Raw genomic sequence first — 113,593 nt, 5'->3', positions numbered from 1 at the left:
AGTAACTCCAGTTGTTCGTCTGTTACAGAGTGATCCCCAACCAAGACTTTATCGGTGAATAAAGAACCCATAAGCTCTGCAGCAGCTATGTGCGGCAGTTGACCACGATGTTTTTCAAGGGTAGGGAGCCCGGAATAAACAGGTCCGCGTAAATCCTTGTCCCCAGGAACGAAAGCCATCGTCGTAATGCCGAAAGAACGGAACATTAGATTCCTTTCCAACAGGAAGTCCTTGTCCAATCCCGTTTCAGGCCTTGGGTAAAAATTATGCCATGCCTCGACGTTCCCGGTATTCAAACCGGCATCCTGCCATGCAACCAGTTCCTCTCTCGATACCGTGCTGGCGTTGATTCCTATCTTCATTTTATGCGAAAGCTCCACAATTTGCTGTGTTGTAAATCCATAATCAGCCCTGATTCCCGATAGCCCCCAATGAAGCAGTTCATCATAATGCTCCCAGTCAAGCCCAAGGTAATCCAATGAGCGTGGGGACACATCGGCCATCAGCTCCATTTGGTACTTTTTCGCCAATGAGCCAAGCTCTTGTAAAAGCTCTTTATACTCAGCTGGATTATCTTCAGGTATATGTAAGGAAGTGAAAATGGAGTTCAGTCCGTATCGAGCTGCTTTTTCGATCCAGGCAGCATTTTGCTCCATCATATCCTTTTTCAGATATACGGAAATGCCAAGCATGGCAATCACTCCAATCAAGATAAATTAATAGAATATTTCTTGCTATCTAATATGAACTTTAGGCGATAGTTCTTTTCGATTTAACAACTAAACTGAACAAAGAAAAGGCCACTAGAAAAGAAGAAAGGAGGAAAAATGCTCTCCTCCTTTACAGTATTGTTAGACGGTTATCTTAATCCAGCTTCAGCGCCTAGCCAGTTTCATCTCTGCTAGTGCTTCTTCGAGTATCTTGCGAGAAGCGTTAGCTTTGAGCAGCTCGAGACGCATGTCTAGCTGCGGCTCCTAACTCCTCGAGACGTTTCGGTCCTGCCAATGAAGCCAAAGACCGACTTCACTGTCAGGCCCTCCAACGCTTGTCGGAGTTGGGCAGTCGCCTCCGCTTTTCGATTTCGGTCCTGCCAATGAAGTCAAAGAACGAGGCCCTCCAGCGCTTGTCGGGGCTGAACGAGGCGCTTGCGCTTTTTGTTTTTAGATGCCTTTAGCCATTTCTTCCTTGAAGCCAAACGTCCAGGTGAAGATGAATCCGAATACGTAGGCAAGCAGAAGTCCAACCAAGTAGAGCAGAATTTGATTAGTATGGACAAGGAATGCAAGCGGGATACCGGAAACGCCGATAGCAATCGTTGCGATCTTAAAGAATGCCTGGAATGCTCCGCCGACTGCTGCGCCAAGACAGGCAGTGATGAATGGACGGCCAAGCGGCAGGGTGACACCGAAAATCAGCGGTTCGCCAATGCCTAGCATACCGACAGGCAGTCCGCCCTTGATGACCTTTTTAAGTCTCTCATTCTTCGTTTTAAAGTAAATCGCGAATGCTGCACCAACCTGGCCTGCACCACCCATTGCGAGGATTGGCAGCAACGGGTCGTCACCGATCGTGTTGATTAATTCCATATGCACAGGAGTCAAGCCCTGGTGCAAACCTGTAACAACAAGAGGAAGGAAGGTTCCTGCAAGGACAAGTCCTGCAAGGATGCCGCCGACATCAAGAAGGCCAAGCAAGCCCTTTGTGATCAAATCGGAAATCCATCCGCCAACAGGCTGGAGCACGAATAATGTAGCAACACCAGTAATCAATAATGATAGAGTAGGAGTAATGATGATATCCAAAGAAGACGGAACGAATTTGCGGATCCGTTTTTCAAGCAAGGCAATGAAAGCTGCAGCAAGCATAACGCCGATCAGTCCGCCACGGCCTGGAACTAGTGCTTCACCAAACAAAGTGATGTTCGCAAGACCCGGGTTGATGATCAAGATACCAGCAGCACCGCCAAGTGCTGGCGAGCCCCCAAATTCACGAGCCGTGTTGATACCGACAAATACACCGAGGTAACTGAAGATACCCCAGCCAATCAGGTTAAGAAACTGAATAAGCGTCGATTCAGGATCAGCACCGGAGCGGATGATGACATTTGTCAGTCCTGCAATCAAACCGGATGCGACAATTGCCGGAATCAGCGGAATGAAGATGCTGGCGATCCTTCTTAGGAATAGCTTGAATGGAGTCGCGTTTTTCTTGTTAAGTTCATCCTTCGTACGTCCGGCAAGTCCCTCAAAAGGATCCGGGTCGGACTCGTCTACTGAACTGGCAGTCTTGCCGGTGATTTCTGAAACCTCATTCGCTACCTTAGTGACAATTCCAGGTCCAAGGATAATTTGCAATGTCTCTGCTTCCACGACACCGAGCACGCCATCTACTTTCTTGATGCCGTCAAGATTGACTTTGCTGTAGTCCGCCGGCTTGACACGCAGGCGGGTCATGCACGAGGCAACATCAGCAATATTATCCGCGCCGCCAAGCTGTGCAAGTATTTCCCTTGCCAGGCGTTCTTCATTACGCATGGTATTTCCCCCTCTTAATGTAAATTAATAAAAAATAATGAATTCGCTTACAAAATGATGATAACAAGTCTACTGTATAGTTGTCTATACCTTTTTTTAAAAAAATGAGTAGTTGGTATTAACATGAAGGGGTGGATAATACCAATTTGGAAGTTTCCCTGCGTCGATGGTGTTTTTTGTCTGCTTATATTTGGTTCTTCATGAAAAAGTGCTAAAATAAAAGGTATTGTGATCATGTGGGAATTTACACTCATATAAAGGAGGAACTTCTTTGCCGAAAGTCCGTACGAAAGACCTCATCAAGAAATTCGACATGGAATTGATAAGTGGAGAGGAAGGAATCAACCGTCCGATTACCACTACTGACATTTCAAGACCAGGGCTAGAAATAGCTGGCTATTTTGAATATTATCCTGCAGAGCGCCTGCAGCTTCTTGGAAAAACAGAACTGACTTTCTTTGAAAAATTGGCTCCCCGTGAAAGGGAGGAGCGGATGCAAAAGCTTTGTACCGATATTACTCCGTGTATTATTGTCACAAGAGACATGGAGGTTCCTGCCGAACTGGTCGAGGCGGCTGAACGAGAATCGGTTCCGCTTTTGCGTTCAAAGCAAAAAACTACAAGGCTCTCCAGTCACCTGACAAACTATCTGGAAAGCAAGCTGGCACCGACGACTGCTGTCCACGGTGTACTGGTCGATTTGTATGGAATCGGCGTCCTGATCACTGGGAAAAGCGGTGTAGGTAAAAGTGAGACAGCGCTTGAATTGGTCAAAAGGGGACACCGTCTCGTAGCTGATGATTGCGTTGAAATCCGCCAGGAGGATATCGGGACACTTGTCGGGAACTCACCCGATTTGATTGAGCATCTTCTCGAAATCCGCGGCGTAGGGATCATCAATGTGATGACGCTGTTCGGTGCTGGTGCCGTGCGTTCGCATAAACGGATTTCACTGATTATTGACCTCGAGATCTGGGATCAGAAAAAATCCTATGACAGATTGGGCCTTGATGAAGAGAAGCTGAAAATTCTCGACACTGATATAACGAAGTTGACGATCCCAGTTCGCCCAGGACGAAACCTTGCTGTCATCATCGAGGTAGCAGCGATGAACTTCAGGCTGAAGCGTATGGGTGTCAATGCGGCAGAACAATTCACCAACAGGCTGTCTGACGTCATTGAAGACGGCGACCATGATGAGCAGTAATCAGGGACTTTTCCTTGGTGTGAAAGCGGAAAAAAGCTTTAATCAAACGTTTGATTAAGAACGGCCAAAGTGCTGGTAGAAGTGATTTTAAAAATTATTAGTATATATAATTCCATTCGAGAATTGTCTAGCTTCAGCGCCTAGCCCTTCGAGTCGCTTCGGTCCGCCCAATGAAGTCAAAGAACGACTTCACCGTGCGGCCCTCCAGCGCTTGTCAGGGCTGGACAAGGCGCTTGCGCTTTTCTTGTGAAAAAGAGGGGAAAAAACATGGAGAAAAATATTCAGCCGATCGACCCGATCGCCTTTTCGCTCGGACCGATCCAGGTGCACTGGTATGGCGTCATCATCGGACTAGGAATTGCGCTTGCGTTATGGATTGCCATGCGCGAAGGTGAACGCCGCGGCTTGCACAAAGATACTTTTGCAGATTTGATGCTCTGGGCGATTCCGATCGCGATCCTATCGGCAAGGCTTTACTATGTAATCTTCCAGTGGGATTATTACGCACAGTATCCAGGCGAAATTTTCAAGGTTTGGAATGGCGGAATCGCGATTCACGGTGCATTGATCGGATCTGTTGCCACAGCGTATTTCTTTACGAAGTCACGTAATGTTTCGTTTTGGAAGCTGGCGGACATCGCAGCACCAAGCATCATCCTTGGACAGGCAATCGGCCGCTGGGGAAACTTCATGAACCAGGAAGCGCATGGCGGGGAAGTGACGAGGGCATTTTTAGAAAACCTCCACCTGCCTGAATTCATCATCAACCAGATGTATATCAATGGAACATATTATCATCCAACGTTCCTGTATGAATCGATCTGGAATTTGCTCGGTTTCATCCTGCTGATGTCTTTACGCAGAGTGAACCTGGGACGCGGGGAAATTTTCCTCAGTTATGTTATCTGGTACTCGATCGGCCGCTTCTTTGTTGAAGGAATGCGAACGGACAGCTTGATGCTGACGGAATCATTAAGGATTGCCCAGACCATTTCGATCGCATTGATTTTATTGGCAATCGGCTTATGGATTTTCAGAAGAGTAAAGGGTTATTCAAAAGTGCGTTATTCAGAGAACTAGAATTTTCGGATTACTAAAAATGAGAAACAATAAATAAAATGAATCAAGGCATAAAAATGGGAGAGATGATTCAATGGGTTCTACATTAAAAAGAGGGTTGATGGTTGGTTTGAACACAACATGGGCGCTCGGGAAGGTCATCTTTCCCGTCACCTTGATTGTGTCGATCCTACAATACACCCCGATCCTGCCTTGGGTAATCAAACTGATCACGCCAGTGATGTCGTTGCTCGGATTGTCAGGGGATGCGGCAATTCCGCTCGTCATTGGGAATTTCCTTAATTTATACGCCGCGATTGGAGCCATCCTGACGCTTGATTTGACGGTAAAAGAAGTTTTTATCATTGCAGTGATGCTGAGCTTTTCACATAATATGCTGGTTGAATCGAGTGTCGCCCTCAAGGTTGGCGTCAAGCTGTGGGTCATTGTTCTGGTCCGTCTCGGACTCGCATTCATATCAGCTGTGGTCATCAATCTTGTTTGGAATGGCGGATCTGAAATCGCGAAATATGGAATGGTCCCTGCAAAAAGTGAAGAAGTTTCAGGATGGGGAGCGATCCTGCTTGAAGGCATTACGAAGGCGGGAGTCGGCATATTCCAGCTGGCCATCATCGTCATCCCTCTGATGGTCGTCGTGCAAATTATGAAGGAAAAGCAATGGCTTGCTGTTTTTTCAAGATGGATGGCACCTGCAACAAGAGCGCTCGGCATGAAGGAGAATACCTCGACGACAATGGCAGCCGGCCTGCTGATCGGGCTCGCGTATGGCGCGGGTGTGATGATCCAGGCAGTCCAGGAGGATGGAGTCAGCAAAAAGGATGTCACGCTGGCGTTCATTTTCCTCGTTGCCTGCCATGCCGTCGTTGAAGATACATTAATTTTTGTTCCGCTCGGAATTCCGGTTCTGCCGCTGCTGCTGATCCGCCTTGGTGTGGCGATTTTATTGACAATCACAGTCGCGATCATTTGGAACCGCGCAGACCTCGCAAAAAGAAAGGAAGCAGTATATGAGCAATAAAATAGACACAGTCCTGTTCGATCTTGACGGGACCTTAATTGATACGAACGAACTGATTATCTCATCTTTCCTACACACAATGGAAACCTATTATCCAGGGCAATACAAACGGGAGGATGTCCTTCCGTTTTTAGGGCCTTCTTTAAAAGAATCATTCGAGAAGCTGGATCCTGAAGGCTATGAGGAAATGATCACTACTTACCGGACTTACAACCTGGCAAATCACGATCTCTTGGTAAAAGAATTCGATGGAGTATATGAAACAGTCAGGACATTGAAGGAAAACGGCTTCCATTTAGGAATCGTCACAACGAAGCGTTCGGATGTAGTTAAGATGGGCTTAAAGCTGACAGGATTGGATGAATTTTTCGAAGTCGTCGTCGCGCTTGACCATGTTGAAAAAGCGAAGCCAGATCCGGAGCCACTTTTAAAAGCATTGGACATGCTCGGCTCATCACCTGACCGTGCAATCATGGTCGGAGATAACCATCATGATATCCTTGGCGGCAAGAACGCCGGCACAAAAACAGTCGGTGTCGCATGGTCCATCAAGGGAAGAGCACATCTAGAGGAATACAAGCCAGATTATATCTTGGAAAATATGGCTGAAATCCTGCCAATCCTCGGGGTGTAAAATGAGACGGACGACTCGTTACCGAGTAGAAGGAGCAAACTCACTCTGGCATGTGTATAAAACCGTCCCGTTCTGGAAGGTCGTCAAAAATTTCGTCGTCATCCAGGTAGCGCGCTACACGCCATTTCTCGGTATGAAAAACTGGCTGTACCGCACCTTTCTGCGAATGAAAGTCGGCGATCAGACCTCCTTTGCGCTGATGGTCATGCTTGATGTCATGTTCCCGGAAAAAATCTCTGTTGGCCGCAATACGGTCATTGGTTATAACACAACGATCCTGGCCCACGAATACCTGATCAAGGAATTTCGCCTCGGCGACGTCGAAATTGGCAGTGAAGTCATGATCGGCGCCAATTCCACGCTCATGCCTGGCATCACGATTGGTGACGGCGCCATCGTCTCCGCCGGAACACTCGTCCACAAAGACGTCCCGGCCGGAGCCTTCGTCGGCGGCAACCCAATGCGCGTAATCTACACAAAGGAAGAACTCGCAGAGCGCTGGGCGGATGATGAAATCTATGGGACAAGCACCAAATAACAAAAAGCGAAACGGACATTGCTCCGCTTCGCTTTTTTTATTTTTGGGAAAATTAGGATGTGGTCGATATTTTGCAAATAGTGGTCGATAAAATTAAAAATCCGCTGATATATTTTTAAAAGTGGTCGATAAAATCAAAAATCCGCTGATATATCTTGAAAAGTGGTCGATATAATCTGTTCTTCCTCAATAAATTTTTCTTTTAGCTAAAAAAGGCGGTCGACAACACTCCATCAATCTACTTATAAGGAAATTCCGAATAACAATAGATGGTTTTGTCTGCAAACTCGTTTGTTTCTCGGAAGGAGCAGGTCTGCACGCCGAGTTTTCTGCCGGGAATCAGGTCTGTGCTCTGGTCGCCGACTACAAGATCCAAGCCATATCTGTCATGCAGGTACTTATACGCATGAATATCCGGCTTTAACGAATAACCGTCCTCCGCAGGGCAAATGACTTCCTTGAAAAATTGCCCTAGATGCCAGTGTTCCAGCAGCTCTTCTGTTGAGCGCCGATTGCGATGGGTCACGAGGACATTTGCATCTGCGTTTGCAAGCACATCTTTCACATATGGAAAAAGCGGCTTCCTGTCATTTGGCAAAGTGCGCTCAATCTCACGGAATTCAGTTACCTTGTTTTTATCGACACCGTAAAAGTCATAAGCTGTCCCATATTTCAGGTGCGGAAGGACTTCTTCATACTTCAGGTCTTTTTTTGCCACCACCGTAAATGCCTCGACAAGTGTCGGCCACGTATCAAGGATTGTCCCGTCCAAGTCCCAGAGGATTTTCACTGCTAAGCCCTCCCTTTTTGTTTGCCCCCATTTTAACAGTCCAATTTTTAAAAAGCCAACATGAATAGCTTATGGTTGACGGATAATAAAATGAACGATAAAATACATATAACTTCATCTTGTTACCATATTAGCGAACTAAAGGATTTAGAAAATTTATATATCAAGCACCAGCAACGAAGAGGGTGAAAATCAATGAGCAGATTATTCATGTTTGAAAAGCCGCTTGGCATGCGGGATACACTTCCGGAATTGCATGAAGCGAAAGAAAAAGTCCGAAGCTCGATTCAAAAAGAAATGAAGCAATGGGGTTTCCAATTCATCGAGACACCAGCGCTTGAATATTACGAAACAGTTGGCAGTGCTTCTGCGATCCTTGATCAGCAGCTGTTCAAACTGTTGGACCAGCAGGGGCATACGCTTGTGCTGCGGCCAGATATGACCGCACCGATCGCGAGGGTTGCGGCTTCAAAATTATTCAAGGATCAGGTTCCGTTAAGGCTGGCCTATTCTGAGAATGTCTACCGCGCCCAGCAGCGAGAAGGCGGCCGGCCGGCTGAATTTGAGCAGATTGGCGTCGAGTGTATCGGCGACGGTTCGGTTAGCGCGGATGGTGAAATGATCTCACTTGCGATTTCCTCTCTGAAAAAAGCAGGGCTGGAACAGTTTCAGCTGTCCGTCGGGCATGTTGGCTTCGTCAATGAATTGTTCGTCCAGATCCTTGGCACGGAAGAAAGAGCCAGGGAACTGACGAAATTCTTATATGAGAAAAATTATGTTGGGTATCGAGAGCATGTCAAAGCATTGCCGCTGTCATCAATTGATTCACAAAGGCTTCTCGCATTCCTAGAGCTGCGAGGCGGTCCTGAAGTGATTGACAGGGCATCTGAATTGGTTGAGAACGGAAAAGGAAAGGCAGCACTGGATGAACTAAAGTTGCTTTTTAACGTCATCAAAGACTTTGGCGGAAGCGACCGAATTAAATTTGACTTAACGATTGTCAGCCATATGAGCTATTATACTGGCATTTTATTTGAGGTTTACGCTGGAATGGTAGGCTTCCCAATCGGCAATGGCGGCCGCTATGACAAGCTGCTCGAGAAATTTGGCAAATCGACTGGGGCCACTGGATTCGCAATCAGGCTCGACCGCCTGCTTGAAAGCCTCGGCAATCTTAGTGAACCTGAGCCTGTTACTTGCATTCTTTTCAGCCACGAACGGAGAAAGGAAGCATACCAGCTTGCCGCCCAGCGCAGGGAGGACGGGGAACGTGTCATCCTCCAGGACATCAGTGCCGTAGGAAATCTTGATGCTTGTTCCGCTGCTTTTGCTGATGTCGTTTATCTAGTAGGGAAGGAGGGAGCGCAATGAATGAACAGCTGACCATCGCGATGCCGAAGGGCAGAATTTTTACCGAAGCGGTTGAACTGCTGCGGAACGCCGGTTTTGATTTGCCTCCTGAATTTGATGATTCCCGCAAGTTGATTATTGATGTGGAAGAAGAAAATTTCCGCTTCATACTCGCGAAGCCGATGGATGTCGCTACATACGTCGAACATGGTGTCGCCGATCTCGGAATTGCCGGAAAGGATGTCCTGCTCGAAGAAGAACGGGACGTGTACGAACTGCTCGATTTAAAAATAAGCGGCTGCTATCTTGCCGTTGCGGGATTACCAGATACAAAAATGAATGATGTTGCCCCGAAAATAGCGACGAAATACCCTAACATCGCAGCAGCCTATTTCCGTGAGCAGGGCGAGCAAGTTGAAATCATCAAATTGAACGGATCAATCGAGCTTGCGCCATTAATCGGGCTCGCCGACAGGATCGTCGACATCGTCTCAACCGGAAGGACATTAAAGGAAAATGGCCTGGTCGAGTATGAAACAATCACAAGCGTAACCTCAAGGCTTATTGTTAATCCAGTCAGCTACCGGATAAAGGATGAGCGGATCAGCGAGCTGATCAAACGCTTGGATAAAGTCATCTGACTTGTAGGTTGAATGAAGTCAACTAGATTGAAAGCGAATGATGTCATCTCGATTATAAGCCATACGGATTATCTTAGTTAAAGGCCCGAAAATGCTGAAGAAACTCAATCGAGATGTAATAGATCGTGAATCTGAAAGGATTTGAATTCCATGGAGATTTTACAAATAGATGGAAGTTTGTCACTCAAACGGACGGTAGATGGCGGAACCGAAGAGCAGAGAAAAGCGGTACAGAGCATTATCGCAGAGGTACGTGCTTCAGGTGACCAGGCGCTCAGGACTTTTACAAAAAAGTTTGATCAAGTGGCGCTCGATGATTTTATGGTGACAGACGATGAAATTTCAGAAGCCTATAAATCGGTCAGCAGCCAGCTCGTGGACATTATAAAAGAGGCAGCTGATAATATCCGTAACTATCATGAAAAGCAGCTGCGTCCGTCATGGATGACAACGGAGGAAAATGGAACGATGCTCGGCCAGAAAGTAACGCCGCTCGATTCTGTCGGTGTATATGTGCCGGGCGGGACGGCGGCTTATCCTTCATCGGTGTTAATGAATGTCATCCCGGCAAAAACCGCGGGTGTTCAGCGAATCGTGATGGTGTCACCACCAGGGCAGGATGGAAAGCTTCCGGCAGGCGTACTCGTTGCCGCGGATATTGCCGGGGTAAAAGAAATCTATAAAATCGGCGGAGCACAGGCGATTGCAGCACTCGCATACGGCACTGAAACGATCAAGCCGGTCGATAAAATCACAGGTCCAGGAAACATCTATGTCGCCCTGGCAAAACGTGAGGTGTTCGGCGACGTCGCAATAGATATGATTGCTGGACCAAGCGAGATTGGTATCCTCGCCGACGACACCGCCCGAGCCAACGAAATTGCAGCAGACCTGCTTTCCCAGGCAGAGCATGACCCGCGGGCATGTGCCGTTTTAGTGACAACATCCCGTACTCTTGCAGAAGATGTTCAAAATGAAGTGTACAAACAGCTTTCACAATTGCCTAGAAAGGAAATCGCTGCACAGGCAATCGAAAACTTTGGAGCGATTTATGTTGCAGCAGATATGGATGAAGCAGTCAGTGCCATCAACCAGCTGGCACCGGAGCACCTCGAAATCGTCACGGAGAATCCGATGGAGCTTCTCGGTAAAATCAAGCATGCCGGCGCGATTTTCCTGGGAAGATATAGCTCGGAGCCTGTAGGTGATTATTTTGCCGGACCGAACCATGTCCTGCCAACAAACGGCACAGCTCGCTTTTCAAGTCCTTTGAGTGTCGAAGATTTTCAAAAGAAATCGAGCATTATCCTTTACAGCGAGAAAGCGATGGTTGACAACGGATCAAAGATTGCAGAGTTCGCCAGGCTAGAAGGTTTGGAAGCCCATGCAAGGGCCGTCGAAGCAAGACTTAAATCGTAATGAAAGTAGATGGAGGGAACGCTGATGGAACGCATAGCAACGGTGAATCGATATACAAATGAAACAAAAATAGATTTGGATTTCAGCATCGATGGTGAAGGGAAAACGAAACTTGATACAGGAGTGCCCTTTCTTTCCCATATGCTTGATTTATTCGCAAAGCATGGCCAATTCGATTTGAAAGTGGATGCCAAGGGTGATGTGGAGGTAGATGGCCACCATACAACCGAGGATATTGGCATCTGTATCGGACAAGCGCTCCGCGAAGCACTAGGCGATAAAAAAGGCATCAAACGATATGGCAACGCCTTTGTTCCAATGGATGAAGCCCTGGCGCAGGTGGTCATCGACCTCAGCAACCGCCCGCACCTCGAGATGCGCGCAGAATTCCCAGCTCAGCAGGTCGGCACTTTTGATGTCGAGCTGGTACATGAATTCCTGTGGAAGCTGGCGCTTGAAGCAAGAATGAACCTGCATGTTATCGTCCATTACGGTAAAAACACTCACCACATGATTGAAGCGGTGTTCAAAGCCCTTGGCCGCGCGCTTGATGAAGCAACGACCATCGACCCGCGGGTAAAAGGAGTGCCTTCATCGAAGGGGATGCTGTAACAACGCAGTTCCCCCAGGAGAAAAAACGAACTCGCTAATAGGAAGGAAGTTATCTCATGATTGGCATCGTCGATTACGGCATGGGCAATCTGTTCAGCGTCAGCAAAGCGCTTGAACGGCTGGATGCGCCATATTTCATATCACAACATAAAGGCAATTTAATGGAAGCAGATGCACTGCTCGTCCCTGGCGTCGGATCATTCCGTGATGCAATGGATATATTGGACCGAACTGGACTGACCCAAATGATTCGTGATTTTGCCGCAACTGGCAAGCCCGTGCTCGGAATCTGCCTCGGCATGCAGCTGTTGTTTGAAGAAAGCACGGAAAATGGGCTGACAAAGGGTTTGAGCCTGCTTCCTGGTAAAGTGGAACGTTTTTCAGGTGAGACAGCAGTCGGGGAAAACTATAAGGTTCCGCATATGGGCTGGAACAAGCTCCGTTTTATCGGGGATTCTCCATTGTTAGCCTCTCTTGAAGAAGGTTATGTTTACTTTGTCCATTCTTATTATATAAAAACGAAAAATCCTGACGTCCTGGTGGCGGTCGGCGATTATTATGATGTTGAAGTGCCGGCCATCGTTGGCAGGGAAAATATCTTCGGGATGCAATTCCATCCGGAAAAAAGCAGTGATATGGGAATGGCGCTGCTCCGCAATTTTGCGAACCTTGCAACAGAAAGGAAGACAGACTCATGAAATTCACAATCTACCCGGCGATCGACATGCGCGGCGGAAAATGTGTAAGACTGCTGCAAGGCGATTATGACAAAGAAACGGTTTATGGAGATTCTCCTTTTGAAATGGCGAAGAAATTCGCAGATGAAGGGGCAAAATGGATTCATATGGTCGACCTTGATGGCGCAAGGGATGGCAAGCGTGTGAACGATCAATTCGTCATCCAGGCAGCAAAAGAGCTGGGCGTGAACGTCCAAATAGGCGGCGGCATTCGGAGTGAAGATGATATTAACCACTATCTTGAAAATGGCGTCAGTCGTGTCATCATCGGCAGCATTGCCGTGTCAAATCCTGAATTCGCTGAGGAGATGGTCAGGAAGTATGGAGCAAAAATTGCCATCGGCCTAGATGCGAAAAATGGCTTCGTCGCGACACATGGCTGGCTGAATACTTCAGAGGTAAGTGCTGTGGACCTTGGCAAAAGATTTGCAGACGCCGGAGCAGAGACCTTCATTTTTACCGATATCGCCACGGACGGTACGTTAGCCGGACCGAATCTGGAGGCAACCCGCCAGCTTGCTATGGAGACAGGCAAAAGTGTCATCGCTTCCGGAGGGGTCAGCTCGCTTGACGATTTAGGTGCGCTTCGGCAGCTAAGGGCAGATGGCGTCAGCGGCGCGATCGTCGGCAAAGCGATTTATGAAGGGCGCTTTTCGGTAAAATCTGCGCTTGAATTGGGGGAGTCCTGATGCTGAGCAAACGGATCATACCCTGCCTTGATGTGAAAGAAGGCCGCGTCGTAAAAGGAGTGCAATTTGTGCAGCTCCGCGATGCCGGCGACCCTGTGGAACTGGCTCGATTTTACGATGAGCAAGGAGCCGATGAACTTGTTTTCCTTGATATATCTGCTTCCGTTGAAGGGAGGAAGACGATGGTCGAGGTGGTCCGGGAAGTCGCTTCAGAGCTGGCCATCCCGTTCACCGTCGGCGGCGGCATCAACACACTTGATGATATGAAAAAGATGCTTCGTTCTGGGGCTGACAAAGTGTCCTTGAACACCGCAGCTGTCAAAAATCCGAAACTAATCTCAGAAGGCTCTGATTTCTTCGGAGCCCAGTGCATTGTCGTCGCCATCGATGCGAAATACGACCCAGAGCTCGGCTCATGGCGAGTGTATACTCATGGCGGCCGGACACCGACAGAGTGGGAAGTGATTGACTGGGCAAAAGAAGCTGTCCGCCTTGGAGCAGGGGAAATCCTGCTGACAAGCATGGACAGTGATGGCGAAAAGAAAGGCTTTGACCTCGCATTGACTAGAGCCGTGAGTGAAGCGGTGACTGTTCCGGTGATTGCCTCTGGCGGTGCAGGAAACGCCGACCATTTCGTTGACGCTTTTACCGAAGGAAAAGCCGATGCCGCACTGGCTGCATCAATCTTTCACTATCGCGAAACCTCTGTAAAAGAAGTAAAATCCCATCTCCGCGAAAAAGGAGTGACCGTACGATGAATCTAGATGAATTGAAGTTTGATGCCAATGGCCTGATACCCGCAGTCGTCCAGGATGAAACGACACGTGAAGTCCTGACTGTTGCCTATATGAATGAAGAATCTCTCAGGAAGTCGCTCGAAACACGAGAAACCTGGTTTTACAGCCGTTCCCGCCAGGAGCTTTGGCATAAAGGCGCAACGAGCGGTAACACCCAGAAAATCGTCGAGATGAGATATGACTGTGACGGAGATTCCCTTGTAGTGCTAGTCGACCCCGCCGGACCGGCATGCCACACAGGAGCAGTCAGCTGTTTTTCGGAAAATCTGTTGGAGCGTTCTGTTGAGCGTGATTCAGCGGAACTCTCAGATAGCAGGATGGATCCCTCCGCCGACCAACTTGCTTCACTAAGCAATTCAGAAAGCTCGCTGAATCGAACTGCGGACCAATTTGCTTCCCTGAGCGATTTCGCCGTCATGCTCCAGCTGGAAAAAACGATCTCCAAGCGCGAACAGGAAATGCCAGAAGGCGCCTACACTACCTATCTATTTGAAAAAGGTGTCGACAAGATTTTGAAAAAAGTCGGCGAAGAAGCATCGGAAGTCATCATTGCCGCCAAAAACCGTGACCCAGAAGAACTGAAATGGGAAGCCGCCGACCTGCTTTACCATCTGATGGTCCTGCTGCAGGAACAAAAGCTGCCGCTGAAAGAGGTACTGGCAGTATTGAATAAAAGAAAAAAGCCCAGCGCAGAAGAATAGATTGCGCTGGGTTTTACTTAATCAAAGAAGTTTTTTCCCGGAGAGTAGGTCCGTCCTTTATTCGTGCCGAGAGAGGTCAAATCCACAAGCTAAGAGTCGTTTTGCGGTTGAGGTAGATTCTAGTTTCATATAATCACGAAATTGCTTGTTAGTAATAGAAGGGCCGTAAAGAAGGAAATAATCCCTCAATGCCTGTAAGTGGGCGGCCGCAGCTTTATGTCCACAGCCTTGGCAAGTCCATTTCCCCTGATGGTAATCCATACCGAATGCCTCGCATGCAGGACACTGAACACCCTTAGCCATATTATCAAATGGAAGGTTCATCGACTTTGGGTCTGGAACCAATGGCACATGTGCCTTTACTAATTGTTTGGAGATTTTTTTCATTTCAGTTTTGGATAAGAGTGACTGGGGATGCTTTCTGTAAAATGGCGGGATTTTGAAAGTGACATTTGCAGACCTGAAGACTCTATAACTGACTTCCTTGTCATTGGTTGGATTTTTAATGAGGGCCTGCGTATTGCTTATGGCAACAAGGTATTCAATCGGCGGAGGCGTCAAATGGTGCTTTTCTAGAAATGCTCGTAATTGAGATGCCTGTATTTTAGTCTGGAGGATCGGGTCGGGAAAAACTTCTTCTATTTCATTTTGTATCCGTATCAATTGATTGAATTCTGGAAGGAAAATAAGTGTACCTGCTAAATTTTTGGAATCGATGATGAGGAGAAAGTGTGGGGTAATGATGAGGGTGTCGATTTGGAAGTGAGTACTGTTAATCGGAATCCTGAAATCGTGCAAAATCACCATATTAGAGTGATCAATTTGCTCTAAAAAGTAATCCAGCGTCTTTTCTCCTTTATAACCTGCACGTTTCCGATAAAGTTTCTTTTCGAAATCTGCTTTTTTGAAGTCATCAGGAGGAAAACGCCTTACTATCGCTTCTAAAATCATGATTTCTTTAGGATATTCTCTTTTTTTTTCAATCAAATTCTATCACTCCTTAATATTGGTACTGTAATATTCGATGGCATCACTGAAAATACCTTCTTATAACATATAGATTAACGACTAGTGAATTATATCGACCACATTTTGGAATATATCAGCGGATTTTTGATTTTATCGACCACATTTGGCAATATATCAGCGGATTTTTAATTATATCGACCACTTTTCGCAATATATCGACCAACTCCCCGAAATCGCCCTCTCCAATTACAAATTCAAATCCACACCTTCTCGAACACTCTGTCCGTATGTTATACTACATTAGTTAAAGTTGCTTCGATAAAACACTGTATGTGTGTTCTTATACAATTCAAAGGTTCAAAGGATATGGATTTACTAAAATACAAATGGAGGATCATATGGGAAAAGACTCTAAAGCAATGAAGCAAAAAGGCCAATTGCTGTCATTCGTTCCGACTGGTGAGTATTATTTCACCAAAGGGGTCAAGGCTTTTCACAGGCGGGACCTTAAAAAGGCTGAGAAGTATTTCCGGCGTGCGATGCATCTTGAGCCTGGCGAGCCGATGATCGTTTGCCAGCTGGCGATTGTGCTGTCGGAGATGGGTGAATACCAGCAGTCTAACCGCCTATTGCACTTGGTCCTCGAAGAACTCGATGAAAACATGGCAGAGTGCCATTATTTCTTAGCGAATAACTATGCTCACCTGGGATTGTTCCGCGATGCGTTCAGGCATGCCAATCTTTATTTGGAATTGAATGAAGACGGTGAGTTTGCCGAGGATGCGAACGACCTGCTTGATCTTCTGACGATGGAAGCGGAAGAAATGGATGAGGATTATTATGAAGAGGATGACCTGATCGTCAAGCAGGAGGAAGCGCGCAATCATTTGGAATCGGGAGAGTTTCCGAAGGCGATTGAGATCTTCCAGGAGGTCATCGAGGAGTATCCGGAATACTGGTCAGCTTACAATAATCTGGCGCTGGCGTATTTTTACCTCGGCGAGACGACGAAGGCGCGTGACATCCTGAATGATGTGCTTGAGCGGAACCCAGGCAACCTGCATGCATTGTGCAATGCCCTTGTGTTTGCGCATTATCAGGGACAGGAGAAGGAAGGCCAGGACCTTAAGAATTCCCTGGAAAAAATCCACCCGATCCACGTTGAACATCAGTTCAAGCTTGGCGCTACATTTGCGCTTGTCGGCGAGTACGAGCTGGCATACCGCTGGCTGAAGAAGTTGCAAAAAACCGGTTTTGAAGGTGACGGTGCATTCTATTACTGGTTGGCGCATGCTTCCTATTTTACCGGCAGGGAAAATACAGCAGTATCAGCCTGGAAAAAGGTGCTCGAGTTCAGTCCTGAAAAAGAGGGAATGGAGCCTTGGGCTGACAAACCGGATGTAAAGTTCGAAACGCAGGTTTCAGCAATCCTTAACCAGCTGAACAGCGATTATCCGGAGGAACGGCTTTTTGCGCTATTCCTTACATCGCTATCCGCTAAAAAGAAGGAGATTCTCTCGGCGGAGACATCAACGGATAAAATGACCGAAATGGAAAAATCATACCTTGCGTATGTGAGTTCCGGTAAACTGAACAGTAAGGAAGAAGAAGTGAAGGGCGCGCATGAAACGGCGAAGCTCCTTTATGACCACCACCAGCCGATCGGTAAAAATGAAGCGGGTGTCTACATCATGTGGTTCTCGGTTTTTGAGCAGGCAGCTGAAGCTGGCTATGACTTCAAGAACCAAAAGGCTTGGGCCGCAGCGGTTGATTATCTGTGGGATAAACTAAGAGACATCAAGACCTCAAAAGCAGCAGTCGCAAAGAAATACGGATTGTCCGTATCAACTCTGACCAAATATATAAATTTGGCAAACGAGTTTCTTCACGAGGAAGACAGCATTTAATTTTAAAGCTAACCCATCTATCTAATAGAAGGGTTAGCTTTTTTTATGTAAAAAGTGTCATTGCCCGATATGGCAATGACACTGCATTCTGAGTTATGTTTATTAGCCTAGGAAACGATGGTAAAGTGTTTTTGCTTCGGAAATGTCTTTGATTCCATGGACGAACACCCTTCCATCCTTGAAAACAACCAATCTCGCTGAATCGACTGGAAAAGACAGCAGAAACGGATTGCGCTGCGTCTTGATTCCTTGTGCGGCCAGCGTCCTCTCCAAATGGTCGAGATTCCTTACCTGATTGGCCCCTGGCCTGATTTGGACCGTGTCCCTTCCGCAGAGGACGGCAGCCTTTGTCTGGTTGTCATAAGAGAGGAACGGGTATGTTTGGTCTTCCCCGCACGAAGGGCAGGATGCCTTTTTCAGGGAAGAGACGTTGATTGTTCGATACTGATTGTTCCATACATCGAATGAGACAAGTTTATTTCGCAGAGAATCGAAGTCACCTGTCAGGATTTTGAGCGCTTCCGCTGATTGGTGCGCGACAACCATCTGAATGGCAGGCTGGATCACACCGGCTGTATCACAGGTGGCTCCTCCCAATGGAATTGTCTCCAATAAACAGTTGAGGCATGGGGTCGTCCCGGGCAGAATCGTGAAGCTCAAGCCATAGCTCCCGACACAGCCTCCATAAATCCAGGGAATCTTATACTTTTGCGATATATCATTGATCAACAGGCGGATATCAAAGTTATCCGTCGCATCGATGATTAAATCCACACCATCGGTCAATTGTTCCAGCTCCTGGACGCCGACATCCACTACATGGGGGATGATTTCAACATCCGAATTAATGGCCCTTAGCCTTCTGGCTGATGCCACTGCTTTTGGCATTCTATCCAGTGCATCTTCTTCACAATAAAGCTGCTGCCGTTGAAGGTTGCTCCATTCCACATAATCCCTGTCGGCAATTGTCAGTTTGCCAATTCCTGCCCTGGTGAGGAGTTCGGCGTTTGCCGCGCCTAGAGCGCCTGCGCCGATCATTAAGACATGCTTGCTCCGAAGTCTTTCCTGGCCTTCTTTGCCGATTGGCGCAAATAATTCCTGGCGGGAGTACCTGCTGGTCAACTAAAGATCATCCCTTCAGCAGGGCTGCTGGCGGAAGCGTAATGCTTTTTCGGCATTCTTCCGGCCTCGAAACCAAATCTGCCCGCTTCTACTGCTAGCTTCATAGCTTTAGCCATTTTTACCGGATCATTCGCTGAAGAGACGGCAGTATTCAGCAAGACACCATCCGCTCCGAGTTCCATGGAAGCAGCAGCATCTGCCGGACTGCCAATCCCGGCGTCGACAATCACCGGTACGGTTGCCTGCTCAATGATGAATTTCAGATAAAGAGGGTTGATGATTCCCTGTCCAGAGCCGATTGGCGAGGCGCAAGGCATGACGGCATGGCAGCCGAGCTCCTGCAGCTTCCTTGCCAGAACAACATCGTCTGACGTGTAAGGCAGAACGATGAATCCTTCATTTAATAGAATTTCTGAAGCTCTTAGTGTCTCGACCGGGTCAGGGAGGAGGGTTTTGTCACAGCCGATGACTTCAACCTTCACCATATCACAGAGACCCGAGGCCTTGGAAAGTCTCGCAATCCGGACAGCTTCCTCTGCGGTCTTAGCTCCTGCTGTGTTTGGAAGGAGCTTGTATTTCTTTAAATCTAGCTGTTCGAGAAAATTGGGCTGGTTTGCCTCGAAGATATTCATGCGCCGAACAGCAAAAGTAAGCACCTCTGTGCCGGATTCCTCTACAGCTTTCCTTTGGATATCAAAGTCTGGGTATTTCCCGGTCCCGAGCAATAAACGGGAGTTGAATTCGTATGGTCCAATTTTTAGCATGATCATCCGCCTCCTACAAAATGTACAATTTCAATTCGGTCACCATCGGACAGCCTGGTATCCTGATGGGCACTTTTTTCTAAAATAGCTTCATTTAATTCGACGATTAAAACTTTTTCTTCAAGCTGAAAATAGTTTAATAGTTCTGAAGCAGTTTTAATTTGGCTGGGAATGTTCATCCTTTCCCCGTTTATAATCAGCTCCATGACTAATTCTCCTTTCATGCTCTTACGCTCTCAGTAATCCGTGACAGCCGGAAGGGTCCAGAATCCTTCGTTTTCCCATCCAGCAAATCCGCCATCAGTTCCCCGGTTGCAGGGGACAACAAAATCCCATTCCGAAAATGCCCGGCTGCAATAAATAAATTACGGCATGATGGATGCTCCCCCAAAAAAGGCAAGCCGTCTTCGGAAAGGGGCCGAATCCCGGTCCACGCCCGCTCCATTTCGGAATCGGCAATGCCGGGCACAAGGAGCTTTGCTTTTTCCATAAGGGTGGAGATTCCATCTACTGTGACTCTTTCATCAAAGGTATTCGGCTTTACTGTTGCACCGACAATAAGCCTCCCGGATTTCTTTGGGACGATATAGCATCCATGAGAAAAAATAGTTCCCTTGATGAGCGGCTTATCTGTAAGCACGGAAAAGCACTCTCCTTTTACAGGAGAAATTGGCAGGGAAAGACCGGTTTTCTCTGTTAAAAAGGGGCTCCATGCGCCTGTTGCGACCACGACTGAATCTGCATAAACAGGACCATGGTCGGTTTTTACGCCCAATATTTTTTCATTCTCAATGATCAAATCATTAACACTCGTAAACTCGTAAAACTCTACGCCGTTCACCATCGCTGCTTTTGCGAAGGCAATGGTCAACTCACGCGCATCCACCTGGCCGTCTTCCGGGATGAACATGGCTCCAAGCAGGCTGCTTGAAACATTTGGCTCCCATTCCATTAATTCTTCAATGGCCAGCCATTCTGCTTTCTCACCAGATCTTGTCTGAAACTCTATTAATGCTTTTAAGTCAAAGGCTTCCTTTTCGGTTGCAGCCACCCTGTACATGCCTTTATTCTGTAAGCCGACATGGACACCCGAAAGCTCTTCAAGCTCTCTTGCCAATACAGGGAACATGGCTCGGCTTTTTCTGGCGAATTGGAATAAGGGCCCATCATCGGTAAGCTCTGTTTGAGCTCCCAAAATCCCGGCTGCTGCGCCGGATGCTTTGCCAGCCAGCCGTCCTTTTTCTATGACGGCGACACTTCGTCCTCGTTTTGATAATTGATAGGCAATCGAACTGCCATTGATGCCGCCGCCAATTATGATGGCATCATAAGTCTTTTTCATGCAGAGTACCTCCTTGCTTGATTTTTTGTGAATAGCACCAAGCGGCATGAACGGGATCATTGGATTGAAGGATTCCTGACATCACAGCTGCTCCGTCTGCCCCGGCCGATATTGCCGACTCGACGTTTCTAGGCTTAATGCCGCCAATGACAATAACGGGAATATCCACAATTTCTTTTATCGCTGTCAGTTCGTGAAGGCCTTTCCCCGGCAGGCCCTCTTTTGACTGAGTCTCAAAAATATGGCCATAAAGAAGAAAGTCTGCACCTTCTCTTACTGCCTCAAGGGCATCACTGTATGAATGAACGGAACAGCCAGCCCTGATTCCCGGGAATTGTTGTTTGACAAGGGCGATTGGAAGGCTATGATAGGCGAGCTGGACGCAGGTGTTATATGACCAGGCGACATCGGCTCGATCATTGACAACGATTTTTTCGGAAGGTATTCCTTTATTAAGAAGCATTTCGACTCCCGCGGCGATTTCCTTTGCAGTGAGCTTTTTTTCACGCAAATGAAATCTGTCAATGAATGGGTTGATTTTCCCGGCAATGTCGGCAAATGCTTTTAATGTGAGCTTTCCGTCTGATATGACATGCAGTTGTTTTTTCATTATTCACCTTTCTCAAGGCCAGCATTGGTGTTCATGGAACCTGCAGCATTCGGAGGCTGGCTTGTTTTTTTAGTAATTAAAGCAGCATGACGGGAAACTTATCATGGTGTCATAATGACCGGACATCGACTGCAGGGAAAAGCGGATAATGTCCGGAAATGTAAAAGACAAGCGACAGAATTATGGCGAAGTAAGCTATGAAAAGCAGGTCGTACCTGGAAAAGCCTATTTCATAGTAATAGGTGCGCTTTCTGCTTTGTGTGAACCGTTTTGATTCCATTGCCACCGCGATTCTGTATGCGCGGCGTATGCTTTGGGAAAGCAGGGGAATGGAATAGCCTTTGATGGATGATAAAATTCCTCCAACCGTATAGGTATTCTGGATTCCTCTGACCGTCCTTGCATATCTGATGGTGGCTACCTCTTCAATCATGATTGGGATCAACCGGATGCCTGCCATGAAGCTGTATGCATATTTTGGGTTCAGCTTCAGCTGCTGCATCAAGGAGTAGAACAGCAGGACCGGACTGGTCGTCAGCGCGAAGGTGAGTCCAAGCATCGCATAGACGAGTGCCCTGAAACCCAGGTGTATTCCCCTAAAAAGACTTTCCTGTGTGATATGGATCAAGCCCCATTTAAATAGGGTCAATTCTCCCTTCCCGAACAAGATCATCGACGAAGAAGTCGATAGGAAAATCAGCAGAAATGGAATAGAGAAAAGCAGAATCCGCTTAAAAGGATGACCTGTAAAAAAGAGAAACAATAGTGCAGGTCCCAAAGTGAAGAGGATCATCACGTTCAGGTTATGGATGAACAGGACAGCAAAAAACAGGCATGCGACTCCCAATAGTTTCACGCTGGGGTTGATTTTATGAAGCCAGGTCACTTTATTGTCAAATTGAATATGCATGGCTGGCCTCCGCTGAAATTGCCATTTCTTCTTCTATCTTTTTGTTATTAACCATCACTTCACCGTCAATGACATCCCATACCTTTGTGGCAAAGTGCTCGATTATGTGCTTATCATGGGTGGCCATGATAATGATGTGCCCGCTTTTTCGGTAACTTTCTAAAAGTTCAAGCAGGGCAAATGTATTTTTTGAATCCTGGCCAAAAGTCGGTTCATCAAGAAGAAGGATGGCAGGATTCTGGGCAAGAGCTGTCGCAACGCTAAGGCGGCGCTTTTGACCCATCGATAACTGGTACGGATGAAGAATTTTTTGGTCTGAGAGATTGAACAGCATCAACAGCTCGGTAACCTTTTTCTCAATGGTTTCTTGTTCATCATGTTTTTGCCGGAAAGTTAACGCGAGCTCCTCAAAAACTGTATTCGCAACGAATTGAAGTTCAGGATTTTGAAAAACAAAACCAGCCTCGCTCGAAATGTCCTTATTCCGCCGAATATTCCGTCCGTTTACTTGATAGGTCCCGTCCGTTTTCAGCAGTTGGATGAGCGACAAAAGCAATGTACTTTTGCCGGCTCCGTTTTTGCCAGCTACCGCAATCCAGTCGCCAGACTTCGCTTCAGCATGCTTGATCTTGATTTTGGTTTCTTTATGCCGGAAACTTATAAAGTTTTTTAAAAATACTTCCTTCTTAAGTTGGAAATCTGGCTTGCTTGAAATGGATGAAGGTGCTCTGTACTGATCCCATACTCCCGGGAACCAGATTCCATTTTTAAGGAATTCATTTCTGCAGGAAATAAAAACGGACTCGGGGTTGCCATCGGCAATAATGGTTCCTGCTGCATCAAACACAATGATCCGGTCAATAAAGTCGATAACGTGTTCAATCTTATGCTCTACGATGATCACTGTCTTATCAGTGGATATGGTTTTTACCGTTTCCCAGATCATCTTTGTCCCTTCTGGATCGAGCATCGCGGTAGGCTCGTCAAAGAACAGGACCTCTGGATCAAGGGCAAGAACAGATGCAATGGCCAACCGCTGTTTCATACCCCCGGAAAAGGTATTGATCCTGGAATGGTGGTCCTTAAGATCAAGACCTACAAGCGACAAAAGTTCGTCAATCCTTTTGGGCATTTGTTTTCTGGGAACATTCATGTTTTCCAATACAAAAGCAATTTCCTCATCCGCATATGGCATACAAAACTGGGTGTCTGGATCCTGGAAGACAAACCCCCAGGATTCAGGATGAATACTGCTTTCGAATTTAATCGGCACATCAACGGAATTTGGGATCAGCCCCGAAAGTGCCTGTAACAGAGTCGACTTGCCACATCCTGAAGGACCAAGCAGGAGCACTTTTTCTCCTTTTTCAAATGATATGGATAGGTCCTTGAAGAGAAGGTCTTTCGTGCCAGGAAACTTCAATCTCAGCTTCTTAAATGAAGATATTATTGGCATCCAATCACCCCTGTTTATTGGTTCAATGAATCGAAGTCATCTTGAGAAGCTGGTCTAAGGATATTTGCAACTCCTGTCCGCTCCAGCGCTTTTGCAATCCCCAGTGCCAGCAGGCCGGAGAACAGAATGGACCCTGCAGTCCTCATGGCAATTAATAATGCGAGGTTCCACGCGGCCAGGTCTTCGATATACCCTTTGTAAAAGTCCATCATCAATGAGCCTGCGCATGCTGCAATACTGGCAAGGCTGACAACAATCACTCCAGAACGTTTATAGCCAAAAGCCATCAAAACCAACTCCGCAAACAATCCCTGGACAAAGCCGTAGATCAATACCTCAAGTCCAAATTCAGAACCCATCAGGAATTCCCCGGATGAAGCGGCTACCTCGGCAAGAAGAGCAACGCCAGGTTTTCGGATAACCAGAAAAGCGACTATTGCAGCGATGAACCACATTCCATAGATGAATTGATCTAGATGGAGCCCTAGCGGCTTGAGCGCGTAGTACAGTGGCCCCCAAATTTTATAGATAATCCCGAACGCAATTGAAATCACGACAGTAACTAAAATATCTGTCAGTTTTAATCCTTTTGACATTTTTCATCTCCCCTTCTGATCTCCAGCTTACTGGACGATTGTTTTTTCGTTGTTTACCGACCAGCCTTCAAGTGTCCAGGCCATTTCCCAGAACCTAAGCTCGTAATGGCTGCTGTAGATAAAATGCTGCTTCATTCTTTCTCTTTCTTTATCGGAAGCACTTTCGGCAATGGCATCAAGGAGGGTGAGCTGCTCGTTTACAAGCTCGCTGAACCAATCGCTTCCATACGCAGCGATCCATTCCTGGTAAATAGGAGTTGCAGGCGATGCATGCTTCAGCTGTTCTCCAATTTCGTAATAAATCCAGTAGCAGGGAAGGATGGCGGCAATGATTTCCCCAAGGCTGCCGGAAGCAGCTACACGGTAAAGATGGGAGGTATACGCATAGGCTGTAGGCGCTGGTCTGAAGTTTTCAAGTTCTTCCTTAGTGACACCGAGCTGACCTATGAATTGTTCATGCAAGCCAAGCTCAGCCTGGTATGTACCCTGCGCATGGGCCGCCATTTTTGCTGTAGTTGATAATTCCTCGGCTCTTGAGGCGGCAATGGCCTGGATGCGCGCAAAATGTGAAAGGTAATAAGAATCCTGCAAGACATAATAACGGAAGTTTTCAAGCGGTAAAGTTCCCTTTGCGATTCCTTGCACGAATGGATGGTCCAAGTTTGCTTCCCAAATTTCCCTTGCTTCTTGACGGATCAACTGTGTAAAAGTAGACATAACAACCTCCTGATAAGTAATTTTTCAACATCCTTATGGTGAAGAATGCTGTTTTTTCCAATAAAAAAGCCACTTTCTGCAGGCAGAAAGTGGCTGTATTGGCAGCAAGATAAAAGCATGATGCTCCAGATACTCCACTTCCCTACGCTGGTATGATCCAGATCAGGTTCAAAGGGTCTTAAAGTTTCACTTTAATCTCAGCCTTAACGAAAGGCTCCCCTAGCGGTAAAACAATTCTATTATTAATCTTATTTTCTGTAAATTATCATATCATCCTTCACAAAATTGTCAATATTGAAGCTGGCATCAAAATTCACAAATAAGCTCTTGCATAACAAGAAGGGATGATTCGTTGGATTTTTGGGTTGAAGTTTGTACTATTTAGCAATAAGACGGGATTTATGAATTTTGTATACATTAAAGGGTATAAGAATAAGTGTATGTCAATTCCGTGAACTTAAGCATATTTTTGGACTATGATACAGTTGTTTTATAGGATATGTTTAGGCAGGAAATACTAATTATGGTATGAAACCGAAATTTAACGGATTATGATATTCAAAGGAGTTGTACACCATGTCAGAAGAGAAAATTTATGACGTCATTATCATCGGAGCTGGACCAGCTGGGATGACGGCAGCTGTTTATACATCACGTGCGAACTTGTCTACATTGATGCTAGAGCGCGGGGTGCCAGGCGGACAAATGGCCAATACAGAAGAAGTGGAAAACTACCCGGGATTTGACCACATTCTTGGACCTGAGCTATCGACTAAAATGTTCGACCACGCGAAAAAGTTCGGTGCGGAATATGCTTACGGCGATGTAAAAGAAGTCATCGACGGCAAAGAATATAAAACAATCAAGGCTGGCAACAAGGAATACAAAGCGCGCTCCATCATCATCTCTGCAGGAGCGGAGTACAAAAAGCTTGGCGTTCCTGGCGAGCAGGAGTTAGGCGGCCGCGGTGTATCTTACTGTGCGGTTTGTGATGGCGCATTTTTCAAAAATAAAGAACTTGTTGTGGTCGGCGGCGGAGACTCAGCGGTAGAAGAAGGCGTGTACTTGACTCGCTTCGCTTCAAAAGTGACAATCGTTCACCGCCGTGACGAGCTTCGTGCCCAAAAAATCCTTCAGGACCGTGCATTTGCCAATGACAAAATTGATTTTATTTGGAATCATACAGTCAAGCAGATCAACGATAAAGATGGCAAGGTCGGCAGCGTGACCCTTGTTTCAACACAGGACGGCGCTGAGCAGGAATTCGTGGCAGATGGCGTATTCATCTACATCGGAATGGTTCCTTTGACAAAGCCGTTCGAAAGCCTCGGCATCACGAACAGCAATGGCTATATCGAAACGAACGAGCGTATGGAAACGAAAGTGCCTGGCATCTTCGCAGCTGGCGACATCCGTGAAAAAACGCTACGCCAGATCGTTACAGCTACAGGCGATGGCAGTATCGCGGCGCAAAACGCACAGCACTATGTAGAAGAATTGGTTGAAGAATTGAAAGCAAACGCATAATATAGACGCCAAGCCCGCTGGATCACATCAGCGGGTTTTTTTCAAGCTTATGGTAAAAACAGCATGTCTCGGCATAAATTAACAAAACGTAATTATTTATTAATTCTACTGTAACAGTAGTGAAACAATCATGGGGTATTATAGGAATAGAAATTGACCCCCTTTTAAAAATATAATCCTTTGACGGCACAGGTTATCCTGTGCTCTTTTTTTTGCAAAAAAGTGAAACAGGCTTTTTCAAAGGATTATAACACCATATCCATGCTAAAATTCTTATTCAATGTTCCTCATCATTCTTTAACAAAAATATCATCTTTGTATTCATTGTGGCGAAAAACTAAAAATAGTATAATGGAAAGAATAAAAGTTCGGCTATCTTACATGATTGTTTTTTCGTAAAAGCTGATTTTGGATGTTGTTTGGACTCTGAAACAGCTTGGATCATGAAAACGTTAACGTGCCTATTGCACGCACATATAAAGAGGTGGATTGGATGCAGCGAGTGACGAATTGTGTTTTAGTAAAAGATGAAAAAATTTTACTGCTGCAAAAGCCGCGCCGAAATTGGTGGGTGGCTCCAGGCGGAAAAATGGAACCAGGAGAAACCGTGAAGGATTCGTGTGTCAGGGAATTCCGTGAAGAAACAGGGATCTATCTTCGCAATCCTCAAATCAAAGGGATTTTTACATTTGTCATCAAGGAAGATGATCAAGTCGTATCGGAATGGATGATGTTCACGTTTTACGCTACTGAGGCAGATGGAATCAACCTGGATGAATGTGAGGAAGGAACCCTTGAATGGCATGGGTTTGATGACATCAAAGACCTGCCAATGGCAGCGGGAGACCATCACATATTGGAATACATGGTCCATGGACAAGGAATTATCTATGGCACCTTTACTTATACACCGGATTTTGAGCTGATCAACTACAGGCTCGATCCAAACTGATCATATAATAATTTGCAGGGGGAAAGAGAAATGAGTACCGGTTCAAGCACTGATACCCAGCTCGTCATTATAACAGGTATGTCTGGCGCAGGTAAGACCGTCGCGATCCAGAGTTTTGAAGACCTAGGATTCTTCTGCGTCGACAATCTGCCGCCGACATTGCTCCCGAAATTCCTGGAGTTAATGAAGGAATCTGGCACAAAAATGAACAAAGTGGCGCTTGTCATGGATTTGCGAGGACGTGAATTTTTTGACTCTTTATTCAAAGCGCTTGATGATTTGGCGGAAACTTCATGGGTGACACCGCAAGTATTGTTCCTTGATGCGGAGGATTCCACACTAGTACGCCGCTATAAAGAAACAAGGCGTTCACATCCGTTAGCTCCATCAGGACTGCCGCTTGAAGGCATCCAGCTTGAGCGCGAGCTTTTGGAAGAGCTGAAGGGAAGGGCGCAGCTTATTTATAAAACAACGGGCATGAAGCCGAAGGATCTCCGCGAAAAAATTCTTGAAGAGTTTTCCGTGAATAAAAAGACAATTTTCACCGTGAATGTCATGTCTTTTGGTTTCAAGCACGGAATACCGATTGATGCCGACCTGGTTTTTGACGTCCGCTTTTTGCCGAATCCGCATTATATAGAGCATATGCGTCCGAAAACTGGTCTTGATGAAGACGTGTCGACATATGTTTTAAAATGGAATGAGACGTCCAAGTTCCTGGAAAAAGTGACGGATCTGCTTAGTTTCATGCTTCCACACTATAAGCGGGAAGGAAAGGCGCAACTAATCATCGCCATTGGCTGCACAGGCGGACAGCATCGTTCCGTTGCATTGGCTGAACATATCGCCAAGTTTTTCGAAAAAGACTATCATACCCGTGTGACTCACCGTGATATCGATAAAAGGCAGGGACTTCTAAAATGATGAATGATGGTTTGCCGAGAATCGTCATCATCGGGGGTGGAACCGGACTCCCTGTCCTGCTGCGCGGATTGAAAAAGCACCCTGTCGATATTACGGCGATTGTCACAGTCGCAGATGATGGCGGCAGCTCCGGCCGATTGCGGGAGGATATGCATATTCCTCCGCCCGGTGATATCCGGAATGTCCTGGCAGCACTATCAGATGTGGAGCCGCTGATTGAAGAGATGTTCCAGCATCGGTTCAATACAGCCAATGAATTGTCTGGCCACTCGCTCGGAAACCTGATCCTTGCTGCGATGACATCAATCACCGGAAACTTTGTGCATGCGATTCAGGAAATGAGCAAGGTTTTGAATGTCCGCGGAAAAGTACTGCCGGCAGCAAACAGGAGTGTCATGCTGAATGCAGTGATGGAGGATGACAGCATTGTCAGGGGCGAGTCCAAGATTCCTTACTCTGGAAAAAGGATCAAAAGGGTCTTCCTGAATCCGGAAGGCGTAAAGCCTTTGCCTGAAACGCTCCAGGCCATCAGGGAAGCTGACTTGATTGTGATCGGTCCTGGCAGTTTGTATACGAGTATTCTGCCGAACTTGCTCGTAAAGAGGCTTGGCAAGGAAGTGTGCAAAGCGACAGCGCGCAAGGTGTATATCTGCAATCTGATGACACAGGCAGGTGAGACGCATGATTTTGCCGCCAGTGATCATATCAAGGCGATCTATGACCATATGGACTGTGCTTTTATTGATACGATTCTTGTGAACAGCGAGACCATCCCGCCGGATGTCGAGCTGCGCTATAAAGAGGAGTTAGCACAGCCTGTCCATTTTGACCTTGACCGGCTGACGGCACTTGGAATTGAAGTCGTCCAGGATGAAATCGCAGAACTCGACGGCAATGTCATCAGGCATGATACAAAAAAAGTTTCAGAAATTTTATATTCTATGATAATAGATGAAACCAAAAAGAGATATAACGCGTAAATATAGGATGCAAGCGTTTGTCTCTCTTTTGGGGTAGGTGCACTGGTATTCTTCAGGCGCCTAAGAGAAAAAGACAAAATCAGCTGCTGTGCTTAAGCCGGCGCTATATAACCAGGGGGGTGAGAAGGTGTCGTTCGCTTCGGAAACAAAAAAGGAACTCACGAATATCGACGTGAAGGGCTGCTGCGCTGACGCGGAACTGTCCGCTTTAATCCGGATGAATGGTTCCCTTTCCTTCTCAAATCGCAAACTCATCGTAGACATACAGACGGAAAATGCCGCGATTGCCAGACGCATCTATACCTTGATCAAAAAAAGTTATCAGGTTCAGGTCGAGCTGCTGGTGCGTAAAAAAATGCGGCTGAAAAAGAATAATGTTTATATTGTCCGCCTTAAGGAATCAGCCAGGGAAATTCTGGAGGATTTAAAGATTTTAGGAGAAGGCTTTGAAATAATCCACGAAATTTCGCCGGAACTCGTGAAAAAGAAATGTTGTAAGCGTTCTTATTTAAGAGGCGCATTTCTCGCAGGAGGCTCTGTGAACAATCCGGAGACATCTTCCTATCATTTGGAGATTGCCTCCATGTACCAGGAGCATAATGACTCATTATGTGAACTGATGAATACATTCGGCCTGAACAGCAAAACGCTTGAGCGCAAAAAAGGGTTCATCACCTATTTGAAGGAAGCAGAAAAAATCACAGAGTTTCTGAACATCGTTGGCGCCCATAATGCACTGCTGCGATTTGAGGATATCCGGATTGTCCGCGATATGAGAAACTCAGTTAATCGTCTCGTGAATTGTGAAACAGCTAACTTGAATAAAACGATTGGTGCTGCATTAAGACAGGTGGAAAATATCCGCTACATACGGGATACCGTCGGCCTGCAAATTTTGCCGGATAAACTGAGGGAAATCGCTCAGCTCCGTGTTGACTACCAGGATGTAACCCTTAAAGAGTTGGGTGAAATGGTCAGCGGTGGATCAATCAGCAAATCAGGAATCAATCACCGGCTGCGAAAGATCGATGAAATAGCCGATAAACTGCGTGCCGGGCAAATTACAAATAAATAGAGGGCTAGAGGAGGAAAAAGCAATGGTTGAAAAACAGGTGGAAGTGAAGTTGAAAACGGGTTTACAGGCGCGTCCTGCGGCATTGTTCGTGCAGGAAGCAAACAGGTTCTCATCCGATATTTTTCTCGAGAAAGACGGTAAAAAAGTGAACGCGAAAAGCATCATGGGATTGATGAGCTTAGCTGTAAGCGCTGGCGCATCCGTGAATCTGATCGCTGAAGGCAATGATGAAGAAGAGGCAGTGGAGAAGCTTGCTGAATACATCCAAAAGGAAAACTAAAAATAAACCCTAAAAAACTCGCTTCCTATTTAAAGGAAGCGAGTTTTTGATTGAGCTTACTTGTCTTTCTTTTCCTCTAGTACGTTGCGAGTGATAATCTGGTCAACCAGACCATATTCCTTCGCGCGCTCAGCAGTCATGAAGTTGTCGCGGTCCGTATCTTTCGCGATGACTTCAAGCGGCTGGCCAGTGCGCTCGGAAAGAATCGTATTCAGCTTTTCGCGAAGGAAAAGGATGCGCTTCGCAGCGATTTCAATTTCTGTCGCCTGTCCCTGAGCACCGCCAAGTGGCTGGTGGATCATGACTTCTGCATTTGGCAGGGCGTAACGCTTGCCTTTCGTACCAGCAGCAAGAAGGAATGCACCCATTGAAGCAGCCATACCGATACAGATTGTCTGTACATCCGGCTTGATGAACTGCATTGTATCGTAGATTGCCATGCCGGCAGTAATGCTGCCGCCCGGGCTATTGATGTAGATAGAAATGTCCTTTTCCGGATTCTCAGCTTCCAGGAAAAGCAGCTGGGCTACGATGGAATTGGCAACATTGTCATCAATTCCGCTTCCAAGCATAATGATGCGATCCTTCAAAAGGCGGGAATAAATATCATATGCCCTTTCGCCCCGATTCGTTTGTTCAATAACTGTAGGAATCAAGTTCATGTTTGTTTTCCTCCTTTAACGTAAGATCATTTCACTGCATTTACTAAAGGCATAACAGTCTTTATAATAAAAGCAGGGTACTGCCCTAAAAAGGCAGATTGCAGGCTGGCATAAACTGGTTCGCTTGCCAGAACACCTATGTAGTTTAATGATACACGCATGGTCAATAAAGGTCAAACGAATCGCTTGTAAAGCCTGCATAAACTGTTCGACAATAATGTATATTCCAATTTGCTGTACCGTATCCATCTTACCCAAGATTGTTATTTTTAAACAAATAGCAGTCCTGAGCTTCCAAAAAAACCTGCTTGCAAAGGGACTGAACATATCCTATAATAGGTAAGCGTAACGCCAACTATTAACATGCCCTCGTGGTGCAACGGATAGCACGTAAGATTCCGGTTCTTGAGATGTGGGTTCGATTCCTGCCGAGGGCGTAGAATAAGTATTTAAGTGGCTTTTGAGAGTGATCAGATAAAACTGTCCAAGTTTTGTCTGGTCTCCTCGAAAGCCTTTTTTATTTTCTTTTCCCCTAAAATTAGGGATACGGTGCAATTATTGAGGATGAAGGTGCAATTCTGGACTGCTTTGGTGCAATTATCGTGTTAGATAGCGCAATTCTAGCCGCTGAAGGTGCAATTATTGCGGCTCTATTAGAGAAAAATATTCGCAGTTACTTTTTCACAGGTAATACCTTGCTCATTTCAGGGCATTTCCTGTGAGTTTGATAAGTTAATAGACAAGTATTCAATTGGATGAGCGAAATAGTAATTGAAAACAGAGCGCTTATATTGCCAATGCCAAATTCTTTCCATACACCAAACCCTGTTTATCATGTAAAATGAGTGCAGGGGTGATTGAGATGGATTTAAAGGCTGGTTTATGGCAAAAGCAGACATTAAAATTGGCGATGACTCAGGAACTGACCCAGGCGATTGCGCTTTTGCAATACTCTGCGCAGGAGCTGGCAGCGTTTCTTGAAGCTAAATCAATGGAAAATCCCCTGATGCAAGTGGACTTTAAAAACATCTCCAATTTTGATGCCAGTATGGACCGTACGCGAAAAACAAGAAAGAAAACGTTTGAACGGGACCAGAAGAACTTGATCGAACAGATTGGCGCGGGTACGAGTGATACCCTCGAAGACTATCTCCTATCTCAATTAAATATGTTAAAAGTAACACCTGAAGAAAAATTGATTTTACATGAATTGATTGAAAACATAGATGAAAACGGTTACTTGAATTTGCGAAGAGAAGACCTCGTCAGAAGGTTTTCTGTTGATGAAGAAATTGTCGATTGCGCTTTCTTTAAGCTTCAGGCCCTTGAACCGGCAGGCATCGGTGCGAATGATCTCAAGGAATGCCTGCTGCTTCAATTGACAAGGCAAAAGCGCACACCTGAAAATGAACTGGCAAGAACTATCATGCGTGACCATTTCCTGCTTTTTGCCGAGAAAAAGTGGAAAGCATTGGCGAAGATGCTGAATATCGATGTGAGGGAAATCCAAAAGGTCCATGATGATATCCAGCAGCTGAACCCTAAACCTGGGGCAGCGTTCCAGCGCGAGAAGCCTGCCTACATTGTCCCGGATGTGGTCGTCAAACGGGAAGGGAATGAACTCTCGGTTAGTGTGTTCGATGCACTGATTCCTAAAATTTCTTTTAATGAAGGATATTTTCAGCAGCTGTCTGGACACAAGGATCCGGAAGTCAATAAATTCCTGCAGGAAAAGCAGGGGGACTACCAGTGGATTCATCGCAGCCTTGAGCAAAGGAAGGAAACTCTGCTGAAGGTATCGATGAAAATCATTGAAAAACAAAAGGAATTCTTTTTGATCGGGCCAGAACATCTGAAACCGATGACGATGAGAGAAGTGGCCGACGAACTCGAAATCCACGAGTCGACAGTCAGCCGAACTGTCCGCGAAAAATACATGCAGACTCCGACCGGCACTCATGAATTGAAATCCTTTTTTACAAGCGCGATCGCGACCACAGAGAACGACCAGGCTTCTTCCCAAAAAGTAAAAGCGGCCATCGAAAGGTTCATAAAAGAAGAAGATAAAAAGAAACCTATATCCGACCAAAAACTAGTACAAATGCTCGAAGACGAAGAAGGCATGGTCGTCTCAAGAAGAACCGTCGCCAAATACCGCGACCAGCTCGGCATACCATCGTCCTCCAAGCGGAAGAGATTTGATTAGTACACTGATGTTCAAGTGTTTAAATTAAATATTTACTTTAAGTTGATGGTTTTAACACAAAACATTATTAATAAGTTGAATGGAACGGAAGGTGCGAGACTCCTTCGGGATCAGCGGGCTAGGTGAGACCCCGCAGGCGCTTCAGCACTGAGGAGGCTCACCGCACGCCCCGAGGAAAGCGAAGCATCCTGGAGTGGAAATCAACTTATTAGCAAAATATTGATATTCAAATCACTTTAAGGAGCCCAAAATGCAAAAAACAGTCAAACTATATTCCCGACCACGCTGCCATTTGTGTGAAACAGCGCGTGAGATCCTCGAAGACTTACAAACAAAATGGAATATTACAATAGAAGAAATCAATATCGACCTCGATGATGAGCTCGTCGAAAAGTACGGAATCATGATTCCAGTCATCGAATTGGACGGCGAAGAGCTGCAATACGGAATTATTAACAAAAAGTTCATAAATGAAGCGTTTTCACGAAAAAACATTGAGTTTATAAGTTGATTAAGGGTTTCACTCCTGTTAGAATGAGTTTTGTAGCAGGGGTGATTTTTTTTACCGCGAGTGGGACATAATATGTCTTAGCGGGACACTTTAAGTCCAACGCTGGAAAAGGAGAATATCAACATGGACTTTTCGCTCATTGATATTCAAAAAAGAATATTGCCCGATTTATTGCAAGTTATGCAAAAACGATACCTCATCCTCCAATACATAAATGTGATGCAGCCAGTTGGCAGGAGAAACCTTTCGATCAGCCTAAACTTGACTGAACGGATTTTGCGTTCTGAGGTGGAGTTTTTGAAAGACCAGAATCTGATTTCGATGTCAGTTCAGGGAATGACACTGACCAAAGCGGGAAAAGATATACTGGAAAGTCTTGAAAGAGTAATGCGGGACATAATGGGTATAGACTCATTAGAGCGCAAGCTTCAGGAGCACATGGGCATCCGGAGGGTAATTGTAGTCCCGGGTGACAGCGACCAGTCTCCCTGGGTGAAAAGTGAGCTGGGACGCGCGACAGCCAACAGTATGAAAGAGCTTCTCCACAGCAAGAATATTATTGCTGTAACAGGAGGATCGACGATGGCGGCCGTAGCGGATAGCTTGACTCCTGACTTTGGCAAAAAGGATTTGCTGTTCGTGCCGGCAAGGGGCGGAATCGGCGAGGACGTCAAGAATCAGGCAAACACAGTTTGTGCGATCATGGCGGACAATACGAATTCACGCAACCGAGTCTTTTATGTACCCGACCAGGTCAGCACAGAGGTTTACAAATCCTTCATCAAAGAACCGTTGATTTACGAGGTCTGGAATTTAGTCAAATCAGCTAGCATGGTTTTACATGGTATTGGAGACGCTATTACAATGGCGGAACGCCGCAATACCAGTCCGGAGGATTTACATAAGATCCTCGATGGAAAAGCAGTAGGCGAGGCTTTTGGTTACTATTTTAATGAAGATGGAGAAATCGTCCACAAAGTGCTGACGATTGGCCTTCAGCTTAATGATCTCGCGAATATAGGCGATATCATCGCGGTTGCCGGTGGAGAGTCCAAGGCAAAAGCGATCAGAGCTTATATGAAACAGGCACCTTCCTCTACCATCCTGATTACGGATGAAGGAGCCGCTAAAACATTGTTACAAGGGTAACACCTTAATATAAACAACACCTTTTATAGGAATCAAAGGAGGAAATACTCATGGCAGTAAAAGTAGGTATTAATGGATTTGGACGTATTGGACGCGTAGTTTTCCGCGCGGCTTTGAAAAACCCTAATGTAGAAGTAGTAGCAGTTAACGATTTAACAGATGCAAACATGCTTGCTCACCTTTTAAAATATGATACAGTTCACGGAACATTGAACGAAGAAATTACAGTTGACGGTGACTACCTAGTAGTTGACGGCCACAAAGTGAAAGTACTTGCTGAAAGAGATCCAGCTCAACTTGGCTGGGGCGACCTTGGCGTAGAAGTAGTAGTTGAATCTACTGGACGTTTCACTAAGCGTGCAGACGCTGCGAAGCACCTTGAAGCAGGAGCTAAGAAGGTTATCATCTCAGCACCGGCATCTGACGAAGATATCACAATCGTTATGGGTGTAAACGATGATAAGTACGATGCAGCTAACCACCACGTAATCTCTAACGCATCTTGTACAACAAACTGCCTGGCTCCATTCGCAAAAGTTCTGAACGACAACTTCGGAATCAAGCGCGGTATGATGACAACTGTTCACTCATACACAAATGACCAGCAAATCCTTGACCTTCCGCACAAAGACTACCGTCGTGCACGTGCTGCTGCGGAAAACATCATCCCAACAACAACTGGTGCTGCAAAAGCAGTTTCTCTAGTGTTGCCTGAACTTAAAGGCAAATTAAACGGTGGAGCAATGCGTGTACCAACTCCAAACGTTTCATTGGTTGACCTTGTTGCTGAGCTTGACAAAGATGTAACAGTTGAAGAAATCAATGCTGCATTTAAGAAAGCTTCTGAAAACGAACTTAAAGGTATCCTTGGATACAGCGAAGAGCCACTAGTATCTAGCGACTATAATGGCTGTGCAAACTCTTCTACCATCGATGCACTATCAACAATGGTTATGGAAGGCAGCATGGTAAAAGTTATCTCTTGGTATGACAACGAGTCTGGTTACTCTAACCGTGTAGTTGACCTTGTAGACTTCATCGCGAAAAAAGGTCTGTAAGCTAAGATTGGATAACTAATCCAATATTGACTATAATGTAGTAGGATGAAAAGGGGAGCGGGGTAATTCCCTCTCCTCTTTTTCTGCTTAATCGCGCATTGGCGCTATTTTAAAGGAGGTCTCTAGCCTTGAACAAAAAGACAGTAAAAGATGTGGATGTTAAAGGAAAAAGAGTTTTTTGCCGCGTTGATTTCAACGTGCCGATGAAGGATGGACAGGTTACGGATGAAACACGGATCCGTGCAGCACTGCCAACGATCCAGTACCTTGTTGAACAGGGCGCGAAAGTCCTTCTTGCAAGCCACCTTGGCCGTCCGAAGGGGCAGGCTGTTGAAGAATTGCGTTTGACTCCAGTTGCGAAGCGTTTGTCTGAGCTTCTTGGCAAGGATGTGAAGAAGACAGATGAAGCTTACGGGGACTCTGTAAAATCCGAAATCGACAGCATGAACGAGGGCGATGTCCTGCTTCTTGAAAATGTCCGTTTCTATCCAGGCGAAGAGAAGAATGATCCTGAACTTGCAAAGGCATTTGCAGAGCTTGCAGATGTATATGTGAACGATGCATTCGGAGCTGCACACCGTGCGCACGCTTCAACAGAAGGCATCGCCAAGTACATTCCGGCTGTATCAGGCTTCCTGATGGAAAAAGAGCTTGAAGTTCTTGGAAAAGCATTATCAAATCCAGAGCGTCCGTTCACTGCCATCATTGGCGGCGCGAAGGTTAAAGATAAGATTGGCGTCATTGACAACCTATTGGAAAAAGTAGATAACCTGATTATCGGCGGCGGATTGGCTTATACATTTGTAAAAGCACAGGGCCACGAAATCGGAAAATCTCTTTTAGAAGAAGATAAAATTGACTTGGCTAAGAGCTTCATGGAGAAAGCAAAGGCAAAAGGCGTTAACTTCTACATGCCTGTAGACGCCATCGTTGCCGATGATTTTTCTGCAGATGCAAATTCGAAGGTCGTAGCAATCGAAGAAATCCCTTCAGACTGGGAAGCACTCGATATCGGACCCAAAACAGCTGAAACTTACCGCGATGTGATTCAAAAGTCTAAATTGGTCATCTGGAACGGACCAATGGGCGTGTTTGAAATCGACAAATTCGCAGAAGGAACGAAAGCTGTCGCACAAGCTTTAGCCGATGCAAATGATACATACTCAGTCATCGGCGGAGGCGACTCTGCAGCAGCAGTAGAAAAATTCGGCCTAGCAGAAAAAATGAGCCACATCTCAACAGGAGGCGGCGCTTCCCTAGAATTCATGGAAGGCAAGCAACTCCCAGGCGTAGTGGCATTGAACGATAAGTAAGATTTTAGATATATCAGGGGCTATGACAGCGGCAATGTAAGGGTGCGGATCCTGACCATTGGTGTGTGTCGCTCCAAAAAAGTTAGCCCAACATCCAGCGGGTTTAAAAAGCATTACAACGCTGCATACGCAGCAAACATTGAAAGGAAGTGTCAGCATGCGTAAACCGATCATTGCAGGAAACTGGAAAATGCATAAAACGCTGCCTGAAGCCAAAGATTTCATCGAAAAAGTAAGTGGACTTGTTCCGTCAAATGACAAGGTTGAATCAGTAGTCTGTGCTCCGGCATTGTTCCTTGGACAGCTTGTCGAGCTTACACAGAATTCAGACGTTGAAATCGGTGCACAAAACATGCACTTTGAAGAAAGCGGTGCTTTTACAGGCGAAGTCAGCCCTAAAGCATTGCAGGACATTGGCGCGAAATATGTGATCATCGGTCACTCTGAACGCCGTGAAATGTTCAACGAAACAGATGATACTGTCAACAAGAAGACATTATCAGCATTTAAATACAATCTGACTCCGATCGTTTGCTGTGGCGAAACGCTTGAACAGCGCGAAAATGGCGAAACAAACGAATTTGTTGGCGGACAGATCAAGGCAGCTCTTAATGGATTGACAGATGAGCAAGTGAAACAAACGGTCATCGCTTATGAGCCAATCTGGGCGATTGGAACAGGTAAATCTTCTACAGCAGAAGATGCGAATGAAACTTGCGCGCACATCCGTAAAGTGGTTGCAGATCAATTTTCACCAGAAGTGGCTGAAGCAGTCCGTATCCAATACGGCGGCAGCGTAAAGCCAGCTAACATCAAGGAATACATGTCACAATCTGACATCGACGGCGCATTAGTCGGCGGAGCAAGCCTTGAGACAGATTCCTTCTTGCAGCTATTGGAGGCAGGTAAGAATGAGTAAACAGTCACCAACAGCTTTAATCATTCTGGACGGTTTTGCATGCCGTCCAGAAGCAAAAGGTAACGCCGTTGCACAGGCGAAAAAGCCGAATTTTGACCGCTATTGGAAAAGTTTCCCGCATGCGCAATTGATTGCAAGCGGTGAAGCGGTTGGCCTTCCAGAGGGTCAGATGGGCAACTCAGAGGTTGGACACCTGAACATCGGTGCAGGCCGTGTAGTTTACCAGAGTCTTACACGCGTGAATATTTCGATTCGTGAAGGCGAATTTGAAAAAAATGAAACCTTCCTTGCAGCAATCAAGCATGCAAAGGAAAAAGGCACTGCCCTTCATCTGATGGGCTTGCTGTCTGATGGTGGCGTTCACAGCCATATTGAGCATATGTTTGCTCTGTTGAAGCTGGCTGCCAGCGAGGGTCTGAAAAAGGTATACGTACACGGATTCCTAGACGGACGCGATGTTGGGCCAAAAACAGCACCAGGTTACATTGAACAGACATTAGAAAAAATGAATGAGATCGGTGTCGGTGAATTTGCGACGATTTCTGGGCGATACTATTCAATGGACCGCGATAAGCGCTGGGAGCGTGTGGAGAAATCCTACCGTTCAATGGTGTATGGCGACGGACCTACGTATTCAAACCCTATGGAATTGATTGAAGATAACTATAACAATGGAATCTTTGACGAATTCGTTGTCCCGTCGGTTCTTGTACGCAAGGATGGTTCACCGGTTGCGACGATCCAGAACGATGATGCTGTGATTTTCTACAACTTCCGTCCTGACCGAGCAATCCAGATTTCAAACACTTTTACAAATAAAGACTTCCGTTCATTCGACCGAGGCGAAGGTCATCCTGAAAAACTTCACTTCGTGTGCTTGACACACTTCAGTGAAACAGTTGACGGTTACGTGGCATTCGAACCATCAAACCTCGATAATACTGTAGGTGAAGTGATTTCACAGGCTGGCATGACTCAGCTTCGTATTGCTGAAACGGAAAAATATCCGCACGTGACATTTTTCATGAGCGGAGGCCGCGAGCAGGAATTCCCTGGTGAAAAGCGGATCCTGATTAACTCGCCAAAGGTTGCGACGTATGACCTGAAGCCAGAGATGAGCGCTTATGAAGTGACGGATGCATTGATCAAGGAAATCGAAGCCGATAACTTCGACGCGATTCTCTTGAACTTTGCGAATCCTGATATGGTTGGACACTCAGGTATGCTTGAGCCAACAATCCAGGCAATTGAAACAGTTGACGAATGTCTTGGACGGATCGTTGACCTGATTGTTTCAAAAGGTGGAACGGCCATCATCACGGCTGACCATGGAAATGCCGATGAAGTTGTTACCCTTGAAGGCAACCCGATGACCGCTCACACGACAAACCCGGTGCCTGTCATTGTAACGAAAGAGGGCGTGGAGCTTCGTGAAGACGGAATCCTCGGCGACCTTGCACCAACAATGCTTGAATTGCTGGGACTGGACCAGCCGGCAGAAATGACAGGGAAAACATTAATCAAAAAATAAACTTTTAACTATAAGGAGAGATACCTATGCCATTCATTACAGACGTATACGCACGCGAAGTATTAGATTCCCGCGGTAACCCAACAGTTGAGGTAGAAGTATTCACAGAGTCTGGCGCATTCGGACGCGCGCTAGTTCCAAGTGGTGCTTCAACTGGTGAATACGAAGCAGTTGAACTTCGTGACGGCGACAAAAGCCGCTACCTTGGAAAAGGTGTTTTAAAAGCTGTTGATAACGTGAACGAAATCATCGCACCATTCTTGGTAGGCGAAGAGTTCAACGTCCTTGACCAAAACGGTATCGATATGGCGCTAATCGAGTTAGATGGAACTGAAAACAAAGGCAAGCTGGGCGCTAACGCAATTCTAGGCGTATCCATGGCTGTTGCACATGCTGCCGCAGACTACCTTGACCTTCCTTTATACCAATACCTTGGCGGATTCAACTCCAAGCAGCTTCCAGTTCCAATGATGAACATCGTTAACGGCGGCGAGCATGCTGACAACAACGTGGACATCCAGGAATTCATGGTTATGCCTGTTGGCGCTGAGAACTTCCGTGAAGCACTTCGCATGGGTGCGGAAATCTTCCACAGCCTGAAGTCAGTTTTAAAAGAAAAAGGCTTGAACACAGCTGTAGGTGACGAAGGCGGATTCGCTCCGAACCTTGGATCAAACGAAGAAGCGCTTCAAACAATCGTAACGGCTATTGAAAAAGCAGGCTACAAGCCAGGCGAGCAAATCATGCTAGCTATGGATGCTGCATCTTCTGAGTTCTTCAACAAAGAAGACGGCAAGTACCACCTTTCTGGTGAAGGCGTAGTTAAAACGTCTGCAGAAATGGTAGACTGGTACGAAGAAATGGCTTCTAAATACCCAATCATCTCAATCGAAGACGGCTTGGATGAAAACGACTGGGAAGGCCACAAGCTATTGACTGAGCGCCTTGGCGGAAAAGTTCAGCTTGTTGGTGACGACCTGTTCGTAACTAACACGAAGAAGCTTTCACAAGGTATCGAGCAAGGCGTTGGCAACTCAATCCTGATCAAAGTCAACCAAATCGGTACTTTGACAGAAACTTTCGACGCAATCGAAATGGCACAGCGCGCAGGTTACACTGCAGTCATCTCTCACCGTTCTGGTGAAACAGAAGATTCAACAATCGCTGACATTGCTGTTGCAACGAACGCTGGCCAAATCAAGACTGGTGCTCCATCACGTACAGACCGTGTAGCGAAGTACAACCAGCTTCTTCGCATCGAAGACCAGCTTGGCGAAACAGCTCGCTTCAACGGAATCAAATCTTTCTACAACCTTAAGAAGTAATTTTGCGAGGTGGGTCGCTTAATGTGGCGATTGAACCCGTTATATAAAGACACCGGTGGCATGACGATGCTGCCGGTGTTTTTTTTAACATTTACTTTTTCCGGACAAGAAGAAGCTAGAATTAGAAGGAAATGTCCGATACAAGGTCCCTATCGGACAAACAGAAGCGTGAAATTGAAAAAAGTGTCCGATAAAAGGCCCCTATCGGACAAACAGAAGCGTGAAATTGAAAAAAGTGTCCAATAGAAGGACCCTATCGGACAAACAGAAGAGGGAAACGAAGAAAGTGTCCGATAGAATCCCGTTGTTAAAGGAAGGACAGCTTAAACAATGAATCTTCCTATGGTGAAATAAAATCGCTATTAAATCCGCACAATAGTTATAAACTCAAAATTGAAGATTGGAGCGGATCGATATGAAAAGGGTTACCATAGCTGCTATCTTAATGATGTTTTTCACGATGAATACAGTCGGGATTGCATCAGCCACACCTTCCTCAGTAAAACGAGCAAAATTCGAAAAGACTGGCCATGTGTTCTGGGATCTCCCTGTGGAAGAGAAGCTTGTGGCGTTTACGTTCGATGACGGGCCTGATCCGACCTTCACTCCGCAAATCCTTGACGCTCTGAAGAAGTACGATGCGAAGGCTACTTTTTTTATCATTGGCGAAGAGGCAGAAAGATACCCGGAAATCGTTAAACGGCAGGCAGCTGAAGGGCACGAAATCGGAAATCACACCTACAGGCACCGTTTCCGGGATGGCTATTCCCCAGTGTTGCTCAAAAGGGAACTGGATAAAAACGCGGAGGTTATCAAAGAACTCACTGGTATCAAACCCTCTCTGTTCCGCCCAATCGCCGGCTATTATGATAAGGAAATCGTTGATACCGCGATTGAAGGGGGCTACAATGTCATCCTCTGGTCATGGCATCAGGAAACTCGGGACTGGAGCCGGCCGGGAGCCGCTAAGATCACGCAAAATGTCATATCCGATACACGTCCAGGCGACGTGATTATTTTTCATGATGCCGGGGGAGACCGTTCGCAAACAGTGAAGGCGGTGGAAGATATATTGGCCAACTTATATAAAAACGGCTATCAATGCACAACCGTTTCGGACCTGCTTTACAGATCCAATTCACTGCTTCCTGCACCATTGCGTTAAACAGTCGTTAAAAAACAAAGTACCTGCCCAATAAAATTCATAACAATTCGGACAAGTATTGTTTCATTCCTGAAAATGTGATAAATTTAAAATACTGTTAGCAGTTTTATCGGGAGGTACGTCATGCATACATTGTTAGTTGTTCTTTTAGTGATCGTCAGCATTGGTCTTATTGGAGTCGTTCTTCTTCAATCAGGCAAGAGTGCTGGTCTATCCGGCGCGATTTCCGGCGGCGCTGAGCAATTGTTCGGCAAGCAAAAGGCAAGAGGTCTTGACCTTGTGCTGCACCGTGTCACAATCGTGTTGTCTGTTCTGTTTTTTGTTTTGACTATTGCCGTTTCTTATTTCGAACTATAATACACACAATGACCCGGCTTCAATCGAGGCCGGGTTTTATTGTGTTTATTGAAGCAAGATTTTCACATATTTCTGGTGAATATGGGTATTTACATATATAAAGGCTTTTAATTGAATGTTACAAGCATGTTTGTTAAAACTAAGGAAGATATCTGATAGAGGGAGTAGGAAAATGAGAAAGTTAGTGCCAAGACCTTTTACATTTAAAGCTGGAAAAAGAGCGGTATTGCTGTTGCATGGATTCACCGGTAATTCTGCGGATGTCAGGATGCTGGGCCGTTTTTTAGAAGGAAAAGGATATACATGCCATGCACCTGTATTTAAAGGACATGGAGTGCCGCCTGAAGAATTGATACATACAGGCCCTGAAGATTGGTGGCAGGATGCGCTTGAGGGCTACGAATTTCTGAAAAGCGAAGGATATGAGGAGATAGCTGTGGCAGGTTTGTCGCTGGGTGGAGTCCTTTCGCTGAAGCTTGGATATACCAAGCCACTCAAGGGAATCGTGCCAATGTGCGCGCCGATGCATCTTAAGACGGAAGAATTGATGTACCGCGGTGTACTCGAGTATGCACGTGAATATAAGAGAATGGAAGGCAAGCCTGAGGAGCAAATCGAGGCGGAAGTAAAGGAACTCGAACAGAAATCAATGGCTACGCTAAAAGACCTTCAAGAGCTGATCAAGGAGGTCCGTGGCAGCATTGACCTGATTTATACGCCAACCTTTGTGGTTCAGGCAAGGAACGACGTCATCATCGACCCTGATAGTGCGAATATCATTCATGACAATATCGAGTCTGAACATAAGAAACTCAAATGGTATGAAGAGTCAGGCCATGTCATCACACTTGATAAAGAACGTGATCAGCTGCACGAAGATGTTTACGAGTTTCTTGAGTCATTAAATTGGAAAGAATAAAAACATAGAAAATATATTGTGTTGTTTTTTACACCATGAACTTAACAGGATCTCGAAAATAGCATAATAAAGGAGGGATTTATAATGGATGAGAATATTAAAGGCCATATAGACAGGCTATTGCATTATATGAAGGATGAAGCTTACAAGCCGCTTACTGTCCAGGAGCTGGAAAGTGCCTTTGGAATCGAGGACTCCTCGACATTCAAGGATTTCGTCAAGGCGCTGGTGGTGATGGAAGAGAAGGGGCTTGTTGTCAGGACACGCAGTGACCGCTACGGCCTTCCGGAAAAAATGAATCTTGTGCGCGGCCGTTACAGTGCGCATGCGAAGGGATTTGCTTTTGTCATTACTGAGGAACAGGGCATGGATGATATCTTCATTCCGCCGAATGAAACGAGCAATGCGATGAACGGGGATACGGTCCTTGTTCGCGTATCGTCGGACAGCTCAGGCCAGCGCCGCGAAGGGACAGTCGTGCGCATCCTGGAAAGAGGAGTGTCGCAGATTGTCGGCACTTATACCGAGAGTAAGCACTTCGGTTTCGTGATTCCTGATGATAAAAAATTTACGAGTGACATCTTCATTCCAAAAGAAGCTGGAATGGGTGCAGTCGAAGGGCATAAGGTTGTTGTCAAGCTGACGAGCTATCCTGAGGGCCGTAAGAGTGCAGAGGGAGAGGTCGTTGCCATCCTTGGCCATAAAAATGATCCAGGCGTCGATATCCTATCTGTCATTCATAAGCATGGATTGCCGCTGGAATTCCCGCAAGAGGTCATGGAACAGGCGAATAATGCCCCAGACCAGATCAAGGAGAGCGAAATCGCAAACCGCCGAGACCTGCGTGATGAAGTCATTGTCACGATTGATGGCGCAGATGCGAAGGACTTGGATGATGCTGTCCAGGTCACAAGGCTTGAAAACGGCAATTACAAGCTCGGCGTTCATATTGCCGATGTTACTTACTATGTAACTGAAGATTCACCGATTGACCGGGAAGCAGAAGAACGCGGGACGAGTGTCTATCTAGTAGATCGCGTCATCCCAATGATTCCGCACCGCTTATCAAACGGAATCTGTTCCTTGAATCCGAAGGTCGATCGACTCACGCTGTCTTGTAATATGGAGATCTCTCCTGACGGCCAGGTGGTAGACCATGAAATTTACCAGAGTGTCATAAAGACAACGGAGCGAATGACGTATTTTGATGTGAACAGGATTCTCGTTGATCAAGACGAAGAAACCCGCTCACGTTACGAATCTCTTGTTCCGATGTTTGAGATGATGGAAGAGCTTGCTGCTATTCTTCGTAAAAAAAGGATGGAAAGAGGCGCCATCGATTTTGATTTTAAAGAATCAAAGGTACTGGTTGATGAGGAAGGCCACCCAACAGATGTCGTCCTGCGAGAGCGGTCTGTCGCTGAAAAGCTAATCGAGGAATTCATGCTGGCTGCGAACGAAACAGTCGCTGAGCATTTCCACTGGCTGGATGTTCCGTTCATCTACCGTATCCACGAAGATCCAAAAGAAGATAAGCTGCGAAAGTTTTTCGAGTTCATCACGAACTTTGGCTATATCGTGAAAGGGTCGGCCAATTCTGTCCACCCAAGGGCGTTACAGGAAATCATCGAAGAAGTCCAGGGCAAGCCTGAAGAAATGGTTGTCGGGACTGTCATGCTTCGTTCGATGCAGCAGGCAAAATATTATCCAGAAAGCCTCGGACACTTTGGTCTTTCAACAGAGTTCTACACGCACTTCACATCGCCAATCCGACGTTATCCTGACTTGATTGTCCATCGCTTGATCAGGACTTACTTGATCGAAGGCAAGCTGGACCAGGCGACGAAGGAAAAATGGAATGCCATGCTGCCTGATATTGCCGAGCATTCATCGAACATGGAACGCCGCGCGGTTGAAGCAGAACGTGAGACCGACGAGCTGAAAAAAGCGGAATACATGGAAGACAAGGTTGGGACAGAATACGATGGCATCATTAGCTCTGTCACGAACTTTGGGATGTTCGTCGAGCTTCCGAACACAATCGAAGGTCTTGTCCATGTCAGCTACATGACAGATGATTACTACCGCTTCGACGAACGCCAGATGGCAATGATCGGCGAGCGTACGGGGAATGTCTTCAGAATTGGGGACGAAATCACTGTCCGTGTCATCAATGTCAACAAAGATGAGCGCTCCATCGACTTCGAAATCGTCGGCATGAAGGGCACGCCAAGACGAGAACGCCCTGCGGCACCAAAGGTCTTCAAAACTGGCAGCAGCGAGAAGAAGCCGCGCCGCGGAAAAGAAGAAGAAGGCAAACGCGGAGGCAGAGGTTCTGGCGGAAGAGAATCAGGAGGCGGCAGAAACGGCTCCGGTTCAGGTTCAGGTCCAAAACCAAAGAACAAAAAGAAAAAGTTCTTTGAGAATGCCCCCGCTGCAAAGCGTAAATCAAAAAAGAGAAAATAGGCAACTCTTATGAGAGCTCCTGATTAGGGGCTCTCTATTGTCCTCTAGTGCCTGCGCTAATCAGTGCAAGGCACTTACGCTTTTCATATTGTCTGGCTCCAGCGCTTGTCGGGACTGACCAAAGCGCTTACGCTTTTCGTTGTGGGAGCAGGGGATATTTGCTAAAATGATAAACAATAGAAGGGGGAAGTTTTTATGCCAAAAGGAGAGGGAAAAGTCGTCGCGCAAAATAAAAAAGCGAACCATGACTATTTCATCGAAGAAACGTATGAAGCCGGAGTCGTCCTCCAGGGAACAGAGATCAAATCGATCCGTAACGGGCGCGTCCAGCTGAAGGATTCATACGCTAAAGTCCATAATGGTGAACTGTTCTTATATAATCTGCACATCAGTCCATATGAGCAGGGAAACCGTTATAACCATGACCCGCTGCGCACAAGGAAGCTTTTGCTTCACAAGCGTCAAATCGCCCAGCTGATTGGTGAAACGAAGGAAGCTGGTTATGCGCTTGTGCCATTGAAGATTTACCTGAAGAACGGATACGCAAAGGTTTTAATCGGTCTCGGTAAGGGTAAAAAGAACTACGACAAGCGTGAGACGCTGAAGAAGAAGGAAGCAAGCAGAGATATCGAGCGTGCATTCCGTGAGCGCCAGAAAATGTAAGTTTGTCAGCTGAGGAAGAGTGTACCAGTTGAAAAAAGTACTCCGTGTGTTATAATAATAACTGTCACCAGCGAGTGACAACATAACTTTAGCTCGGCTTAACCGAGTTCTCCTAACGTCTGTATCACAGATACAGCAACCTTTTATACGGGGACGTTACGGATTCGACAGGGGTAGTTTGAGCTTAAGTGGCGAGTCGAGGGGATCGGCCTCGTAAAAACGTCAACGCCTATAACTGGCAAAGAAAACAACAACTTCGCTTTCGCAGCTTAATACTGCATAGCGGTTCGCCCCTCCATCGCCCATGTGGTAGGGTAGCGGACTCACTCTAAGTGGGCTACGCCGGATTCCACCGCCTGAGGATGAAGGAAGAGAACAACCAGGCTAGCTGGCCGGCCGCCTGTCGGTAGGCAAAAGGACCAGCGAATTGCCAATATGCCGACTACACTCGTAGAAGCTTAAGTGCCAATATCTTTGGACGTGGGTTCGATTAGTCATTAGTCGCCTTGCGTGGCAACACGCAAGTGAAAATCCGGCTTTATCGGTGAAACCTAAGTCGCATTAGCGATAGGGCAATGCCGAGTGGTATGTGGAGCAATCCAACAGCCATGTATCGACTTATAGGCTGCCAGCGTGGCAGTACTAGGATGCGTGATCTATCCGGGAGTCTGGATAAAACTAAATCTCGCATAATACGCCGGAGGACCTGCTGAAGCAGGTTCAAGATATAGTCAGTGCCATGACGAAAGCATGGAATAGCACGTCCCACCGTCTCCACCAATACATATGTTGGTGGATTTTTATTTTGTTTATAAAACATCAGCTGTTTTTTGGCTGATGTTTTTTATGTAGGATTTATTAATCAATCATAAAGAGTAAACTTAGCGAATAACTAACAATCATAGATTTTTGCTTAAATAGTAAAGAAAAAATTCTCAAATTCCTTTTTAGCTACTAACATTTCTGGTCTATACTTTCCGTTTCGAGGTGTAACCGACTCATAATGCTCCAATATCCATTGGGCACGTAGCCTTTTCCGTTCAATTCTTAAAAAAGGGTGTATGTATCTTAATGTAGATAATACGTCAATTTTATTTTTTACGCTTAATGTGTAAGAATTCTTATGGGTATCTGGTTTATAATTTTTCTTATTATTAATAACTCCTCCAATAATAGAATGGATATACACCAAAAGTTCTTTATCTGTCGATGGAATTGTAATCATCGGTCGGCGATGTTCGTGTTTATGCATTCTTGTTAATGTAATGCTGCCTTCCCCATCTATAATGCCAGCAATATAGCTAGCTTCCCAAATTTTCATTATTCCTCCTCCTTCTAATAGGGAACATATGTTCTTTCTTTATTGTAAGTTATAATTTCAATATTGAAAATTCCTGATTTATCTTTTATTTGGGCTCTCTTCGTAAACTTTGTTGATTTCTCAACCAAAAGTACCTTGATTTGCTTATGTATTTTTCTAAAACGAAATGGGAATGACTGCTGAGGAATGAAGGAGGCAGCCATGAAAGAAGGAATAATATCATCTGAGCATATCGTTATGATCATTACGGCTATTTGTGTTGGGACATTGGCTCGGGTCCTCACGATAAAAGAAGATTTCAGGCAATATCCGAGCTATCCGAATGGATATATGATCCATCTAGTCACTGGGTTCGTTGCTTCTGCCCTTGGTGCAGTTGCCATTCCAGCGCTAATGACCAAAAACTTTGTCGCAGTGACATTTCTGACGCTTGCCATCCAACAGTTCCGGGATGTGAGAAAGTCTGAAAGAGAAAGTTTGAAAGATGTAGAAAACACCGAGTATGCTTATCGTGGAGACGCGTATATCGACGGAATAGCAAAGACATTCGAAGCAAGAAATTATTTTTCTTTGATTGTTTCTTTTTTGACGGCTCTCACGATTCAAATTGTGGATAGTGAATCGAAATTAATCAATATCCTTTCAGGGATAATTGTGGGTGCAATCGGATTTTACATATTAAAAAGATTTTCTAAAGGCAAAACAATAGGAGATATTGCTGAAGTAGAAGAAGGAAAGATTGAAGTGAAAGGGTCGGAATTGTTTGTAGATGGAATTTATGTGACAAACCTGTTAGGTTCTGAGAATGCTGCTAAGATGTTTGAAAAAGAAGGAATGGCTGTGGTGATTTATCCTCATGAGGAACATTTTCGGATCGCTTTGGATAACTTCGGACAAAGGCAGGCTGCGCTTTTTGAAGCTACAAGGGCATTGGGGGTTAAGCGATATCATTTTACAAGGAAGGAATACGAAAAAGGAAGAATTGTTGTTACGCTTGTACCTATCATTAAAGACAAGGATAAGCTGATTGAAGCTGTTAAAAAGACTCCTTTACTTGAAAGTACGAAAAAAAGCCATGCAGTCATGAAAACAAATCTTGTCGGAAAGGAATAAATAAACAATGGGAAGAGAATCTTCAGCCAAACCTAGTTATGAGATACTCGCAGTTGTCACTTTACACAAGGAAAGGATACTGGGAGGCAGCCAGCTTACCCTGTTGGCTGAGAATGAAGAGCAGCAGAAGTTGATGGTTCAGGATGTGGCCAAAGCAATGAAAGCTGATGTCGTTCAGATGAAAAGTGGAGATTATTTAGTGTTGAGAGTTTAATCTTAATGAACTCTTCCTAGCATAAGGTAGCCTTTCTGGATTCAGAAGGGCTTCTTTTTCTGTAATGATACTAGAAAAACTCGCGAGAAAGCCATTCCAAAAGCAAATTTGACAGAGGTTAATTGAGATTATAAGATTTAAAATATGAATACATGAACATATAACGGGTATAAGGTTTTGCTAGGAAATCATCCTTTATATAGTACAAACAGTACCAGGTGTAATACCTGAAAGAGGGTAAAGCTTTGCAAGCTCCAATAAAGGCAAAAGAAGTATTCAATATTGCTTTGAGGAGTGGGTCTCCATAGCTGCAGATAAAGCCCTTCGTGCAGGATTGTTTATTTGGTACCGAAAAAATAGACAGGTTATAAAAGACTTAGTGTGAATAGATGCTATGAAAACAAATCGGGAGTGATATACATGCAATTACTATTAGGTTTTAACTTGATGGAGTTTATTCCAACAATAATGGTGTATTTTATTTTGTCAATTTTGGCTATTGGCGTTATTTATCTTTTAAAGAAAAAGTCAGATAAGGAATTGAAAGAATTGGAAGAAAAAATGGATAAGAATGATAAATATTAAAAAACCTCATGGATTGGTCTAATGGTCAACTCGATTTCTTATTAAATCAATTATTAGATATCTCGTATGTGCTTTTATTTGTACCGACAATACAGTCGAACTTCCTAAGTTTTTCTTCTTCAGTTGATTCCTCTTTTAGGAGCCTGTCTATCTTTCCTTAATCGATGACAGGCACCCGCTTCACCAACCTCCAATATATTAGTACATAACATCTTTGAATCGAGGTTTGGTGTATGGCAATCAGAAGAGCGACTCAGGCAGAGACAAACCAAATTCTCCAGCTGTCCGGGAAAGTGATGAAAGAGAGCTCGATGGGATACGCGGTAAACAGTGTACAAAATGCTTATCAACTTTTTATGCCTGTCCTCCAAAAAGGGGGCTATTTTCTCATCGATTTAGAAAACGGCCTGCTGAGAGGATGGATTTTGCTGGCTGCTGACTATAATACTGTGAAGGGCGAGGTCATGGGTAATCTGCTTAGTGCCTATGTATTTCCAAAGTTCAGAAGGTCGGGTGTCGCCATGGACTTGGCAATTGCGGCGATTAATGAGTTCAAGGGGCTGGGAATCAGGACAATCCAGCTAAATGTGTTCAAGGGTAATCCTTCTAGAATTCTTTGTGAAAAATTAGGGTTTAAACCTGTTTCAACGGTAATGGAATTAGATATCCAATAAAACGAGCATCTGATCAAAGGATATCTTGAATGCCTCTCCTTGTTCCGTCATTGAGTTTTATTAAGCCTGAAGCTGGTTCTGCTTGAAGTAGGGCCCAGACAAAATTGGCGGAACATGCATAAACATGGAGAGAGGAGGTTCTTAAAATATGTATCGACACTTGAATGCTTATCAACGAAATGATTATAGATTTGGCGCTGGTCTTGGCTGGTTGCCGTTTTTGGGTGGTTTAGCGGGCGGTTTTCTTGGCGGTGCTCTGGCAGCTCCTCGCCCATTGCCTTTTGGATATCCGGGAGCAGGCTTCCCAGGAACACCTTATCTTCCTCCTGGCGGCGGTTATCCTGGTGCAGGCTTTGGGGGTTACCCGGGTGGAAATTTAGGCGGTTATCCAGGATATGGGGGAGCAGGATATCCAGGTTCGTTTGGAAGCGGCTACCCAATAGGGCCAGGCGGGGCTGGTTATCAGGAAGACGGCTATCCGTTTTATGGAAATTCAGGATTAGATTCGTTCGGCTCTGCATATCCGACAGCTGCTAATAAAGCCTATCCTAAATTTTAATAAGTGTGAAAAGGCCTCAAAGGAGGTCTTTTTTTCTGCTTGGAGCTAGCAGGACATATAAAAAAAGGAAACCCGCAGTCTGCTGCGGGTTTCCTTTCTAGAGGCTATGCTTTCAACAAGTCATGGTCCACATAACGTTCGCCATTCAGCTCGCTGATGATGTTGATGGCAACAGCTGCTCCATTTCCTGCGGTAACAATAGTGTGGACACTTACACCTGCCACTGTACCAGCTGCCCAAATCCCGTTGATGCTTGTTTTGCCATTTTCGTCAACCTCTACATTATTCTTGATACGAGGTTCCGTTCCTGGCACGAGCTTCAAGCCGATTTTATCGGCAAGGTCAGTTAATGCACCGGTGGCCAATAAAACATGCTTTGCCTGGAATGTTTGGGTTTCAGTTTCAACAGTCAATACGTCATTTTCAGATGAAATGTTAACAACGCTATCTTCTACAATCTCTGCCCCGAATTTACTTGCTTGTTTCTTGCCAGTCTCGACAAGCTCAGGGCCAGCAATTTCATTGATTCCATAGTGGTTTTCTACCCATGCACGCTGGGTCATTCCTTTGCCGCTATCAATCACCAATGTCTTTTTTCCTGCTTTCGCAGCGAAAATTGCTGCGCTCGATCCCGCCGGACCTGCTCCAATAATAGCTATATCGTACATTCTGACTCCTCCAAATTAACAATTTAAAATTTTATAGTTAAAGGAATAACTCATTTTATTATCCTCTAAATATATCAATTGATCGTCTGATTTCTGGATGATATATGCAAATCAGGTAAGGCAAAACGATTGTATTTTATGTAAAGCTATGTTGTAATCTTATTTGTCTACTTTTTATACATTTTAGTATAAAAAATAAAAAATGAAAAGTCTAAACTAAAAGCTATACTAAAAATATTCATTATTGATAACAACTGATAAGGAGAAATAGGAGATGGCACAATCATTCAAGCGTGACGTCAAGGACCAATGGTATGTGAAGTATGATGAGGTAGGTTTTCCTTCAATCCAGAAGGGCTGGATTTTGCCAGTAAACAGATGGAAAGATTTTGACCCTTTCATTTTGATGGCAGAAGACTGGTTTAAACGCGGTACTTTTTCCGACCATCCGCATAGAGGTTTCCAAACCGTTACTTATGTAGTGGATGGAAGGCTTGAGCATATTGATAATGCTGGCGGGAGAGACATCCTGGAACCCGGGGATGTTCAGTATATGAATGCAGGCTGGGCGGCACGGCATGCCGAAGAAGGGGTGGATGATGATATCGCCCACACTCTGCAGCTTTGGCTGAACCTGCCTAAGGATCTTCGGAAGACAGAGGCCTCGTATCAGAATGTGTATTCAGAAGATGCGCCAGTAGTCGAATTTGATGGCGGATCTGTCAAGGTGTTTTCTGGGGAAATTGCGGGGGTGAAGGGGCCGTTGAATTCAATTGTGCCTATTACCCTGTCCGAGATTACTTTGTCAGAGGGAACTGAATACGTTCATGAACTGCCAGAAAACCATAACGCATTCTTATATGTTCTATCAGGTGATCTGGATTTTGGTGAAAGCCAGGTCAATTTAAAGAAGCATGGGGTTGCTACATTAACCTTTAATGAAGATGGAAACGATGATAATACAAGTGAATTGAAAATTAAATCCAACAGCCGACGCTCCAAGCTGCTTGTATATTCCGGAAAGCCGATAAAAGAAGAAATTGTGCCATATGGACCTTTTGTCATGAGCACGATGGATGAAATCAGACAGGCATTCCGGGACTTCCAGCAAGGAAAGTTCGGACCTCCAGCCATATAGTATAGGGATTTAAAGGGAGTTGGATGAGGTGGAAGAAATCGAAGGGATCATCACACTTCAAGAGGAAATAGTGACAGTCAATGAAATGCCGTTATCGAAGATCTTTTTAAATTATAACGGGAAAAAGATCAAACTTTCGATTTGTTGCGGATCTGATGCAGAATATCAGTATGATGGGATTGCCGACATATTTTATTATGAGGGCAACCAGCCATACTATCGGGGAACGAAGTATGTGAATGACTTTTTCATTGACCAGGCTGATATCCTCGAAGTACTGGAGAAGCATACGAATGAATTGGTGAAAATAAAAATGATGTCTTACTGGGAAAATCTAGTTTAGAGTGTTCATTTGCTTGGCGCATTCAATAAAATAGAGAGGATGGGATCTGCATGGGAATTGTAGTAGTGGAAATCTGTGATGCTAGCTTGATTACACTTTTAGATATTGAAGGCATTTTGGAAAACGAATTCCCGGAAGTAGCCGTGTTGGAAAGCAGCTGCCTGTCCTTCTGTGGAATGTGCGCCAAAAAGCCATACGCCATTGTGAACGGCAAACGGATTTTTGCGAAAACACCGGAGGAATGCCTTGAATTAATAAGAGAGCATATCGAAATGGAACTGGCTTTATTCGCTTGAGTTAAACCCTTGATATAGGGGGATTTTAAAGAAAGTTTAAGGTGATAAAAATGAGTCTTAAATATAGAGTATTGCTTTACTACAAGTATGTAACGATCAATGATCCAGAGCAATTTGCGGCGGATCATCTGAAGTTCTGCAAAGAAACCGGCATGAAAGGGAGAATCCTTGTAGCCAATGAAGGCATCAACGGAACAGTATCCGGGACGATCGAACAGACAGAAAAGTATATGGAAACAATGCAAGCAGATCCACGTTTTGCTGATATGGTCTTTAAAATTGATGAATCGGATATGCATGCTTTCAAAAAGATGCATGTAAGGCCCCGGAAGGAGCTTGTCACGCTTCGCCTTGAGGATGATGTTGACCCGAATGCTACGACTGGGAAGTATTTGAGTCCGGAAGAGTTTTACGAGGCCATGAATGATTCAGAAACGATTGTCATCGATGCAAGAAACGATTATGAGTACGACCTGGGCCATTTTCGCGAAGCGGTCAAGCCTGACATAAAGAACTTCCGCGAGCTTCCATCGTGGATCAGGGAAAATCGCGACATGTTCGAAGGCAAAAAAGTCCTGACCTATTGTACAGGAGGAATCAGATGTGAAAAGTTTTCCGGTTGGATGCTGAAAGAAGGCTTCGAGGATGTGTCCCAGCTGCATGGCGGGATTGTGACATATGGGAAAGATGCCAGTGTACAGGGAAAACTGTGGGACGGCCAATGCTATGTGTTTGATGAGCGGATAAGTGTCCCGGTCAACCAGCATGAACATGTCGTGGTAGGAAGAGATATTTTTACTGGTGAGCCGTGCGAGCGGTACGTGAACTGTGCTAATCCAGAGTGCAACAAACAGATTCTTTGCTCAGAGGAGAATGAGCATAAGCATTTGCGCGGATGCACCCATGAATGCCGAGTCCACCCAAGAAACAGATATGTTGCTGAACATGGATTGAGCGAGGAGCAAGTGAAGGAAAGGCTTGCCCAAATCACAGATTCAGAAATAGCCAGGTAAAAAGGAGGAGGACTGACATGTCAAATGTCAGTCCTCCTTTTTATCTTGGAAGATAAACTTACAATGGTCGTCACCATCGGTTTTACAGCAGACACGACGCACCTGATCTGTTTCGAGGATGTTCTTGAACATTTCAGTTTCACATCGGCAGGCAACCTTGAATTCATTCGCTACTGCAAAAATCGGGCAATTGTATTCAACAAGCTCATAGGCATCGTCGTCAATCTTAGTGACGCTCGCCATATAGCCTTTTTCATTTTGAATCCTGGCGATTTCATGTATTTTCTCAGCCATCGATTTTTGCTGCGTCTTCTGTTTATATTCCTCAGTAAGCCGCTGTTCTCTCTTGCTGAATAAAAGCTGTATCGATTCCTCGCCATGCATGTCCTTTATATCCTTCAGGAACTCAACGCTCAGCCCTTCATAATTTTTCGGGAAAAGCAGCTCTCCCTGTTGGGTTAAGGAATATTTTTGAAGCGGCCGTCCCATTGGCTGCTTGACTGAGACGGACTTAATGACCCCTTCTTCTTCCAGGCTGATTAGATGCTTCCTTACTGCCATATGGGTAATATTCAAACGATCGGTAAGATCATTGACTGTCAATGTTACTTCTTTCTTTAACAGGTTCAGGATCAGGTTTCGGGTGTTCTTTTTCGTTTTCACCACTATCAAGCACACCTCAATTCTATCGAAATTGATGAATACCATGCCATGTGATCTGTAAGGCATAATGAATAATTAATTATACCTTAAAGTATAAAATAAGAAAATAAAGACCATCCATAACCCGGAATTCGTTCATTTTTGCCAATGAGTAAAGGGGCGCAAGAAAAATACCAACATAAAATAAGCAAACATATTGATTAATTACTTTAGCTTGTAGTATTCTTAATTTACACTTTATATACTAAAAGGTATAAAAAATATTTAAGTTAATTACTTAGGAGGATTATTATGACTACATATTCTTTACCAACATTGAATTATGATTTTAATGCACTTGAGCCTTATATTGACCAGGCGACTATGGAAATCCATTATGGAAAGCATCATCAGACATATGTAAATAACTTGAATGCTGCTCTCGAAGGAAGTGCGGAACTTCAGGAGAAATCACTGGAAAGCTTATTAAGCAACCTTCAGGACGTGCCGGAGGAGATTCGTACGGCAGTGAGGAACAATGGTGGCGGCCATCTTAATCACTCATTATTCTGGGAAGTGATCGCTCCTGCTACTTCTGGTTCAAACCCAGGCGAAAAACTAGCAGCTGCACTGAATGAACAGTTTGGCAGCTTCGAAGGATTCAAAGAAGAATTTACAAAAGCAGCCACAACTCGCTTCGGTTCTGGCTGGGCATGGCTAGTAGTAAATGAGAATGGAAGTTTGGAAGTAACCAGCACTCCAAACCAGGACAATCCTGTCATGGAAGGAAAAACAGCGATTCTCGGCCTGGATGTTTGGGAGCATGCCTACTACTTGAACTACCAAAACAGACGCCCTGAGTATATTTCAAGCTTCTTCAACATCATTAATTGGGAAGTTGTTTCATCCAAGTTTGAAAATGCGGTGAAATAGAAGGCACCAGTTTTAGTGCGTAGGAGGAAGAACATTGAAGTTAGTCGGCGTTTCGGGGTCACTTATAGGTTCGAAAACATCCAAATCCGTGTTTGAAGTCCTGAATGCAGTGGAAAAAATCAATCCGGCAATTGAAACGGAATTAGTAGATTTAAAGGACTATGATGTGGAGTTTGTTCGTGGAATCCCATTACCAAGCTATAACGGCGATACTGTCACAGTGGTGAATAAAATCTTAACGGCAGATTTGCTTGTATTTGGGACTCCGATTTACCAGGCGTCCATATCGGGTGCCTTAAAGAATCTGTTGGACCACATCCCAACGGACTCATTTAAATCCAAAGTGACAGCCATTGTTTCAACTGGAGGATCTGACAAGCACTTTCTTGTTGCGGAATATCATTTAAAACCGATCCTTAGCTTCCTTAAAGGAGTTGTTCCGAACGGAAGTGTATTTGTCCAGAATGCGGCCTTTAATGAGGACAACGAGATAAGTGATCCTGATGTTTTATCAAGAATACAGTCGTTATCGGAAGAAATGCTGGTTATGCAGGAAAGCATATCAAGCAGATAAAAAAGAGGAGTTCAGAGAGTCATCTCTGAACTCCTTTTGTGTTAATTTTGCAGTTCTTCACTATTCAACCTTCTGGTAAGCCAGAATGGCAAATATAAAATCAAGAAGGTAACTAGAGTAATGGCTTCCAAGGAAAGGATGTACCATGGCCATGGTCCGAGATAATCAATCAAAGATGGATTGACTGGTTTTTCGGAGATGTACATATAGTTTCCTTCAATCAGGAAGTTGACGATGAAGACGATCAGTGTATAGACATTCAGCCAGAGGAATGCTTTCCAAATGGATTTCCCGGTTGGCCTGTATCCGGCCACAAAGACCATGAACAGATTGGCAATCACCGTTCCGCCATGGGAAATGAAGAAATGGACATAACGGTAGTGGGGAAAGGTATACAGGCTGATGTCTGGAGTGATCATCGCCTGCAGCGCGCTGCCGACACCGACAAAGTATGTGAACTCAAACAGTGCATATCTTTTTGTTAAAAGTAAAAGGGCGGAAAGGATGAGTGAGATGCTGCTCAGATGAAGGGGAAGCGAATATTGATAGCTCCAATGCCCGCTCCACCAAAGCCATATCTGCAGGCTGATTTCGGAAAGAATCAGTACTAGAAATAATCCAACCCGTGCCATTCGATTGATACTGGGGTTTCTTAACGTTTTTCGGAAAAAGAAAAGCAAAATGATCAAAAGCAGGAAAGCCGCAAGTGTATACAGATGTACACTGGAAAATAGCTGAAAGACATTTTCTGTACCCGGCTCAAAGAGTTCCCTCATAAGCCCCCTCCAATCGCAACGTCGTTTGATTTTTCCAAATTCACACTCTTACTTTAACATATTCCCAGTTGGTATATATATGGATAGAAAATCATACATTTCAAACGATTATAGTTTTGGGGAGGGTAAGAGTATGCAGTTCTATTATGGACAACAGATGCCCTTGAGGATTTTGGATGAAGCAGAGTTCTGGAAGCACCAGGAGGAAGAGCATACTGTCGTGATCAGAGAGTTGATTCCTGATTTGGAACAGGAATATGTAGATGCCCTGAAGCAATGGGAAAAGGTATTGGGAGAGACCCGCCATCAAGTCTTAAGGTACATTGAGACGGTGACGAGATCGGGCAATTACATACCTGCCCAGCTTCACCAGCATGTCTTGAAGCTGACTTCCTATTATCTGCAGCAAAGCCTCGAGTTCATTCAATTGTGTGAGCAAATCAAGAATGAAAGCGAAGCGGTGAAAAATAATCCAACTGCCAAAGTTGTCCTGGACCATATCATCCGGGAATCTGAATACTTTGTCGGCATTGCCCAGGCACTTTTATATCAGCAGACACCTCAATAATCGACTGGAAATCAGCCTGAGTTGCAGGCTGATTTTTTTGTCTGAAATATCCATCCATTTTGTGAAACTTTCTAAATAAAAAAGCCGTTAAATATATAAATATTTCCAGGAGGCCATGGAATGAAGTTGTTCATGCATTACCTGTTCAGAGGATTGTGTATTTTAGGGGGAGCGGTCCTATTCCTATCCATTCCCCGGCTTTTTTATGTTGAAGAAAAGAGGCTGATGTATGGGCCGGAGTTTTTTCTAGGGTCACTGCAGGAGGTCACAGCGCAAATCCTGCTCTTTAATCCTTCTTCTCTCATTCATCAATGGATGACGACCAGTATTGGCGAACGTTATTTTTATACCCTGCAGCTTCTCGGGCTTTCATTGCTGGCGATGGTCACGGGGGGCATTATCCTGACAGGGGCGTTTATCATCATCCCAAGGAAATTTCAGTCAAAGATGAAGGACATGATCAATTTCAGTGAAGCAGTGCCTGATTTATTGATTATTTTCATTCTGCAGTTTGTGGTGATTTATATGTATAAGGAAACTGGAATCAAGCTGTTCAGGCTTTATGGATTGAGCGAAAAGTCCTATTTGATGCCTGTTTTGGCTGTATCGCTTTTGCCATCCTTTTTTATGGCTCAGTTTCTGATCAAAGAAATCGAGCTGGAATGGGAAAAGGACTATGTCATTTTTGCAAAATCGAAGGGACTCCATAATCTGACCATTTACTTCAAGCATATCCTTCGCAATATCTTGCCGATGGCAATCATCCAGTTAAGGACGTTAATTTGGATTCTTCTTTCCCAGCTGGTGTTAGTCGAATACATATTTGCTCTGCAGGGATTCACAAAAGACATGAATCACATTTTCACAAAAGATGCTCCGTCAGTGATTGTATTTTGCCTCTTACTCGCAATCCCCATTCTTTTCGTAGATGTGCTGGCAAGAATCACTGACCATGTCTATCGCGGAAAGGAAGAGGTACATCTATGAGGAAATACAAAAAAACAATAGCCGGCTCCTTGTTGATACTTGCACTGTTCGTAGTCAGCTTGATGTACCCTATTTATGGTGACCAAGATTATAATGAGGAATTTTATGTATATGATAAAAACGGAAACCTACTCGATAGGGCACCCACCCCGCCGACACTTGATCACCCCCTGGGAACGGACAGGAACGGGCAGGACATGGTCTATATCCATCTGTACGGTGCTAAGTTCACGATTGCGGCTGCGTTCGTTATAACAGCAATGCGGGTTGTATTCGGGCTGGCCACTGGACTGCTGATTGCCCTCTGGCTTCCAAAAATGAAAATCTATTTTAAGGATTTTTTCCTTGTCTTTCGCTATGTGCCGGGGTTAATAATTGTTCTATTCCTAATGAGACCAGTTACAGGCCATTATACTGGAGTGCCAGTATGGACAGCCGCAGCTTATCAAATCGGAGTGCTGACACTGGTCGCCTATCCGGCAATCGTATTGCTCACCATTGAATTCATTGAAGTCATGCAAAAAAAGTCCTTTGTGCTATCTTCCTTACTAATCGGTGGCAGCCGATATCACATACTGACCAAACATATTGGGCCATTTTTAAAGTCAACGGGCCTGCTGATGTTTGTTCAGCAGATGTTAAGTACTTTGATCATGATCATGCATTTGGGTCTTTTTGAATATTTCCTGGGAGGAAGGACGAAGGGGGGCATCTTTACACCTCCAGGGGATCTGCCAGTGGCAGAAACTCTATCAAATGAATGGGGCGGACTGATTGGCCAAAACTTCAGGGTCATGATGCAGTATCCATGGATTGTATTGAGCACTATGATCTTCTTCTTTTTCCTGATTGGAATCATGAATATGATGAAAAAAGAAATTGAAAGAAATTTGGCATATGAAAATATCGACTACATCAGTAAAATAAATAATAGGAAGATAAAACCGCAAACTAATAAAAATAAGAAAATGCCTGACGGGTCATTCCGATTAATCAAAGAACAGAGACAGGCAGATGTGTGAACTGACATGAAATTTATAGCGTTTTCAGTGAAAAGAATTCTGGCTGCTATACCAAGCCTGCTTCTGACTTCAATGGTCGTATTCACTCTATTCATGATGATGCCAGGGGTGATGGGGGCAGACTATGATTTCGGAATAATATGGTCAGAATATAAAAAATGGGTCGTGAATTTCTTAACGGGTGAGCTTGGGGTATCCTCCTACTACCGTGTCCCCGTAACCGTGATTCTTAAAGAGAAAATGAAAAACACTATTATTTTAGGACTTGCATCTTTACTAATCACTTATGTTCTTTCTTTTTTCATGGGAAGATATGCGGGCCGTCATCCTAACACATTAGGTGACAGGTTGATCAGTGGGATCAATTATAGCGGCCTTTCATTTCCGATGATTGTCGTTGCCGTCTATTCGATTTATTTTTTCTCTTTCGAATTGAACTGGTTTCCATCGAATGGATCTGTTGATATCACCGTACCGGAAGGGACTCTGGAATACTGGCTTGATTGGCTTCATCATCTAATTTTGCCGGCAACAGTCCTGGGAATCGTCGCCACAGCGACATATACTCAATTTTTGAGGGATGATATCATCGATAACAGCCGTAAAGAGTATGTGAGGACAGCAAGAGCTATCGGGGTTTCTGAAAAAAGGATCTACAATGTGCATATTCTGAGAAACTCTTTGATTCCGATCGTCACGTTTCTTGGATTTGATATGGTCAATCTAGTTAATGGAGCAATCATTGTTGAAACGGTTTTTACTTATCCGGGTATAGGCCAATTATTCATCAAAGCTATTAATATGAGGGACCATGCGATGGTGATGAACCTGACGATGATTTTCTCGACAATCATGATTGTTGGCAATATGATTGCAGATATCCTGTACGGAGTGGTGGATCCACGGATAAAAGTAGAGTAGTAGAGAACTCATCCTAATGGATGGGTTATTTTTTATGATAAAACTCCTAGGTTTAAAACTTTCGCTTATAGAAAGAAGTTTGTTATGATTATATTGAAATAGAGAAAAGGAGGATTTTTCCTATGTATGATGTAGCAATTATCGGAGCGGGCCCTGCAGGCGGAAGCGCAGCAATTTTCGCGGCAAAGGCTGGCAAAAAAACAATCGTGCTGGACAACAATAAAAGTGTAACGAAGCGTGCCTGGATGGAGAACCACTACGGAGCTCCTGAAATCGCAGGCCCTGACTTAGTTGAAACGGGCATCAAGCAGGCGAAAAAGTTTGGTGCAGAGTTCGTTGAAACGACAGTGACTTCAGTCAGCAAAACAGACGACGGCGTTAAAGTCGTAACTGAAAACGGCGAGTATGAAGCAAAGCATGTCATCATCGCATCAGGCATGATGACGGATGTAGCAGATGCATCAGGTATTGCAACAAAAGATGGCACAGAGCCAAGAATCAAGACGATTTTTGACGTAGATGCTGCCGGAAAAACAAATGTTGAAGGCATTTGGGCTGCAGGCACTTGTGCAGGCGTCAGCATGCACACAATCGTCACAGCTGGAGACGGCGCGAAGGTTGCCATCAACGTCATCAGTGACCTGAATGGCGAGCGTTATGTGGACCACGATGTATTAAAAGCATAATTTATTAAAGCCTTGCAGGGGTCTGCAAGGCTTTAATCTTAGTAACATTCTATTAAAATCATCTGCTGCTGTAATTGACCTGGTCCTCAATCTGCCCGTCTTCATCATGGATGTATGCTATCGTACCGGCTTCTTCAGCCATTCGTTGGGCTTCATTTACAGCCTCGGATTTTGAATCAGTCGTGAGTTCCGGCTCATCCTGTCCTTCTCTTTTGACTGCCCAGCCTTCTTCATCATGGGGCACGGCGTGGAATCTTGCATCATCTGTTCCAGCGCGGTCCTTGAAATAACCTTCGCGTTCCCTTCCGTTATCACTATTCTTTGCCATGTTTATTACCTCCTCGATTGCTGGATTACCTGTATAAAGGTATTATGAATTTACCCTGGGCTGATTTGAAGGAAACAAGAATATTTCTGCTTATGAACCATATTTATCCACAAAATCATTAGTAACCCCGACTGCCTGGATAATGGAACCTATGGCCTGAATCCAGCTTCCAGAGGTGATGATTTTCCCGCCTTCACCGCCGCGCAGGTCAATAATTCCCCCGATTGCCTGCATCGAGTTGCCGATTACTTGCAAGAGTATTCCATATAAAATGTAGAGAGCGTCAATTGAAGATTCCTCAACTAAAATTACTGAGAGGGAAGCACTGCCACCGAGGGCTTGGAGCAGATTACCTTTAATATCTAATTTCAATGTAGTCCCTTCACCGACAGGCAGAATAAAGCCAGCGAGCGTGGTGACATTTCCGGTAGCTTGGATTTGATTTCCGATCTTGTCAATTGTAAAGTTGGTTTCACTGTCTGCAATTAGTGAATTGCCTAAAGCCTGCAGTTCGTTCCCCCACACAATAAAATTTATAAGCTGGCTTTCGGTAAATCTCTTCAGAGGTGTACTGCCAATTGCAGCTAGTGTTGTTCCGGCCGCCTGTACCCACTCACCAAAAAGTTCCTTGGTCTCATTTTTCATCCTAATCTCCGCCTTCATCCTTCTAACATCTTATACAGTACAAAGGGATTTCGTTATCAAATAACAAGAAATCCGTATAGCCCGAGCTCTTGAACAATATGTTTAATAATGCAAGAATGCAGCCTAAGAGAACAGAAGAATTTTTCACCTATGTACTAAGAATCTGTTGGTGGAGGTTTTGCCATGGCAGTTGTAAAGCATACAGAGGCGGATATAGATTTGTTGGCCAGACTTCTGAGGGCAGAAGGTGAGGGGGAAGGCCAGCAGGGGATGCTGATGATAGGGAATGTGGGGATCAATCGGATACGGGGGAATTGTTCTGATTTTAAAGGGTTAAGGACGATTCCGCAGATGATTTATCAGGAGCACGCCTTTGAGGCTACCCAGAAGGGTTATTTTTACCAGAGGGCCAGGGAAGTGGAAAAGAGGCTGGCAAGGCGGGCGGTTAAAGGCGAACGGCTATGGCCATCCAAATTTTCGCTCTGGTATTTCCGGCCGCCGGGTGATTGTCCGCCGACCTGGTACAATCAGCCGCTCGCTGGCCGTTTCAAGCTCCATTGCTTTTACGAACCGACTGGAGAAGAATGTGAAAATATTTATAATACTTTCTAATGGGCTGCCGATTTCATCTGTCAGCCTCTTTTTTATTGACATGATTATTGATTAGGAATAAAGTTAAAATGATTAATAGTTAAACAGTTTAACAGTTAAACAATGGAATAAGTTTTGAGCGGGGTGAATAGACATACATGTGTGAGAAATCAATAAAGGATTTAGTGGACCATTATATTCATGTTTCTTTTTCAGTCAACAAGATTGCCGAGGGGATGATCAAGGAAGAAATCGGATCAGATCTTACGAATGATCAGCACTATACATTGCGCTATATCAATAAGGTCGGTTCATGCACATCGTCCGAGCTGGCAGAAGTTTTTGATGTGAAAAAGAGTGCAATTACCGCAATTATTACGCGCTTATGGGAAAAAGGCTTCATCCAGAGAACGAGGGATGAAAATGACAGGCGTTTGGTATATCTGGCTTTGACGGATAAAGGAAACGAAATGTTCCAAAAAACGGAGGAGCGGATTCACTCCCTTGTTGAATCGTTTATTACACAGTTCGACCAGGAGGAAATCGTCCAGTTCCTTAAGACATACGACAAGCTGAATGATATTTTAGCAGAAAGAAAGAGTAGGGTGGAATAGCGTGAAATTCATAATAAAGCAGAAATGGATTGTTATTATTGCGTGGATTCTTGTAGCTGCAGGTCTGTTCATGGCCGCACCGAATATGGCGGATCTTGTCCGGGAAAAAGGACAAATCACCGTACCTGATGAATATTCATCGACCCTGGCTGGCAAGATCATGGATGAAGTCAGGGAACAGGAAGGCGGAGGCGATGAAACCCAGGTCGCTCTCGTCTTCCACAGTGAGAAAAAATTGACTCAGGCAGAAATCAAGGAGGCGGAAAAAGCAATCCGCGAACTTGAAGCTAACAGGGATGAAATCGGGATTACCGACATCCTGACTCATTTCAATGAGGAGAGCCTGAAGGAACAGCTTGTATCAGAAGATGGAAAATCAATTTTGACATCGGTGACGGTCAGCTGGAATGACCGGGAGCCCTCCGAGGTAAGCAAGCTGCTTTATGGAACGATCGAAGATGTCGAAGTCGACCATTATTACACAAGTCAGTGGCTGATCAATGAAGACTTGATGAACAGCTCTGAAGAAGGTTTGAAAAAGACGGAAGGAATCACGGTCGTCTTTATCCTTGTCGTGCTTTTGCTTGTGTTCAGGTCGGTCATCGCTCCTATCATTCCATTGCTGACAGTTGGAATGGCCTATCTCGTATCACAATCGATTGTAGCGATGCTCGTTGATCGAGTGGATTTCCCGCTCTCGAACTATACGCAGATATTCCTCGTGGCTGTATTGTTCGGAATCGGAACCGATTACTGCATTCTATTGCTCAGCCGATTTAAGGAAGAACTTGCCCACCATGAAAGTGTGGCAGATGCGATTGTCGCTACCTATAAAAATGCAGGGCGTACTGTATTTTTCAGTGGCATAGCGGTTATGATCGGTTTCGCGGCCATCGGATTCTCGCAGTTCATTTTATATCAGTCCGCTGCTGCAGTTGCGATCGGCGTAGCCATGCTTTTGATTGGATTATTCACTATTGTCCCATTTTTTATGGCGGTATTAGGAACAAAGATTTTCTGGCCTTCAAAGCAAAGTGCCGAGCATGGGGAAAGCAAATTATGGGGCACGGTTGGAACCTTCTCGCTGGCACGCCCATTCCTGAGCCTGCTGATTGTGGCAGCTGTGTGTGTGCCGTTCCTTGTAGCTTATGACGGAGAATTAAGCTACAACTCACTGGATGAAATCAGCGGCGATGTAAATTCTATCAAAGCCTTCAATGCGATTGCCGACAGTTTCGGACCTGGTGAATCGATGCCAACCCAGGTCATCTTGAAAAATGATGAAAGAATGGATTCGGCTGAATACATCGAGCTGGCAGAGAAGATCAGTTCCGAGTTGGAAAAGGTCGACCTGGTTGACACAGTGCGCTCGGTGACAAGGCCAACTGGTGAACCAATCGAGGACTTCTTTGTGTCCAAGCAGGCTGAAACACTAGGTTCCGGACTTGGAGAAGGAAAAGACGGCCTGGATAAAATCAGCGAAGGTCTTCAAGAGGCTGAATCTGAACTGTCAAAGTCAGCTCCAGAATTGGAGGGTGCCACTGATGGCATTAATCAGCTGATTAATGGCACAACTGAAATTAAATCAGGTCTTGGAGAAATCCAAGGAAATCTGGCCAAAATCGAAAACGGCATCCGCCAGGGATCTGCCGGTTCTGACCAGATACAGGCCGGTTTGGCAGAAGCCAAGGCCGGAGCCGAAGCTTTGCTGGCTGGGTATAAGGAGCTTCAGGGGAAGTATGTGGAAATGCAAACTGGGCTGGATCAGCTTGAAAAGGGCTATAAACAGGCTGGAGAGGGAATTGCCGGACTATCGGGTGGAATCTCCCAGGCAAATGGCAAGCTTTTTGGCTATTTAGAAAATAGAGATGAAACGTTAAAAGCAGACCAAAACTACCAGGAAATAAAAGGCCAGCTCACTTACATGCAGACTGAACTTGCAACAGCTTCAGCAGGGTTGAATCAACTGAATCAGAAACTACCTTTGATTACAGGAGGCATGTCAAAAGCAAACGAAGCATTTGCAGGTGCACTTACCAAGCAGGCTGAGTTCGGCCCTGGACTTCAACAACTCATCGACGGAATCGAGCAGCAGCAGGCAGGATTGAATCAGCTTGCTGACGGACAGGGGAAGATCGTTGATAATTTTCCTAAGCTCACAAATGGTTTGACTGGAATTAATGCAGGACAGGAGCAGCTGCTTGCTGGTTTTGGCGGTCTTGGAGGCCAGTTGGCACAGCTTACGGATGGACTCAACCAGAGTACGGACGGGTTGAATCAGGTATCGGAAGGTCTTGGCTCTGCGCAAGAATACCTGGATGGGCTGGCTGAATCGGGTTCCAACGGTTTTTATTTGCCTGCTGATGTCCTTGAGAGCGAGGATTTCACCCAGGTATTTGATGTATATATGTCAAACGACCGTAAAGTCATGACAATGGATGTTATTTTCAAGGCTAATCCTTATTCAAATGAGGCAATGGCGAAGGTGGCTGAAATCGAAGAAGCGGTTGAGCGCGCGACAAAAGGAACGAAGCTTGAAAATGCCGATGTAGCCATTGGCGGCATCACCAGCACCAACGCAGACCTCGATACGATGTCCGGCCAGGATTATTCCCGTACGGTCATTTTGATGCTGCTTGGGATCGGCATCATCCTGGTATTCTTGTTCCGTTCCATCATCATGCCGATTTATATCATCGGGTCGCTGATTTTAACGTATTATACGGCAATGGCAGTCAACGAGGTCATTTATGTTGATATACTTGGCTACTCAGGCATCAGCTGGGCGGTTCCGTTCTTCGCCTTTGTCATCCTCGTTGCCCTTGGCGTTGACTACAGTATTTTCCTGATGGACCGTTTCAATGAGTATAAGAATCTATCCATCTCTGAAGCGATGCTGCTTTCGATGAAGAAGATGGGAACAGTCATCATCTCGGCAGCCGTCATCCTGGGCGGAACGTTCGCAGCGATGATGCCATCCGGAATGATGTCATTGCTGCAAATCGCGTCGATCCTCCTCGTAGGATTGTTCCTGTACGCATTCATCATGCTGCCGCTGTTCATCCCGGTATTGGTGAAGAACTTCGGCCAAGCAAACTGGTGGCCTTTTAAAAGAGTATAGATAGAGAAGCGTAAGCACACTATTCAGACCGAAGCGGCTGAGGGGCTGGGTAATTTTCGAAGTTTGATATTTTCTGTGATAACTGAATGGTGTCATCAAATTGTTTAAAAAAAACACGGAAAAATTTCGGTTAAATTAGAAACGACCCTTATTTCTTTAAAAATAAGGGTCGTTTTTCCGTTTATTTCTTTCAAATCATTAAATTTCGCCTTATTTTTTGCAGGTAAACGGAATATCTCCGCTTATTAGCACCTCATATGCGCCCTCTATATACAATAGCCGGAAATTCTCCGCTTACAAATTCTCCTACCTACTAAAACCAATAACATGGTAGCTGCCTCTTCTTGCTGAATTTTTATTGCATAACATGCCCAAAAACCATAAGATGGAAATATCAAACTTAAAGGGGATAGAATATTGCGTAAATATAACTTGTTTTTTTCAGATGAAGAGGTGAAATTAATAATAGAATAGGAGAATAAATAATGACAGTGAATCTTTTTCGCGGACAAACGCTAAAGCTTACAGCAAAAAGGGAAGGGGATACCGACATCATCGCTTCCTGGGATGGAGATCCGGAGTACCTGAGGAATGTGGATACAGACATTGCGGTACCACGCCCTGTTGAGCATTTTGAAGGTGAGGGTAATCCTGGCTCGAACAGCTTTTACTTCCGCTTAAGGACAATTGAGGATGACAGGCTGATCGGATTTATCGTCATTCACAGCATTGAATGGAATAACAGAGCAGGAATGCTTGCGATGGGCATCGGCAATGCCAATGACCGTGGTAAAGGGTATGGTTCTGAAGCGCTGCAGCTCATTCTTCGGTATGCCTTCCATGAACTGAACCTGAACCGTGTCGGTCTGGATGTCATTGAGTATAATGAGCGGGGAATCCGTGCCTATCAAAAAGCCGGCTTTCAGCTTGAAGGAAGGGTGAGGCAAGCAGTCCATCGTGATGGCAAAATTTATGACCGAATCAATATGGGGATTTTACGGTCGGAGTGGGAAGCACTCTTCTTATAAAAACAATAACGGACCGGGCATTCTTCATGCCCGGTCCGCTTTTTTTATTTTACTCTGAAGCAGCCTTTAACCCCTTAGATGGAACCATCCTGTCAAAAGCCCAACCGGCTAGCGCGCCGACAAGTGCAGGCAGAAGCCAGCCGAGTCCCTCTGCATATAGCGGCAATGATGTTAGTAGTGCTCCGAGTGCTTCTGATTCAACTCCGAAGGTCTTGAAACCGTCTACTATGCTTACAAGTGCTGTTGCAAACACTGCTCCAACATAGACTCCGCGTGCTCCCTTGAAGAAACGGTCAAGGAAGCTCAGGATGACAAGCACGATTGTGATTGGATAAAGAACGATCAACACCGGTACTGATATCGAAATAATCTGGTTAAGGCCAAGATTCGCGATTAATAAACTGACCAATGTGACAACGAGTGTGTAAGTCTTATAAGAAGCCTTAGGCATGGTCTTTGCGAAAAATTGGCTTGTCGCCGCTACAAGGCCAACTGCCGTTGTGAAGCAGGCGAGTGTTACAATCAAGCCGAGCAGCAGCATGCCAGGTTCCCCGAACATCTGCTTAGCTGATTCTGTTAAAATCGCACCACCATTTTCGTATTCACCAACCGATGCCATTTTTGCACCAAGAAGGCCGACAGTTACATATACAAAAGCCAATCCGATGCCAGCGATTACGCCAGCTTTCAATGTTTCCCTTACAACCTGCCTGCGTTCCAGCTCTTTTTTCTGCTGGATAGCCCCAACGACAATGATCCCGAAGGCCAATGCGGCAATCGTATCCATCGTCAGGTATCCTTCAAGGAAGCCTGTAGCAAATGGTGCTGCCGCATACTTTTCAGATACCTCCCCAAACGATCCATCCAGTTTGAAAAAGCTTCCAATTACCAGCATGACGATAGCGACAAGCAAAACAGGAGTCAGGATGCTCCCGATCCGTTCAACCATTTTTGAAGGATTTAACGTAACCCAGTAAACAAGTGAGAAAAAGATTAATGTAAACAGTAAAAGCAGCAGGGGATTTGATCCTGATTCCCCAAGGAACGGCTTGACAGACATTTCAAAAGCAACGTTTGCGCTTCTAGGAATACCGAAGAACGGCCCAATCGATAGATAAACAGCAGCGCTGAAAATCACTGCAAATACAGGGTGAACTTTTGACCCGATTTCCTTTATGCCATCCTTAGCCATTGAAATGACAACAACCGTCAGTAATGGCAACCCCACTCCGGTTACAACAAAACCAAGCATCGCTGGCCAAAAGTTCGCTCCAGCTTCCTGTCCTAAAAACGGCGGGAAAATTAGATTCCCTGCTCCAAAAAATAATGCAAATAACATTAGACCGATTGTGAGTGTTTCTTTACTCCTTAAGCTTCCCATCCTTTTTCTCCTCCTAATATAATGTTCTGGCACTGAGAGTATAGGAAATTCGGAACGGAATGTTATACAATGAAAAACAAAAAACTCGCCCCTGAAATAGGGACGAGTTGCGCTCGCGTTACCACCCTGATTCCGCACAAACATGCGGCTCTCATCAACGTACCATCATACGTGTTCCATTTAACGGCGGACAAGCCGGCAAAAGCTTACTGCAACAAAGTTTCAGCTCTGCATCTCGGAGATGATGTTCCTCTATAATCTGAACACCGGCTTGCAGCAAACCACCGGCTCTCTGGGGATCAGGTTCCATAAAGGACGTGTTCTCGTCATCGATTTTTATTATTGTAAAATATATTTACATGAACTATGATAATATTCAGATAATATTATGTCAATACTAATAACAAGGAAATTTTTTCAATAGACATTCTGAAGCTTATCACTCCTCATTATGTCTGGAAAATCCGTTTTATAACCATTTTGAAGCCGTGCACCTGCTGAAATGTCTAAGAACTCCCGTTTAATGGACATTTTAAAGCCGTGCACCTGCTGAAATGTCTAAGAACTCCCGTTTAATGTACATTTTGACTCCGTGCATCTGCTGAATTGTCTAAGAAGTCCCGTTTAATAGACATTTTGAAGCCGTACATCTGCTGAAATGTCTAAGAACCCCCGTTTAATAGACATTTTGAAGCCGTGCATCTGTTGAAATGTCTAAGAACTCCCGTTTAATGGACATTTTAAAGCATGGCTCTCCCTAAAATGTCTATTAAAACCATTTAAAAGGAAAATATATTGTCCAAATCAGTACAGTTCGTATTAATATTGAGTTATATAGGTCTAGAATTGGAGAAATATCATGAATCTAAAAAAGCTAGAGGCATTCATCATGGTTGTCGAAAAGAATAGTTTTTCCGAAGCAGCAGCTGTACTAAAAAGCTCACAGCCTTCTGTCAGCCTGAAAGTCAAAAGCCTGGAAGATGAGCTCGGGTTTGAACTGCTTGACAGGGGCTTGTCAGGAATCAGGCCGACGTCTGCAGGAATGGTGGTTTATACAGCCGCAAAGGACATCGCCAACCGGTGGAGGACATTGGAGGGCGAACTGGGTGAATTCCATGGAACCCTCACTGGGACACTGACGATTGGGGCGAGTACCATACCTGGAACCTATTTGCTTCCCGACTGGATTAAAAAATTCCGCAGACTTTTTCCAAAGGTGGATGTCAAAATCGAAATCGGCGATTCGAAAAAAATACTTGAGAAACTGCAGAACCATCAAATTGATGCTGCAATTATTGGGATGAAGGTCGAATCCCGATTGTTAAGAAGCAAACCGGTTGCCCTGGATTCGTTGGTGTTAGTCACACCTGTTGACCATCCATTAGTTCAAGAGGCATCAGCTGATTTTTCACAAATTCAACAATATGATTTCGTCCTCCGTGAAGAAGGATCGGGAACGCGCAAAATGATGGAGCATTTCTTGGCAGAAAAAGGCCTGTCATTTGAAGATTTGACAGTTGCTGTATCAATCGGAAGCACAGAATCCTTAATCGCTGCGGTTGAAGCAGGACTCGGCATCAGTTTTATTTCCAGGTTGGCAGCTATGCCTGCACAAAAAGCCGGCCGCATTATGATTGTCGATACATTTGAGCCATACGAGCGTGAATTTTGTCTCGTGACTCATTCAGATGCTGAAAATCGGCCGATTATCAGACAGTTTTCAGATATAGTCGATTAAAAGAGAAGAGTTCGGACTGAAAGAGCTAATGACATTTTTCATTTTTCAATTTATTATTAATGTTAGGAGAAAGGGGCGTTTTGGATGCAGGTTAAGGTATTTGCTAATCTCAGGGATATTTGCGGAGGCGTGACAGTCGAAGTGAAGCCTGATGGAGACCGGGTAATGGATGTGCTTGATAAAATGTGCGAAATGTTCCCGGATTTGCACGAAGAAATTTTCACAGAAGAAAAGACGCTCAAGCCATTTGTACACGTTTATATCAATGGCCGTAATATCGTCCATGATCAGGAACTTGAAACGAATGTAAAAGAAACCGACCAGTTCGCGCTGTTCCCACCGGTTGCCGGTGGCTGATATGGTAGATAGAATACTAGAATTCCGCGGAATCAACAGGGACCATCTTGGCATGTATTTTGAAGAGCTGGGCGGCACGCTCGTGACCGACTCCTTCCCGTTCGTCTATGAAGGAGACAGCTGGAGAGCGGAAATTTTAAGCGAGGATGAGCTTGCTTTTACGAAAACATTCATTGTCAATGCCGTACATATCCGGTTTGAAGCGGAAAGCCTGGAAGAACTCGAGCAGCTGATCAAAAATTACCGTTATAAAACAACCCGGGTTGGCGGGTAGCAGAGGTTTCGGCATCTACATGCCGGAACCTTTTATTTTTACTGTAAAAAAATCAGCTGTTTTTTCCAGTTCGCTATAAAAATGAAAAAGTTACTATATAAACAGAAAAGTCGCTATAAAAATGAAAAAGTCGCTATATAAACAGAAAAGTCGCTATAAAAACGAAAAAGTCGCTATAAAAATGAAAACTGGCTATAAAAATAAAATGCTCACTTTAAAAAATGAAATTTCCGCTTAAAAGATTTTCTGGCAACACATTTGCGTCCAATAAAAACGAAAACCAGGCAAATCGCCTGGTTCTCTGCAAGAATATTAAACTTCTTCTGTAGCTGGAGTTGTTTCTTCTCCAATGATACCCAGTTCGCGAAGTTTTTCTTCCGTAACAACGCCATCTTTCCAGCCGCGGACATTATAGTAGTCATCAAGCATGATATCCATGCGAGAAACGAGGCCTTCACTGTTGCCTGATGCGCCTTCTTCAGTAAAGCGTTTTGGCAGGAAGTCGTCCTCACGCTTGTTGAAGCCAGCTAGGTTGTTGTAGTAACGCTCAAGGTTGTAAATTCTTTCCCCTGCAAGCATGACATCATCTGCTGTCATTGGAATGCCTGTCATTGTGCTGTATTGCTCAGCATAATGCTCTGCATTTTCAGAGAAAGAAGAGAATTTACAGATATTCATAGAGTCAGAGAATGAAAGCAGGTTCTGGAATACATTCAGAAGCTCCGCTTTTCCTTCTGCTACTGTACGGTCTGTTGGCTCAGGAATGCCGGCGATTTCAGATGCGATTGTGTAGCCGCGAAGGTGGCAGGCACCACGGTTACTTGTCGCATAGCCAAGGCCGATTCCCTGGATACCACGTGGATCGTAAGCTGGGATAGATTGGCCTTTAACTGACATAGACAGTTCAGGAACGCCCCATGCAGCAGTCGCACGTGCAGGACCTTCAGCAAGGATGCCGCCGAAGCCTTCACGGAATGCGATTTTGCGAGCGATTTCGATCATGCCGTCAGCGTCGCCCCAATCAAGCTTCTCGTCAACGATGCCTTTTTCATAGGCTTCCATTGTGACAGAGATGGCGTGGCCAAGCTCGATTGTATCCATGCCGTATTCGTTACAGATGTCGATTAAGTATGCGATTGCTTCAGAGTCGCTCAATCCGCTGTTTGCACCAAGTGCCCATGCAGATTCGAACTCAAAGCTTTCTACGCGAGTCTTATATTTGCCTTCCTTGACTTCAACTTCAATTTTACAGCCGACCGGGCAAGCGTGGCATGTGTTGTTGGCAACAAGCAGGTGCTCGTTTACCCACTCACCAGAGTGCTTTTCAGCCTCATCCCAGTGTGTCAATTGAGAGTTGCGAGTTGGAAGCGCTCCCACTTCATTGATCAAGTTAGTAAGGACGTTTGTTCCGTATACGGACAATCCGCCTTTGTTAGGAGCAGTCAAGCCGCCTTCAAGAATTGCTTTTACCGCTTTCTTGTTAGCCTGATTGTAATCATCTTTCTGAGCAGGTTCAGGCATATTGCCTTTTTGCGCTGCCTTGATGACGATTGCCTTCAATTTCTTGAAACCTGCAACCGCACCAGTTCCGCCGCGTCCTGCAGAGCGGTCATGCTCGTTCATGAAACCAGCAAAACGTACGCCGTTTTCGCCAGCCTGGCCGATTGTCATGACGCTAAGGTTTTCTTCGCCATGAGCGTCTTTCATAGCCTGCACAGTCGCACGCGTGCTCAATCCCCACAATTGAGAAGCGTCGCGGATCTCTGCCTTGCCATCTTCGATATAAAGGTACACAGGCTTGTCGCTCTTGCCTTTGAAAATCACGTTGTCGATTCCAGCCCACTTCAAACGAGCAGCTGTCCATCCGCCCATGTGTGAGTCAGTAACCGTGCCAGTCAATGGAGACTTCGTCACGACTGCCAGACGTCCGCTCATTGAAGAACGTGAACCTGTTACAGGTCCCGTCATGATGCACAGGATGTTTTCTTCTGACAAAGGCTCTACTTCAGGTCCATTGTCAAGAACGTACTTAACTCCGAGACCGCGGCCGCCGACATACTTTTTCACGTCGTCTTCATTGATGCCTCTGTAATCGACAGTGCCATTTGACAAGTCAACTACGACTTCTTTGTTTTTAAATCCCCCAAAATTCATCTTAACTAATCCACCTCTTTCATTTAGTATGGATAAAAAATAATACAAGAGGCCTAGTTTCCTCTTAATCTTAAGTATAGTGAAAATTCAGCCTAAAAAAAAGCTTTATTTAAAGATATAATAAAATAGAAATGAGGGGATCTGAATGAAAGATATGGAGCGTTATTCAAGGCAGATTTTATTCAAGCCGGTCGGCAGTGAAGGACAAGAGAAACTATTGAACAGCTCGGCCGTCATTGTCGGGATGGGAGCATTGGGGACGGTTATTTCGAATCACTTGGTCCGGTCAGGTGTCGGGCATGTGCGCATCATTGACCGTGACCTTGTAGAGCTTTCCAACCTCCAGCGCCAGACTCTCTATGATGAGGATGATGCTCGTGAAAACCTGCCGAAGGTCATCGCCGCTGAGAAAAAGCTGAAAAAGATCAATTCAGAAGTAAAAGTGGAGGCAGTTATTGCAGATTTAACGCTCGACAACGCCGAGGACCTGCTTGCAGGCTTTGATGTGATTGTCGATGGAACCGATAACTTCATGGCCCGCTATCTAATAAATGATGTTGCCGTCAAGCACGGAATTCCGTGGGTGTATGGGGGTGCTGTCAGCTCAAGAGGGATGTTCGCTGCCATCAAACCGGGGGAAACACCTTGCTACAGATGCTTGTTCCCATCGGTTCCTGCTGGGTTGGGTGAGACATGCGACAGCATCGGGGTCCTTTCGCCGATTACGGATATTATTGGATCCTTTGAAGCGGTCGAAGCACTCAAGCTGCTTGTGGGGGCAGAGTCGAACCCGAATCTTGAGCAGATGGATATTTGGTACAACTCCTTTTTGCAGATGGACGTCAGCCAGGGACGCAATCCAGAATGCCCGGCATGCGTTCACCACAATTACGAATTCTTGGACCGCTCCTCACACCAGCAAATTAACTATGCATCCTTATGCGGACGGAACACCATCCAGATTAACCCGCGGCAAAAAACGAAACAGGACCTGGAGAAGCTCGCCGGCCGCCTGAAAAATAATGGTGAGGTCAAAGGCAATCCATTTTTGCTCCGCTTCATGCCGGATGAAGATATCACCATGGTCATTTTCCAGGATGGGAGGGTGCTCGTCCATGGCACAGATGATACAGTAAAAGCAAAATCCTATTATGCAAGATACCTGGGTTCCTAACGGATGATACAGTAAAAGCAAAATCCTATTATGCAAGATACTTGGTTGCTAATGGCCGATAGTGTAAAAGCAATATCCTGTTGTGCAAGATACCTGGGTTCCTAATGGACGATAGTGTAAAAGCAATATCATATTATGCAAGATTCCTGTGTACCTGACTTATGATCGTGTAAGAGTAAAGCGAGAAACCTGGGTTCATAACATTTTTTTAAAAGGGGAGATTGACTTGGCAGGCTACATAGATGAATTAAAGAGAGTCATAGATGAAGAGCTGGTAACGATTAATGAAACGGTTTTGGAGCTTCACAGCCGGGATGAGTCTTATCATGAACCACGCCTGCCAGATGTCGTGGTTTTTCCCCGGAGCAAAGAAGATGTCAGCAAGGTATTGAAATTTGCGAACGAGCGGAAAATTCCTGTCGTACCCTTTGGCTTGGGGACGAGTCTGGAAGGGCATGTCATTCCGGTGAACGGGGGGATTTCGTTAGACCTTTCGCAAATGAATGCGGTCCTGGAAGTGAAGGAAAGCGACTTCCTAGTAAAAGTACAGCCCGGAGTCACAAGGTCGATCCTGAATAAGGAACTGAAAAAGTATGGCTTGTTTTTTACCGTCGATCCTGGAGCGGATGCGACGCTTGGCGGGATGGCCGCTACGAATGCAAGCGGCACAACTTCAGTGCGGTACGGCATCATGCGCGACCAGGTCAGGGATCTTGAGGTGGTGTTGGCGAACGGTGACATCATCCATACCGGCAGCCTGGCCGCCAAGTCTTCTTCAGGTATCCACCTGAACGGCATGTTTGTCGGCTCGGAAGGTACGCTTGGGGTCATCACGGAGCTTACGCTGAAGGTATATGGCATTCCAGAGGCAGTTACCGCAGCCCGGGCCGTTTTTCCATCTGTGAAAAAGGCTGTTGATGCCGTGGTTGGCATTTTAGCGGGAGGCATACCGGTGGCCCGGATTGAATTCGTTGATGCGCAGTCGGTGAAAAAAGTAAATCAATACATGGAAACGAAGTACGAGGAAAGTACGACGCTGTTCATGGAATTCCACGGCAACGAGGCAGGACTGGCTCAGGATGTGGAGTTTGCTACTGAGATCTTAAAGGATCACGGATGCTACAACTTCCAATTTGAGGCGGACTCAAAAGCACGCAACCAGCTTTGGGAAGCAAGACATAATCTTTTGTACGCCTATAAACACACAGCCGGCAAGAAAAGCATCATGTTGACGGATGTTAGTGTACCGATATCTGAATTAACCGGTGCGATTCTGCATACCCGCGAGCTCATTGATGCATCTTCCATTGAAGGCTCGATCGTTGGCCATGTCGGCGACGGCAACTATCACGTGTTGCTGCTGATCGACAAGGAAAATCCTGAGGAAGTAAAAGATGGCGAACGGATTAATGAAGAAATCGTCCATTATGCCCTGAAGCGAGGCGGCACCTGCACCGGCGAACATGGTGTCGGTCTTGGCAAAGCAAAATACCAGCGACTCGAGCACGGCGCTGCTTATGAAGTCATGAAATCAATCAAGAAAACGCTTGATCCGAACGGAATCCTGAACCCTGGGAAGATTTTTATAGATTAGCAGGATTGAAAGCGGCGGCCAGTGCCCCGCTTTTTATCTTTCTCTACGAAAATTGTTGAAGACTCTCGATTTGGTGAAAAAATACCGATAAAATGGAAAATCTTCAGATAAAACTTTATGAACTAGTGCATTATTTGTACGCTAACGAGCGGGAGGAGCGTCATCCAAACGAGCTTCTCAATATCATCAATGGGATGTTTTATAGGCATTAATGAAGCAGCAAGGCAGCTGCTTTTTTTTAGAGTTAAATGGATGTTCATTAAATTTAATGCTTCTATTGGAAAATAATGTTGAAAAAATAAACGAATAGGTATACTCTTATACATAGTAATCCTATGTACATAGGATTACTTTATATGATGAGGAGCAGTGAAAAGTATATGAGACCTAGAATACTTAGTTTTATTGCAATTACCATTATATTGTTAACAGCATGCGATCCCTTTTCCAAAGACAAAATGGACTTTTACAGCAGCGCGAAAAGTGTTGATCTATCAGAAGAAAATGTTAAATCTATCTCATTAAGTTCTAACGAAAAAGAGATAATGAATATTTTCGGATCACCAAATGAAGTCACAGAAATAGAAAATGCAAAATATCTGACTTACGATGGGATAGAATTTGGAGTCATTAAACAACAGGTTAATCGCTATTATTTCAATCGGAAGTTTCAAACTGCCAAAAAAATAAAAATTGGTGATGCTGCAGAGAATGTGCAACATTCATATGGTGAAGATTACTACGAAAGATTTGAACAAGGTGCCAGGATCATCGGATATTTTGATAAGGAAAAAAACATGAACATAGAATTTATATGTTATGAAAATAAGGTCACAGGAGTAATTTTGGAGAGAGTCAGATGAAAACAGAGTATGCGAGTGGAATAGTTAAAGTCTTGATTGATTTGATAAAAAAATCCTTAAAAAATAGGCCATCAACGGATGGCCTATTTTAAATAGAGGACAACTAGACAAAAATCCGAACTAACAAATACCCAAACAACGAAAGCAGCACAGATCCAGCCAAACCAGCCGACAAGGCCTTTCCGCCCATTTGCTTGAATGATTTAAAGTCGACATTCAACCCGAGTCCTGCCATTGCCATGCCGATCAGCAAATAGGCGAGGCTTACGAGTGCTGAAGCAGCACTATCGCTGACAACTCCTAAAGTATTAAACGCACTAACCGCAAGGAATCCAAGGATGAACCAGGGGATCGGGAGGTTTGCGAGCGTCATTTTTTGACCGGCATCACTGCTTTCCTTCCTTTGGATCAGGTATCCTATTAAGATCGCAACCGGTACCAGCAAGGCAACCCTGGTCAATTTTACAATAATGGCAAGGTCGAGCGCGGCCTGGCCAGCCGGGTCGGCTGCAGCGACGACATGGGCGATTTCATGCAGGGTACCGCCCGCAAAAACACCGTATTCCAGCGCATTAAAGTCAAGATACGAGAAGATCAAAGTATAAAGGATGGTGAAAGTCGTTCCAAGCACAGCAACATTTGCTGCCCCAACGGCCGTCTCTTTTTCATTTGCCTTGATGACCGGTGCTATAGCAACGACAGCTGCCGCTCCGCAAATCGCTGTTCCGCAGGCAGTCAGGATGCCAAGCCTTTTTTCGACCTTGAACATCCGGCTCAGCAAATAGACGACCAGCAAGGCAAAGGTTAGATTCGCGAATGCGATAAAAAATACCGTCGTTCCGGCATTATAAATATCGTAAAGATTCAGCCTGAATCCGAGCAAGATGATTCCAAGGCGAAGCAGTTTTTTGCTGGAATAGGAGGCACCTTCCAAGAGTCCGCTGTTCACTCCAATAGAGGCCCGCCATAGCATTCCGAATATGATGGCGATGACAAGCTGGCCCATAATCGCGAAGAATGGAAGGCCTGCGATCATGCGAGCAGCCAATGCCAGAACCAGGGTTAACGCAATGCCTTTGAAGACTGGCAAGCTATAGCGAGGTAAAAGTTCTTTTATTTTCATGATTACACGTCCTTCAAAAATATCTAACTACCACTTTACCGAATAAAAGAAAAATAGCAAAACCCATGTATGTATTTGACTTGAATTGTCAATATTCACAAAACAGTTATATGTACGCAGAGCAGGGGGTATCGATGGTGCTTATAATTAAGGTAACTATATTCTCCCTAAGCAGGTGGGCAAAATGGGTAAGAGCATGTCGGAGGGAAGGTTTCTTTTTTATATTGTAGCGGCGGTCATGCTTTTGATGCTGATCCATCTCTATCATGCTGACCTTTCCTCTTATTTGAATCCTGAAAACTATCTGGCCATCCATACGATTCTGGAATTTTTCAGTATTGCTGTTTCTTTTTCGATCTTTGCATACGGTTGGAAAGTATTTGGCTTCTCGAAATCGCGAAGAATCCTGTTGCTGAGCTTTTTATTTTTCATTGTCGGGACGCTCGATTTATTGCACACACTGACATTCAAAGGCATGCCCTTTTTCATAACTGAAAGTTCGATCGCGAAGGCAACATGGTTCTGGGTTTCAGCGCGTATCATCGAATCATTGATGATGGTGCTTGTCCTTGTCCTGCCGGAACGCAGGCTGCAGAAGGATCGGAGACGAAGCTGTCTTGCCATTTGCATGGCGATCATAGCTATCCTGATGTTCTTGTTTTTTAAGTATGAACAAAGCCTTCCGCTGCTAGTCATTGAAGGCAAAGGGACCACCATATTGAAAAATCTCATCGAGTACGGTGTCAGTTTCCTTCATTTCATCTCCATTGTCATATCGCTTTACTTTTATAATGAAGGTAAAAACGGCCAGCACTTATACGTAGGTCTGGCATTTACATTCCTGTTCCTGTCCGAGCTTGTGTTCACGATTTACCAGAGCGTCTATGATATCGACAATTTTACTGGTCATCTATACAAGGCGCTTGGCTACTTTTTCATCATGAGGGGCTTCTACTTCTCAACGCTTGCGGATGACAGCTTCCTGAAGGATCCTTCTGAAAAGATATGGAGGCAGACCGAAGAAATGATTCAGAGTCACTATGGGATCATTTTCAAGCTGTCAAAGCAGGGAAATGATTTCATCCACCACATTGTTGGAGGCGGGCTGTTGGATGACCTAGGCTTCACCCCGAATGAAATCAATGGCAAGACGATTGGGGAATTCCTGCCCGAAAAGGCGGGAAGAGTCGAAAAGTACTATGACTGTGTCTGGAAAAATAATGAGAAGATTGTTTTTGAAATCGAAATTGGCGGAAATACATACGCTATTTCCCTCATGCCTGTGATGAACAATGGTGAGGTAGTGGAGATTGCCGGAGCCGTCATGGGTATTGTCAGGTATTCACGGCTGGACCGCTGCTCACGAATTACAAAGGCTTTATAAGAGTAACAATAACCTGCAGGAATGCAGGTTTTTTCATGTCTTCAAAGTCCTCTATCGCTGAATGGAATTTTATAAAAAAAACCGAATAAGCTATATTATCAGTCCTGTCCGATTGTCAGGGCGACAGCTTAAGAAGGGAGCGTCGGTTTTTATAGTCTGAAAAGTAAAAATAGTCAATTTTCAGGATGTTATTTAGATAGTCGAAGTGTTAAACTGGATGTGTTTACAAATTTCTACAAGATTCCCTGAAAAATGTAAGCGCTTATCATTTTAATGGAAGAGGTGTTGACGATGCTAGGATTTTTACAACGAATCGGGAAGGCATTGATGCTTCCCATCGCCGTTCTACCTGCAGCTGCATTATTGCTGCGACTTGGGCAGCCGGACTTATTGGATATTGCTTTTATTTCTGCAGCAGGTGACGCGATTTTTGCCAACCTTGCATTATTATTCGCGATTGGTGTGGCAGTCGGAATTTCGAAGGATGGGCACGGCGCGGCCGGGCTAGCTGGTGCAATTGGTTACTTTGTATTGACCAAGGGGGCAGGCGCTGTCAATGAGGAAATCAATATGGCGGTGCTTGGCGGGATTTTATCCGGGGTCATTGCCGGTTTGCTCTACAATCGTTTTCATGATATTAAGCTGCCGGACTGGCTCGGTTTCTTCGGCGGAAAACGTTTTGTTCCCATCATAACTTCATTGGTGATGATTGTCCTAGCAGGAATTTTCGGTTATGTTTGGCCGCCAATCCAGGCAGGCATCAACAACGTCGGTGAATGGATTGTTGGCGCAGGTGCAGTAGGGGTAGGTGTATTCGGTTTCTTGAATCGTTTATTGATCCCAATGGGCCTTCACCATGTTCTGAACACACTTGTCTGGTTTGAGTTCGGTGAATTCACGAATGCGGCCGGGGAAATTGTAAAAGGGGACTTGAACCGTTTCTTCGCAGGTGATCCGAAAGCCGGAATCTTCATGAATGGTTTCTTCCCAGTCATGATGTTCGGTCTTCCAGCTGCAGCATTCGCAATGATTGCCGCTGCGAAAAAGGAGCGCAAAAAGGCTACTGCCGGAGCGCTTTTAGGATTAGCCTTCACATCATTCCTGACTGGTATTACCGAACCTATTGAATTCTTGTTCATGTTCCTTTCTCCTGTCCTTTATGGAATTCACGCCGTATTGACAGGTTTGGCCATGTCCATTACCTACATGCTTGATATTCACCATGGTTTTGGGTTCTCGGCAGGTGCGATCGATTTTGTGCTGAACTATGGCATCGCCCAAAAGCCATTGCTGCTGCTCGGTGTCGGCCTTGTCTACGCAGTGTTGTATTTCGTGATTTTCTACTTCCTGATCATCAAGCTTGACCTCAAGACTCCAGGTCGTGAAGAAGAGGTAGAGGGAGAATTTTCGGAAAGCGGTGCTTCAAAAGGCAATTACGCAGAGCTTGCAGAACATTACCTTGCAGCATTAGGCGGCAAAGGCAATCTCAAGGACCTCGACAATTGCGTAACACGCCTTCGTTTGAAAGTCGATGATATGGCAAAAGTAAATGAACCAGAACTGAAACGCCTCGGTGCAAAAGGCGTATTGAAACTGAATAAAACAGACCTTCAAGTCATTGTTGGAACCGATGTGGAGTTTTTGGCCAATGAAATGAAGCGGAAATAAGAAAGACAGACTTGGCGGCAATTCACCGCCAGGTCTTTTTTACACAGATAGGTCTTAGAGCAGAAAACGGAGCTTACATAAATGGAGGGATATTTTCATGAAACGACTGCTTGACTGCACGGCATCAGATTTTGAACAAATGACAGGACAGGATTTGAAAAAGGCAATCATTGCTTCGGAGGGAAGAACGATTTTATCTGAGGTGATAGGGGTGTTCTCGCCGCTTTATCCTGCCGTGACGAACGCGGAACTGGCAGCGGCCTTCGGAGCCGACCTGATTCTGCTCAACTTTTTCGATGTGATGAACCCTGCGATTGAAAGCTTGCCAGAAACAGAACCATCGGAAGTGATCACCCAATTAAAAAAGCTGGTCGGCCGTCCTATTGGCTTGAACCTTGAGCCGGTCGACCTCCAGGCGGACAAGCTTGAAGCGCTGCAACAGCTGCCGGCAGGAAGACTTGCTACCGATGCTTCGCTTAAAAGAGCGACGGAACTTGGCTTCGATTTCGTCTGCTTGACAGGCAATCCCAAAACAGGCGTCACCAATACCGAGATTACGAAGTCGATTGAGAAAGCCAGAGCGGCATTCGGTCCTGATGGATTGATTATTGCAGGCAAAATGCATGGAGCTGGGGTCGCAGGAGAGACGGGCAGTTCGATGATGACGGAAGAAACTCTGCAAAGCTTTGTCGAGGCAGGTGCCGACATCATCCTGATTCCATCTCCAGGCACAGTTCCAGGCTTTACGGTAGAAAAGACGGCAAAGCTGGTTGACCTCGTCCACCAAAATGGAGCGCTCGCAATTCTGACGACAGGTACAAGCCAGGAGGGGGCGGATGAACAAACCATCAAACAAATCGCGCTGAACAGCAAGATGGCGGGTGCCGACCTCTACCATATCGGGGACGCCGGGGCAGCGGGCATCGCTTTGCCGGAGAACATCTTGGCCTATTCGATCGTCGTCCGCGGCAAGCGGCATACGTATGTCCGGATGGCAGCCTCTGTCCAAAGATAATTCCTGATTTTTTAAGTTCGATCAGCCATTATCCGGGTAAAAGTAAAGTCCAAGGCTGATACTAACTTCAGGAGGGATGCAACATGGATAAGGATAAGTATGTAAATATTGATTCGCACGCAAAGCCTGCCAGCCCAGTTTCAGAAAAAGAACAACTGGAAACAGCAGAAGCGAACATGAAGCTACAAGAAGCTTTTTACGATGAAAACGAAAGCGATGGAATTGACCCTGCAAACCTGAATAACCAGACAGCCATCCTGACTGAAATGGACTAAAAGCCGGCATTGATTTGCCGGCTTTCCCTTTTGGAGGCTTCTCTTTGCAAAAGCCCATCCTAATGATGTCTGTCTGTTTTATCGCTCTGGTCTTTGTTGCGCTTGTTTCCCTTGCTGTTGTCGCCGCTTGTCAATTCACCGGAAAACTCCGCCATCTGGTTTCCAAGCTTGGGAGAATTTTGGTTGTTGCTGCCTTTATTGAACTTCTTCGTCATTGTAAGCCCTCCTTAAAAGTGAGTACAAAGCTAGTTTTCCCGGTTAAAGGGTGGCAATATGTAAAATTTAAAAACTTTAGAACTCCAAATCCATTTCAGGCCTTTCCACCACTCATTAGGACACTGAATCCCGTTTCCGTTCCCTTTCATCAGAGTACACCATTTGTTTGGGCACTGAAATCCTGTTTGCGTTCCCTTTAAGGCTCTTCCACCATTTGTTCGGGCACTGAAAATTAAAAAAAGGCAGCCCTCAAAAAAAGGCTGCCTTTTGAATCATTTTTCAATTAACACATCAATCTCTTCCTCGCTGACCAATTCAACCTCTGCGAGACTTTTCAGTTCTTGTATTAGTTCGTTTGCTTCTTCATACAACGTGTCGTCGGTGAAGACTTCTGAGTAGTAGAGTGAATTGTCCAGCACTGCTTTCATGTGGAGCCTCGTTCCTGATTCTGTGTCTTCATCACCCAATGTGACTGCGGAGCGCGAGGTTTCGTGCTGATTGAGTAAAATCTTATGATCATTGCTATCTTCCTTTACAGCTTCAACAATTTCCACCAGTGAATTAACTTGTTTCAATGACATCACCCCTCTAGTTATGTATTCCATGTTTCACGATTTTAAAACCAATCAAATAATAATTTCGAAAGTTGTGCCCTTGCCAAGCTTGCTGCTGAGTGTGATTTTTCCGCCATGCGCTTCCACGAGCTCCTTTACAATCGCTAGTCCAAGACCTGAACCCCCTAAAGCACTTGACCGAGATTTGTCCACCCGGTAAAAGCGGTCAAAAACCCAGGACTGGTCCTCTTCAGGGATGCCTTTTCCTTCATCCTTCACGATGATCTGAACTTTGCCGCTTTTTTTGAAAACCGTCATCGAAGTTGCAGTACCTGCTTCAGAATACTTTCTTGCATTGTCCAGCAGATTGATGATGATTTGTTCAAAGCGGGTCGGGTCAGCCTCGATATAGACTTCCCCATGACAGACTAAATTAAGCGCAATATTTTTTTCGTTAAAAGAAGGAGCCAACCTCGAGTGAATGCCACGCATGAACTCACAAAGCTCTACCGTTTCTTTTTGGATGGTAAATGTGTTCTCGTCCATTTTTGCAAGGTCGAATAACCCTTTGACGAGACCCGAAAGCTTCGTTGCCTCTTCATGGATAATTTGCAGATAGTGACTTCTGTCCTCAGATGTTGTTCCTGCTTTCGCCGCGATGTCTGCATATCCTTTTATATAGGTGAGAGGTGTCCGTAATTCATGGGAAATGCTCGCGAGGAACTCATTGCGCTGCCTTTTCATGTGGCTAAGGTCATCGGCCAGTACCTGGATTGACTCTGAAAGCTCGCCCAATTCATCGTTTCCACCTCGAGGCAGCGTAACAGAATAGTCGCCCTGACGAATTTTTGAAGTCGCTTCATTCATTTTAATTACAGGCTTGGTGATGAATCTTGATAGGAAAAGGATGATCACCGCCATTGAAACAAGCAGGAGGATTCCGGCAAGCCAGAAGTGCTTGTTCAGTTTGGTTATCAAGCTTTGGACCCGCTCAGTGTTCTTGAACATATAAACAGCCCCGCTGTTCTCCAAAGGACTGACAGACGCTATATATTGCTTATCCTTCCAGTCATTTTCCAAGACCAAGCCAGTTCGAGGAACATCATCTGGTGTACCCGTGATGATTTCTTGCATTGAATCATCGGTTGGAACCGAAGAAGACACGACCTCACCTGTTTGGTCAGTGATAATGACATGGGTGTCCGTCCGCGATTCCATAGTCGTGATGTGGTGGATGGTTTCCTGACTATAGGAAGTTTCAAGAATATCACGATGGTTATTGCCGCGCGTTTGCAGGGAAGCCAGCTCCTCGTCAATTCTTGAATGGATGATAGAAGAATGAAGGTAATAAAACAGAACACCTTCGACCAGCAGTATCGTTATGAAAAAAACTGTCCCGATCTTAAAAGAAATCCGATCCATTTATGACACTCCCATGATTAATCTTACCTTCATCATACTAAAAAAGTATCCAGAAACAGAGCAGAAGAACAAAAAGGCGAAGGAGGGAACCTTCGCCGTTGTTATCGGACGGTTTTTGCGTGGATAGTTTACGAAAACAGCCTAATCATAATAAGTTATTCACATTATAAATCTTCCCGTTATCGAGATGATCAGCTAATACAAGTTTGACAAGCGCCCCGGCAACAGTATCGGGACTGCGGAGACTGCCGCTTTCTTTGTAGTTCCTGAAAGTATCCACGTCAGCGAATGCCTCCTCCGATGAAGAACGGATTGTTACCTGCATGTCAGTATCCATGATCCCCGGGCTGAAGGCAATGACCTTGTTGCTGCTTCCGCTGTTCTCAAGCTCAAGGCCAGCAGTCTTCGTGAACATATTGACAGCGGCCTTTGTGCTGCAATAAATGCTCCAGCCTTGGATCGGCCGCTCTCCTGCACCGGAAGTTACATTTGCGATGATGACTCTGGCCCCAGTTTCCTTTGCTTTTTGTAAAAATAAATTACTGATCAGGATCGGTGCCGACAAATTCACCTGGATATTTCTCTGAACTAAAGCAGCATCCAGTTCTCCGGCTATATCAATCGGTTCAATCACTCCAGCATTATTGATAACATATACATTTTCAGCATGTTGAAAAACTTCCTCGCAGATGTTTGCGAAGACGCTTTGCACCTGCTGTGCAGAAGAAAGGTCGCAGCTATAGTGTTTATAGCTGACCCCAGCACTCTGTTTCAAATCAATATTTTCACTTCTGGAAACGGATATGACAGAGATTCCTTTTGAGATGAATTCTTGTGCTGCAGATGCTCCAAGTCCCTTTGAGGCACCTGTTACGATTGCGTATTCCATTTTTAATTCTCCTTTATGTAAACTTCTGTTCGTAATCTGGCTTTTACACTGGTATGAATCCTGAGCTGACTGAATGAATATTCTTCAAGAGCCAGCTTCTATTGGCTTCCGTTTCTACCTTTTCAGCAGTTTCAAGCGCGAGATTCATATATCGTTCCTGGTCGGCAGCGTCTCCTGACAGGGCATATGCACGCGCGATCGCCTCATAAGCAAAACCGAGGTCAAATTCGCCAAGGTCATGCTCCCGACAAAGTTTCTCCGATTTCCTCGCATGGTGGAGGGCAGCCTCGCTTCTCCCAAGTATCGCATACACTCTTGAGATCTGCCATTCCCCGCGGGCAAAGTTCAGCGGCGTGCCGACAAGTCCCCAATGGTAGCGTGAAGACATTGCCGCATAAAGCATGGTATCATCATCACTTTCCGTCCGATCCTGTTTCTCGATCAGATCCCAGGTCAGGTTGAACAAATCAATCGCCATTTGCTTGTGAGTTGTAAAATCCGTATTCATTTCCATGTAAGCAGACTCCTTTGAAGGTTTTATAAAGTAGTAATTAGACAAAAGAGAGGGATTTCCTTTTAAAAAAACAGCATGGTTTCTTCAACCATACATCAACCAATTGAAAAGGCTATTCCAACAAAAAAATGATTGGCTTTCAGCCATCCAATGAAAAGGCTATTCCAGCCACGAAAAAACAGCATGGGCGCTTTGCCATGCTGTTTGCAACTAATTGAGAAGACTTTTCCAGTCATTTATAAAAGTGGAAGCAGATGCGTTGGGGGATGACAACACTTCCTCTGTGGGACCGGTTTGTTTGAGCTCGCCATCCATTAGGATCGCCAGCGTTCCGGCAAGGTATTTCAGTTCCATTAAATCGTGGCTGACAAAGACCGTAGTCGTTTTCGTCTGCTCGATGATCGACTTGATGTCCTTCAATAACTGCACCTTCGTGGGGAAGTCAAGTGCAGAGAAGGGTTCATCGAGAAATAGGACTTCGGGTTCCAGAACCATTGCCCTCGCAAGGTTGACACGCTGAGCCTCGCCGCCGGACAGATGGACGGCCTGCTTTTTTGCGAGATGGCTGATCTGGAATTTATCGAGCCAGTATGCAACCTTCTGTTTTACTTCTGTACGTGGAAGATTTCTTAGTTTCAAGCCGATTGCGACGTTTTGAAAAACGGTTGTGTCTAGAAGCAGCGGCTGCTGCATCGCGACAGCGAATTTCCTGCGCATCTCAAGAGTCAAGTCATTAGAGATATCTTGGCCCTTGAAGAAAATCGCTCCTTGAGTTGGCTTTTCCAGAAGCGACAATGCTTTGATGAAAGTACTCTTCCCGGCACCATTCGGACCCATGATTCCAAGGACTTCTCCGACTTGAATTTCAAAGTGGAGGATGGACAGCAGACTTTTCCTGCCTGCTCTTACTTCCAGGTTTTTCACAGTAATCAGTGGGGTCATAGGCTCCGCTTCCTTTGCTGTAAATAAGTCAGAGTAAACGTAATGATAAATGCCAGAGTCATCAGAATGAATGAAAGCGCGAGGGCAATGTCAAAGTTGCCTTTCGATACTTCCATGACAATCGAGGTCGTCAGGATCCTCGTCTCACCGCTGATATTGCCGCCAACCATCATTGCGGCTCCTACTTCTGCGATGACCCTCCCGAACCCGGCGATGATGGCTGCAAGAATCGCAAGCTTTACCTCTTTCATCAAGATCCAGTAAAGCTGCATTTTCGTTGCGCCCAGCGCTTTTACCTGCAAAATCAACTTCGGATTGATCTGCTGGAAGGCCGTACTTGTTAACGCTGTAACGATTGGCAGAGACACTAATATTTGGGCCATGATGATCGCTGTAGGTGTGTAAAGCCAGGCAAAATCGCCTAGCGGACCAGATCGCCATAGGAAAAGAGTGATCCACAGACCAGCGACGACAGGAGGGAGGCCCATGCCAATATTGACCAGGGCAAGGATGAACTTCCTGCCTGGAAAGCGGGCAAGTCCAAGGAACATCCCAGCCGGAATGCCGATCAATGTACTGATCAAAACAGCGTTAATCGAGACTCTCAGGGTAAGCAAAGTAATCTCGAAAATTTCCCGATCTCCCGATAAGATCATCTCTATCGCTTTTTTTAACCCTTCTAGTAAAAGTTCCATAGGCAATCAGGCTTTCTTTCGAATTTAGTCTAATAAACGAATCTAGTATTATTATTCAAAAAGGAAGAACAATGGCTGGCCGTATTCGTCCACACCGAACTCCTTGATGATCTTCTTTGTATCATCTGAAACCATGTACTCAACAAATGCCTTTGCACCTTCTGCATTTACTTTATCATGTTTTTCGTCGTTCACTTGCATAACATGATAAATATTCAGCAGGCTCTCGTCACCTTCTACCAAAATGTCAGTGTCAGGCATATTCTTTTTCTGGGCGAGGTAGGTAGCTCTGTCTGTCAAGGTATAGCCCTTTTTTTCAGAAGCGATCTGCAGTGTCGCACCCATGCCCTGTCCAGCCTCAATGTATGAATCACCCAGGGTTTTCGGATCTAGTGAAGAATCTTTCCATAGAGCAAGTTCTTTTTTATGAGTGCCGGAATCATCACCGCGGGAAACGAATGACGCTTTCGATTCAGTGATTTTTGTCAATGCCTCAGGAACTGATAAGCCTTTTACCTTCGCTGGATCTTCAGCAGGTCCAACAAGGATGAAGTCATTGTACATGACCTTCTGTCGGTTGATGGCATCGCCGCTTTTCACGATTTCTTCTTCCGCTGCAGGAGCATGGACGAGAAGGACATCCGCTTCACCGCGTGTACCCATCTCAAGTGCCTGTCCTGTACCTACTGCAATGATCTTAAGGTTGTAATTATTTTTTTCTTCAAAATCAGGTTTCAGGACATCAAGCAGCCCACTGTCCTGAGTACTTGTAGTGGTAGCAAGGATCAAATCGGTTTTTTCTGTTTTGGTTTCTGGGTCTTTTTCAGCTTCTTTTGTTGCTGAATCAGAACAGCCTGTTACAAAAGCGAACATTAGTACAAGTACAAGTGAGATTAAATGTTTGAGTTTCATGCTTATGCCTCCGATAAGTGATTTCCGTAAATGATTCTTCCGAACTCCTCAGCATCATAGCCATCAAGGTCTGCAATGCTGTCTTTGAAATTGGTGAGCTGGATTAAATCGATCAAATGCTGGAGAGCTTCCCTGTTTCCGGGTGTCCAGCGGAACACTAGATCAAACTGTTCTTTTGTTAGCGGGATGAAGTCGAGACCAAGCTGGCTTGCTGCGCATCTTATTCCGAAGGCAGCATCTGCTGTTCCTCGGGTGATATGGGCTGCTGCCCCTAGGTGAGTCCATTCTTCATTTTCATATCCATTCACTGCTGCGGGCTCCAGTTTTTCACTGGCCAGGAAGGAATCGAGCAGGAAGCGTGTTCCGGCCCCTTTTTGCCGATTGATGATTTTGACATCACTTCTTGCAAGGTCTTTGACTCCGGTGATGTTTTTTGGATTGCCTTTTGCAACAATCAAGCCCTGCTCCCTGGATGCAAGTCTCATTACCGTAATCGGCTCATGGACAAACAGCTGGCGGATGAAGGGAAGATTGTATTGCTGTGATGCGGGATCGAGCAGATGGACAGCTGCAATGTCTGCGCTGCCACGATAGAGCATCATCAATCCCTCAAGACTGCCGATATAGGAGGGGGTGATGGATAGCCCTGTTCCTTCAGACGCTATGTACTTTACTAGTTGTTCTACGAAAAAATCATGGCTTCCTGCCAGCTGTAATGAATGCTGGGCCGCCGCCTTTGATTCCTGCGTTTTCATCGGGTTTGCGGACATGCTAGCTTTATATCTTTCAAACTCACTTTCTTCAATTCGCATTTTATTGCCGACTTTGAAGGCTGCAAGATCGCCGCGCTTAATCATCTCATAGACAGTATTCTTTGAGATTTTCAGCATGGAAGCAATTTCATCTGGAGTGTAGATTTGCAAATGGTTTCCCTCCTTTTCATCCTAAACTAAATATAATAGAATATTCAGTAGATGGGTATGCTTTTTTGTTTGGTTTTGTTAAGTTTTGTTTAGTTTCGTCATGTTTTAATCACAAATCGTTCACAATTAAAGCTGGAGAGACTCATTTTTTCCAATTATAACCTTCACAAAATACTCCGGGCAGTATTGTGTATTTATTATTGATACCATGGTAAACTAAGCACTAGACAGAATTGATGTAGAAAGGAAAAGGGAGAATGCAGATTTCAGATAAAGCGCGCGACATTTTAAAAGAAATCCTCGCTGAGCGTAACGCAGAAGGTATCCGCGTATACTTCGGCGGCTTTGGCTGAGGAGGCCCGCAGATTGGTCTGGCTCTGGAGGAGCCGGAAGAAGATGATCATGTAATCGTAATTAATGAAATCCAAGTCGCAATCGAATCCAATATCGTCGACTATACTCAAGGTATGGCACTTGAATATGACGAGTACCGTGAAGGTCTTGTCCTGATGGGCGGAGACGGCGGCTGCTAATAGAATGGAAAATGCACACCATTTTGTGAATGGTGTGCATTTTTAGTGAGTGCTGAATGAATTCAACTGGAAAAAATCAGCGGAAAATTCCATTTCGCTATAAAAACTGTGAAGTCGCTATAAAAACGGAAAACTCGCTATAAAAAAGAAATAGTCGCTATAAAAAAGAAAAAGTCGCTATAAAAAAGTCAAAGTCGCTATAAAAAAAATAAAACTCGCTATAAAATCCAAATTCCCGCTATTTAGAACTGCCCTGTATACTGAAAATACAGCACAACCAGCCCCATTATCCATACATAAATCGCAAATGGCTTCAAAGAATGATTTTTCAGATAGCCGATCATCCATTTTACTGCGATATAACCGAAAATCGCAGCTGAAATAATGCCAATCAACAGTGCCTGGATTGAAATCGTCTCACTTCCGCCGCTGAAAAGGTCTTTTCCTTGTAACACGATTGCGCCAAGAATCGCAGGTGTTGAAAGCAGGAAAGAGAAGTAGGCAGCAGTCTCGCGATCGAGCTTTCGCCAGAGCGCCGCGACAATCGTCAAGCCCGAACGGGAAATCGCCGGAAAAATCGCCGCTGCCTGGAAGCTGCCAATCACGAGCGCATCTGTATAACTGATATCATCCATCTTTTTACGGCCATTTTTGATCGAGTCCGCAAACCACATCAGAGTCCCAGTAATCAGGAATTCCCAGCCAATCGTCACACCGGTTTTGGAGATCTCATCAAAGTAATCCTCGAAGAGCAAACCGACAACAACAGCCGGCAGCGTACCGACAACTAGGAGGAAGGTCAGCTTCCCAAACGGATTTTTCAAAATCTTGATGAATTCGTATCTATAAAACACAAATACTGCCAGCAGCGTACCTACATGAAGCATCGTATCGAGCAGCAGGCCCGCCTCCTCAAGGCCAAACAAATTTCTGCCCAGATAAAGATGGCCGGTAGAGCTGATCGGCAAAAACTCAGTCAGGCCCTGGATAATCCCAAGGATGAAAGCTTCAATTTTTGATAGCATACAGAATCCCCACTTTTTCAAAGACTTTGTCCCTTACAAAGCTATGAAACATGTCCCATCTCTATGCACGCAATTTATAGCTGACTCCAATGCAAACATTAATCCAAGGAAGAAGAGCCTAGGGGAATCTATAAGATCGAAATAGGAACGACAATCCATATCCATCAAAATCCATTTCCCTCCGCCAAATTGCCTGAATAAAAATTTTTAGATATGTAATAATAACCATTTCATAGTCAGAAGTTGTGATTTATTGTCGAAAAAAATATAATGAAGTATTGAACAGTTCTTCATTTAAGGTTACTTTATAACACCTTTGTTCTCAGTAGGAATCTGCCTTCATTTTAAAAGGGGAATAAAAATGACTTCGAATCCAAAAACGAATTCCCGGCTCGATTACGGGCTGGTAACGATATTGATCTTACTATTTCTGTCAAGCTGCGTGGCCATTTACAGCGCTCAGACGACGGGGCAGTATGGATCGGACAATTTCTTGATTAAGCAAATCATCTGGTACATCATCGGTGCGGGCATCATCGCCGCGGTCATCACGCTCGATTCGGACCAGCTGCAAAAATTGAGCTGGTATGCCTATGGCTTCGGTCTGGTCCTGCTGATAGGTCTGATCATTGCACCTTCCACCATCGCTCCTGTCATCAATGGTGCAAAAAGCTGGTACAGAGTGCCGGCAATGGGTACTCTGCAGCCGTCAGAGCTGGTGAAGGTGTTCATCATCCTGGCACTTGCGAGAGTGATTGTCGACCACCACCAGAAATATCGGCTTAAATCCATTCAAACGGATTTTTGGCTCCTGATTAAAATCGGTATTGTCACGATGGTCCCGCTCTTGCTCGTCATGCAGCAGCCTGACCTGGGAACATCGCTTGTGTATATCGCCATCATGCTGGGGATGATTTTTATCTCAGGCATCACCTGGAAGCTCCTTGTGCCGATTTTCGGAACAGGTATCTCACTGATTTCGATCATCTTTTATTTTGTGATCTGGAAGCCAGAGATTCTTGAAAAATATCTTGGGGTGAAGGAATACCAATTCGGCCGGATTTATTCCTGGCTTGACCCTTATAATTACCAGAGCACCACCGGCTTCCAGCTTACAAGGTCGCTGCTGGCCATCGGCTCAGGTGAAACGATCGGGAAGGGCTATGGCACAAGGGAAGTATACCTGCCCGAAAGCCATACTGACTTCATATTCAGTATCATCGGCGAAGAGTTCGGCTTCGTTGGAGCAAGCATCATCGTTAGCTTGTTTTTCCTGCTGATTTACCAAATCACCAAAATTGGCATGGAAACGAAGAATGATTTTTACACCTATATTTGTGTAGGCGTCATCAGTATGATCACCTTCCACGTATTCCAGAATATCGGAATGACCATCGGCCTTTTGCCAATCACGGGAATCCCGTTGCCATTTATCAGCTACGGAGGAAGCTCTTTGATGGGGAATATGCTCGCAGTGAGCCTCATCTTTTCAATAAGGTACCATTATAAGAAATACATGTTCTCGACATCTGCATAAAAAGAGAGGGTTTCCCGTTATCATCTGGGAAACCCTCTTTCATTTATTCAACAATCCCTACTTCGGTTATAATCACATCTGTTTTAACATTGACCGTTAAATTTTTATATTCATCTTCCCATCTCTTAAAATCGAAGCCTCTTGTTTTGCTTTTTATAAAATGTCCGAATCCTAATGGGTCAATGCCCCGCTCTTGGAAGTCTTTTATCATGGCGGAGGATTCCTGGTTGACCTGATATTCAAATTCTTTTTCGATTTTCTTGATGATGGCTGGGGTCACAATTTCTCCGGTATATTCACGGATCAGGCCCTTAATTTTGAGTTCAATAGTCACAGTGTATGGATCTCGTTTTATCAATTTATATTTGTGTTTGGAATCCAAATCCTTAATGACCACAGTCTCTTTATCCACTTTCAGCTTGAACGCCCCTTCGCTGAACTTATCAGTCAGAAGCTTGAAAAAAAACATTTTCTCGGTAGGAAGTTCAGTTACCATCTTATCTTCTTTGAATAGTGCAATTCCAACTATATCAATGATCTCTGGCTCCACTTTTTTTAGAATTGGGAGATGGGGGTCTTTTCCTTTCTGATAGAGATCAAATAAATAGCGATGCATATTGGTGACTGGAAGATTCCGTGTTTCCATATTATGCTCAATCAGCCGGGACAAGTGGACAGCGTTGCCCCTGTTGCCATATGTTCCTGATAATATACTCTTTGCCGATTCATCGGCTACTGCAAAATATACTCCTGCACCGATACTTGCATCGCGCTGAAAAGCATCAGAAAACTCGCTAATTCCTTTTTTTGCGATTTCTTCACCGAACAAAGCAATTTCCAGTGAACCGGTGACTATTGGCTGGGCAGACTTGCGCTGCACTTCCTGGATGAGGTCCCTGCTGCTTGAAGCCTTGGCGGAGAAAGTGAAATTGCCGATATTTTTATCAGGGTTAAAGATCGGAATCATAATGGTGCCTTCAATTTTATCATCTTCAACCATGTCATATCCCACGCCCATTTCAATATTAACATCGTCAATGATTTCTTTTTCAACACAACCAGAAAGGATGGTTACCGCGGCTATTAACAAACATACTTTATTCATTCTCATTTTTACTTTTCACCTTCTTGGCGATCATTGTGGCGATAAATAAAATCGGAATATAAATATAGGTCATAGCGAAACCGATTTTTGCAGTCCAATCATTAAGAAGATTGATTTTAGCGCGAGTATCAAAAAGGCAAACGGCAACAAGGCAAATCAGTGCCAACACAATGACTCCTTTTCTTTGCCGAAGCTTAAACGCCCTCTTTAAAATCATGCTGCCTCCCCAAAGCGCTATGCAGATATTCGGCAGGATAATCAAGTTCCAGTTGGCAATCCCAATATATTCAAACCTCTCGACGAAGGGCATGGTGACAATTTTCCACATTTCCAGTGTCGCCCAAATGGATTTGGCCAGCTGAGCCTCTGAAAAATATGCGAACGTAACGATCGCCAGGATGGTATAAATGAAAGTAGTCAAAAGTACGCCAAGGTGGGCCCATTTTTGGGATTTTGGTGCGTCTTTGATAAATGGATAGAAAAATAGGGGTATTTCAAATCCAATATAAGTTAGGGACATATGATAGGCACTGGTAGCGAGTTCTTTAATAGAATGATCAAAAATGGGCAAAAGGTTGCTGAACTCCGCGTATTTCAGTGCAAAACCAAAGGTCAGCAACAAGTAACTTGGAAGAACGATACAGAAAAAAGCGATTCCTGTCACTGTTCGGAAACCGCCAAAAACGATATAAATCGCCAGGATCATGAATACAAGGCTATACCAGAACACTTTGATCTCCGGGAACATCCAAACTTGAATGACTTCAATAAATGTGCGCAGAACAGCCATGGCAAAAATAAGCAGGTAAACAATGAACAAAACACTTAAAACATTGCCGATCTTCTTTCCGAAAACGTATGCATTTGCAGCTACAATATCACCTTGTACTGTACCGCAAATTTTATAAATCATCCAAATGATGATATGGATACTCAAGCCGGCAGCAAGAACGGAAATCCAGGCGTCATAGCCAGCAGCCTTTGCGATGATGCGCTGATAACCAAGCACCCCGATACCGATTTGCATGGACATGATTAAATAGAGAACGAGAAACGGTGAAACCTGCAATCTTTCGGGAACTTGCTGCTGCACTAATCAAAACCTCCAATGCTCATTCATCGATGTCCTTCTTTTCCTTAGCTTTCTTCTCGTTGAAACGGACAGGGTTTTCCGTCCTCAAATATTGTGGCCGATTGTATTGCATTGTAAACGGCAGGCGGATGATCGCATCTTTGAAGTCAGTGATTCTTGGAGGATACAAAGGCTCCAAAAAGGGTCTTCCTAGCGATGTCAGTCTGAGCAAGTGAGTCAGCAGGAAGGAAAAAGAGACAACAATTCCAAGCAACCCCCAGAGTTCAGCGAAGAACAGGAAAGGAAAACGCAGTAACCTGATGGTGTTGCCCATCCGGTATACGGGTGTTGTAAAGGATGCCAGTGCGGCAAGGGCAACAATAATCAGCAGGACATTACTAGTCAGTCCAGCTTCAACAGAAGCAGTCCCGATTACGATACCGCCCACGATACCAATTGTCTGGCCGACCTTTGTTGGCAGCCGGGCTCCGGCCTCACGCAATAGCTCGATCGTCAGCTCAAGGAATAACGCTTCAAGTATAGGAGGGAGCGGAATCTCCCTTCTTGATGTAATGAGTGTGCTTAAAAGGTCCTTTGGAATTAATTCGTAGTGATAGGACAAGGTTGCGACATAGATTGGCGTGATCAGGATCGAGAAAGCAACCGCGAATAAACGAATCAGCCGGAAAAAAGAAGACAATAGATAATTCAGGAAATAGTCTTCGAATGAGCCGAAAAATTCTACTAAAGTTGTGGGTCCTATCAATGCGTGTGGTGAACCATCTACAAGGATGGCAACTTTCCCTTCCGCTAATATTGCCGCTACCCGATCCGGTCTTTCTGTATCAAGAAGCTGTGGAAAGGGAGAGTTCTGATTATCAGAAATCAACTGGACGATATAGGAGCTATCGGTGATTTCATCAAACTCAATCTCTTTGACCCGCTGAACAACAGTTTGAACGTTTTCTTGATTGGTAATGCCATCAATGTAAAGGATGGCCACTCCTGATTTGGAAATGGATCCTACTGTGTATTTCTCGATGATTAACTCTTTTACAGGAACCCTTTTCCGGATCATGTTAAGGTTCTGGTCAATGGATTCAACGAATGATTCCTTTGGGCCAATTACACTGAATTCTACTTCAGGCTGTGCAACTGTTCGGACAACCTCTTTTTGAGCTGCAACAAAAGCAAAGTACTTCTCTTCATCCTCAAGGGTCAAAAGGACATATCCATTAAACAATTTAATCTCAATGTCCTCGTTTTTATCTGTAACTTGGACATCCGCAATAGGGATCAGCTTTTTAACATCCTCTATTTCATTGAAATCTCCTTCCAGCAAATAGGGAAGGGCGTTGTTCTGAAGGATGCTCTCATCCACAAGAGTAGACATGAAGGAAAAACAGAATTTTTTTTTCGTCTTCTGATTGACATAAAAAGTCTTTTTGTAATCGTTAGATTTAAAAAGTGTATTTTCCCACTCGTGTTCATTTAAATATTGATCAGGCTTTTGGCCTTCGGTATCCTGTTTAGCAACTTCTTTTTCAATGTCTTCCATCAACTTTTTCTTGAATAGCTTCTTCATTGCAATCTCCGCCAATCTTGATTTACGTTTATCATTTCCGAAAATGGGAGGATTATGAAAACTCTTTCGGAAAATTTGGGATGGATACTAGACTTAACCAGAAGGGCTGATAAAAAGAAGAAAACCCGCAGAATTCTGCGGGTTTTCTCCATTTTATATATATTGGGGAGGTGGATTTATTAAAATAAAATCTTGGGGGGATTTTATTTAAGTCAGCTTTTGTAAAGATTGTTGTTAAAATCTTAAAGCCGATTTTAACGTATACATACACATTGCGCTGGCAAGTATTAAGTTTGCAAGCTCTTTTCTCATTATAAAGAATCAAGTTTGCAAGTCATTCAATCCTATTTGTAATCAAAAGCAACAATGTTTGAGAAAAGAGCTTATTTCAACATATGTTTTTCAAGATCATCAAGCATCAAGTTGGCAGCTTTGACTCCGCCAGCTGTATTCCAGATGGCGTCATCCACTTTGTAGACTTCACCTTTTTTCGCTACCTCGAGGTTTTGGAATAACGGATCCTCAATCCATTCTTTTTCGACTTCAGTTGCTTTGCCGTCGCCTTCATCATATGTGAAGTAGAATAGGATATCCCCGTCCATTGCCGGAATTCTTTCTTTCGTTACACCTTTTTCAGCAAAGTCTTCTTTGTCCTGGCTTTCTGGACGTGCAAGACCAATCTGTTCAAGGATAACGCCTGAGAATGAATCCTTGTGGTAAATACGTACATCGCCGGCCATGAATCGGACCATCGATACTTTTGTATCTATTTTATCTCCAAGCTTTTCTTTCAAATCCTCAATACGCTGGTCATAAGCAGCAAGGACTTCTTTGCCTTTTTCTTCTTTGTTGACAGCTTTTGCGTAAAGCTCGAAGTTGTTCTTCCAGTTTCCGCGAAGGTCCTCAGCAAAAACGGTAGGTGCAATTGCTTTCAACTGCTCATAAATATCTTCCTGGCGCATTTTATTTCCGATGATCAAGTCAGGCTGAAGCGCAGCAATGGCTTCCACATTAACCTGGCTTTCAACACCAACGACTTCTACATCTTTCATATCCTCAGCAATATGGTCATACCAAGGATCGCCAGTCCATGACTGAACGGCACCAACTGGAGTGACTCCTAGAGCAAGAAGTGCTTCTGTTCCTTCATTCGTCAGGATGACGATTTTTTTCGGAGTTTTTTCCAGAGTGGTTTCACCCATTGCATGTTCAACTGTATAGCCTTGTTCTTCCTTTTCCTTTGGTTCGTCAGCTGTATTTTTTGCCTCATCTTCATTATTGCCGCATGCTGCCAAAAGCAGGATGGTGAAGATGCTGATCAGAGCCAGTAAATGTTTTGAGACTTTCATATGTACTTCCTCCTAGATTGGTATTGATAATCGTTTTCAATTACTGCATCCTTATGATAAAATGCAAGAGAGTGAGATGTCAATACTAATTGATAATGATTTTCATCATCATTGACGATTTTGTGAACTTGTTAGGCGAACTGGTGAAAAGAACCCTTTTTTCACGTAAAGTTAAATTAACAACATAATCAACTTTTTAAAATACTTTTATCAGCTGTGATCAATGCTATTTGAAGAATAGATAACAGTATTCCCGGCAGAAAGATAGGTAATCAAAATGCTTCTGAAAACCAACGGTCAAAGATGGATTGGATTAATGGCGGCCATCTTCTTCATTTTATTTTTAATATGCGCAAGTATCGTTTACGGTTATACCGATACATCTTGGGGAACAGCTTTCAACGCGTTCACCGATTATGATGGATCCAACGAACATATCATCATTCAATCTGTCCGGCTTCCGCGTGCGCTGATTGCGGCTGCTGTCGGGGCGAGCCTGGCGATTGCCGGGGTTCTGATGCAAACGTTAACGAAAAATCCTCTTGCTTCACCAGGGATTTTTGGCGTGAATGCCGGAGCTGGATTTGCTGTAGTCGTTGCTGTGACCGTTTTTTCAGTTGGCAGCCTCCAGGCGTTTGCGTGGATCTCCTTTATGGGTGCGGCTATTGCAGCCGTTAGCGTTTATGTGATTGGCTCTGCTGGTCGTGAAGGATTGACACCTATGAAGTTGACTCTTGCCGGCGCAGCGATGACAGCAATGTTTTCCTCCTTCACTCAGGGACTGCTTGTTCTTGATGAGGCGGCTCTTGAGCAAGTACTGTACTGGCTTGCGGGCTCTGTGCAGGGGCGCAAGCTGGAAACACTCGGCACTGTTCTCCCATATTTAGCGTTCGGCTGGCTGGCAGCTATCCTGATTTCTACGAAAATGAACGTGCTGTCCATGGGGGAGGATGTCGCGAAAGGCCTCGGTTTGAACACTGGTTTTGTAAAGCTAGGTGCAGGCGTGATCATCGTCCTTTTATCTGGAGGTGCAGTGGCTGTAGCCGGACCAATTGGATTTATTGGAATCGTGATTCCGCATTTGACAAGGGCGGTGGTTGGCATAGACCACCGCTGGGTGATTCCTTTCTCGGCAATTTTTGGAGGAATGCTGCTGCTGGCGGCAGATATCGCTGCCCGATACGTACTGATGCCGCAGGAAATCCCTGTTGGTGTCATGACCGCTATGATCGGGACTCCATTTTTCATTTATATAGCGAGAAAGGGGTTCAACGGAAAATGAGCCAATATAGAACTCTAAGGATTTTTAAAGATAAAGTATCTTTCTTGATTGATAAAAAGGCAGCCGGAATTTTTGTCGGTCTGCTGATTGTGGCATTGGCCGTGTTTGTCTTCAGTACCGGCATGGGCGATATGGCGATAAGTCCACTAAGCGTCATTTCAGTATTTTTTGGCGGAGGAAGCGATATGGAGAGATTGGTCGTGCAATCGTTCCGCTTACCAAGGATTATCGTGGCTCTGATGGTGGGCATCAGCTTGGCTGTAGCCGGAGGGATCCTGCAGGGAATGATCAGGAACCCGCTTGCTTCACCTGACATTCTCGGAATCACCGGTGGTGCGGCAGTGGCAGTTGTCGGATTTCTCGCCGTTTTCAGCGGGGATAATAATGCACTGACAGTAAGCATAGAATGGATGCCAGTAGCAGCTTTTGCGGGTGCTTCCATTGTAGCGTTCCTGGTTTATTTCCTTTCATGGAAAAATGGAGTCTCTCCTGTGCGCCTTGTATTGATTGGGATCGGGATTTCCGCGATGATGCAGGCCTTGACGACCCTGATGATGATTATGGGCCCGATCTACCGGGCTAGCCAGGCGAATATCTGGATTACAGGAACTGTGTATGGGTCCACCTGGAGCAATGTCGCAGTGCTTGTGCCATGGACTGTCATCATGCTGTTGATTGCTTTTATTTTTGCAAGGAATGTCAATGTACAGGAACTTGGGGAAGATATAGCCACAGGCGTCGGGGGGCATGTACAGAGGCAGCGTTTTGTGCTGTTGCTTGTCAGCACGGCCCTGATTGCAAGTTCGGTCGCTTTTGCCGGAGGAATTGGTTTCGTTGGCCTGATGGCGCCGCATATGGCAAGAAGGCTTGTCGGCTCTGCATTCGGTGCACTATTGCCAGTATCAGCCCTTATTGGCGGGATCTTGGTCATGCTGGCTGATTTGATCGGACGTACAATGTTTTCGCCATTAGAAGTCCCCGCAGGCGTATTTACCGCTGGGATCGGCGCGCCGTATTTTATTTATCTGCTATATAAAACAAGAAATTCTTAAACCTGACAGAAAGGGGAATCGACATGACCCAGGCTATTGAAACGGAAAAGCTGACGCTATCCTATGGAGATTCCATTATTATAAATGAACTAGACATACAAATTCCTAAAGGCGAAATTACCGTTTTTATCGGAGGGAATGGCTGCGGAAAATCAACCTTACTGCGCTCGATTGCGAGGCTGCTGAAGCCGCAGGCAGGAGCAATCCTTTTGGAGGGAGAGGCAATCTCCAAACTGTCGACGAAGGAGGTTGCCCGCAAAATGGCGATCCTGCCCCAGTCTCCCACAGCACCCGAAGGACTGACGGTCATGCAGCTTGTGAAACAAGGAAGATATCCTTACCAGACCTGGCTGAAGCAATGGTCGGAAGAGGATGAAAAAAGTGTGGGAAATGCTTTGAAGGCAACAGGCATTGACCACCTGAAGGACCGGACAGTCGATTCATTGTCAGGGGGACAGCGCCAGCGTGCCTGGATTGCAATGACACTGGCGCAGGACACAGATATCATTCTGCTCGATGAACCGACAACCTACCTGGATATGACTCATCAAATCGAAATCTTAGATCTTCTTTTTGAGTTGAATGAAAAAGAAGGCAGGACGATTGTCATGGTTTTGCATGACCTGAACTTGGCTTGCCGATATGCGCATAATATCGTCGCCATCAAGGACCAAAAAATCTTTGACCAGGGGAAGCCGGAAGTGGTCATTAACTGCGGACTTGTGAAGCATGTTTTCGGGATGAATTGCGAAGTGACCATTGACCCGTTATTCGGTACGCCGCTATGCATTCCACATGGCAAAGGCCGCCGTATTCTAAAGGACAAAATAGGAGCGCCCGTATGAAGAGAGAGCTGACAGCAACTGAAATCGGAATTCTAGCCAACTACCGTTTTGTCGACTCCGAGCCTGAAAAAGATGTCCAAATCGATTTCAGGCCTTTTACAGATGAATCGGCTATGGGCGCTTATTTGGAAAAGTTCAATGAAGGTTTGAAGGCTCCGGATGCGAAAACGGCTGCTTCCGTTTTCATGAAACGGCATGCCTTTCTTGCCGTTCTCTACCTATACTCCATGACCGCTTTTAACAAAAAGCTGGATGTTTCACCTGAAAATATTATTCTGGCAGATGCCATCAAGGATGGACTGTGGTTGCCTGGGTTTTATCTGAAAAACAAAAGCACCGAACTGTGTCCTTCTGGCCAGCGTGAAGAGTGGAGGAAGGAAGCAATCGAGCATTTGTTCTTGGATAATCTTTCCCCTGTTATCGATGCTATCTCAAAATCTGCGAAAATCTCAAAAATGATTCTATGGGAGAATGTCTCAGTCTATATTTTCTGGCTTTATGAAAAAATCTTAAGCCAGGTCGATGATCATGAAGTGAAGGAGCGGGCACAAGAGGACTTCTCTTTTCTGATCGATACGGCCCCGGGAAAGCTGTTTGGACGCTATCATAGCAATCCGATTGCAAGATATCACACTGAACCTGTCTATCAGGAAGAGGCAGATACATATATCAGGATCCGAAAAACCTGCTGTTTCAGCTATATGCTAAAGGATAAAGGAAGCTACTGCAAAACCTGTCCCCGGACATGCGGAGCTTAAAAAAGGAAGGAGTGTCTTAATGGATAAAACACTTACAGAACAAATGGATGGATTGCTGGAAAAATACACAGAGCTTTTGGTCGGTGAAGGTTCAGTTGAAAATATCGAAAAGGTAAAAACATGGATATTATACAGCCATATCGCCAAGTCGATGCCTCCGCTGGCCAAGCACTGGAATGCAGAATATCCGGATGCCAGGGAGCAAATCAAGAACGTGATCACCCAAGTCAAAGAAATGAATGAGCAGCAACGAAAAAAATAACAACGAACCATCTCCAAGCGAGGTGGTTTTTTCATTGTTTGAAAAGATGTGCAAACGAAGTTTTAACACCATAACAATAGTGAAAAGTGCAAGAAAAAGAAGGGGAAAGTGTACGAACATGCAACAAAAGATTGGGAAAGGAGCAAAAAGTGCGGGTGCAATTATGAGATAGGCTTTATCGGACAAAAACATGAGGAATCACCAGAGAAGTGTCCGTTAGAAGAGCTCTATCGGACAAAACCATGAGGAATTCCCGGAAAAGTGTCCATAATAAGAGCTCTATCGGACAAAAACATGAGGAATCACCAGAAAAGTGTCCATTAGAAGAGCTCTATCGGACAAAAACATGAGGAATCACCAGAAAAGTGTCCATTAGAAGGGCTCTATCGGACAAAACCATGAGGAATTCCCAGAAAAGTGTCCATAAGAAGAGCTCTATCGGACAAAAACATGAGGAATCACCAGAAAAGTGTCCATTAGAAGAGCTCTATCGGACAAAACAAGAGGAATTCCCAGAGAATTGTCCATTAGAAGAGCTCTATCGGACAAAACCACGAGGAATTCCCAGAAAAGTGTCCGTTAGGAGAGCTCTATCGGACAAAACCATGAAGAATCACCAAAAAAGTGACCGTCAAAAATAAGAACCGGGAGAATTAGCCCGGTTCAATCATGAAGACAACTCATTTATTGAAGCTGCTGTCCGCCATATGGAAATTGGTTTGTATAACCCTGGAACTGCTGGTGTGACTGCTGAAGCTTTTGAGCATCTGCTGCTTCCACGGCATACCAGCCTTTTTTGAACATCAGGTTATAAATGCTGCGCTGGGCGTTGGCTGTTTCTGTGTAGATTGAAAGTAAGTCCTGGTAGAGCTGGTCATGGCTAACTTCGTTCAAAGCTGTGTCATAGCCCCGAGTCATGTATTTTTCTGTCGTTAATATATCATTGATGAAATCGCGGTCATTCATCTGTGGTGTCTTTTGGACCTGTGTTTCTGGATTCTGAATCTTTTGCTGATTCTGGTTCTGGTTCATCCGCTTTTTCCTCCTGGTAGTTTGATTATTGCATTCCTGGCATTTGGGAATATGTCTGGTTTTGCGGGCTGTTCAAGTGAGTAAGGATTTTCTGGTAATGTTTCTGATGCATTTGGCCGCATTTTTCGATTTCCATCTTCAGCTCCTGATCCTGGCACTGTTGGGCAAAGAAATGTGCTTTTTTCATGGCAAGTAAATTCCAAGAAAGCATATCTGTTAAGTATAAAGAATCTTTAGTGGAAACGACTGATGGCGGCGTCTGCATGATCCCTTGCTGCTGACCCTGAAAATTCATGTTTTGCTGCTGCATATTAAGACCTCCTGTTTTATGTTCATTCCTACGGATATTATCGTTCCCGTGCCGAAATAAAGTATTCAGGACAAGATTCGTCAAAAAAGAACATTTTCCTACGAAAGTAATATTCAAAGCTAATAAAAAGTGATAAAATAATTTTGCAAAATAGATATAGATGAAGCAATTTTTTTAAAGGGTGTTGTAATCGTTTTCATTAAGGGGAGGAAAAGCTATGGAACAATTAATGAGGAACTTCTTTCTTTTTCTATCGAAAAATAAATTTTTCACGAAGATGGCCAAGAAATACGGTCTTCGTCTAGGGGCAAAACGTTTCGTTTCCGGCGAAACGGTCGAGCAGTCAGTTGAAGTCATTAAAGAACTGAACCGTAAGAATCTTGCAGCAACCGTCGATTTCCTTGGCGAATTCGTCGACAATGAAAGAGAAGCGAATGAGAGAGCGGAAAGCTCGATTGCAATGATAAAAGCAATTGGCCGCGAAAAACTAAATGCCCAGATGAGCGTCAAGATGACTTCACTTGGCTTTGATATCTCTGAGAAAGTTGTCATGAACAATATGCGCCGAATCATGGATACAGCCAAAGAGAACAATGTATTTGTGACCATCGACATGGAAGATTACGAGCGCTGCCAGAGGACTCTGGATATTTTCAAACAGCTTAAATCCGAATATGATAACATCGGCACGGTCATCCAAGCTTATTTATACAGGACTGAAAAAGATATTGAGGACCTGAATCAATACTCTCCGAATCTCCGACTTGTGAAAGGCGCCTACAAAGAATCACCGGAGGTTGCTTTCCCTGAAAAGAAGGATGTGGATGAGAACTTCAAGAAAATCATTAAAATGCATATGCTGAACGGCAACTATACAGCTGTTGCATCACACGATGACAATATCATCAACTTCACGAAGGAGTTTGCGAAGGCAAACAATATTCCGAAAAGCCAGTTCGAATTCCAGATGCTGTTTGGAATCATGCCGGAAAGGCAGCTGCAGTTAGCCGAAGAAGGTTATACAATGCGCGTTTATGTCCCGTTCGGAACAGACTGGTACGGATATTTCATGCGCCGCCTTGCAGAGCGCCCAGCAAACGTAGCATTTGTTTTAAAAGGGATGTTAAAGAAATAAACTTCAGGCTGACGATTGTCAGCCTGTTTTTATTTATTTCAAACAGGAAGATTTAAAAACTCTACTTTGAGAATTATCCAGCTCCAGCGCCTAGCCTCTCGAGACGTTTCGGTCCGCCCAATGAAGTCAAAGAACGACTTCAATGGTCGGCCCTCCAACGCTTGTCGAGGCTGACCGAGGCGCTTACGCTTTTATTTTTTATACTGGCTGTTCTGGCTGTTTTGTTTTCTTTCTCCGCCTTGTCCCATTGAAGGTCCGGCATTTCCTTTAACACTGGCAGCACTGACGCCAGCCTTCGATGGATCCTTTTTCATTCTTGCCATGATCATACCTCCGTGTTTTTCAATGATAAAAGTACCGCTGTTATAGATTGCCCAAGTCTGAAAAAATAAGCATGGGAATTAAAAATTCAAAAAATTTTCTTTTTTCCGCACCTTATTATTGCGGAAATTTTTTAAATATTTTATAGTAGTAATTAACAGAGCTCATTTATATGCATATTTTTTTTGGTGCAAAAATGAATGAGTATTCATTCAAAAAGAGTCAAAGGGGGAGACAAATTTGATGCGACAAATTCAAAAGGCAGCGGTGCTTGGTTCGGGTGTCATGGGATCAGGGATTGCCGCACATCTGGCAAACATCGGGATTCCGACATTGCTGCTGGACATTGTACCTCGGGAATTAACGGAACAGGAAAAAGCGAAAGGCCTGACACTAGAAGATAAGCAGGTGCGCAACCGGATCAGTGCAGGAGCTTTGCAGAAGTTATTGAAGCAGAAGCCCGCACCCCTGGCTTCCAAAAAGAATCTCGCTCTAATTGAAGCAGGGAATTTCGAAGATGATATGGAAAAACTCAAGGATGTAGACTGGGTGATCGAAGTCGTAGTTGAAAACCTTGATATTAAAAAGAAAGTTTTCACGAATGTAGATAAATACCGTAAGCAAGGAAGCATCATCAGCTCGAATACTTCAGGAATCTCAGTCGAGGCAATGGCTGAAGGACGTTCCGAAGATTTCAGGAAGCATTTCCTGGGCACGCATTTCTTCAACCCGCCACGCTATCTGAAGCTGCTTGAAGTCATTCCTACTAAAGATACGGATCCTGAAGTTCTTTCCTTCATCAAGAAGTTCGGTGAAGACCAGCTTGGAAAAGGCGTCGTTGAAGCAAAGGACACACCTAACTTCATCGCCAACCGAATCGGCACTTACGGATTGCTCGTGACAGTAAGGGAAATGGTCAAAGGCGGATACAGTGTTGGTGAAGTTGACTCCGTGACTGGCCCAATGATCGGCCGCCCTAAGAGCGCAACATTCCGCACACTTGACGTAGTTGGTCTTGATACCTTCGCTCATGTTGCCAAAAACGTATATGACCAGGTTGACGGGGAAGAAAAGGAAGTCTTTGAAGTACCTGAGTTCATGAAGAAGATGCTTGAGAACGGCTGGCTTGGCAGCAAGTCCGGTCAGGGTTTCTTCCTGAAGCAAGGCAAGGAAATTCTTGAGCTGGATCCGCAGACTTTGGAATATGGACCACGTAAAAAATTAAAAACAGCGTCTACTGAAATGGCCAAGCAGGAAAAAGGGCTTGCCAATAAAATGAAAGCGCTTGTTTATGCTAAGGACCGCGCTGGAGAGCTTTTATGGAACATCTTCAGTCCTGTACTTGTTTACTCAGCTGACTTGCTGGGCACGATTGCTGACGATATCGTCGCCGTTGACCGTGCGATGAAGTGGGGCTTCGGCTGGGAGATGGGGCCTTTCGAAGCATGGGATGCGCTTGGTGTCGAAAAAGCTATCAGCAAAATGGAGTCTGAAGGCAAGACCGTCCCTGCATGGGTAAAAGAAATGGTCGAAAAAGGCTTTACTTCTTTCTATAAAGAAGAGGAAGGCAAGTTGAGCTATTACCATAATGGTGAATACGTTGCGGTAGAGGAAAATCCAAAGGCAATCAACCTGAAACTCTTGAAGAAGCAAAAGGGTGTCATTAAAAAGAATGGCGGAGCAAGTCTGATCGACCTTGGCGATGGCATCGCATTGCTGGAGTTCCACTCACACAGTAACTCAATCGGACCAGACATCCTTCAGATGATCAATTTCGCGATTGACGAAGTCGAAAAGAACTTTAAGGGACTTGTCATCGGCAACCAGGGCAAGAACTTCTCGGTTGGTGCGAATCTCGCAATGATTCTGATGGAAGCACAGGACGATAACATTTGGGATCTTGATATGGTCGTTCGCCAATTCCAGCAGACGACGATGAAAATCAAATATAGCTCCAAGCCAATTGTAGCTGCTCCATTTGGAATGACGCTCGGCGGAGGCGCTGAAATGTGCTTGCCGGCTGCACATATCCAGGCGTCAATGGAAACCTACATGGGACTTGTTGAAGCAGGAGTTGGTTTGATCCCTGGCGGCGGTGGAAATAAAGAGCTTTACATCAAGCATCTTGAAGGCCTGCCAAAAGGCGTTGATTTTGACCTTCAAAAGGTTGCGAACAAAGTATTCGAAACAATCGCGATGGCTAAAGTCTCCACTTCAGGTGAAGAAGCGCGAGAAAATAACTTCCTGAACGAAGCAGACGGCATCAGTGTCAACAGCGACCACTTATTGTACGATGCGAAACAGGCTGCATTGAACTTGTATGAAAGCGGCTATAAAGCACCGGTGAGAAAGAAAGTACCTGTAACAGGTGAACCGGGATATGCAACGCTGCTGCTGGGCGCTCAGACAATGCAACTGTCAGGATATATTTCAGAACATGACTTGAAAATCGCGAAGAAGCTTGCATATGTCATCTCTGGTGGTAAAGTGCCATACGGAACCGAGGTCGATGAGCAATACTTGCTTGACCTTGAAAGGGAAGCATTCCTTAGCCTTGTGGCTGAACCGAAATCACAGCAGCGCATGCAGCATATGCTCGTAAAAGGAAAACCATTACGTAACTAATAGATTGATAGTTTTGAAGAATATCTACATTACAACATCCGAGGAAAGAGAGGGAATGAGATGAGAGAAGCGGTAATCGTAGCCGGAGCCCGGACACCGGTCGGAAAAGCAAAAAAAGGAACTCTTGCAAATGTCCGGCCCGATGATCTTGGAGCTCTTGTAGTAAGAGAAACTCTTAAACGTGCAGGCAATTATGAAGGGAACATTGATGACTTAATCATCGGCTGTGCAATGCCAGAAGCAGAGCAAGGTTTGAATATGGCGCGAAATATTGGTGCACTTGCAGGTCTGTCACATGAAGTGCCGGCGATCACAATCAACCGTTATTGTTCTTCAGGTCTTCAGGCAATTGCGAATGCATCGGAAAGAATCATGCTTGGCCATGCAGACACGATCATCGCCGGTGGAGCGGAATCAATGAGTTTGGTGCCGATGATGGGCCATGTTGTCCGCCCGAATGCAAAGCTTGCTGAAACGGCTCCGCAATACTATATGGGAATGGGCCATACAGCTGAGGAAGTAGCCAAGAAGTACGGCATTTCCCGTGAAGAGCAGGATGCTTTTGCAGTAAGAAGCCATCAGCGTGCAGCAAAAGCAATCCAGGAAGGCAAATTCGAGGATGAAATCGTTCCTGTCGATGTAACTCTTCGATCAGTAGGCAAAGATAATAAGCTTGTTGAGAAGACGATCCAGTTCAAACAGGATGAAGGCGTACGTCCTGATACAAATCTTGAAACACTGGCGAAGCTTCGTCCGGCTTTCAATATCAAAGGTACAGTCACTGCAGGAAACTCTTCACAAACAAGTGACGGAGCAGCGGCAGTCATGGTGATGGACCGTGAAAAAGCGGAATCTCTTGGATTGAAGCCGCTCGCTAAATTCCGTTCATTCGCACTTGGCGGTGTGCCGCCGGAAATCATGGGGATCGGCCCTGTAGTGGCTATTCCTAAAGCATTGAAGCTTGCCGGACTGCAAGTGTCGGATATCGGCGTATTCGAACTGAATGAAGCATTCGCTTCACAGTCAATCCAGGTCATCCGTGAACTGGGCCTTGATGAAGATAAAGTCAACGTAAACGGTGGCGCAATCGCACTAGGACATCCGCTGGGTACTACTGGCGCGAAGCTGACTTTAACCGTCATCCACGAAATGAAACGCAGAAATGAGCAATTCGGTGTCGTAACAATGTGTATCGGCGGCGGAATGGGTGCTGCTGGAGTATTTGAACTACTTTAAACAAAATATGGAGGGGTTTTAGCCCCTCCCCATAATGGATGGGAGGAAGAATAAATGGGTAACCAAACAGAAAAGCTTGTCAAAGGCGGAAGTTTCTTAATTGAGGATGTAACTTATGACCATGTTTTCACTCCAGAGGATTACACAGATGAGCACAAAATGATCGCGAAAACGACTGAGGATTTCGTAACGAACGAAGTATTGCCTCAGGTTGAATATATCGAGCAGCATGAGTTTGACCGCACTGTAAAACTATTGAAGGAAGCTGGAGAGCTTGGCCTTCTTGGAGCGGATGTTCCTGAAGAATACGGCGGATTGAGTCTTGATAAAATCAGCTCAGCGTTGATCGCTGAGAAAATGGCAGTAGCTGGCGGATTTTCCATCTCCCATGGTGCTCACGTTGGTATCGGTTCATTGCCAATCGTTCTTTTCGGTAATGAAGAGCAAAAGCAAAAATACCTTCCAGAACTGGCAACTGGCGAGAAGCTTGCAGCCTATGCTCTTACTGAGCCAGGTTCAGGTTCAGACGCATTGGGTGCAAAGACTACTGCTAAACTGAATGCTGAAGGAACTCACTACGTTCTTAACGGTGAAAAGCAATGGATCACAAACGCTGGCTTTGCGGATGTATTCGTTGTTTATGCCAAAATCGATGGCGAACAATTCACCGCTTTCATCGTGGAAAGAGAATATCCTGGAGTATCAGTAGGCGCTGAAGAGAAGAAAATGGGAATCAAGAGCTCTTCAACACGCACATTGATTCTTGAAGATGCTCAAGTACCTGTGGAAAACCTTCTTGGTGAAGCTGGAAAAGGACACCTTATCGCTTTCAATATCCTGAACATCGGACGCTATAAGTTGGGTGTAGGCGCAACTGGCGGAGCTAAGCAGGCATTCGGTCTGACTGTAAAGTATGCTAATCAGCGCCAACAGTTCAAAACACCTATTTCCCAATTCAACCTTACAAAAGAAAAGCTTGCGACAATGGCTTCGAAAATCTATGCAACTGAGAGCTCTGTATATCGTACAGTTGGCTTGTTCGAGGAAAGAATGAACCAGTTGTCTGAGGAAGAAATCAACAATGGTAAAGCAGTCGCTGATTCAATCGCTGAGTACGCAATCGAGTGCTCAATGAACAAAGTATTTGCGACAGAAACACTTGATTATGTGGTTGATGAAGGCGTTCAGATCCACGGTGGATACGGCTTCATGCAGGAGTATGAAATCGAAAGAGCTTACCGTGATTCAAGAATCAACCGTATTTTCGAAGGAACGAACGAAATCAACCGCCTATTGGTACCAGGAACATTCCTGCGCAAGGCAATGAAGGGCGAGCTTCCATTATTGCAGAAAGCTCAACAGCTACAGGAAGAGCTTATGATGCTAATGCCTGAAGAGCCAGGCGATGAGCCGTTGGCACAGGAAAAATACCTTGTTAAGAACGCGAAGAAAATCGGCTTGCTTGCGGCTGGGTTAGCTGCACAGAAGTTCGGCAAAGCATTGGAAAAAGAGCAGGAAATCCTCGTCAACATCGCGGATATCATTTCAAATGCTTATTCAATGGAATCTGCTGTTCTGCGTACTGAAAAAGCAATCGCAAAAGATGGAGTGGAAAAGAGCAAGCAAAAGCTTCTTTACACACAAATCTTCTGCCAGGAAGCATTCAATGAAATCGAACGTGACGCAAAAGAAACTCTTGTGGCAACAGAAGAGGGAGATGCACTTCGCATGTTGACTTCCGCATTGCGCAAGTTCACAAGACACACTCCAATCAATGTGATCGCGAAGAAGCGTGAAGCATCTGAAAAGCTTATCGAAGCAGAACGTTTCATCGTTTAATCTTAGGGTTTGCGAACACTTCTCCTGTAAGAGGGAGAAGTGTTTTTTAATAAAACAAAAACTAACCAAAAGAGCATTTTTTTATGAACAATAATTCTGTTCCATGGAGGAATTTTTCGAAATATGTAGAATAAAGTAAGGGATGCCGAAAATGTCATGGAATTAAGCACGCAATGTTAGTATTTTTCAGCCTTATTATGTTACTATCCGATTAGAGGGTTTCATTAATGGGATACTAGCAAAGGGTGGTGAAAATATGGCAAAGACATTTTATTGGTACCCTAAATGCGGCACATGCCGGAACGCCAAGAAATGGTTGGACCAGCATGAAGTGAACTATAATGAAGTACATATTGTCGAAAATCCGCCTTCCCAATCGCAGCTTGAAGAAATGCTGGAAAAAAGCGGCCTCGATATCAAGAAATTTTTCAATACGAGCGGCCAAAAGTATCGGGAACTAGGGATGAAAGACAAAATCAAGACAGCATCAAAAAGTGAGCTGCTGGAACTGCTTGCATCAGATGGCATGCTCATCAAACGCCCGCTGATGACAGACGGGGAAAAAGTAACCGTAGGCTTTAAAGAGGAAGAATTCGAAAAAGCCTGGCTGTAATTTTGGTCCCATCGATAATAATCGATAGAGATATACAAATGGAGGGATAGTTAATGAGTATACCAAATGAGTTACGTTACTCTAAAGAACACGAATGGGTAAAAGTTGAAGGAGAAAAGGTTCGCATCGGTATTACTGATTTTGCTCAATCTGAACTTGGCGATATCGTTTTCGTCGAACTACCTGAAGTAGGAGACGAAATCAGCCTTGACCAGCCATTCGGAAGCGTAGAATCCGTTAAAACTGTTTCTGAGCTATATGCGCCAGTAAGCGGCAAGGTAGTGGAAATTAACGAAGAGCTCAATGACAGCCCTGAATTCGTTAACGAATCTCCATACGAGAAAGCATGGATGATCACTGTCGAACTATCGGACAACAGTGAAGTAGAAAAGCTTATGACTGCTGAACAATACGAAGACATGATCAAAGAATAATTTTAACTGACGCCTTGATGCATTCAAGGCGTTTTCTTATACAGATTTCCCCCCTCCATAACTCCTTCATTTTTCCATCAATTCATTCCAATAAATCGGATAAACTAAAAGTAATCGACAATCCAAGAAGGGTGAAATCCATGACACTTAACAAACAAAAGCTTGATATTACGGACAGAGTGACAGGTAAGCTTGAAAACGGCCAGATCCAGCTCTATTTGGAAAATGAACAAATCGGATCCATAGAGCTTCCAGAAGGTATGCAAATGAAATTAGAGCACCACTATGAGGCAGAACAGAATAAAATCTACCAGCATGTATCAGTACCGGATCAGTCAGAACCTCGGTACACTGATTGTGATGAAGGCGGCTGGTGTTAAGAATACCCAAACAGCGGCCATTCATGCCGCTGTTTTTTTCTATTTGCCCCAGATGGGTCACGGTAGACAGAAAAGGTCATATAGAAAATTCTATAAGCCCGAAACAAGGCCCAAACTAGAAAAGGTCATATAGGAAAATTCTATAAGCCCAAAACAAGGCCTAAACTAGAAAAGGTCATATAGGAAAATTCTATAAACCCAAAAAACAAGGCCCCAAGTAAGAAAAAGATCATATAGAAATTCTAGCCCATGACAAAGCTCTTGGTCACATAGGAAAAGTATTAAGCAAGCAGTTTCCATCCAGCAGGCTAGTCTAATTTTTTGCAATCTCCTCTAAAAACAGTGACAATAGAAATATGAACATAACAGCACAAATTCATTGATCGTGTTTATAATATGGTAAGGTAATTATCTCTGGTGCATAGGTGGTTATGACGATGGACGAAAATTACAAGGTGATCATAGTGGAGGGCTCGTCAGACAAAAAGAAAGTTCAATCTGTGCTGAATGAACCGGTTGAAATTATTTGTACAAATGGGACGATTGGTGTATCGAAGCTTGATGAACTGATTGACTCCCTTTTTGATAAAGATGTTTATATTTTGGTGGATGCGGATGCATCAGGTGAAAAGCTCCGTAAGCAATTCAAGAGAGAGTTTCCAGAGGCGAACCATTTATACATTGACAGGATGTACAGGGAAGTGGCGACGGCGC

117 protein-coding genes, 1 tRNA gene, 1 other RNA gene, 1 riboswitch and 1 other annotated feature (2 of these 121 only partly in view) are annotated in these 113,593 nt (G+C 44.9%); of the genes, 79 read left to right on the top strand and 40 right to left on the bottom strand.

Annotation, left to right across the window (positions count from 1 at the left end):
• Together LGO15_RS21470 and LGO15_RS21465 are read right to left on the bottom strand one after the other, a co-directional pair.
• Positions 1-692, bottom strand: partial view of a DUF871 domain-containing protein gene (locus LGO15_RS21470; RefSeq protein WP_226085856.1) — the 5' portion only. Its footprint begins 394 nt before the window's first position; the window shows 692 of its 1,086 coding nt (coding positions 1-692); it begins with the start codon at positions 690-692; its stop codon lies beyond the left edge, outside the window.
• A 468-nt stretch (positions 693-1,160) separates the two neighbouring features.
• Positions 1,161-2,534, bottom strand: coding sequence for a PTS transporter subunit EIIC (locus LGO15_RS21465; RefSeq protein ID WP_226085855.1), 1,374 nt, complete (start codon positions 2,532-2,534; stop codon positions 1,161-1,163).
• Between the two features lie 271 nt (positions 2,535-2,805).
• On the opposite strand from LGO15_RS21465, the gene hprK reads away from it, so the two are divergent.
• The 5 genes from hprK (at position 2,806) to LGO15_RS21440 (ending at position 7,011) form a co-directional block, all read left to right on the top strand.
• Positions 2,806-3,741, top strand: a complete 936-nt coding sequence (gene hprK / locus LGO15_RS21460) for an HPr(Ser) kinase/phosphatase (RefSeq protein WP_167833144.1) — start codon at positions 2,806-2,808, stop codon at positions 3,739-3,741.
• 267 nt (positions 3,742-4,008) lie between these two features.
• Positions 4,009-4,821: a prolipoprotein diacylglyceryl transferase gene (gene lgt, locus LGO15_RS21455; protein WP_226085854.1), complete on the top strand. Its 813-nt coding sequence runs from the start codon at positions 4,009-4,011 to the stop codon at positions 4,819-4,821.
• 73 nt (positions 4,822-4,894) lie between these two features.
• Positions 4,895-5,839, top strand: coding sequence for a nucleoside recognition domain-containing protein (locus LGO15_RS21450; protein WP_226085853.1), 945 nt, complete (start codon positions 4,895-4,897; stop codon positions 5,837-5,839).
• A complete protein-coding gene (ppaX, locus tag LGO15_RS21445) occupies positions 5,829-6,473 on the top strand; it encodes a pyrophosphatase PpaX (protein ID WP_167833141.1) in 645 nt (214 codons plus the stop codon). The genes LGO15_RS21450 and ppaX overlap by 11 nt, the downstream gene beginning before the upstream one ends.
• 1 nt (position 6,474) lies before the next feature.
• Positions 6,475-7,011 (top strand): acyltransferase, encoded by a 537-nt coding sequence (locus tag LGO15_RS21440; protein ID WP_167833140.1) that lies wholly within the window; start codon positions 6,475-6,477, stop codon positions 7,009-7,011.
• A 238-nt stretch (positions 7,012-7,249) separates the two neighbouring features.
• On the opposite strand, the gene LGO15_RS21435 is transcribed toward LGO15_RS21440, so the two are convergent.
• Positions 7,250-7,801 (bottom strand): HAD-IA family hydrolase, encoded by a 552-nt coding sequence (locus tag LGO15_RS21435; protein ID WP_226085852.1) that lies wholly within the window; start codon positions 7,799-7,801, stop codon positions 7,250-7,252.
• A 195-nt stretch (positions 7,802-7,996) separates the two neighbouring features.
• Between LGO15_RS21435 and LGO15_RS21430 the strand changes: the two genes are divergently transcribed.
• The 8 genes from LGO15_RS21430 (at position 7,997) to hisIE (ending at position 14,747) form a co-directional block, all read left to right on the top strand.
• Positions 7,997-9,172 carry an ATP phosphoribosyltransferase regulatory subunit gene (locus LGO15_RS21430; protein WP_167833138.1) on the top strand — a complete coding sequence of 392 codons (1,176 nt, stop codon included), beginning with the start codon at positions 7,997-7,999 and terminating at the stop codon, positions 9,170-9,172.
• Positions 9,169-9,792: an ATP phosphoribosyltransferase gene (gene hisG / locus LGO15_RS21425; protein WP_167833137.1), complete on the top strand. Its 624-nt coding sequence runs from the start codon at positions 9,169-9,171 to the stop codon at positions 9,790-9,792. Before LGO15_RS21430 ends, hisG begins: the two co-directional genes overlap by 4 nt.
• A gap of 150 nt (positions 9,793-9,942) precedes the next feature.
• A complete protein-coding gene (gene hisD, locus LGO15_RS21420; protein ID WP_167833136.1) occupies positions 9,943-11,211 on the top strand; it encodes a histidinol dehydrogenase in 1,269 nt (422 codons plus the stop codon).
• Positions 11,212-11,235: 24 nt separating this feature from the next.
• Positions 11,236-11,823: an imidazoleglycerol-phosphate dehydratase HisB gene (hisB, locus tag LGO15_RS21415; RefSeq protein ID WP_226085851.1), complete on the top strand. Its 588-nt coding sequence runs from the start codon at positions 11,236-11,238 to the stop codon at positions 11,821-11,823.
• 56 nt (positions 11,824-11,879) lie between these two features.
• The gene (hisH, locus tag LGO15_RS21410) at positions 11,880-12,521 is read left to right on the top strand and encodes an imidazole glycerol phosphate synthase subunit HisH (protein ID WP_226085850.1); all 642 of its coding nucleotides are present in this window, start codon (positions 11,880-11,882) and stop codon (positions 12,519-12,521) included.
• Positions 12,518-13,249 carry a 1-(5-phosphoribosyl)-5-[(5-phosphoribosylamino)methylideneamino]imidazole-4-carboxamide isomerase gene (gene hisA, locus LGO15_RS21405; RefSeq protein ID WP_226085849.1) on the top strand — a complete coding sequence of 244 codons (732 nt, stop codon included), beginning with the start codon at positions 12,518-12,520 and terminating at the stop codon, positions 13,247-13,249. The genes hisH and hisA overlap by 4 nt, the downstream gene beginning before the upstream one ends.
• On the top strand, positions 13,249-14,007 hold the full coding sequence (gene hisF, locus LGO15_RS21400; protein WP_226085848.1) for an imidazole glycerol phosphate synthase subunit HisF: 759 nt from the start codon (positions 13,249-13,251) through the stop codon (positions 14,005-14,007). Before hisA ends, hisF begins: the two co-directional genes overlap by 1 nt.
• Complete coding sequence (gene hisIE, locus LGO15_RS21395; protein ID WP_226085847.1) at positions 14,004-14,747, top strand: bifunctional phosphoribosyl-AMP cyclohydrolase/phosphoribosyl-ATP diphosphatase HisIE; 744 nt, start codon at positions 14,004-14,006, stop codon at positions 14,745-14,747. The genes hisF and hisIE overlap by 4 nt, the downstream gene beginning before the upstream one ends.
• Positions 14,748-14,804: 57 nt before the next feature.
• On the opposite strand, the gene LGO15_RS21390 is transcribed toward hisIE, so the two are convergent.
• Positions 14,805-15,734 carry a nuclease-related domain-containing protein gene (locus LGO15_RS21390; RefSeq protein WP_226085846.1) on the bottom strand — a complete coding sequence of 310 codons (930 nt, stop codon included), beginning with the start codon at positions 15,732-15,734 and terminating at the stop codon, positions 14,805-14,807.
• A gap of 380 nt (positions 15,735-16,114) precedes the next feature.
• On the opposite strand from LGO15_RS21390, the gene LGO15_RS21385 reads away from it, so the two are divergent.
• Entirely contained in the window at positions 16,115-17,623 is a 1,509-nt protein-coding gene (locus LGO15_RS21385; RefSeq protein ID WP_167833129.1) for a tetratricopeptide repeat protein, read from the top strand.
• 102 nt (positions 17,624-17,725) lie between these two features.
• Here the strand turns inward: LGO15_RS21385 and LGO15_RS21380 are convergent, their stop codons facing one another.
• From LGO15_RS21380 to tenA, 9 genes are all read right to left on the bottom strand, one after another.
• Entirely contained in the window at positions 17,726-18,745 is a 1,020-nt protein-coding gene (locus LGO15_RS21380) for a MoeB/ThiF family adenylyltransferase (RefSeq protein WP_226085845.1), read from the bottom strand.
• Entirely contained in the window at positions 18,742-19,509 is a 768-nt protein-coding gene (locus LGO15_RS21375; protein ID WP_226085844.1) for a thiazole synthase, read from the bottom strand. Before LGO15_RS21375 ends, LGO15_RS21380 begins: the two co-directional genes overlap by 4 nt.
• Before the next feature lie 2 nt (positions 19,510-19,511).
• A complete protein-coding gene (gene thiS, locus LGO15_RS21370) occupies positions 19,512-19,715 on the bottom strand; it encodes a sulfur carrier protein ThiS (RefSeq protein WP_226085843.1) in 204 nt (67 codons plus the stop codon).
• A gap of 14 nt (positions 19,716-19,729) precedes the next feature.
• Entirely contained in the window at positions 19,730-20,851 is a 1,122-nt protein-coding gene (gene thiO, locus LGO15_RS21365; protein ID WP_226085842.1) for a glycine oxidase ThiO, read from the bottom strand.
• Entirely contained in the window at positions 20,835-21,461 is a 627-nt protein-coding gene (locus tag LGO15_RS21360; RefSeq protein WP_226085841.1) for a thiamine phosphate synthase, read from the bottom strand. The genes thiO and LGO15_RS21360 overlap by 17 nt, the downstream gene beginning before the upstream one ends.
• Positions 21,462-21,570: 109 nt before the next feature.
• On the bottom strand, positions 21,571-22,371 hold the full coding sequence (locus LGO15_RS21355; protein WP_226085840.1) for an energy-coupling factor transporter transmembrane component T family protein: 801 nt from the start codon (positions 22,369-22,371) through the stop codon (positions 21,571-21,573).
• Complete coding sequence (locus LGO15_RS21350) at positions 22,355-23,827, bottom strand: ABC transporter ATP-binding protein (RefSeq protein WP_226085839.1); 1,473 nt, start codon at positions 23,825-23,827, stop codon at positions 22,355-22,357. Before LGO15_RS21350 ends, LGO15_RS21355 begins: the two co-directional genes overlap by 17 nt.
• A gap of 14 nt (positions 23,828-23,841) precedes the next feature.
• The gene (locus LGO15_RS21345; RefSeq protein ID WP_226085838.1) at positions 23,842-24,423 is read right to left on the bottom strand and encodes an ECF transporter S component; all 582 of its coding nucleotides are present in this window, start codon (positions 24,421-24,423) and stop codon (positions 23,842-23,844) included.
• 27 nt (positions 24,424-24,450) lie between these two features.
• Positions 24,451-25,140, bottom strand: coding sequence for a thiaminase II (gene tenA / locus LGO15_RS21340; RefSeq protein WP_226085837.1), 690 nt, complete (start codon positions 25,138-25,140; stop codon positions 24,451-24,453).
• A 122-nt stretch (positions 25,141-25,262) separates the two neighbouring features.
• A riboswitch (TPP riboswitch) is annotated at positions 25,263-25,371 on the bottom strand.
• 345 nt (positions 25,372-25,716) lie between these two features.
• On the opposite strand from tenA, the gene trxB reads away from it, so the two are divergent.
• The 6 genes from trxB (at position 25,717) to LGO15_RS21310 (ending at position 30,878) form a co-directional block, all read left to right on the top strand.
• The gene (gene trxB, locus LGO15_RS21335; protein WP_226085836.1) at positions 25,717-26,667 is read left to right on the top strand and encodes a thioredoxin-disulfide reductase; all 951 of its coding nucleotides are present in this window, start codon (positions 25,717-25,719) and stop codon (positions 26,665-26,667) included.
• A gap of 493 nt (positions 26,668-27,160) precedes the next feature.
• A complete protein-coding gene (locus LGO15_RS21330; RefSeq protein WP_167833118.1) occupies positions 27,161-27,619 on the top strand; it encodes an NUDIX hydrolase in 459 nt (152 codons plus the stop codon).
• Positions 27,620-27,649: 30 nt separating this feature from the next.
• Complete coding sequence (gene rapZ, locus LGO15_RS21325; RefSeq protein ID WP_167833117.1) at positions 27,650-28,543, top strand: RNase adapter RapZ; 894 nt, start codon at positions 27,650-27,652, stop codon at positions 28,541-28,543.
• A complete protein-coding gene (locus LGO15_RS21320; protein WP_226085835.1) occupies positions 28,540-29,523 on the top strand; it encodes a gluconeogenesis factor YvcK family protein in 984 nt (327 codons plus the stop codon). Before rapZ ends, LGO15_RS21320 begins: the two co-directional genes overlap by 4 nt.
• 127 nt (positions 29,524-29,650) lie before the next feature.
• Positions 29,651-30,598, top strand: a complete 948-nt coding sequence (gene whiA / locus LGO15_RS21315) for a DNA-binding protein WhiA (RefSeq protein ID WP_226085834.1) — start codon at positions 29,651-29,653, stop codon at positions 30,596-30,598.
• 22 nt (positions 30,599-30,620) lie between these two features.
• Positions 30,621-30,878 carry an HPr family phosphocarrier protein gene (locus LGO15_RS21310; protein ID WP_041967465.1) on the top strand — a complete coding sequence of 86 codons (258 nt, stop codon included), beginning with the start codon at positions 30,621-30,623 and terminating at the stop codon, positions 30,876-30,878.
• A gap of 56 nt (positions 30,879-30,934) precedes the next feature.
• Here LGO15_RS21310 and clpP read toward each other — a convergent pair whose 3' ends face one another.
• Positions 30,935-31,540: an ATP-dependent Clp endopeptidase proteolytic subunit ClpP gene (clpP, locus tag LGO15_RS21305; protein ID WP_167833114.1), complete on the bottom strand. Its 606-nt coding sequence runs from the start codon at positions 31,538-31,540 to the stop codon at positions 30,935-30,937.
• A gap of 365 nt (positions 31,541-31,905) precedes the next feature.
• Here clpP and LGO15_RS21300 point away from each other — a divergent pair.
• From LGO15_RS21300 to ssrA, 15 genes are all read left to right on the top strand, one after another.
• A tRNA-Arg gene (locus tag LGO15_RS21300) sits at positions 31,906-31,977 on the top strand.
• A 425-nt stretch (positions 31,978-32,402) separates the two neighbouring features.
• Positions 32,403-33,746 carry an RNA polymerase factor sigma-54 gene (rpoN, locus tag LGO15_RS21295; RefSeq protein WP_226085833.1) on the top strand — a complete coding sequence of 448 codons (1,344 nt, stop codon included), beginning with the start codon at positions 32,403-32,405 and terminating at the stop codon, positions 33,744-33,746.
• A gap of 250 nt (positions 33,747-33,996) precedes the next feature.
• On the top strand, positions 33,997-34,257 hold the full coding sequence (locus tag LGO15_RS21290) for a glutaredoxin family protein (protein WP_167833112.1): 261 nt from the start codon (positions 33,997-33,999) through the stop codon (positions 34,255-34,257).
• A 123-nt stretch (positions 34,258-34,380) separates the two neighbouring features.
• Positions 34,381-35,406, top strand: a complete 1,026-nt coding sequence (locus tag LGO15_RS21285; protein WP_226085832.1) for a sugar-binding transcriptional regulator — start codon at positions 34,381-34,383, stop codon at positions 35,404-35,406.
• 50 nt (positions 35,407-35,456) lie between these two features.
• Positions 35,457-36,464: a type I glyceraldehyde-3-phosphate dehydrogenase gene (gap, locus tag LGO15_RS21280; protein ID WP_167833110.1), complete on the top strand. Its 1,008-nt coding sequence runs from the start codon at positions 35,457-35,459 to the stop codon at positions 36,462-36,464.
• Between the two features lie 128 nt (positions 36,465-36,592).
• Positions 36,593-37,777, top strand: coding sequence for a phosphoglycerate kinase (locus LGO15_RS21275; RefSeq protein ID WP_226085831.1), 1,185 nt, complete (start codon positions 36,593-36,595; stop codon positions 37,775-37,777).
• 157 nt (positions 37,778-37,934) lie between these two features.
• A complete protein-coding gene (gene tpiA, locus LGO15_RS21270; RefSeq protein ID WP_226085830.1) occupies positions 37,935-38,696 on the top strand; it encodes a triose-phosphate isomerase in 762 nt (253 codons plus the stop codon).
• Positions 38,689-40,227, top strand: coding sequence for a 2,3-bisphosphoglycerate-independent phosphoglycerate mutase (gpmI, locus tag LGO15_RS21265; RefSeq protein WP_226085829.1), 1,539 nt, complete (start codon positions 38,689-38,691; stop codon positions 40,225-40,227). The genes tpiA and gpmI overlap by 8 nt, the downstream gene beginning before the upstream one ends.
• Positions 40,228-40,253: 26 nt before the next feature.
• Complete coding sequence (gene eno / locus LGO15_RS21260) at positions 40,254-41,552, top strand: phosphopyruvate hydratase (RefSeq protein WP_167833106.1); 1,299 nt, start codon at positions 40,254-40,256, stop codon at positions 41,550-41,552.
• A 415-nt stretch (positions 41,553-41,967) separates the two neighbouring features.
• The gene (locus tag LGO15_RS21255; RefSeq protein WP_226085828.1) at positions 41,968-42,717 is read left to right on the top strand and encodes a polysaccharide deacetylase family protein; all 750 of its coding nucleotides are present in this window, start codon (positions 41,968-41,970) and stop codon (positions 42,715-42,717) included.
• Positions 42,718-42,840: 123 nt separating this feature from the next.
• On the top strand, positions 42,841-43,074 hold the full coding sequence (secG, locus tag LGO15_RS21250) for a preprotein translocase subunit SecG (protein ID WP_226085827.1): 234 nt from the start codon (positions 42,841-42,843) through the stop codon (positions 43,072-43,074).
• Positions 43,075-43,246: 172 nt separating this feature from the next.
• Complete coding sequence (locus tag LGO15_RS21245) at positions 43,247-43,993, top strand: alpha/beta hydrolase (protein ID WP_226085826.1); 747 nt, start codon at positions 43,247-43,249, stop codon at positions 43,991-43,993.
• Between the two features lie 84 nt (positions 43,994-44,077).
• Positions 44,078-46,459: a ribonuclease R gene (gene rnr / locus LGO15_RS21240; RefSeq protein ID WP_226085825.1), complete on the top strand. Its 2,382-nt coding sequence runs from the start codon at positions 44,078-44,080 to the stop codon at positions 46,457-46,459.
• A gap of 195 nt (positions 46,460-46,654) precedes the next feature.
• The gene (gene smpB / locus LGO15_RS21235) at positions 46,655-47,122 is read left to right on the top strand and encodes an SsrA-binding protein SmpB (RefSeq protein ID WP_167833100.1); all 468 of its coding nucleotides are present in this window, start codon (positions 46,655-46,657) and stop codon (positions 47,120-47,122) included.
• A gap of 157 nt (positions 47,123-47,279) precedes the next feature.
• Positions 47,280-47,615, top strand: a transfer-messenger RNA (tmRNA) gene (gene ssrA / locus LGO15_RS21230).
• Positions 47,616-48,035: 420 nt separating this feature from the next.
• Here the strand turns inward: ssrA and LGO15_RS21225 are convergent.
• Positions 48,036-48,443: an LAGLIDADG family homing endonuclease gene (locus tag LGO15_RS21225; RefSeq protein ID WP_226085824.1), complete on the bottom strand. Its 408-nt coding sequence runs from the start codon at positions 48,441-48,443 to the stop codon at positions 48,036-48,038.
• 201 nt (positions 48,444-48,644) lie between these two features.
• Between LGO15_RS21225 and LGO15_RS21220 the strand changes: the two genes are divergently transcribed.
• From LGO15_RS21220 to LGO15_RS21200, 5 genes are all read left to right on the top strand, one after another.
• Positions 48,645-49,556: a YIEGIA family protein gene (locus LGO15_RS21220; RefSeq protein ID WP_226085823.1), complete on the top strand. Its 912-nt coding sequence runs from the start codon at positions 48,645-48,647 to the stop codon at positions 49,554-49,556.
• A 7-nt stretch (positions 49,557-49,563) separates the two neighbouring features.
• Positions 49,564-49,770: a capping complex subunit for YIEGIA gene (locus LGO15_RS21215; RefSeq protein WP_167833098.1), complete on the top strand. Its 207-nt coding sequence runs from the start codon at positions 49,564-49,566 to the stop codon at positions 49,768-49,770.
• A gap of 420 nt (positions 49,771-50,190) precedes the next feature.
• A complete protein-coding gene (locus LGO15_RS21210; RefSeq protein ID WP_226085822.1) occupies positions 50,191-50,355 on the top strand; it encodes a hypothetical protein in 165 nt (54 codons plus the stop codon).
• A gap of 233 nt (positions 50,356-50,588) precedes the next feature.
• Complete coding sequence (locus tag LGO15_RS21205; RefSeq protein ID WP_226085821.1) at positions 50,589-51,029, top strand: GNAT family N-acetyltransferase; 441 nt, start codon at positions 50,589-50,591, stop codon at positions 51,027-51,029.
• Positions 51,030-51,177: 148 nt separating this feature from the next.
• Positions 51,178-51,588, top strand: a complete 411-nt coding sequence (locus LGO15_RS21200) for a hypothetical protein (protein WP_226085820.1) — start codon at positions 51,178-51,180, stop codon at positions 51,586-51,588.
• Between the two features lie 104 nt (positions 51,589-51,692).
• On the opposite strand, the gene LGO15_RS21195 is transcribed toward LGO15_RS21200, so the two are convergent.
• Complete coding sequence (locus tag LGO15_RS21195; RefSeq protein WP_167833095.1) at positions 51,693-52,256, bottom strand: NAD(P)/FAD-dependent oxidoreductase; 564 nt, start codon at positions 52,254-52,256, stop codon at positions 51,693-51,695.
• Positions 52,257-52,530: 274 nt separating this feature from the next.
• Between LGO15_RS21195 and LGO15_RS21190 the strand changes: the two genes are divergently transcribed.
• Genes LGO15_RS21190 through LGO15_RS21175 form a run of 4 tightly spaced genes read left to right on the top strand, consistent with a single transcriptional unit; the run spans position 52,531 to position 55,046 of the window.
• The gene (locus LGO15_RS21190; protein ID WP_167833094.1) at positions 52,531-53,394 is read left to right on the top strand and encodes a pirin family protein; all 864 of its coding nucleotides are present in this window, start codon (positions 52,531-52,533) and stop codon (positions 53,392-53,394) included.
• Positions 53,395-53,422: 28 nt separating this feature from the next.
• The gene (locus LGO15_RS21185; protein WP_226085819.1) at positions 53,423-53,737 is read left to right on the top strand and encodes a hypothetical protein; all 315 of its coding nucleotides are present in this window, start codon (positions 53,423-53,425) and stop codon (positions 53,735-53,737) included.
• Between the two features lie 50 nt (positions 53,738-53,787).
• On the top strand, positions 53,788-54,033 hold the full coding sequence (locus LGO15_RS21180) for a YuzB family protein (RefSeq protein ID WP_226085818.1): 246 nt from the start codon (positions 53,788-53,790) through the stop codon (positions 54,031-54,033).
• Between the two features lie 50 nt (positions 54,034-54,083).
• Complete coding sequence (locus LGO15_RS21175; RefSeq protein WP_226085817.1) at positions 54,084-55,046, top strand: oxygen-dependent tRNA uridine(34) hydroxylase TrhO; 963 nt, start codon at positions 54,084-54,086, stop codon at positions 55,044-55,046.
• A gap of 27 nt (positions 55,047-55,073) precedes the next feature.
• Here LGO15_RS21175 and LGO15_RS21170 read toward each other — a convergent pair whose 3' ends face one another.
• Positions 55,074-55,712 (bottom strand): helix-turn-helix transcriptional regulator, encoded by a 639-nt coding sequence (locus tag LGO15_RS21170; RefSeq protein WP_226085816.1) that lies wholly within the window; start codon positions 55,710-55,712, stop codon positions 55,074-55,076.
• Between the two features lie 288 nt (positions 55,713-56,000).
• Between LGO15_RS21170 and LGO15_RS21165 the strand changes: the two genes are divergently transcribed.
• Together LGO15_RS21165 and LGO15_RS21160 are read left to right on the top strand one after the other, a co-directional pair.
• The gene (locus LGO15_RS21165; protein WP_226085815.1) at positions 56,001-56,621 is read left to right on the top strand and encodes a superoxide dismutase; all 621 of its coding nucleotides are present in this window, start codon (positions 56,001-56,003) and stop codon (positions 56,619-56,621) included.
• A gap of 34 nt (positions 56,622-56,655) precedes the next feature.
• Positions 56,656-57,195 carry an NADPH-dependent FMN reductase gene (locus LGO15_RS21160; protein ID WP_226085814.1) on the top strand — a complete coding sequence of 180 codons (540 nt, stop codon included), beginning with the start codon at positions 56,656-56,658 and terminating at the stop codon, positions 57,193-57,195.
• A 41-nt stretch (positions 57,196-57,236) separates the two neighbouring features.
• Here the strand turns inward: LGO15_RS21160 and LGO15_RS21155 are convergent, their stop codons facing one another.
• Positions 57,237-57,971 (bottom strand): YwaF family protein, encoded by a 735-nt coding sequence (locus LGO15_RS21155; RefSeq protein ID WP_226085813.1) that lies wholly within the window; start codon positions 57,969-57,971, stop codon positions 57,237-57,239.
• A 133-nt stretch (positions 57,972-58,104) separates the two neighbouring features.
• On the opposite strand from LGO15_RS21155, the gene LGO15_RS21150 reads away from it, so the two are divergent.
• The 5 genes from LGO15_RS21150 (at position 58,105) to LGO15_RS21130 (ending at position 62,155) form a co-directional block, all read left to right on the top strand.
• A complete protein-coding gene (locus LGO15_RS21150) occupies positions 58,105-58,539 on the top strand; it encodes a DUF2935 domain-containing protein (protein WP_226085812.1) in 435 nt (144 codons plus the stop codon).
• 120 nt (positions 58,540-58,659) lie between these two features.
• A complete protein-coding gene (locus LGO15_RS21145; protein ID WP_226085811.1) occupies positions 58,660-59,526 on the top strand; it encodes an ABC transporter permease subunit in 867 nt (288 codons plus the stop codon).
• Positions 59,523-60,548 (top strand): hypothetical protein, encoded by a 1,026-nt coding sequence (locus LGO15_RS21140; RefSeq protein WP_226085810.1) that lies wholly within the window; start codon positions 59,523-59,525, stop codon positions 60,546-60,548. The genes LGO15_RS21145 and LGO15_RS21140 overlap by 4 nt, the downstream gene beginning before the upstream one ends.
• 6 nt (positions 60,549-60,554) lie before the next feature.
• Complete coding sequence (locus LGO15_RS21135; RefSeq protein ID WP_226085809.1) at positions 60,555-61,469, top strand: ABC transporter permease; 915 nt, start codon at positions 60,555-60,557, stop codon at positions 61,467-61,469.
• 122 nt (positions 61,470-61,591) lie between these two features.
• On the top strand, positions 61,592-62,155 hold the full coding sequence (locus LGO15_RS21130; protein ID WP_226085808.1) for an FAD-dependent oxidoreductase: 564 nt from the start codon (positions 61,592-61,594) through the stop codon (positions 62,153-62,155).
• Between the two features lie 58 nt (positions 62,156-62,213).
• Here LGO15_RS21130 and LGO15_RS21125 read toward each other — a convergent pair whose 3' ends face one another.
• Positions 62,214-62,483 carry a DUF2188 domain-containing protein gene (locus tag LGO15_RS21125; protein WP_167833081.1) on the bottom strand — a complete coding sequence of 90 codons (270 nt, stop codon included), beginning with the start codon at positions 62,481-62,483 and terminating at the stop codon, positions 62,214-62,216.
• A 90-nt stretch (positions 62,484-62,573) separates the two neighbouring features.
• On the bottom strand, positions 62,574-63,128 hold the full coding sequence (locus LGO15_RS21120; RefSeq protein ID WP_167833080.1) for a DUF6944 family repetitive protein: 555 nt from the start codon (positions 63,126-63,128) through the stop codon (positions 62,574-62,576).
• A gap of 183 nt (positions 63,129-63,311) precedes the next feature.
• On the opposite strand from LGO15_RS21120, the gene LGO15_RS21115 reads away from it, so the two are divergent.
• The 4 genes from LGO15_RS21115 (at position 63,312) to LGO15_RS21100 (ending at position 68,482) form a co-directional block, all read left to right on the top strand.
• Complete coding sequence (locus tag LGO15_RS21115) at positions 63,312-63,740, top strand: cell wall hydrolase (RefSeq protein WP_167833079.1); 429 nt, start codon at positions 63,312-63,314, stop codon at positions 63,738-63,740.
• A gap of 137 nt (positions 63,741-63,877) precedes the next feature.
• On the top strand, positions 63,878-64,333 hold the full coding sequence (locus tag LGO15_RS21110) for a MarR family winged helix-turn-helix transcriptional regulator (RefSeq protein ID WP_167833078.1): 456 nt from the start codon (positions 63,878-63,880) through the stop codon (positions 64,331-64,333).
• A 1-nt stretch (position 64,334) separates the two neighbouring features.
• Positions 64,335-67,454: an MMPL family transporter gene (locus LGO15_RS21105; protein ID WP_226085807.1), complete on the top strand. Its 3,120-nt coding sequence runs from the start codon at positions 64,335-64,337 to the stop codon at positions 67,452-67,454.
• Between the two features lie 485 nt (positions 67,455-67,939).
• Positions 67,940-68,482, top strand: a complete 543-nt coding sequence (locus tag LGO15_RS21100; protein ID WP_226085806.1) for a GNAT family N-acetyltransferase — start codon at positions 67,940-67,942, stop codon at positions 68,480-68,482.
• Positions 68,483-68,531: 49 nt separating this feature from the next.
• Here the strand turns inward: LGO15_RS21100 and brnQ are convergent, their stop codons facing one another.
• Positions 68,532-69,863, bottom strand: coding sequence for a branched-chain amino acid transport system II carrier protein (gene brnQ, locus LGO15_RS21095; protein ID WP_226085805.1), 1,332 nt, complete (start codon positions 69,861-69,863; stop codon positions 68,532-68,534).
• A gap of 95 nt (positions 69,864-69,958) precedes the next feature.
• Positions 69,959-70,202 (bottom strand) — a binding site (T-box leader).
• Between the two features lie 520 nt (positions 70,203-70,722).
• On the opposite strand from brnQ, the gene LGO15_RS21090 reads away from it, so the two are divergent.
• The 3 genes from LGO15_RS21090 to LGO15_RS21080 all read left to right on the top strand — a co-directional run bounded on the left by LGO15_RS21090 (position 70,723) and on the right by LGO15_RS21080 (position 72,232).
• Positions 70,723-71,601, top strand: coding sequence for a selenium metabolism-associated LysR family transcriptional regulator (locus tag LGO15_RS21090; protein WP_226085804.1), 879 nt, complete (start codon positions 70,723-70,725; stop codon positions 71,599-71,601).
• A gap of 84 nt (positions 71,602-71,685) precedes the next feature.
• Positions 71,686-71,958, top strand: a complete 273-nt coding sequence (locus tag LGO15_RS21085) for a ubiquitin-like small modifier protein 1 (protein WP_167833545.1) — start codon at positions 71,686-71,688, stop codon at positions 71,956-71,958.
• 1 nt (position 71,959) lies between these two features.
• Entirely contained in the window at positions 71,960-72,232 is a 273-nt protein-coding gene (locus LGO15_RS21080; protein ID WP_226085803.1) for a MoaD-like domain-containing protein, read from the top strand.
• Positions 72,233-72,544: 312 nt separating this feature from the next.
• Here LGO15_RS21080 and LGO15_RS21075 read toward each other — a convergent pair whose 3' ends face one another.
• The gene (locus tag LGO15_RS21075) at positions 72,545-74,386 is read right to left on the bottom strand and encodes an aldehyde ferredoxin oxidoreductase family protein (protein WP_226085802.1); all 1,842 of its coding nucleotides are present in this window, start codon (positions 74,384-74,386) and stop codon (positions 72,545-72,547) included.
• 145 nt (positions 74,387-74,531) lie between these two features.
• Here LGO15_RS21075 and LGO15_RS21070 point away from each other — a divergent pair, with 145 nt between their 5' ends.
• The 3 genes from LGO15_RS21070 to LGO15_RS21060 all read left to right on the top strand — a co-directional run bounded on the left by LGO15_RS21070 (position 74,532) and on the right by LGO15_RS21060 (position 78,017).
• The gene (locus LGO15_RS21070) at positions 74,532-75,560 is read left to right on the top strand and encodes a ThiF family adenylyltransferase (RefSeq protein ID WP_413231359.1); all 1,029 of its coding nucleotides are present in this window, start codon (positions 74,532-74,534) and stop codon (positions 75,558-75,560) included.
• 226 nt (positions 75,561-75,786) lie between these two features.
• Entirely contained in the window at positions 75,787-77,154 is a 1,368-nt protein-coding gene (locus LGO15_RS21065) for an FAD-binding oxidoreductase (RefSeq protein ID WP_413231358.1), read from the top strand.
• 356 nt (positions 77,155-77,510) lie between these two features.
• Entirely contained in the window at positions 77,511-78,017 is a 507-nt protein-coding gene (locus LGO15_RS21060) for a hypothetical protein (protein ID WP_226085801.1), read from the top strand.
• A 103-nt stretch (positions 78,018-78,120) separates the two neighbouring features.
• Here LGO15_RS21060 and LGO15_RS21055 read toward each other — a convergent pair whose 3' ends face one another.
• Positions 78,121-79,140 carry a YeiH family protein gene (locus LGO15_RS21055; RefSeq protein ID WP_226085800.1) on the bottom strand — a complete coding sequence of 340 codons (1,020 nt, stop codon included), beginning with the start codon at positions 79,138-79,140 and terminating at the stop codon, positions 78,121-78,123.
• Between the two features lie 184 nt (positions 79,141-79,324).
• Between LGO15_RS21055 and LGO15_RS21050 the strand changes: the two genes are divergently transcribed.
• The 4 genes from LGO15_RS21050 (at position 79,325) to LGO15_RS21035 (ending at position 83,482) form a co-directional block, all read left to right on the top strand.
• Positions 79,325-80,524 (top strand): membrane-associated sensor domain-containing protein, encoded by a 1,200-nt coding sequence (locus LGO15_RS21050; RefSeq protein ID WP_226085799.1) that lies wholly within the window; start codon positions 79,325-79,327, stop codon positions 80,522-80,524.
• A gap of 291 nt (positions 80,525-80,815) precedes the next feature.
• The gene (nagE, locus tag LGO15_RS21045) at positions 80,816-82,192 is read left to right on the top strand and encodes an N-acetylglucosamine-specific PTS transporter subunit IIBC (protein WP_226085798.1); all 1,377 of its coding nucleotides are present in this window, start codon (positions 80,816-80,818) and stop codon (positions 82,190-82,192) included.
• Between the two features lie 97 nt (positions 82,193-82,289).
• Entirely contained in the window at positions 82,290-83,207 is a 918-nt protein-coding gene (locus tag LGO15_RS21040) for a DUF7916 family protein (protein WP_226085797.1), read from the top strand.
• Positions 83,208-83,290: 83 nt separating this feature from the next.
• Positions 83,291-83,482, top strand: coding sequence for a hypothetical protein (locus LGO15_RS21035; RefSeq protein ID WP_167833553.1), 192 nt, complete (start codon positions 83,291-83,293; stop codon positions 83,480-83,482).
• 59 nt (positions 83,483-83,541) lie between these two features.
• On the opposite strand, the gene LGO15_RS21030 is transcribed toward LGO15_RS21035, so the two are convergent.
• The 10 genes from LGO15_RS21030 to LGO15_RS20985 all read right to left on the bottom strand — a co-directional run bounded on the left by LGO15_RS21030 (position 83,542) and on the right by LGO15_RS20985 (position 92,107).
• Positions 83,542-83,697, bottom strand: a complete 156-nt coding sequence (locus LGO15_RS21030) for a hypothetical protein (RefSeq protein ID WP_167833554.1) — start codon at positions 83,695-83,697, stop codon at positions 83,542-83,544.
• A 273-nt stretch (positions 83,698-83,970) separates the two neighbouring features.
• On the bottom strand, positions 83,971-84,273 hold the full coding sequence (locus tag LGO15_RS21025) for a hypothetical protein (protein ID WP_167833555.1): 303 nt from the start codon (positions 84,271-84,273) through the stop codon (positions 83,971-83,973).
• A gap of 51 nt (positions 84,274-84,324) precedes the next feature.
• Positions 84,325-85,674 (bottom strand): HAMP domain-containing sensor histidine kinase, encoded by a 1,350-nt coding sequence (locus LGO15_RS21020; protein WP_167833556.1) that lies wholly within the window; start codon positions 85,672-85,674, stop codon positions 84,325-84,327.
• Between the two features lie 145 nt (positions 85,675-85,819).
• Positions 85,820-86,563, bottom strand: coding sequence for a (S)-benzoin forming benzil reductase (locus tag LGO15_RS21015; RefSeq protein ID WP_226085796.1), 744 nt, complete (start codon positions 86,561-86,563; stop codon positions 85,820-85,822).
• Between the two features lie 43 nt (positions 86,564-86,606).
• Positions 86,607-87,077, bottom strand: a complete 471-nt coding sequence (locus tag LGO15_RS21010; protein ID WP_226085795.1) for a hypothetical protein — start codon at positions 87,075-87,077, stop codon at positions 86,607-86,609.
• Between the two features lie 210 nt (positions 87,078-87,287).
• Positions 87,288-88,019, bottom strand: coding sequence for an ABC transporter ATP-binding protein (locus LGO15_RS21005; RefSeq protein WP_226085794.1), 732 nt, complete (start codon positions 88,017-88,019; stop codon positions 87,288-87,290).
• Positions 88,016-88,714 (bottom strand): ABC transporter permease, encoded by a 699-nt coding sequence (locus tag LGO15_RS21000; RefSeq protein WP_226085793.1) that lies wholly within the window; start codon positions 88,712-88,714, stop codon positions 88,016-88,018. The genes LGO15_RS21005 and LGO15_RS21000 overlap by 4 nt, the downstream gene beginning before the upstream one ends.
• A 51-nt stretch (positions 88,715-88,765) precedes the next feature.
• A complete protein-coding gene (locus LGO15_RS20995; protein ID WP_226085792.1) occupies positions 88,766-89,626 on the bottom strand; it encodes an ABC transporter substrate-binding protein in 861 nt (286 codons plus the stop codon).
• Between the two features lie 2 nt (positions 89,627-89,628).
• Positions 89,629-90,549, bottom strand: coding sequence for a helix-turn-helix transcriptional regulator (locus LGO15_RS20990; RefSeq protein ID WP_226085791.1), 921 nt, complete (start codon positions 90,547-90,549; stop codon positions 89,629-89,631).
• A gap of 775 nt (positions 90,550-91,324) precedes the next feature.
• A complete protein-coding gene (locus LGO15_RS20985; RefSeq protein WP_226085790.1) occupies positions 91,325-92,107 on the bottom strand; it encodes an undecaprenyl-diphosphate phosphatase in 783 nt (260 codons plus the stop codon).
• 361 nt (positions 92,108-92,468) lie between these two features.
• On the opposite strand from LGO15_RS20985, the gene LGO15_RS20980 reads away from it, so the two are divergent.
• The gene (locus LGO15_RS20980) at positions 92,469-93,644 is read left to right on the top strand and encodes an FtsW/RodA/SpoVE family cell cycle protein (RefSeq protein ID WP_167833563.1); all 1,176 of its coding nucleotides are present in this window, start codon (positions 92,469-92,471) and stop codon (positions 93,642-93,644) included.
• Positions 93,645-93,687: 43 nt separating this feature from the next.
• Here the strand turns inward: LGO15_RS20980 and LGO15_RS20975 are convergent, their stop codons facing one another.
• The 4 genes from LGO15_RS20975 to LGO15_RS20960 form a co-directional block, all read right to left on the bottom strand.
• The gene (locus LGO15_RS20975) at positions 93,688-94,755 is read right to left on the bottom strand and encodes a Ger(x)C family spore germination protein (RefSeq protein ID WP_226085789.1); all 1,068 of its coding nucleotides are present in this window, start codon (positions 94,753-94,755) and stop codon (positions 93,688-93,690) included.
• Positions 94,742-95,842, bottom strand: coding sequence for a GerAB/ArcD/ProY family transporter (locus LGO15_RS20970; protein ID WP_226085788.1), 1,101 nt, complete (start codon positions 95,840-95,842; stop codon positions 94,742-94,744). Before LGO15_RS20970 ends, LGO15_RS20975 begins: the two co-directional genes overlap by 14 nt.
• A gap of 19 nt (positions 95,843-95,861) precedes the next feature.
• Positions 95,862-97,406: a spore germination protein gene (locus tag LGO15_RS20965; protein ID WP_226085787.1), complete on the bottom strand. Its 1,545-nt coding sequence runs from the start codon at positions 97,404-97,406 to the stop codon at positions 95,862-95,864.
• A gap of 383 nt (positions 97,407-97,789) precedes the next feature.
• Positions 97,790-98,755 (bottom strand): ABC transporter substrate-binding protein, encoded by a 966-nt coding sequence (locus LGO15_RS20960; RefSeq protein ID WP_167833566.1) that lies wholly within the window; start codon positions 98,753-98,755, stop codon positions 97,790-97,792.
• Between the two features lie 277 nt (positions 98,756-99,032).
• Here LGO15_RS20960 and LGO15_RS20955 point away from each other — a divergent pair, with 277 nt between their 5' ends.
• From LGO15_RS20955 to LGO15_RS20935, 5 genes are read left to right on the top strand one after another with little or no spacing between them, the layout of a single operon-like run.
• Positions 99,033-100,037 carry a FecCD family ABC transporter permease gene (locus LGO15_RS20955; RefSeq protein ID WP_167833567.1) on the top strand — a complete coding sequence of 335 codons (1,005 nt, stop codon included), beginning with the start codon at positions 99,033-99,035 and terminating at the stop codon, positions 100,035-100,037.
• Positions 100,034-101,089: a FecCD family ABC transporter permease gene (locus LGO15_RS20950; RefSeq protein ID WP_167833568.1), complete on the top strand. Its 1,056-nt coding sequence runs from the start codon at positions 100,034-100,036 to the stop codon at positions 101,087-101,089. The genes LGO15_RS20955 and LGO15_RS20950 overlap by 4 nt, the downstream gene beginning before the upstream one ends.
• Before the next feature lie 23 nt (positions 101,090-101,112).
• Entirely contained in the window at positions 101,113-101,934 is an 822-nt protein-coding gene (locus LGO15_RS20945; RefSeq protein ID WP_226085786.1) for an ABC transporter ATP-binding protein, read from the top strand.
• Entirely contained in the window at positions 101,931-102,692 is a 762-nt protein-coding gene (fhuF, locus tag LGO15_RS20940) for a siderophore-iron reductase FhuF (protein ID WP_167833569.1), read from the top strand. Before LGO15_RS20945 ends, fhuF begins: the two co-directional genes overlap by 4 nt.
• Before the next feature lie 19 nt (positions 102,693-102,711).
• Positions 102,712-102,954 (top strand): YusU family protein, encoded by a 243-nt coding sequence (locus tag LGO15_RS20935; RefSeq protein ID WP_167833570.1) that lies wholly within the window; start codon positions 102,712-102,714, stop codon positions 102,952-102,954.
• Positions 102,955-103,638: 684 nt separating this feature from the next.
• Here LGO15_RS20935 and LGO15_RS20930 read toward each other — a convergent pair.
• Together LGO15_RS20930 and LGO15_RS20925 are read right to left on the bottom strand one after the other, a co-directional pair.
• A complete protein-coding gene (locus LGO15_RS20930) occupies positions 103,639-103,986 on the bottom strand; it encodes a spore coat protein (protein ID WP_226085785.1) in 348 nt (115 codons plus the stop codon).
• Between the two features lie 25 nt (positions 103,987-104,011).
• Complete coding sequence (locus LGO15_RS20925; protein ID WP_167833572.1) at positions 104,012-104,296, bottom strand: hypothetical protein; 285 nt, start codon at positions 104,294-104,296, stop codon at positions 104,012-104,014.
• A gap of 217 nt (positions 104,297-104,513) precedes the next feature.
• Between LGO15_RS20925 and LGO15_RS20920 the strand changes: the two genes are divergently transcribed.
• Positions 104,514-105,431: a proline dehydrogenase family protein gene (locus tag LGO15_RS20920; protein WP_167833573.1), complete on the top strand. Its 918-nt coding sequence runs from the start codon at positions 104,514-104,516 to the stop codon at positions 105,429-105,431.
• Between the two features lie 191 nt (positions 105,432-105,622).
• Here LGO15_RS20920 and LGO15_RS20915 read toward each other — a convergent pair whose 3' ends face one another.
• Positions 105,623-105,754: a YuzL family protein gene (locus LGO15_RS20915; RefSeq protein ID WP_023626545.1), complete on the bottom strand. Its 132-nt coding sequence runs from the start codon at positions 105,752-105,754 to the stop codon at positions 105,623-105,625.
• A 238-nt stretch (positions 105,755-105,992) separates the two neighbouring features.
• Between LGO15_RS20915 and LGO15_RS20910 the strand changes: the two genes are divergently transcribed.
• From LGO15_RS20910 to LGO15_RS20880, 7 genes are all read left to right on the top strand, one after another.
• Positions 105,993-108,377 (top strand): 3-hydroxyacyl-CoA dehydrogenase/enoyl-CoA hydratase family protein, encoded by a 2,385-nt coding sequence (locus LGO15_RS20910; RefSeq protein ID WP_167833574.1) that lies wholly within the window; start codon positions 105,993-105,995, stop codon positions 108,375-108,377.
• 60 nt (positions 108,378-108,437) lie between these two features.
• Positions 108,438-109,613, top strand: coding sequence for an acetyl-CoA C-acetyltransferase (locus LGO15_RS20905; protein WP_102264238.1), 1,176 nt, complete (start codon positions 108,438-108,440; stop codon positions 109,611-109,613).
• Positions 109,614-109,667: 54 nt separating this feature from the next.
• On the top strand, positions 109,668-111,452 hold the full coding sequence (locus tag LGO15_RS20900) for an acyl-CoA dehydrogenase family protein (protein ID WP_167833575.1): 1,785 nt from the start codon (positions 109,668-109,670) through the stop codon (positions 111,450-111,452).
• 256 nt (positions 111,453-111,708) lie between these two features.
• The gene (locus LGO15_RS20895) at positions 111,709-112,065 is read left to right on the top strand and encodes an arsenate reductase family protein (protein WP_167833576.1); all 357 of its coding nucleotides are present in this window, start codon (positions 111,709-111,711) and stop codon (positions 112,063-112,065) included.
• A 53-nt stretch (positions 112,066-112,118) separates the two neighbouring features.
• The gene (gene gcvH / locus LGO15_RS20890; RefSeq protein WP_167833577.1) at positions 112,119-112,499 is read left to right on the top strand and encodes a glycine cleavage system protein GcvH; all 381 of its coding nucleotides are present in this window, start codon (positions 112,119-112,121) and stop codon (positions 112,497-112,499) included.
• Between the two features lie 140 nt (positions 112,500-112,639).
• Complete coding sequence (locus LGO15_RS20885) at positions 112,640-112,879, top strand: YusG family protein (RefSeq protein ID WP_167833578.1); 240 nt, start codon at positions 112,640-112,642, stop codon at positions 112,877-112,879.
• A gap of 431 nt (positions 112,880-113,310) precedes the next feature.
• On the top strand, positions 113,311-113,593 hold the 5' portion of the coding sequence (locus tag LGO15_RS20880) for a toprim domain-containing protein (RefSeq protein ID WP_167833579.1). The gene runs 74 nt beyond the window's last position; the window shows 283 of its 357 coding nt (coding positions 1-283); the start codon lies at positions 113,311-113,313; the stop codon falls past the right edge of the window.

This window comes from Mesobacillus sp. S13 (assembly GCF_020422885.1).
GTDB classification, from domain to species: Bacteria; Bacillota; Bacilli; order Bacillales; family Cytobacillaceae; genus Mesobacillus; species Mesobacillus selenatarsenatis_A.
Note: the sequence above shows the minus strand (reverse complement) of the source record. Positions and strands in the feature narration are given on the sequence as shown.

Excerpts from the sequence above, each read along its gene's own strand:
- LGO15_RS20900 (WP_167833575.1), top strand. The coding sequence starts at position 109,668 with ATGGGTAACCAAACAGAAAAGCTTGTCAAAGGCGGAAGTTTCTTAATT.
- LGO15_RS21070 (WP_413231359.1), top strand. The coding sequence starts at position 74,532 with ATGAAAGATATGGAGCGTTATTCAAGGCAGATTTTATTCAAGCCGGTC.
- LGO15_RS20915 (WP_023626545.1), bottom strand. The coding sequence starts at position 105,754 with ATGGCAAGAATGAAAAAGGATCCATCGAAGGCTGGCGTCAGTGCTGCC.
- thiO (WP_226085842.1), bottom strand. The coding sequence starts at position 20,851 with ATGAAAAAGACTTATGATGCCATCATAATTGGCGGCGGCATCAATGGC.
- lgt (WP_226085854.1), top strand. The coding sequence starts at position 4,009 with ATGGAGAAAAATATTCAGCCGATCGACCCGATCGCCTTTTCGCTCGGA.
- LGO15_RS20945 (WP_226085786.1), top strand. The coding sequence starts at position 101,113 with ATGACCCAGGCTATTGAAACGGAAAAGCTGACGCTATCCTATGGAGAT.
- LGO15_RS21075 (WP_226085802.1), bottom strand. The coding sequence starts at position 74,386 with ATGAATTTTGGGGGATTTAAAAACAAAGAAGTCGTAGTTGACTTGTCA.
- LGO15_RS20950 (WP_167833568.1), top strand. The coding sequence starts at position 100,034 with ATGAGCCAATATAGAACTCTAAGGATTTTTAAAGATAAAGTATCTTTC.
- LGO15_RS21440 (WP_167833140.1), top strand. The coding sequence starts at position 6,475 with ATGAGACGGACGACTCGTTACCGAGTAGAAGGAGCAAACTCACTCTGG.
- hisG (WP_167833137.1), top strand. The coding sequence starts at position 9,169 with ATGAATGAACAGCTGACCATCGCGATGCCGAAGGGCAGAATTTTTACC.
- LGO15_RS21320 (WP_226085835.1), top strand. The coding sequence starts at position 28,540 with ATGATGAATGATGGTTTGCCGAGAATCGTCATCATCGGGGGTGGAACC.
- LGO15_RS21030 (WP_167833554.1), bottom strand. The coding sequence starts at position 83,697 with ATGACGAAGAAGTTCAATAAAGGCAGCAACAACCAAAATTCTCCCAAG.
- LGO15_RS21285 (WP_226085832.1), top strand. The coding sequence starts at position 34,381 with ATGGACTTTTCGCTCATTGATATTCAAAAAAGAATATTGCCCGATTTA.
- LGO15_RS21005 (WP_226085794.1), bottom strand. The coding sequence starts at position 88,019 with ATGACCCCACTGATTACTGTGAAAAACCTGGAAGTAAGAGCAGGCAGG.
- LGO15_RS20920 (WP_167833573.1), top strand. The coding sequence starts at position 104,514 with ATGGAACAATTAATGAGGAACTTCTTTCTTTTTCTATCGAAAAATAAA.
- LGO15_RS20995 (WP_226085792.1), bottom strand. The coding sequence starts at position 89,626 with ATGAAACTCAAACATTTAATCTCACTTGTACTTGTACTAATGTTCGCT.
- LGO15_RS21225 (WP_226085824.1), bottom strand. The coding sequence starts at position 48,443 with ATGAAAATTTGGGAAGCTAGCTATATTGCTGGCATTATAGATGGGGAA.
- LGO15_RS21430 (WP_167833138.1), top strand. The coding sequence starts at position 7,997 with ATGAGCAGATTATTCATGTTTGAAAAGCCGCTTGGCATGCGGGATACA.
- rpoN (WP_226085833.1), top strand. The coding sequence starts at position 32,403 with ATGGATTTAAAGGCTGGTTTATGGCAAAAGCAGACATTAAAATTGGCG.
- LGO15_RS21125 (WP_167833081.1), bottom strand. The coding sequence starts at position 62,483 with ATGGCAAAGAATAGTGATAACGGAAGGGAACGCGAAGGTTATTTCAAG.
- smpB (WP_167833100.1), top strand. The coding sequence starts at position 46,655 with ATGCCAAAAGGAGAGGGAAAAGTCGTCGCGCAAAATAAAAAAGCGAAC.
- LGO15_RS21060 (WP_226085801.1), top strand. The coding sequence starts at position 77,511 with ATGATGAGGAGCAGTGAAAAGTATATGAGACCTAGAATACTTAGTTTT.
- LGO15_RS21355 (WP_226085840.1), bottom strand. The coding sequence starts at position 22,371 with ATGCATATTCAATTTGACAATAAAGTGACCTGGCTTCATAAAATCAAC.
- gpmI (WP_226085829.1), top strand. The coding sequence starts at position 38,689 with ATGAGTAAACAGTCACCAACAGCTTTAATCATTCTGGACGGTTTTGCA.
- LGO15_RS21090 (WP_226085804.1), top strand. The coding sequence starts at position 70,723 with ATGAATCTAAAAAAGCTAGAGGCATTCATCATGGTTGTCGAAAAGAAT.
- LGO15_RS21175 (WP_226085817.1), top strand. The coding sequence starts at position 54,084 with ATGAGTCTTAAATATAGAGTATTGCTTTACTACAAGTATGTAACGATC.
- LGO15_RS21100 (WP_226085806.1), top strand. The coding sequence starts at position 67,940 with ATGACAGTGAATCTTTTTCGCGGACAAACGCTAAAGCTTACAGCAAAA.
- trxB (WP_226085836.1), top strand. The coding sequence starts at position 25,717 with ATGTCAGAAGAGAAAATTTATGACGTCATTATCATCGGAGCTGGACCA.
- LGO15_RS21345 (WP_226085838.1), bottom strand. The coding sequence starts at position 24,423 with ATGTCAAAAGGATTAAAACTGACAGATATTTTAGTTACTGTCGTGATT.
- LGO15_RS21210 (WP_226085822.1), top strand. The coding sequence starts at position 50,191 with ATGCAATTACTATTAGGTTTTAACTTGATGGAGTTTATTCCAACAATA.
- clpP (WP_167833114.1), bottom strand. The coding sequence starts at position 31,540 with ATGAACTTGATTCCTACAGTTATTGAACAAACGAATCGGGGCGAAAGG.
- LGO15_RS21035 (WP_167833553.1), top strand. The coding sequence starts at position 83,291 with ATGGATAAGGATAAGTATGTAAATATTGATTCGCACGCAAAGCCTGCC.
- LGO15_RS21080 (WP_226085803.1), top strand. The coding sequence starts at position 71,960 with ATGGTAGATAGAATACTAGAATTCCGCGGAATCAACAGGGACCATCTT.
- LGO15_RS20925 (WP_167833572.1), bottom strand. The coding sequence starts at position 104,296 with ATGCAGCAGCAAAACATGAATTTTCAGGGTCAGCAGCAAGGGATCATG.
- ppaX (WP_167833141.1), top strand. The coding sequence starts at position 5,829 with ATGAGCAATAAAATAGACACAGTCCTGTTCGATCTTGACGGGACCTTA.
- thiS (WP_226085843.1), bottom strand. The coding sequence starts at position 19,715 with ATGGAGCTGATTATAAACGGGGAAAGGATGAACATTCCCAGCCAAATT.
- LGO15_RS21130 (WP_226085808.1), top strand. The coding sequence starts at position 61,592 with ATGTATGATGTAGCAATTATCGGAGCGGGCCCTGCAGGCGGAAGCGCA.
- LGO15_RS21350 (WP_226085839.1), bottom strand. The coding sequence starts at position 23,827 with ATGCCAATAATATCTTCATTTAAGAAGCTGAGATTGAAGTTTCCTGGC.
- LGO15_RS20955 (WP_167833567.1), top strand. The coding sequence starts at position 99,033 with ATGCTTCTGAAAACCAACGGTCAAAGATGGATTGGATTAATGGCGGCC.
- LGO15_RS21255 (WP_226085828.1), top strand. The coding sequence starts at position 41,968 with ATGAAAAGGGTTACCATAGCTGCTATCTTAATGATGTTTTTCACGATG.
- LGO15_RS21000 (WP_226085793.1), bottom strand. The coding sequence starts at position 88,714 with ATGGAACTTTTACTAGAAGGGTTAAAAAAAGCGATAGAGATGATCTTA.
- LGO15_RS21330 (WP_167833118.1), top strand. The coding sequence starts at position 27,161 with ATGCAGCGAGTGACGAATTGTGTTTTAGTAAAAGATGAAAAAATTTTA.
- LGO15_RS21245 (WP_226085826.1), top strand. The coding sequence starts at position 43,247 with ATGAGAAAGTTAGTGCCAAGACCTTTTACATTTAAAGCTGGAAAAAGA.
- LGO15_RS21465 (WP_226085855.1), bottom strand. The coding sequence starts at position 2,534 with ATGCGTAATGAAGAACGCCTGGCAAGGGAAATACTTGCACAGCTTGGC.
- LGO15_RS21020 (WP_167833556.1), bottom strand. The coding sequence starts at position 85,674 with ATGGATCGGATTTCTTTTAAGATCGGGACAGTTTTTTTCATAACGATA.
- LGO15_RS21290 (WP_167833112.1), top strand. The coding sequence starts at position 33,997 with ATGCAAAAAACAGTCAAACTATATTCCCGACCACGCTGCCATTTGTGT.
- LGO15_RS21115 (WP_167833079.1), top strand. The coding sequence starts at position 63,312 with ATGGCAGTTGTAAAGCATACAGAGGCGGATATAGATTTGTTGGCCAGA.
- LGO15_RS21140 (WP_226085810.1), top strand. The coding sequence starts at position 59,523 with ATGAGGAAATACAAAAAAACAATAGCCGGCTCCTTGTTGATACTTGCA.
- hisD (WP_167833136.1), top strand. The coding sequence starts at position 9,943 with ATGGAGATTTTACAAATAGATGGAAGTTTGTCACTCAAACGGACGGTA.
- LGO15_RS21155 (WP_226085813.1), bottom strand. The coding sequence starts at position 57,971 with ATGAGGGAACTCTTTGAGCCGGGTACAGAAAATGTCTTTCAGCTATTT.
- LGO15_RS21360 (WP_226085841.1), bottom strand. The coding sequence starts at position 21,461 with ATGAAAAAACAACTGCATGTCATATCAGACGGAAAGCTCACATTAAAA.
- nagE (WP_226085798.1), top strand. The coding sequence starts at position 80,816 with ATGCTAGGATTTTTACAACGAATCGGGAAGGCATTGATGCTTCCCATC.
- gap (WP_167833110.1), top strand. The coding sequence starts at position 35,457 with ATGGCAGTAAAAGTAGGTATTAATGGATTTGGACGTATTGGACGCGTA.
- LGO15_RS21010 (WP_226085795.1), bottom strand. The coding sequence starts at position 87,077 with ATGGAAATGAATACGGATTTTACAACTCACAAGCAAATGGCGATTGAT.
- LGO15_RS21195 (WP_167833095.1), bottom strand. The coding sequence starts at position 52,256 with ATGTACGATATAGCTATTATTGGAGCAGGTCCGGCGGGATCGAGCGCA.
- LGO15_RS20965 (WP_226085787.1), bottom strand. The coding sequence starts at position 97,406 with ATGAAGAAGCTATTCAAGAAAAAGTTGATGGAAGACATTGAAAAAGAA.
- LGO15_RS20975 (WP_226085789.1), bottom strand. The coding sequence starts at position 94,755 with ATGAGAATGAATAAAGTATGTTTGTTAATAGCCGCGGTAACCATCCTT.
- LGO15_RS21150 (WP_226085812.1), top strand. The coding sequence starts at position 58,105 with ATGCAGTTCTATTATGGACAACAGATGCCCTTGAGGATTTTGGATGAA.
- LGO15_RS21385 (WP_167833129.1), top strand. The coding sequence starts at position 16,115 with ATGGGAAAAGACTCTAAAGCAATGAAGCAAAAAGGCCAATTGCTGTCA.
- LGO15_RS21165 (WP_226085815.1), top strand. The coding sequence starts at position 56,001 with ATGACTACATATTCTTTACCAACATTGAATTATGATTTTAATGCACTT.
- LGO15_RS21310 (WP_041967465.1), top strand. The coding sequence starts at position 30,621 with ATGGTTGAAAAACAGGTGGAAGTGAAGTTGAAAACGGGTTTACAGGCG.
- LGO15_RS21040 (WP_226085797.1), top strand. The coding sequence starts at position 82,290 with ATGAAACGACTGCTTGACTGCACGGCATCAGATTTTGAACAAATGACA.
- LGO15_RS21120 (WP_167833080.1), bottom strand. The coding sequence starts at position 63,128 with ATGAAAAATGAGACCAAGGAACTTTTTGGTGAGTGGGTACAGGCGGCC.
- LGO15_RS21450 (WP_226085853.1), top strand. The coding sequence starts at position 4,895 with ATGGGTTCTACATTAAAAAGAGGGTTGATGGTTGGTTTGAACACAACA.
- hisB (WP_226085851.1), top strand. The coding sequence starts at position 11,236 with ATGGAACGCATAGCAACGGTGAATCGATATACAAATGAAACAAAAATA.
- LGO15_RS21220 (WP_226085823.1), top strand. The coding sequence starts at position 48,645 with ATGAAAGAAGGAATAATATCATCTGAGCATATCGTTATGATCATTACG.
- LGO15_RS21135 (WP_226085809.1), top strand. The coding sequence starts at position 60,555 with ATGAAATTTATAGCGTTTTCAGTGAAAAGAATTCTGGCTGCTATACCA.
- hisF (WP_226085848.1), top strand. The coding sequence starts at position 13,249 with ATGCTGAGCAAACGGATCATACCCTGCCTTGATGTGAAAGAAGGCCGC.
- tpiA (WP_226085830.1), top strand. The coding sequence starts at position 37,935 with ATGCGTAAACCGATCATTGCAGGAAACTGGAAAATGCATAAAACGCTG.
- LGO15_RS21145 (WP_226085811.1), top strand. The coding sequence starts at position 58,660 with ATGAAGTTGTTCATGCATTACCTGTTCAGAGGATTGTGTATTTTAGGG.
- rapZ (WP_167833117.1), top strand. The coding sequence starts at position 27,650 with ATGAGTACCGGTTCAAGCACTGATACCCAGCTCGTCATTATAACAGGT.
- brnQ (WP_226085805.1), bottom strand. The coding sequence starts at position 69,863 with ATGGGAAGCTTAAGGAGTAAAGAAACACTCACAATCGGTCTAATGTTA.
- LGO15_RS20985 (WP_226085790.1), bottom strand. The coding sequence starts at position 92,107 with ATGCTATCAAAAATTGAAGCTTTCATCCTTGGGATTATCCAGGGCCTG.
- LGO15_RS21190 (WP_167833094.1), top strand. The coding sequence starts at position 52,531 with ATGGCACAATCATTCAAGCGTGACGTCAAGGACCAATGGTATGTGAAG.
- LGO15_RS21375 (WP_226085844.1), bottom strand. The coding sequence starts at position 19,509 with ATGCTAAAAATTGGACCATACGAATTCAACTCCCGTTTATTGCTCGGG.
- gcvH (WP_167833577.1), top strand. The coding sequence starts at position 112,119 with ATGAGTATACCAAATGAGTTACGTTACTCTAAAGAACACGAATGGGTA.
- LGO15_RS20895 (WP_167833576.1), top strand. The coding sequence starts at position 111,709 with ATGGCAAAGACATTTTATTGGTACCCTAAATGCGGCACATGCCGGAAC.
- hisA (WP_226085849.1), top strand. The coding sequence starts at position 12,518 with ATGAAATTCACAATCTACCCGGCGATCGACATGCGCGGCGGAAAATGT.
- LGO15_RS21205 (WP_226085821.1), top strand. The coding sequence starts at position 50,589 with ATGGCAATCAGAAGAGCGACTCAGGCAGAGACAAACCAAATTCTCCAG.
- fhuF (WP_167833569.1), top strand. The coding sequence starts at position 101,931 with ATGAAGAGAGAGCTGACAGCAACTGAAATCGGAATTCTAGCCAACTAC.
- LGO15_RS21015 (WP_226085796.1), bottom strand. The coding sequence starts at position 86,563 with ATGGAATACGCAATCGTAACAGGTGCCTCAAAGGGACTTGGAGCATCT.
- LGO15_RS20935 (WP_167833570.1), top strand. The coding sequence starts at position 102,712 with ATGGATAAAACACTTACAGAACAAATGGATGGATTGCTGGAAAAATAC.
- LGO15_RS21180 (WP_226085818.1), top strand. The coding sequence starts at position 53,788 with ATGGGAATTGTAGTAGTGGAAATCTGTGATGCTAGCTTGATTACACTT.
- LGO15_RS20930 (WP_226085785.1), bottom strand. The coding sequence starts at position 103,986 with ATGAACCAGAACCAGAATCAGCAAAAGATTCAGAATCCAGAAACACAG.
- eno (WP_167833106.1), top strand. The coding sequence starts at position 40,254 with ATGCCATTCATTACAGACGTATACGCACGCGAAGTATTAGATTCCCGC.
- rnr (WP_226085825.1), top strand. The coding sequence starts at position 44,078 with ATGGATGAGAATATTAAAGGCCATATAGACAGGCTATTGCATTATATG.
- secG (WP_226085827.1), top strand. The coding sequence starts at position 42,841 with ATGCATACATTGTTAGTTGTTCTTTTAGTGATCGTCAGCATTGGTCTT.
- LGO15_RS20960 (WP_167833566.1), bottom strand. The coding sequence starts at position 98,755 with ATGAAAGTCTCAAAACATTTACTGGCTCTGATCAGCATCTTCACCATC.
- hisH (WP_226085850.1), top strand. The coding sequence starts at position 11,880 with ATGATTGGCATCGTCGATTACGGCATGGGCAATCTGTTCAGCGTCAGC.
- LGO15_RS21110 (WP_167833078.1), top strand. The coding sequence starts at position 63,878 with ATGTGTGAGAAATCAATAAAGGATTTAGTGGACCATTATATTCATGTT.
- hisIE (WP_226085847.1), top strand. The coding sequence starts at position 14,004 with ATGAATCTAGATGAATTGAAGTTTGATGCCAATGGCCTGATACCCGCA.
- LGO15_RS20905 (WP_102264238.1), top strand. The coding sequence starts at position 108,438 with ATGAGAGAAGCGGTAATCGTAGCCGGAGCCCGGACACCGGTCGGAAAA.
- LGO15_RS20885 (WP_167833578.1), top strand. The coding sequence starts at position 112,640 with ATGACACTTAACAAACAAAAGCTTGATATTACGGACAGAGTGACAGGT.
- LGO15_RS21050 (WP_226085799.1), top strand. The coding sequence starts at position 79,325 with ATGGGTAAGAGCATGTCGGAGGGAAGGTTTCTTTTTTATATTGTAGCG.
- tenA (WP_226085837.1), bottom strand. The coding sequence starts at position 25,140 with ATGTCTACTTTTACACAGTTGATCCGTCAAGAAGCAAGGGAAATTTGG.
- LGO15_RS21085 (WP_167833545.1), top strand. The coding sequence starts at position 71,686 with ATGCAGGTTAAGGTATTTGCTAATCTCAGGGATATTTGCGGAGGCGTG.
- LGO15_RS21215 (WP_167833098.1), top strand. The coding sequence starts at position 49,564 with ATGGGAAGAGAATCTTCAGCCAAACCTAGTTATGAGATACTCGCAGTT.
- LGO15_RS21055 (WP_226085800.1), bottom strand. The coding sequence starts at position 79,140 with ATGAAAATAAAAGAACTTTTACCTCGCTATAGCTTGCCAGTCTTCAAA.
- LGO15_RS21200 (WP_226085820.1), top strand. The coding sequence starts at position 51,178 with ATGTATCGACACTTGAATGCTTATCAACGAAATGATTATAGATTTGGC.
- LGO15_RS20980 (WP_167833563.1), top strand. The coding sequence starts at position 92,469 with ATGACTTCGAATCCAAAAACGAATTCCCGGCTCGATTACGGGCTGGTA.